This is a genomic window from Nitrosopumilus sp. (assembly GCF_025699125.1).
Taxonomy (GTDB): Archaea; Thermoproteota; Nitrososphaeria; order Nitrososphaerales; family Nitrosopumilaceae; genus Nitrosopumilus.
The window spans coordinates 169,984-285,326 of sequence record NZ_JAILWC010000003.1; the positions used below are offsets into that span (position 1 = coordinate 169,984).

Sequence of the window (115,343 nt, forward strand, 5' to 3'; positions counted from 1 at the left end):
ATATTCATGAAAAGATTGGAACGGAAGAGAAAATGTACATTCAAGCAGAAGTTGAAATGATTCCGGAAATTGATGAAAACATTTCATTAGAAAAATGGGAGAGGTTAGTTGAATTATGGAAAAAGAAAATTGTTAAACAGGCATTACCTCAAGTTGTAGAACCACACGCTTTGGATCATGTTTTAGAGCAATACTATCTAACTACTGATACTCCGACAATTGATTACATCTACTCATTATCTGCACTTGGTGCAAAAGATCCAAATGAGCTTCAACCAATTTTAGAAGCAACAACCATGAGTGACTTGATTCAAAAAGTTGAAGAATTACTTACAGTGAAATAACCCCTTATGAATTAAAATAATAATGTCTATTAGAAAATACGGCATCTTAGTCTTTTTAGCATATTTAGTATTTCCAGCAAGTAATGTCTATGGACATGGGTTCGGGATTGATACAATTTCATCCATAGATATTCAGGGAAAAGAATTATCGATTTCTGTAGAAATGCCAATGTATTTTGAAAATACACAGGAACAAATTACAATCACTGCAACTGAAAAAGAAACAAAAGAAAATGCAAAAAATGTAACATTTCTAATTGGGTTGTTTCATGAGAATGAAATGATTTTTAGAAATTATTTTTTTGCTGATAATGGAATTTTACAAATTAAGGTAACGCCAACACAAGAAGAAAAAATTACAATTCATGGAGAACAAGACTCTTTACTTGGAGCTTGGCATGGAACTGAATCTAATCCTATAGAAATCACTGGTCCATTATTTGATTCAGGAGGTCTATACAATTTTGAAATTGAGGTTAGAACTATTGATGAACCCACAAACATCATAGAGAATTCTGGTATCTATAATGCTGATTTGAGTTTAATTGAGATTATCTCTTTTATTCAAAAGGATTCTGAAAACAATGATGTAGAATTTCGTTCAAAGTCATATTTTGATACAGTTTCTAATTTCAAGTATGATTTTGTGGCTAAAGAGGTTACATTTGAAATGCCATTTGATTGGAGTGAAAAACAAATATCTCACATACCTGTAGTTCATGTAGAAACTCATCTACCAAAAGATTTTGTAGAATTTCTTTCTCCCAGCTATTCTGCATATGTAAATGGTGTCGAACTATTCAAGTCCTCAATATCTGTTGATGATTATACAGAGGATGATGAAAGAATAATTCATCTTGTTTTATTACAAGATCATTTAAGATATTTGAAAAATGAAATGAAAAAATTAGATGAACCAATAACAGAAAATATGGCATTTAGAATATCTGCTAGTGAGAATACTGCATTTCCGTTAGAAGCGTATACAAAAAGTGAGGACTTTAAGGTAAATCTTTCGTGGGATCCGTTAAAAGTAGAACCTGGAATTGACACAAATTTTATTTTCACTATTAGGGACGGTAGAACAAATGATCCTTTACGAAGTTCTGATTATACATTTGTCCTAATTCAAAATGGTAAAGAGATTCATCGTGTATCTGGAACTGCTCAAATAGGTGGAGAATTTGAAAAATTTATGTTTGCTGAAGATCAAACAGGTCCTACAATAATTAAATTTGAAAACATTAGAAATACGGGACAAGAAACTGAATTTGCACTAGTTGTCGTACCAGAATTTGGAACTATTACATTATTGATATTAGTAATTTCAATAATGAGTATTGTTTTTGTTAGTAGAAGAAATCCATTAACAATCTAAAGTGCTACTAGTTTTACAGTATCCATGTTTTTGTTAGTCTGAAAATCTTTTGTAATTGTAGAGACCTTTTCTGCATCACCATTGATCAAAAAGAGTTCCATACATTTTTCTTTCTCAATTTTACTATGAAGATGTGTTGTGATTAAATCTTCAAAATTATGTGTTATTCCTGAAACCACATGATCAAATTCATCATTATGTACAACCAAAAGAATTGCGTGAATGTTTCCAGATAAATCGGCTTTTTGTTTTTCTTCAGAAACAAATGATCTGATTCCAGCTCTGATTGCCTCTGATCTTCCGGAAAACCCCATAGTTGTTTGTAGCTTGTCTAGTTCTGAGAGAATTTCATCGTTTAGGGAGATTGAAACTATTGGCATATGTATAATGTTATTAATTATCTTATAAGTTTAGCAATTAATCTTATTAATATTTTATAGATTTATTAATAATCCATAAAGAATTACTGCGTGAATATTCAGATAAAAATGGCAATAATTGCAATTGCAATAATAATTCCATTAAGCTCACTTGTAGTGTATGGAACTGATTCAAAACTGCAATTATCAAATACCAATAATTCAAAACTGCAAGTAATTTCATCATTTAACCCACTTTACGAATTTTCACAAAATGTAGGGCAAGAAAAAGTTGATGTTACATTACTCATTCCAGTAGGAGTTGAGCCACATGATTGGGAACCAACCGTTAAAGATGTTCAAAGAATGCAAAATGCAGATCTAATCATTATCAATGGAATTGGATTTGAAAACTGGGTTGATAATTTGGAAGAGGCAGGTTACTCTGGTGAGATCATTGATACAAGTAATGGGATTTTAATCAAAACTAATGAAATTTCTTCAGTCTCTGGAGACCCACATATTTGGTTAAATCCTGTTTATGCAAAAATTCAAGTACAGAATATTGCAAATGCGTTTTCTAGTTCTGATCCTACCAATGAACAATATTATCAATCAAATGCTGCAAAATACATCGAAGAATTAGATCTACTTGACTCAAAAATTCGAAATGAATTATCTGATTGTAATAATAACTTTATAGCTTTTCATGATGCATTTTCATATTTTGCAGATGAATACAATCTAAATCAACACACAATAATTTCATCCAATGATTCACATGGAGAAGCTACTGCAAAAACATTAGAAAATATTATTTCCACCGCTAAAAACCTTAACATTAACGTAATTTTTGCAGAAGAACGTGTAGACACTAGAACATCCACAATAATTGCAAATGAGATAGGTGGCAAAGTTTTAGTTCTGTCTCCCCTTGAAGTTGTAACTGATGGGACTTACATTTCTCGTATGACTGAAAATCTTGAAAATCTAAAGGAGGCATTATGTTGAAAATAGTTGAGATTGAAAATCTAACTGTTCAATATCCCGATGTTAAAGCATTAGATGATGTTAGCTTTGAGGTAAATCAGGGAGATTTTCTAGGCATAATTGGTCCTAACGGGGCAGGAAAATCCACGCTTTTTGATGCTATGCTAGGATTAAATACAAAATACAAAGGAACCATCAAATTTTTTGGTGAAGATATTAGAAAATCAAAAGAATATCTTAAAGAAATTGGATATGTTCCACAAAAACCAATTTTTGAAAAAAATTTTCCAGTTACAGTAACTGATGTTGTAAGAATGGGACTAAGAAATGAAACAGATGAAAATAAGATTGATGAAGTTTTACAGCAATTATGGATTCATGAATTAAGAAATAGAAGAATTGGTGAGCTATCTGAAGGTCAACAACAACGAGTTTTCATTGCAAAAGCTTTGATTACAAATCCAAAAATTCTGATATTAGATGAACCTGTTACAGGAATTGATCAACAAAACATTGATTTGTTTTACAGTATTCTTCGAGAATTAAACTCTAAACAGAAAATTACTATAATTTGGTCATCACATGATTTGGATGCAGTAAATCAACTAGCAAATCATGTAGCATGCCTAAACAGAACTCTATTTTACCATGGAGAATCAGAGAAATTCTTTTCAAATGATGAACTAATCAAACAATATTCTGAAGCATCGATGCAGGAACACATGCATCACCATTAATCATGTCTTTAGAAATCCTAACCTTTAGTTTTATGCACAGAGCACTAATTTCTGGGATTGCAATAGCAATTCTTTGCTCAGTTGTTGGATTGTTCCTAGTTTTGAGACGTTATTCATTATTTGGGGATGCCATAGCTCATTCGTCATTTGGTGGAATTGCACTAGGATTGCTAGCTGGCATTTATCCATTATGGACAGCATATGGAGTTTCAATTGCGAGCGCATTAGTTATTACAAAAATTAAAAATCGATACAATATTTCGGGTGATGCATCAATTGCAGTTCTTTTATCATCAGGCATTGCAGTTGGTCTTGTAATTATTGGATTGTCAGGTGGTTTTACAATTGATATCTTTAGTTTCCTGTTTGGAAGCATTTTGCTAGTTAGTGTAGATGATACTGTTCTAATTCTGGCATTAACTGGAGGAATTTTAATTGTAATTTTATTACTTTATCGTCAAATTCTTTATTCAACATTTGATGAAGAACAGGCCAAAGTAAGCGGAATTCCAGTTGAGAAAATAAACTATCTCATTGTCTTTATGGCAGGAATTACTGTAGTTACATCAATACAACTTGTAGGTGTACTGCTAATTTCAGCTCTATTTGTAATTCCAAATGTTACTGCAATTATGTATGGCAAAGGATTCAAACAGACTGCAATAATTTCTATGAGTTTTTCTATATTTTCTGTAGTTGTAGGAATTTTATTGTCTTACATATTTGATATAACTCCTGCAGGAACTATTGTTTTATTGGCAATTAGTTTACTTGCAGGAACTATGGGAATAAAATCTTCTGGATTGTTATCTAAGAATTGATCAAAGAATTTAATCTTCTTTTATCTTGTATGCTTTTTACATAAAATAATGACGTTGCGATAATTCCTAATGCAATAAGCGGTGATGCAATTTCTGTGTATTTTAATTCTAATCCACCTGTTGTTTGTATTTGTGATGCAATAATAGGAATTTCTGTAGTTTTCACTGTCCCTATTTTGTTTGCTTGTTGTTCAACAAACCACACATTATCATCTCCATCTGATGTCATGAATTGAACAAATGTTGTTTCAGTTGGTATTGGAACTTCAATCAAATTATTGTTGTCTGGATCATATACTCCAATCTTGTCTACTGTATGCTGTGCAAACCAAATATTTCCATATTTATCCAATGTCATTCCAAATGGTAATGCTTCTTCATCAGGAACTGAAATTCTATCAAATGTTTCCAAAACTGGATTAAATCTGGCAATGCCTAATCCTGTATGCTCTGCTATCCAGAGATTTCCATCATCATCAAAGAGCAAAGCCTCAGGACCCTGTAATGGGGGTTCAGCTGAGAATTCTGTTATTTTATTAGTTTTAGGCTCAATATATCCAATTTTTCCTGCACCTGTTGTTGAATACCATATTTTCCCATCATTATCAATTGTCAATGCAAACGGCAATGATTCTCTTTGAGATAAGACAATTTCTTCAAACTCATCAGTTTCTGGGGAATATTTTACAATTCTGTCTTTGTTAATTATAGTAATCCAGATGTTTCCGTCAAAATCTCCCTTGATAAATAGTGGTGTATTATCTGAAATTACAGGATCAAGTTTTGGAATTGTTTTTGTTGTGATTTGTTTGGTTTGAGGATCTATGAATCCAATTTGATTTCTAGGCGGATCTACAAACCAAATTCTTCCTTTATTATCTTGTGTGAGGAATGTTGTAACAAGTCCATCAAATGAATATGATGAAAATTCATTAGTTTCAAGTGAAAACTCCCATAAACGGGGGGCAGAAGCATCACTAACCCAAATTGAATTATGACCATCATAGATTGGGAATAATGGCTTTGCATTTTCTGGTAGCGGATATTCAATAATTTGTGTTTGAATGTCTCCAAGTCTTGGTTTTACAAGTAAATTCAAAAGCTTTGATTCACTTGCATTCTCTGTTCTTTGAGCTTCAATCTCTACTAGCCATTCTCCTGAAAATCCAAATGTTAATTCTCCCTGGAATTCTAATGATTTACCTTCATTTTGTTTTATTAATTCCATAGGAACTTCAATTGGGGAAATAGCCTTAGACGGATTTGAAACCTTTACTTTGAGTTGATTTGAGTCATATAGTTGGTTTCCTTCAAAGTCACTAACTTTAACTAGAATTGTGTTTACTCCACTTGAAAATGGAGAAATATCAATATCAAATTTTGCATTTTCAGTAAATTCGATTGTCTTAAATCCATATACTGCCTCTTGAGCGTCAACTTTTTGAATTTCACCAGCAGGTAATGTTCCATTAGCTAAAAGTGCAACTACTCCAAGAAGAACAATTCCCAAGGTCATATCAACCTTAAGTGATCTTTTTAGTTTTCTGTGAACTGAAATCTTTCCTGACTGAAAATTCTTTTCCGCATTTTTTTGAACTTTAAACTGGAAAAACCCTCCCAATCCAATCATCATTGCAGCAATTGTAATTTTAAGAATGATCAATTGACCATATACTGATTCTGTGATTAATCCTACATCACTTTCTAAGAACCACATCAAAGTTGGTCCTGTTATTATGACAATTCCTACTGAAATTATGAATGCTATTGAAAATCTAGGAATTAACAAAAGACTCATCTTCTCTCGATTTTTTTCTTGTAACTGAGAAAATGTTGGAAGCAGCGCAAATACAAAATAGAAAATTCCTCCTATCCACACTGCTGCAACCAGATTGTGAATGTAATCTAATACCAGCGGTGCCATTTGGCCAGTTGCTGCACCATGACCAATCAAACTTGTCGTTGAAATTAATCCCAAAGAAACTATTAGCATTGGAATTTGATTTTTCTTTGATAGAGTTTTTCTTTTATCCATTCCAAACCAAATACCAAGTAAAATTATTGTAATGATCATTCTAGCTAGCCATGTTGTTCCAAAATCCGTTTCTATCACAACTATTGGTGATATCTCTAGTCTGATAGTTTGAATTGCTAACATGAGAATATCTGAAATGAAAACAAGCATTAATCCAATTCCGGTAATAAACATGAATTTTCCATGATGAAAGTTTTCTATTTTTTCTAATTCTTCTTTGATTAGTTGTTTGTTTTGTGTTCCCCAAATCATTAGTGATGCAATAACTGCACCTAAAACAATAGTTTGACCTAGAATTCCTGGAAATCTTGCACCTGCTTCTGGTAAAAATATAAGCTCTGATGGTCTTTCTTGATCAAACAAAGAAGGATCAATTTCAACATCTCCTACTGCAAACAAAAATGCATTCGGAACAAGATGTCCGTCAACTTTGGATAGAACTTTGGTAGATGCAGTGTAAATCCCATCTTCCAGAGGTGGAGTTGTAACAATTAAAGACAATTCTCCTTCATGGTAACTGGTATCCTTATTGTCAATTTGATTCCCTTCGCTATCAAATACTTTGATTTCACTAAAATCAATATCAACTGGTTCTGAAAAATATACAATTACTTTTGTAGTTCCTGCAGGCGAACTTGATACTAAACTAGGAATTGTTTCTTCTGTGAATGGGTGTGCATACACAAATGGAATAGATGCTGATGATAAAATTAGTAAAATAATTGCAATTTTTTTCATTTACTCTTAAGATCATTATTCATAATTTAAACAGTTTTCATGTGTTCGTCATTTGTACCAATTCACGTAAAGATAATAACTTGTAAATGTCCTATGATATCTGTGAAGCTAGTAATCTTTGGATTTATTGGATTGTTGTTTAGCATTGGAATGATTAGTGCTTCATTTGCACATACCTCTGTAGAAGTAGAACAATACCATATCGAAGTAGGATGGGGAATTGAACCACCAGTTGTAGGAATTAGAAACGACATTGTCTTTAAAATCACTGAACCTGGAGAAACTGAGGGTTCCTACAAGGGAGTCACCAATGTATTCAAAAATGTAGTGGCTACAGTAATGTATGGCGGAGCCGCCAAAAAAATCGATATTAATTCTGATCCAAGACCTGGATATTATTTCTCACCCATAATTCCAACTAAAACTGGAAGTTACATTATGAATCTGCAAGGAGATATTCGTGGTACTATTATTGATATCAAAATTCCAATTGAGGATGTAGAATCTACTGCAATCTTGGATTTTCCTCCTACAAGTAGTGAAGGCACTGCAGACATTACTGCACTAAAAAATGCATTATCCTCACTTCAGCAAGATGTTTCTAAACTAAAGTCTGGCGAGACTTCTGTATCTTCTGATGGTGGAGCAGCTTATGACTTTGCAATATTTGGATTATCAATTGCAGCAGCAGCTATTGTCTTGGCAATTATTGCTTTAGTAAAAAGAAAATAGAAAAGAGGATTCCTAAAATCTTGGAATGACTCTAGATTTTGCAGTTACTGCAACAATGCTTATGATTGCAACAGCTAGTACCATCATTGCAATTGTACCAAATTCTGGTACAACATTTGAGAATACTACTTCTTCACCAATTGGTCCTGTTTTAGGATCTTCAACACCATAACCTTGGAAGGTAATAGTGATGTCTACTGGATCAGAAGAACTTAATGGTGCTGTTGTATGCATACCTGTACCTTCATGATGATGTGCGCCTTCATCCATCAAAACTTCTACACCGTTTTGTGTTACCATCATATCGTGATTAACATGTTCTGCATCTTCAAATTCAATGGAAATCTCCATTGCTTCGCCTGCAGTTGGTGTTGAAGTCCAAATAGAAACCATTGTGCCGTCAGATAACATTCCAGTTGCAGTTGCTGCACCTTCCATGTCCATCATTTCGTCATCATGTTCGTCAGTATGTTCATCCATAGCTTCTTCTGCTTCGACTTCTTGTACTACAATCAATCCTTGCATCCAAGGATGAACCATACAGAAGTAAGGAACTTCACCAATTGTGTCAGGAGACCATTCAAATGAATTTCCTGCCATTAACAATCCGGTATCAAATTCGCCACTTGGACCATCTTCAGGAGTTCCTGCTGTGAATGTATGTGCTGCTGTATCAGTATTTGACATGATTACTTTTCCACCTACATCAACGGTTGCAGTACTTGGAATGTAACATCCCTCTGCAGTGTCTTCACATCCTGGAGCTCCAGAACCTAGTGCTGTCTCAATTGTGACTTCTGAGTGATCTGCAAAAGCAGCTGGTGTTGTTGCAACTATGCCAGCTACAATAGCAAATAGTACGAAGAAAGAGCAAATTGCTTTAGTCTTCATTAGATTGAATACTAGTCCGGATACATAAAAACCTCACTGGAATTTCCAGAACTAGAACTAGTCTTTTCTAAGCTGGTACAACTTTAGAATTCCAAATACTGGAATTCCTGCATACATTACAATGTTTAGTAGAACTATAGAGATCCCATATCCTAACATCTCTTCTTCTGAATTAATGCTTGCGTGATTCAATAAAGATAATGATGTCAACATTGGAGTAAGTGATATCTTCATAATTTCTTTAAAAATTGGTTGTTCTCTCTCAAAGTCTGCAACTGCTGGTGAAAATGAGTAATAGAATTGATTGAAACCTGTCATAAATGCAGTTCCAGATTTAGTTGCTAAAATAGTATTATCTCTGAGTTCTCTTAATTGTTGGACTTGTAATGAAAGCTCAGAGCCATATGTTGCAGTAGCAATTAGACAACCACCATTTTCTCCATTAACTGTGTTTTCAGGAGGAGTTGTAGGTTGAGCTTGAGCTTCACCTACTACAATATCAAAAGAGACAGCTTCTGCTGGAATTGGTTGGAATAAAATTCCTTCAATATTAAAATTCATAGTGTATACTCCTTCACCAAGATTGAATTCAATTGGAATCTTTACAGAACCTAATGACGTATGTGTTAATGGAATTGGACCAAATACAGTCTCACCATCTTTTGAAACTGATACTGTATAATCAATATGCTCTTGGATTTTTTGTGTTTGAGGATTGATAAAATCAATATTTATTTTTGTTTGAATATTTGGAACTATCTCATCATATGTTAATTTAACATCTAGTGTTCCTTTCTCAGTTGGGAGTATTTGTGATTCTGCAAATGCTGGAATTATTAATAATGGAATTAGTAATACAAATAGAATTTTCATACCTATTTTCTAATAATCATAAATAAAAGTTGTACTCTATTTTTTACAAAAAAATTCTCATAGGTAACAATCCTATACCATCTTTAAATATGGATTTAATTGAATTCTAATGTTGTACCATAAACTTGCGTTATCGATGATAATTATTGGTGTTTTCGCAATTCCTGCTATTCTTCCTAATGTCTTTGCACATGGACTTGGAGGAGATCAAGCTCCACCAATTAGCTTTGGTGGTATGGAGGTCACTGTACGTACACAACTAAGTCCATCAGACATTACTGTTGGTGACATTGATTCAGCTAACATGCAAGTACGCTTTTTTGATACGCTAACTGATAAGAATCTTGACAAAGTTACTTACAGAGTTGAGATTTGGCAAAGTGGAGAACTTTTAGCTAGAAATCTATTTTATGACTTGGATGGTCGACTAGATGTTAAAATCAAACCACAACCTAATTGCAATGAAGAACATCTTGAAGAATGCTCCATTTACGGTGGTTCAGAACATGTCAGCGCACCAGGTGCACTGTTTGTTCAGGGAGCTGAATGTACTGATGATAATTTAGATATTTGTGCAAGACCCTCAATTACAGGCCCAATTTTTGTAAAGGGCGGATTATACAAGATTAGAGTTGACATTGAAGCAGCTACCAGTCCAAAAACTGTATTGGCTAATTTGCTGAGTTATGAAACTTTTGTCAGTGTTGCACAAGAACAAGACTTTTTTATCAAAACTGCTAATGCTGAAGAAGTTCCAGTTGTTGTAAAAACATACTATGATGATGTTGATAATTTTAAATTTGATACATCTGATAATTCAATTTCTTTTGATATGCCCTTTGATTGGAGTCCATCTTATGTTGATTTAGTGCAGGTTGTACATGAAGAAGTTAGAGTTCCAAAAACATTTACTCCTTATGCAGAGGGAAAACAATTCAAAGGATATGTTAATGGTGTAGAAATTGATCAGAGAGCATTACTAAATGATCCCTATTCATATGAAGATACCAACATTATACATTTTCTAATTACAAAAAATGAATTGCAAAAAATCAATGAAAAATTAGGCGCCGACAATTACAATAATCCAAAAATGGATTTAAAACTAGTTCCATTATCTGAAGCTTCAAAAAGCTCTACAGAATTTTATCTAGTTGATACTACAAACTATGAGCAAGTTCCAACCACTGTGAAAATTTCATGGGATGGGAAATATGGTGCAAATCAAGAAATTCCATTCGAGTTTACATTCTTCAATGAAAATAGGGAACTCATAAAAGATATCAAATATGCATACTTTGTTTTTGATGAATTTGATCAAGAAATAGCTAGTAATGTTGGTGATGACACATCAAGTCTTGGAATTTCTTCTACTGAAGGAATTGACGTTCAAAGAATTTTTGTGCCATCTCAAGGTCAAATTAGAGTTGACGTTAAAGTTTTAGGAACAGGATTGGATTACAATCCAAAGTATGCCGGAATTGGTTCGGCAATTATTGAAATAGGTCCAGGTGCTCCTGTTTCTACATCTGTACCTGAGAAAGCAGTAATTCCAGCATGGATTAAAAACAATGCTGAGTGGTGGGCAGCAGGACAAATAGATGATGATTCATTCATTCAAGGAATTCAATTTTTGATTAAAGAAAATATCCTGAAAATTCCTCCAACTACACAAGGCTCCAGTTCAGTCTCAAATGAAATTCCTAGTTGGATCAAAAACAATGCTGAGTGGTGGGCAGCAGGACAAATAGATGATGATTCATTCATTCAAGGAATTCAATTTTTGATTAAAGAAGGAATTATGAGGATTCAATCATAGGTTTTTAAATAAATTCTACCAAGTGATAGTATTATGAAAGACATCAATGACATTATGCCTAAAATTCCAAACATGAAATGGGGCGCCTTGATGAATACCCCACCAACTAATGACAAGGTTGACGAGATGAACAAAATTTTTCCAAGTAACGGTAAATGGCATACCGTCTTTGAAGAAAAAGATCTTATTACAATTGACGGAAAAGAGATTCGTAAAAAAGATCCCGAAAAGTGGACCTAGATTGAGAAACTCTTTACTGATTTTAACTCTAATACTATCAGTTGTTCTTGTATTGGCATTTGATAATGTGTATGGTCATGGAGTTGGAAGTGAAACTTTTCCTCCTGTAGAATTAGATGGAAGATTAGTTACATTGGAAGTTTCATCTTCAACAAGTGATCCTGGCACTACTGATGACCAACAAATATCAATTTCATTAATTGATTTTGATTCAAAAGTTACTCTACGAGATGTTACTTTTCTGATTAAATCACAACGTGGTGAACAATTTCTATTTGAACAAGAATTCAAAGCTGATAATGGATTCATAGTTTTTAATTTTGTATCTGAACAAACTAATTCTATAATTATTGAAGAAGATCATGGAGGTAATCTATTTGGTTCATTACTTGGACTTGATAGCAGAATGGTTCATGTAAAAGGACCAAAACTTAGTGAAGGCGGACTATACAAATTTGATGTTACTATACTTACCGCAGATGGGTATTCTAAAAAACTAGTAACCCCTCTAGTTTTTAATGCCGGAATCTCTATTGCACAAACTACACAATTTGATTTTATTGATCCAAACTTTGGGGATCAATATATACAAGTAATATCATATTATGATAAAATTTCGAATTTCAAATATCAACCTGATTTAAGAGAAATTAGTTATTCGATGCCTTTTGAATGGAGCCAATCCAACATTAATCAAACATCTGTTGTTCATCAGGAACTTGTAATTCCAAAAAATTTTGGTGATTTGTTAGTGTCGGGATTTTCAATGTATATTAATTTTGTAAAGATCTCAGATGATGTTGTAAACATTGATGATTTTTTTTCAGATCAACGTGTAGTTCATTTTATAATATATCAAAAGGAACTACAAAATGTATTTCATTTTAATCCCAATCAAAACGGAATGGATTTCATAATAAAACCGGACCGTGACTATTCTCATTTAAGCTCAGTCACTGAAAATGGACAATTTAGAATTCTAGTATCTTGGGAACCTGAGAATCTAAAATCTAATTCTAATGCAAAAATAATTTTTGATATTACAGATATTTTCTTAAAGAATAGACCTGTTGCTACAAGTTATGAATTTTCAGTTACACAAAATGACAAAATAATTTTTGAACAAAGTGGAATTAGTAGTGATTCAAAAGAACAACGCAATGTTGCAGAATTTCTGATTCCTCAGGATATAACAGGCGTTGTAAATCTAAATTTTAAAAATTTAGACAATAACAATCTTGCAAAAACAACAATTCCAATTGTTATTGATAGAATTTCAGATCAAAAAGATGAATTCATTCCTGATTGGATTCGAAATAATGCATTATGGTGGTCTGAAGAACAGATTGATGATAATACATTCATTCAAGGAATTGAATATCTAATTAAAAACAAAATCATAATTATTCCAGAAACTCAAAAAGAATCCTCAGATTCCCACGAAATTCCATCATGGATTCGAAATAATGCATCTTGGTGGGCAGCAGGACAAATTGATGATAAAACATTTGTTCAGGGATTGGAATTTTTAATTCAAAGAGGAATTATTCATGTTTGATCGATTCTTGTTCGAAAAATGAACCAGTCGCTTTAAATCTTAAAAATTTTAATTTTGATCACTTTGTTTAGGCCTGAAAGAATAGTTGAGAGAAAATCAACTCTATTTTCAATTGTAGTTACTGGTGTTATTGCAATTCTTGCTTTGCCAATAATTATTCCACATCTTTTACATGGATATCATCTTGTACACATTTTCCTGCATATTGGAGGAATTACACTTGCAGTCTTCATTTCAACACTTGCAGGAGCTGCATACTACAGATTAAGAACAAAAAGACTTTTGCTAAGTGCTGCAGCATTTACTAATTTTATTGCAGCTGAAGTTGTTTTGCTATTTGATGCCACATGGCCAAATATCTATAATCTAGGCGGAATGTCATTTCCCGAAGTTGGGCATTTGTTGACTTTTATTACATTGGGACTATTAGCTTTAGGAGTGTTTAGAAATGACTGATAGAGACTCACAATTACAGCAAATCATTGAAGAAAATCCTGGAATTCAATTCCGTGAAATAATGCGTTCATCTGGATTAAAAAATGGTGTACTCAGTCATTATCTAGGAAAATTAGAAAAAAGTGGAATAATCAAAGTTATTCGTGGTCCACGGCAAGCCAGATTCTATCCACCTAGAATAACCGAAAACGAATCTATTGTTATCAAAGCTCTAAGAAAAGAAACTCCACGTGATTTGTTACTTGCACTAATCAAAGAAGATGGATTAGAATTTAGTCACCTAGTAAAAGAAGTTGGGAAATCACCATCAACTGTTTCGCTTTATCTTTCCCAGATAGTTGATGATGGACTAGTTGAAATAAAACTAGTTCAACTCAAAAAGAGATATTATATTAAAGCAAGAGATCTCATAGATAAATTAGTTGAAGAATATAGACCAGGCTTACTTGAAAAACCAACATCCGGATTTGAAGATATCATTAACTCTTTCTAATTCAACTCTTTATATTTCTGCAATTGTATATTTTTGTCTTGTTTTATTTTCTCCAGTTGCTCATGCTGATGTTTTCATCCCTGATAATGAATATCATGGTTATTACGATTTTGAAGGAATTTACACTGTTGTTGGTAATGTTAAAAATCAAAATGATTTTGCATTAATTCCAACAATCACAATATCTGTAATTGACGATGAAACAAAAATTACCAAGACACTTAACCATGTTCCAATTCCTCCAATGGTTGACATTCCATTCAAACTAAAATTCCCAGAAATTCATGGTCAAAATCCTGTTGTACTAAAAGCAGAACTAAAATATGTAAAGACCGAAAAACCCCCCATTCCCATCCAGATTATCTATGATAAAACTTTGATAACTTATGATGATGGTCATGTTACCGGCAGAATCAAAAACATTGGAAATCAAACTGTATACAATCCCAAAATCTTTGCAATTGTGCATGGTTATGAAAAATACATCTTAGATGTGGCTCAAAACATTGATCGTATTGAAAAAATTGAACCAGGAGAAATTCTAAACTTTACGATATATCCTGATCCATCTGTTTCTGAACCTGTTCGCTTTTATTCTTGTTTTGCACCTGTGGATACTACAGTAATTCCTCTTACTACAAAAAAGAATAATGGCGATTTTGATTTCAGATATGATTCCGGAGCGTGGTATTATGCTGCAAAATTTGACGAAAAGGGAACTACATTAAGCATTAAAGGATACAACAGCTACCCATTAGAGACTTATGCAAACTTTGAGTTTCCTCCAATTTCAGGAAATGAAAAATTTACAGTTACGCTAAATGATGAGCCTATAGAATTTATTCAAAGTGTAGATGAGATGGGCTTTTGGCATGTGGCTTTCAAAGTAGAGCCTAGATCACAGGGAGTCTTGAAAATTTCTGGTTTTGAGAAAGGATTGCCTCCTGAACTACCAAAAATCCCACAATGGATTAAGGTTAATGCAGAATGGTGGATAACAGACCAAATATCTGATTTAGAATTTCTTGAAGGAATAGATTATTTGTTTGAAAAACAAATAATCTCTGTTCCTGAACGAGAGGTAATTGCTGAATCTCAATGGAAGATTCCTGAATGGGTAAAAATTTCTGCTGAATGGTGGTATGAAGAAAAAATCTCTGATGATGACTTTCTAAATACAATTGAAAATCTTGTTAAGCGAAAAATAATCATAGTTTAAGAAAATTAGATAATCATTTTATATCTACCATAAATTATGTAAGCATATATTAATCATAAAATAATTTTTTGGTTTTCACCAATACAACTAATGACTCCTCCATTTCTCACCTAACCATGACCATATAGTGTTGATAATGAAGAATCGATAAAACAGATTGTATATTAGTTTCTTACCTTTTTTATTTCATGAAATTTTAATAGCAGAAATTCCAAGCAATAAAATCTTGAAAATTTTAGCCTCAATAATTGTAATTTGCATTATATTTTCATTTGCAATAATTCCAAATGTGTTTGGACATGGATTAGGTGGAGAAGTTTTACCACCCATAATCATTGACAATAAACAAGCTTCACTTTCAATTAGTATAACGCCATCAGTTTTTGATGAAAATCCTGAAAAGTACATCTCACTTAGACTCTTTGATTCAAACACTGATGCAATAATTGAACATGTTACATTTGAATTTGAATTAAAAAAAGACGGGAAACAAATTTTCAAAGATATTTTTCATGATGAACTAGGAAATCTCAACATCAAAGTATTAACAGATAATTCAAACGATATTACAATAGAGGGAATCAAAGAACCAGTTTTGGGAGGTTGGATGAAAAGTGATTCTAATCCATTAACTCTTAGAGGTCCAGCTTTTACTTCTGGTGGATTGTATGAATATACTGTAAAAATTCTATCAATTAATTCTGATTCTAATATAATTAATGAAGAAATAATATTAGATGGTGGAATTAGCATTGCTCAAACAAATTATTTCAATGTAAATGATTACCTAAATGAAGAAAAAACACTCCAAGTAATATCTTATTTTGATACTATAAACAACTTTAATTTTGAATCAAATACAATAGAATTTTCAATGCCATTTGATTGGAATCAAGATCTTGAACAACTAAGTGTGGTTCATCAAGAAATTAGGGTGCCAAATACTTTTGGAGATTTTCTTTCAACAAGATATGATTCAACAGTCAATGGAATTCTACTACCAGATGAATCTGTAACAATTGATGATTATTCTTTTGAAGACAGGACAATCCACATAGTTGTAAATCAGGAATTAATCAAACAAATCCAAAATGAGGCAATACAGATATCTGACACAATAATGAATTTTCACCTACGACCAAGTGAAATTGTCAAATTTCCCCTAGAATTTGTAACTCCTGATTTAAGATACAAAGTATTTTTGTCATGGGAGCCTGAAATTATCCACACAGAAGACGAAATTACGTTTTTTGTTGCTTTTGAGGAGATTTTTTCAGATAAATCAAAAAAACTCGTAGAATATGATCTATCGATAATACAAAAAAATAACGAAATATTTTCAAAACATCTAGCAGGAAATGTAAATTCTGAAAAACCAAATTCACACAAAATCACATTTAGTGATGAACAATCTGGCACTGCAAATTTTGTTTTATCTAACATAGGCGGAAATTCATTATCTAAAGGAAATTTTATTCTAGTTATTCAACCACCTAGTGATATTCAAAATGATTCATCAACAATTCCAGAATGGATTAAAAATAACGCAGCATGGTGGTCTGAAGGTACAATTGATGACGACTCATTTATTCAAGGAATTCAGTTTCTCATAAAAGAAGGCATTTTGCAAATACCTTATACTACACAAGGTAGCAGTTCGACCTCAAATCAAATTCCAGAATGGATTAAAAATAACGCAGCATGGTGGTCTGAAGGTACAATTGATGACGACTCATTTATTCAAGGAATTCAGTTTCTCATAAAAGAAGGAATTTTACAAATAACAAGCTGAATAATGTTATTATACAAATTTTAATCAAATAAAATCACAAATGCTTCCATTAAGAGATGAAAATCCACATCCACCAGGATTCAAACCAACTGTAACTTATGCATTAATCATAATCAATGTAATTGTATTTTTTATTGAAGTTACATTTACCGGTCAATTCTTTGACTTTACAAATCAGAATGCATTTAATTTATTCTACAACTGGGGTGCTGTTCCAAGTTGCGTTACTGGTGGAACTGTTGTAAACGTTGATTTTGGTGCAGGTCCACTACGTGTGTCTTGTCCTGACGCACCATATTTCTCGTTACTAAGTTCAATCTTTTTGCATGGAGGTTTGATGCATCTTGGAGGAAACATGTTGTTTTTGTGGATCTTCGGCGATAACATTGAACACAAATTTGGAAAAATAAAATATCTTGGAATTTATTTGCTGTGGGGAATTCTTGCAGGACTAATTCATATTTACGGTGATGCTAGCAGTCCAATTCCTGCAGTTGGCGCATCAGGTGCAATCTCTGGCGTACTAGGAGCTTATCTTGTGATTTTCCCAAAAGCTAGAATCCAGACATTTCTGATGATGGGGTTCTTTTGGAGAATGATGCATATCCAAGCAAGATGGTTCTTGCCATTTTGGTTAGTTTTCCAAAATCTGCTACCTTTTTTTATTGGCGGATTCGGCGTGGCTGGGGGAGGCGTAGCATATCTTGCTCACATTGGCGGATTTGTTGTAGGTCTGGCAACAGGATATCTCTACAAAAAGACTCACAGTTCAGAGTTTACTTATGGAACAAGATATGGTTACAGACCAGATTATTGAACGCATAAATCTCCGAATCTATCTGAAATTTTTATGCCGTTGATTACAGTTTCAATGTATCCTGGTAGAACGCAGGAACAAAAAGACGAGTATGCAAAAGCAATAACAAAGTCTGCAGTAGAGATTCTAAAAACAAAAGAGAATCATGTTATTGTTGTTTTTGAAGACAATCCTAAAGAAAATTGGTTTCTAGCGGGAAACCAACTTTAATTATTTTTAAAATAGATAGCCTCCACATCTGACACTTGTGGGCCATATCGTCAAATCACACATTTGATTTCAGAATTATGTCAGTACATTCGTAGAATGTACCAATTTTCTTTTTATGATAAATGTGATGCCATACTTGATGACGACAAAAACTATCTTGATGATATTGCCAATTCTATGTGCGATTACTCTATTGTTTACTCCATCAGCAGCATATGCTCATGCAGGGCATAATCATGGTGGTGGTGGATGTTCAGACTGTAATCCACCTACATTGGGTGTTGATGCAAGTGGGAAAAGACAAGTTTTTGGAGGATTAACCATCAACGGTCAGACGTTTGATGTAGAAGCGTTCAAACAAGATCTTAATTCTCAAATTCTCCAAATTGGGGAACCTGTGGAGATCACACTAAAAATATATGATAATAGAGGATATGCGGAACTAAAACATGTCGAGCTGAATCTGGGTCACGAGGAAAAATTCTTGTCTGGAGTAATGGTTCCACATAGCCCAGTTACCATAGAATGGAGTAAGACATTTGATGGAAAAACTACCACAACTGTTTTTGACAAACAAAAACTAGTCAAAGATGTCAGCGTTCAAGTCCTTGACAACAGTCCAATTATTGGTGTAAAGTTTAATTTTACGCCTGTACAAAAGTTTGACGCAAATACAATTGTCACAAAGATCTGGGATCAAAAAAGAAATGCAAATACGAACTATTTCCATAACGTGTTAGACATAATCTCAAATGAACCTGCACCAGTTTTGGTAAATACTCTGAACTCTGTGCAAGCAAAAATATCTGAGGAAACCACCAATGAACTCACAATATCCGATTCTCCAATTGACAAAGTAAATCAGGACATCAAATGCAGTACAAAACATGTACAATTATTACGTGTGTCAGATAACAGTCCAGTTTGTGTTGATGAATATCAAGCTTCAGTACTGATTCAAAATAATTGGGCAATTCCAGCTCAATAATTTTTTTTAACATGACTTCTAAATTACTTCTTATTTTTACCATAACGCTTTTCATATTTGGAATGACCTCTACAGCATTTGCACATTCTGCAAAAGTTGTTGGGGATTTTAAAATTGAAACAGGTTGGAAGAATGAACCGCCCTTGGTGGGAATGGATAATGCAATAGAGATTACAGTGTCACTTGCAGAAGAATCTGATAAGCTGATCTATGATATGATTTTTTTTAATAAGATGGATGATTCTACAGACAAAGCAACTGAGAAGCATCTTTCAGGACTTGCAGATGAAATTGAAGTAAGTGTATCTGCGGGTGGATCAAAAACCTTTCTTTTACTAGAAGAGAATAAAGAAAATTTGGGCGTGTATCATGCCAAATTCATCCCTACCAATACAGGGATACACACAATTCATTTGTATGGGATTATAAAGAATCTAGAGTTTGAGATGACGTCCCAAATTGAGACAGTAGAAAGTTCTGACAGCACACAAATTCCTGACTGGATTCGAAACAACGCAAAGTGGTGGTCAGATGGATCAATAACTGATGCTGATTTTGTTAAAGGAATACAATTTTTAGCACAACAAGGAATTATTCAAATAGAACAAACAACAGAATCATCTGTCATGTCTCAAGAGATACCTCAATGGATTCGAAACAACGCAGCATGGTGGTCAGATGGATCAATAACTGATGCTGATTTTGTTAAAGGAATACAATTTTTAGCACAACAAGGTATAATCAAAGTCTCTTAAGTTAATTTTCTACTTGTTGCGATTTTACTTGATAAACTTTTGCAGTTCGTTTTTATCATAAATGAATCCATATATGCTGATTATTTTTATCTGATAACAAATAATTTATTTATATTTTTAAAAATGATGGACTGGAAAAATTCCCCCAGTCAGGGATTGACATACACACTATGGTCGGTTTGACTTCTATTAATCAAATTTGCATAATAAGAAAATGGTACATTTTATGTTTGTACCAAGAGTTTATCCTTTTATTGCGATTCAATTAATCAATTTTATGAAAGCAGCAGTCATTCAATTCAAAGCATCAACAAAAAAAGAAGATAATTTAAAAAAAATTGTTTCGTACATTTCAAAGGCAGCTGCAAAAAATGCAACACTATGCGCATTTCCAGAATTCATGATGTTTTACACAAACTCTTCTCAGACTTCAAAACAATTAGCTAGTTTAGCTGAAACAATTAATGGTACTTTTGTCACAACAATTGCAAAAGCTGCAAAAGAGAATCAAATCCAAGTTGTAGGCTCATTTTATGAAAAGAGTAAAAAGAAAGATCGTGTATATGACACTTCTTTTGTAATTGATAAATCAGGCAAGATAATCTCTACATATCGTAAAATTCACCTCTATGATGCATTAGGATTTAAAGAATCAGATAAAATGGTCTCAGGCTCTAAAATTGCAAAGCCTGTAAAGACATCTATTGGAAAAATTGGCATGATGATCTGTTATGATTTAAGATTTCCAGAGATGTCAAGATCTTTAGCTGTTGCAGGTTCTGAAGTACTAATTATACCATCAGCTTGGGTTAAAGGAAATATGAAGGAGGAACACTGGATCACAATTAACAAAACACGTGCAATTGAAAATGGATGTTACATCATTGCACCCGATCAAGTTGGAAATATTTACTGCGGACGAAGCTTAGTAGTTGATCCTTATGGAAAAATTTTACTTGATATGAAAAAGAAACAAGGCATAGGTTTTGTAAATATTGATTTGGATATGGTAAAACAAACACGAAAAGTTTTGCCATTACTTAAAAACAGAAGAACAGATGTTTATCCTACTTTGAAGGCTTGATTATTCTGCTTTCACAATTAAAGTTTGAACATTGTTTGGTCCACTTTTGTTTTCTTGAATAACGAAAAATTATCATTGGCCATTTGCAAACATCACACGGATTTTTTGTTGCCCTCAGTCTTGCTTTTTGTAGTAATGGAGATGATGCTTTACATCCCCCGTAAAAGTTTGAACAGCCCATGAAACGCTTTCTTGTAGTTTTAGATCTAATTACCATTAGTTCACCCAGCTTACATTGAGGACACTCTACAAGTCCATTTTTTGGAGAATTTGTTCCAAGAATTATGTATTTCTTCTCTTTTGATGACCATGAAAGATATCCATTTACATCCAAATACTGAATAATTTCTTTTTTGAATATACTGGTCTTTGACTTTGTAGTTTTTGCTGTATGTCTTACTATTGTCTTTTTGACCTGAACAGTTTTGAGTGAACTCTTTGGCTTCTTCAATGTTGGATTTACTAAAACAATTTTTATAGGGACTTGGGTCAGTGACATTTGTGGAAAAGGTTTGTGTTCTTGGCGCTGGTAGCACCAAATATGGAAAGTTATCTGAAAGCATAGCCGATATTACTACTCAGGCGTCAGTTGCAGCCATAGAAAGCGCAGGAATTTCTCCAAAAGACATCAAAGCATCATACATTTCAAACGTCTTTGGTGTTGCTGATAAACAGGTCCATATTGGTCCTGTCTTGATGAGCAGATTAGGAATTCCAGATAAACCATCATTAACAATAGAGTCTGCATGTGGAAGTGGCTCTGTATCTTTTAGAGAAGCATACGCCAATGTTGCGGCAGGATTTTATGATTGTCTGGTTGTAACTGGTGTTGAAAAAGTAACTCACACAGGAACTGAATGGACAACAACTTACTTTGCATATTGTTCTGACTTTTTTTATGAAGGTCAAGCTGGTGCATCATTTCCTGGATTGTTTGCGTCTATGGCAAGAGCTTACTTGACAGAGTTTAATGCAACTGAAGAAGACTTTGCAGCAGTTGCAGTAAAGAATCACGACAATGGTTTCCTTAATCCTAAAGCTCACATGCAAAAAAAGATTACAATTGATGATGTAATGAACTCTGCCGTAGTTGCAAGTCCTCTAAAACTTTATGATTGCTGTCCATTTTCTGATGGTGCAAGTTCTGTTATTCTTTGTTCTGAAAAGTTTGCAAAAGAGCACGGTGGTGATTACATTGAAGTAATTGGTTCTGGTAGGGGAGGTTCTCCTGCTGCATTGCAAGGACGTGAACATATGACAACAATTCCTAGTACAAAAATTGCAGCAGCAGATGCATACAAAATGGCAGGAATTACTACAAAAGATATTGACTTTGCAGAAGTACATGACTGCTTTACAATTGCAGAAGTAGTCGACACTGAAGACTTGGGATTCTTTGAAAAAGGACAAGGCATTCAAGCTGTTCGTGAAGGTAGAACAAAATTAAATTCTGACATTTCAATTAATCCATCAGGCGGTCTTAAATCAAAAGGACATCCAATCGGAGCAACAGGTGTTGGACAAGTAGTAGAAGTATTTGATCAACTAACTGGAAAAGCTGGTGAAAGAACTGTTAAAGATGCAAAAATTGGTTTAACTCATAACTTTGGCGCAACTGGAGCAAGTTGTGCAGTTCACATATTCCAAAGTGTGTAAAATGACTATTGAAGAACAACTAATTGAATATGCAAAACAGGGTAAACTCTTAACTCATAAATGCACTAAATGCGGATATCTTCATTTATCTACTGCCTATTACTGTCTCAAATGCGGCAGTCAAGGGTTTGAAGATGTTATTTTAGATGGTGTGGGCTCAATTGCAACTTATACCATCATTACTGTTGCCCCTGCGGGCTTTGAAAAATATACACCGTATGCCTTTGTTGTACTTCAACTAGATAATACTGATCTGAGAATTTCTGGATTTATGGCAGGAATTGCCACTCCTGAGGATCTTCCGATTGGAACTAGAGCACATATAACTGGTTTTGAAGATGGCTGTGGAATCATCATTAAAAAGCAGTAAAATAATTTGTTTGAATTATTAAAAAAAATCAAAATCGATTCTTAATAATTTTGCTAGGTGATAATCTCTATGTCTGTAGAAATAACTTGTGGTAAATGTGGAGAAAAGATCACAAATATGAAAATGCTAAAATCTCTAAAAGATGTTTTGAATCCAACAAATGGAAAATGCCCATCCTGTGGACAGAAACTTTCCACTTCAGAATTTTCACTTGATGTTCAAGAAAACTGATCACCAAAAGGATCATTTTTTAGATTTTTTTAAAAAAACAGTTAGTGATTATTAAAAAATTTCCTCTGCAAATTGGAAAACTGATCCAAGTTGATCCCAAACTGATCAAAAATGTTCAAAAATGATCTAGTCACAAGTCTTATTTACTCCTTAGTCAAGAAAAAAAACATGAAAATGAGTGATGAGGATCTAGAATTAGATTTGGATGCTGATCTAGATGACGATGACGATTTAGAGTTAGACTCTGATTCATCACCCAAGAGAAGTGGCATTTTACAATCTACATCAAAACGTGTAAGAATGATTTTCTCTGTTATGGCAAGTCCAAACAGAATCGATATCCTTAGAATCTTAAATTCTAAAGGTCCTTTAACTTATTCTGAATTAAAATCCCTTGCAGGATTCAAGTCAAAAAAAGAAAGTGGAAAATTTGCATACCACTTGAGAAAATTACTTAGACAATCTCTTGTTGCACTTAACAAATCTGAAAGACGATACACTATTACAAATCTTGGAAAGCTAGTTTTGAGTTTGGCAAGACAAATTGAAGAAAGATCAATTATTGAAAGTGGAAAAATGTACGTTAGAACATCTCACCAATCAATTGAGGAATTCAATTCACATAAAATTATTCAATCTCTGGTTCGTGAAGGAAGTCTTCCATTGGAACTTGCACAAAAAATTACTGAAGAAGTTGAAAATAGAATTTACAAATACCAGACCACCTATCTGACTGGCTCACTAATCAGAGAAATGGTAAACTCTGTCCTTCTAGAGCATGGTCATGAGGAATATAGGAATAAACTTGCACGCCTAGGCCTTCCTGTTTATGACGTTCAGGAGATGATCTCCAATCTAGACAATGTAGATAATGGCGCTGAAGGTCTTCTTTTTAACACAGGACAGAGGGTATTTGCTGAACATCTATTAACTAACATCTTACCAAAAGATGTGGCAGATTCACATCTTTCTGGAGACTTGCATATTACTAATCCTGGAATTTGGTCTATGATTCCTGATACCATATTTGTTAATATCAAGGAATTAATCGAAGATGGAATTAATCTTGGTGGAAAATATCTTGATGTATCTAGAATTCCTGCATCAAAACAACTTGATGACATTACAAGTTCACTATCAATTGTAATTGCACTCTTGTCAAAGGAGGCTTCACAAGAAGTTGTAATTGATGGATTAGTGCAATTATTTACAAAACATTCAAAGTCCATTCCAGAACTTGAACAAAAACTCACTGATGCATTTGCAACTGCATCTACAACTGCAAAATATAACAAAACAAGTACAAAGGTATCAATTAGATTACAATTAGGAACTGATACAAAGATAATTAATTCAATTATTAATGCATACAAGAATTACACAAAGATTACTCCAATTCCAAAAATTGGTTTGATAATAGATGTTGACAAAGGAAAAATTACTGATGTTTCAGAATCAATAGCTGAAATAATTTCTATTGGCGGACACGTAATGTTTGCTAAAGGTCAAACTTCTAGTTCTGGTGTTACAAATGGATCTACAAAAACCACAGCTCCCCTTTCAATAAATTTGGAATCTGTTTCAATTAATCTTCCAAGACTTGCATTTGAATCAAACAAAGATGAAACTTACTTTAGAGCAAGACTTGCATTACTAATGAAACCAGCATTGTCATCTATGGCATTAAGAAAGAAAGAGATCTCAGATCTTACTAGACGAGGACTAAACCCAATTCTTGCCAAGAACACACAATACATGCAACGTAGTTCTGTTTCACTTGTTGTAAACTTGGTAGGACTCAAAGAATCTGTCTTTAACATACTTGGATTCCAAGACAATAAAGAAGGACGCGATATTCTTCATAAGGTAATTCAAACAGCAGTTGATGTTGGAGCCAAAAAAGGTAAAGAATTAGGTGATACGGTTGCAATATGTATGACTGAAACTGAGGCATCTGCTCGTTTTGCTACTCTGGATGGCGAAAAATATGGCAAAAACTCTGCCTTAAATTCAATGGAGGGTGACTCTTATTCACAGGGAATAGTAATTAACGCCTCTGAAATTGCCAGTTTTACTAACAAAAGTGACCCTATAGTAGAATCAAACAAGCTCTCAAAAATCCTCACTGGAGGATTACTAGTCACATTACAAATTGACAAGAATGCAAAGGTAAATGAAATCAAAAAATCACTTGAAAAAGCATCGGAACTTACGACTTCTTTCAAGCCTGTGAGAAAAATTGCAATTTGTGGTGAGTGTGGATTTAAGGATGAACCCTTTGAGGACAAATGTCCAAAGTGTAAATCCCCATACGTTGTCTGATATTCGTATGTGAAAAACTAGTTACGATCATTTTTTAAAATTTTTTGATCAGAATCAGATGAGCGATCTTCATCATTACTATCAAAGTTATGCCAGTATGAAATTCATAGTAGCGGTGTTAAAAAAATTGACTCATTAACGGGACAAGATCAAAACTTTTCGAGCACATAAGTTATATCCACATTGGTTCTAACTCTTGCAGGAAGAAAAATAAGTAGTTACGTGTTTAAATGATTGATAATTAAAATCGCTAGCAAGTAAGAGTCGATCCATACAGACGAACTGCTTACTTCCTATTGTTATCTAAAATAAGCTTGCTTTAACCTTATCTGCGTGATTAAAATTCACAAATTATGTTTTTCTTGTTTAGCATGATCATTTTTCTCAATAATTAAAGCATAATAATAAATACTCTGTACGATCATCGCATGAATTTATGAATGTCTTTCTTTTGACCCCACTCCAATGGGCATTGTACCGTTGTCAATTTTATTAAATCAAAATTTTGAGAAAACCGGACAAATAGTTTATACCATCTACCATTCTAACCACGGAGGGGAGATTATAATGGACAATTCACAAATTGAAAATACGATCAATGAGATCCGTAAGCGCAGTGGCGCAGTCACGGCTTTCAATCAAAATAAAATTTCAAATGCCATATTTCGGGCATTGGCCGCCACCTCTAAAGCCGATCGTGGTCTGGCCGATCAACTAGCAGAGAATGTAGTTAACAAACTAGTTGAACAAGGATTTACAAGTACTAGAACACCGACTGTTGAGGATATTCAAGATATTGTAGAATCAACTCTAATTGATAGCGGAAATAGCGATATTGCCAAAGCATACATCGTTTACAGACATGAGAGAAGAAAACTAAGAGAAGAGAAAATGAAGGTCTTGAATCTAAAGGCTCTTGATCCAGTTTCCAAAAAGTTTGATCTGAATTGTCTTAGAGTCTTGGCATCAAGATATCTTTTCCGAAATTCTAAAAACGAGATCATTGAATCTCCAACTCAAATGTTTGAGCGTGTAGCAATTCTGGTAGGAATTGGAGATATTCTATATGATTCACAAATCTTTGACAAATCAGGAAATATCAAACAAGATGTAGAAGAAGCAAAATCATATCTTGAAAAACTAGATGCCTTTGATTATAAATTCAAAGTAGGAGATTATTTCTTCAACAAATGGCATTTCAGATCCTTAATCAATCACTACGTGAGTCTTGCAAACAAAGGTCAAATGAAGATAAGCTTCAAAGATCTTTTAACATTACTTGCAGCAAAGAAACTAGATAATTATGCAGACAAAATCACAGAATACTTTGAACTAATGACTGCACAAGACTTTCTACCAAATTCACCAACCATGATGAATGCAGGTGGAAGATTGGGACAACTATCTGCATGCTTTGTACTTGGAATGGAAGATGGAATGGAACAAATCATGAAATCTACCTCTGATGCAGCATTAATCTTCAAGTCTGGTGGTGGTGTTGGAATCAACTATTCTGATCTTCGTGAAGAAGGTGATATTGTAGCATCCACTTCAGGCGTTGCATCTGGACCTGTATCTTTCATGAATATTATCAATACCGTCACTGAAGTAGTCAAACAAGGAGGAAAAAGGCGTGGTGCAAACATGGGTATTATTGAAGCATGGCATCCTGATGTTGAAAAATTCATCACAAACAAAACAGAACCAGGAGTTTTAGAAAACTTTAACGTAAGCGTTGGTATCTGGGAGGACTTTTGGCATGCCTTGGTAAATACTTCTGATGGTAACTATATCTTACGTAGTCCACGTGATAAAAAACCAGTTAAAGAAATCAATGCGCATCAACTAATTGATCTGATTGCACTTTCTGCATGGAAGAGCGCAGAACCTGGATTGATCTTCTTTGATCAAATTAACAAATACAATGTATTTGCAAAAGCAAGAAAAGCACCACTTAGAGCAACAAATCCGTGTGGTGAACAAAGTCTTTATCCATACGAATCATGTAATCTAGGTTCTATCAATTTAGTAAATCTTGTAAAGAGACAAGCAGATGGAACTTATGAATTTGATTGGCAAAGATATGAGGAAACAATCAGAAAGACAACAAGATTCTTGGATAACATCATTGATGTCAATACATATCCGGTACCGGAAATTAGTGTAGCATCAAAAGAGTCTAGACGTATTGGACTTGGAGTGATGGGCGTAGCTGATCTGTTGTACAAACTAAAAATCCCATACAATTCTCGAGAAGGATATGAACTACAATCAAAACTATCTGAAGCCCTGTCATACTATTCAATGGAAGAAAGTGTTGCACTTGCTAAATCTCGTGGTGAGTTCCCACTCTGTTCTAAAACAGAATATCCAGAAGGAAAGATTCCTATTTCAGGATATTATGAGAGACCAAAAGAATCTCACTCTTGTGATTGGGATCCACTAATTGATAAAATCAAAAAACATGGTATCAGAAATGTCTTGACTACTACAGTAGCTCCAACTGGCACACTCTCCATGATTGCAGACTGTTCTAATGGAATGGAACCTGCATTTGCTCTTGTATTTGAGAAAAGAGTAACTGTTGGAAGATTCTTCTATACCAATAAGATAGTTGAAGAAGCACTCAAAGAACATGGCCTTTACAATGATGAAATCCTTGAAAAGATTGCAGACAATTACGGTTCATTGAAAGGAATTCCTGAAATTCCACAATGGATGCAGGATGTCTATGTTACAGCAATGGATATTCATTGGGCTGATCATCTTATGGCTCAAGGTGTATGGCAAGACTGGATTGGAAATGCAATTGCAAAAACAATCAACATGCCATATGACGTGACTGCAGAAGACGTAAAGTGTGCATATCTTCTAGCACATGAACTTGGACTAAAAGGAATGACAGTTTATCGTGATGGCTCTAGACACAAACAAGTTCTTCATATGACTAGTGAAAATGCTCAGAAGATATTTGATGTACCACCAAGTGATTACATGACTGCTTTTGTGAAAGAAAACATCACAAATCCATACATCAAGTCTCAAGTAAATGCCGCACTTGCATTAAAGATTCATGACGAAGAAATCAAGATTGAACCTCAAAAACAAGAAGAGGTTTCAGAAGATCGTCTATGCCCAACATGCAAAAACAATCTTGTATTCGTAGAGGGTTGTAGTATTTGCATTGAGTGCGGATACAGTGGTTGTACTTCTGGATAAATCACAGAATCACAACTTTTTTACTTCCTTTTCATTTTGAATCAATGTGGACAAGAAGATCCTAGGAATAATTGTAGGTATAGTAATTATTGCGATAGTGTCCACAGTTTTAGCCATACCCAATTCAGAAATTATTACTCAAACTAATGAAAAAATTGGTCTAGTGATTAATTCTCCTAGTCAATCTGTTACTTTACAAAACTTGGATGAAATTTATTCCGAAGCCGCCAGCTCTGGTATTGGAAGAAGTAATGTCTATCTCTTTTGGAATTTAGTTGAACCTGTTCGTGGTGAATTTGATTGGCAACAATCAGACGTATTGATGAGTTTTAATAAAAAAAATAATCTCAAAGTTACACTTTACTTTTCTATAATAAATGGCGAAACACTTGGACCTTTCCCAAGTTGGATTGGTAAACCTCCAATAATCTCCATTGGAGAAGATAGAATGGTTAGCGTCCTTGATGCAATATTATCAAGATATGACATCATAGACACAGTTATTCTTGCAGGAGAAACAGAATCTCAATTCAGATTCAATGAGCAAAATATTCCCGTATACAAGGATCTATTCAATGGAGTTTATGAAAAAACCAAAGAAAAACATCCTGATGTAAAAATAGGAAATGCATTTGCATTACACCACGTAATTAACAAAAATCTACGATATATTGTGACTGATTTAGCCGTTGGTGATTTCATTGCTTTTTCTTATTCACCAGTTGACACACTAAATGATATTGTCAAAACACCAGAACAGGCAATTGAAGATTTAGAGCAAGTGTTTGATTTAGCTGGAGATAAGAAAGTAGGAATTTTTGAACTTAGCTGGAGTACTTCTGATTTTGTTGGAGGCAGTGATTCTTCACAAACAGAATTTATGCAAAAATCCTTTGATTTTTACACTGCAAATGAATCTGAATTAGAATTTTTTACTTGGTACAGACAATATGACAAACCTGAAGGAACATGCGCATTTGAAGAACAGGAAGTTGGTGAGGATACACTTACTGTTGGAGGTTCTGGTTTTGGAAGTAGTGAGCATGTAATTGAGAGACTAAATCAGTATGTATGTAGTGCAGGATTGATCAACAGTGATGGTACTCCAAAATCTAGTTGGATTGAATTTAAAAAACAAGTTAAAATGACTAACTAAAATGATCTCTTTAATTTTATCTGAATCATCATTAGAAATTGTTCCATTTGAGCTACAAGATCATCCATCCATAATTTTTCATGCAAGAAAACTTGGAAAACATTCCTCTGAAATCTTACTTGATAATTCTTGGCATTTTGCAGCTATGAAAGGAATTAAAAATGAATTGAAAAGAGGAAGACCGGATTTAGTACATTTTTCAATACTTGAAGCTACCACAATTCCATTATATCTTAAAAATAAAATAAAAATTTACATACACACACTTGATGATAAAGTAATTTACTTTGGTCAAAATGTCCGTGTGCCAAAGTCATATCATAGATTTGAGGGAGTGATTGAAAAACTGTACAAAGAAAAAAAAATTATAGCAAATAATGAAACATTACTGGAAATCAAAGAAAAAACATTTTCAGAACTACTTGATGAAATAAATCCATCAAAAGTAATTGGTTTTTCAACAAAAGGTAAACCAAGCTCATATGAAAAAATTGCTGCAGAAATTTCAAATAATGACTGTATTGTAATTGGTGGATTTCAAAAAGGACATTTTTCAGATTCTGTTGAAAACAAAATAACTGATCTATATTCTATTGGTGATGAATCATTTGAAGGTCATGTTGTAGTTGCTAGACTACTCTATGAGTGTGAAAAAACCATTTTTATGTAGGAACTGAAATTTGCATTCTGTTGCAGTCATAGTATAGCCTGGTTAGTATTCGGGGTTTCCAACCCTGTGACGCGGGTTCGAATCCCGCTGACTGCATCTCATTCATTATAATAATAACTAATTTTTAGGTCCAGTTTTAGAAATTATTGTGAAGTCTGCAGTAAGAAAAATTGCAATAGAGCGAATGCAAATTTTAATTGAAAAAGCAATACTTAATGCAAAAATTAACCCTGAACTTTCTCAGCGTCAGGCTTTTCTTGCTAGAAGAATTAGTACAAGACACAAAATTAGGATGCCTTATGATCTTAGGATGGTTTTCTGTAAAAAATGCAAGTCATTTATTGCGCCTGGATTAAATTCTAGAATTCGTATAGGCAGAACATCTGTCAAATCAATCAGAATTTCTTGTAACTTGTGTGGACATACTTATCGTAAAATTATACCCCCATCCACTACAATTAAAAAAAATAGTACTTGATACAAAAATTGAACTATAGGAAAAGTTGAGTATTGATCTATGTATTTTAGGCTATATTATATTTGATAATCTAGTGACAATACCTCAATGATTTATAAGACGATTATCGATTTTTTCACTTTATGGCAAAGGTATACGATGTCCCAGCAGATGTTTTGATAAAAAGACTAGCAGATATTCTAAAGAATGAAGATATTCCTGCACCTTCTTGGATTCCCTTTGTCAAAACTGGAGCTCATGCAGATAAACCTCCACAAGAACGAGACTGGTGGTATACTAGATGCGCATCAATTATGAGAAAAATATACTTTCATGGTCCAATTGGAATTAACGAATTAAGAAAAGATTATGGTGGAGGTAAACCCTCTGGATATGGAGCTGCTCATCACAAAGATGCTGGTGGCGCAATAATTCGCAATGCAATTCAAGGATTAGAAAAACTTGGTTATTTGGAAAAAGTTGAGAAGAAAGGTAGAATTATTTCTAAAAATGGAATGCAAAAACTAGATAGGTTATCCACAGAAATTCTAAAAGAACTAATCGTTGAAAATCCTCAATTGAAAGTTTACACATAGATTCAAAATGAGTTTTCCAGAATCTAACGAATCTCCTTATGAAAATACCAACAATGAGTTATCCGCACAAAAAGAACAGATTCTAAAACAGATTCTTTCACCAGAAGCTAGATTGAGACTAAATAATATCAAGATGGTAAAATCAGAACTATCTGATCTTGTTGAACAATATTTGATCGGTATGGCAACTCAAGGCAAATTACCTGGTCAAATATCAGATGATCAACTCAAGCAAATTCTGCTTTCTATTCAACAACCAAAACGTGATTTTAAGATAAATCGAGTATGATCCAGAAAAAATATAATTATGGGTAGCCCATCGTTTAATTCATGAAAGCAGTAGTATACAATGAATATGCACCAGATGATAATTTTTCTAAAATCCTCAAAGTCCAGGATATAGATGATCCAAAACCAAAAGCAGATGAAGTTGTCTTTAAAGTAAAAGCAGCTGCTCTGAATTATAACGATATTTGGGGAATGAGAGGAGTACCTGTTGCTGTTCCATTACCACATGTTTCAGGTTCAGATGCTGCTGGAGATGTTATAGCAGTTGGTGAAGATGTTAAAAATATCAAAGTTGGAGATAGAGTTGTCTCTCACTCAAATATGTCTTGCAGAGTTTGTAAAGCATGTACTGATGGAAGAGAATTTGATTGTATTAATAGGACCATTTGGGGATTTCAAACTGGTCCAACTTGGGGCGCTTTTCAAGAAGTAACTCATCTTCCCGAAGTAAATATTTCAGTTATTCCAGAAGGAGTATCATATGATGAAGCAGCAGCTGCATCCATGACATTACTTACGTCATGGCATATGCTGGTTGGAAGAGCCAAAATTGTTCCAGGACAAACTGTCTTAATCATGGGTGGTGGTTCTGGAGTAGGAAGCTTTGGAATTCAGATTGCAAAATTATACAATTGTGATGTAATTGCAACAGCAAGTCCTGACAAACTAGACAAATGTCTAGAACTTGGAGCAGATTTTGCAGTTGATCATAGAAAAGAAGACTGGCATAAAGAAGTCAGAGCAATTTCAAAAGAACTTGCAAAGAAAAAAGGTGAAGCACCAGGAATTGATGTTTCCTTTGATCATATTGGTGAAACACACTGGAACAAACAACTGACCTTACTAAAATATGGAGCAACTCTAGTTTCATGTGGTGCAACAACAGGATACGATGCACAAACTGATCTTAGACATATTTTCTTTAAAGGAACAAACATCCTAGGTTCTACACAAGGAACCAAAGCTGAATTAGATCAAGGTCTTTATTGGATGGGTCAAGGCAAAATTAAAGCAGCAATTGATTCAACATATTCCTTTGAGCAAGCAGCAGAGGCTCATACAAAGATGTTAACTGGAAAAGGTCTCTTTGGCAAAATCTTAATGAAGCCAGAGGGCACTTAATCATTTAATGACACAGCTTTTCAGAAGTCTTATTTTTGTTCCGGGAAATAATCCTAGATTTCTTGAAAAAGCAAAAAAATTACATGCTGATATTGTCTGCTTTGATCTTGAAGATTCAGTACCAGACAATGAAAAAGTTAACGCAAGAAATCTTATCAAATCTGCATTAAAATCTAGACAATCTTATGCATCTTCAATTTTTGTTCGAACAAATTCTCCAACTTCAGGGAAAATCCCTTCTGATCTTAAAGAAGTGGTTCAAAAAGGAATTGATGGTATTGTTATCCCAAAGGTAAATAATGTAAAAGAGATGGAAAAAATTGAGAAAATACTATCAAAATTAGAAAAAACACGAAAACTAAAACCAATTCAAATAATTCCGTCAATTGAATCTGCAGAAGGTGTAGTTAACACGTATAACATTGCATCTTTTGGAAAAAGAGTTTCTGCAGTAGTTTTTGGTGTTTTTGATCTTCTAAATGATCTAGGAGTTGAATATACAAAAGAATCAGAAGGTGCCAGATATTCTAGAACAAAAATTCCTGTAGATGCACATGCTTCAGGAATTGTGGCCATTGATGCCATCTGGCAGGATCTAAAAGATTCTAAAGGTTTTGTAAAAGATTGCAAACTGGGTAAAAGTTTAGGTTATTCAGGAAAAAGTATCATCCATCCAGATCAAATCGCTGTGGTGCACAAATTATTCCATCCTAATAAAAGTGAAATTTTCTGGGCTGAAAAAGTCTGTAAGGCATATCTTGAATCAACACAAAAAGGTAAAGGTGCCACTATTGTTGATGGAAAAATGATAGATGAAGTACATTTCAAACAAGCAAAATCCCTTCTTGAATTAGTAAAGTGATATTTTCCTTCTTATTCTAATGTTCGAAGTATTGATTTTACACTAGAACTTTCTTCCATAATTTTCTTTGGTATTATTCCATTTACAACAGTTTTTCCCTTTTTAATATCTAAATTAATTTCTTGAAAAACACATTGAAGCTTAGATATTTTTTTACTTTCACTTAGAACTTTTCCAGTTTCAACAATCAATCCGTTGATCATCATATTTTCAATCTTTCTATATCCTGAAGTTTTTGGTGCTTTAGATTCTTTAAGGATTTGTGGAATTGTATATTCTTTATCTAAAAGGGTTGTAATAATACATCTTGAGTCATACTCTCCGAACAATTCTAATATTGAATCTGATAAAATTGGGTTGATTATAGTTACAAAATATTTTTCATTTGATTCTTTTATTCTGATGATTTTATCTAGACAATCTCTTTCAAATTTAGAAACATCTAGACTTGAATTTTTTTTGAGAACACTTGTAAATTTTTGAAAATGTTCAATTGAAAGCTTTATGGACATTCCATGTTCTAAAAATAATTCACGTTCAACTTTATGGAGCAGTTCCAAATCCATTTTTTTCTTAATTTCAAATAGTAAAGCATTTGAAATTAATCTGTCAATTCCTCCCATTTATCAATTCTAGATCATGGAAAATATTAAAGCACTGTTTTTTTACTATCATCTATGTCCAAATCAGTAATTGTGATTGATGATGATGAAGATACTGTTAGACTATTTACTGAATTTCTTGAAGAGAGGGGAGTAAATGTTGTCGGAAATGGGTTTAATGGAACTGCTGCTGTTAAACTATTCAAGGAAACCAATCCTGATGTAGTTCTAATAGATCTAAACATGCCTAACGGAAGTGGTTATTACGCAATTAAAAAAATTCAAGAAGTTAATCCCAAGGCACGGATTGTTGCTGTTTCTGCAGACAGTAATTATACTACGGAGGAAAAATTGGAAAAACTCAACATACCTCTTATTCAGAAACCATTCAAAATGGATCAAGTAATTTCAATCATAAATGATTGATCCCATTTTTGGAACATTTCATATAGTGTTATATTGTAAAATTCATAAAATTTCTATGATTAAAATGAGTAAGCGAGTCACAATCATGATTGATGAAGACCTTGATAAAAAACTCCGACTTCGTCAAGCAAAATTAATTCAACAGGAACAGACTTCATACAGTTATTCTAAAGTATTGAATGAATCACTGCGTAAAGTTCTAAAATAACTAGAGTAGAATCTAGCAAGATTTTATTTCATTTATTAGAATAGGTTAAAGATAATGAATTATCATTATATTTTAGAAAAATGATTGATCTTTTAGATCCTACAAATGTGATAACTAGGATGTTTAGTGCTGGAAAATATGAAGAAATGTACAATTATTGTAAAAATCTATTGGAAAAAATTCCTAATGATATGGTTGCACTTCAAAATATTGCATTATCGCTAATTCATTTAAAAAAGTATGATGAGGCAATTGTGTATTGTGATAAAGTCCTAGAAATAAAAAATTCAGATACATATGCACTAAAAAATAAAATTTATGCCCTTGAAAATCTAAAAGAATATGAGCAAGTTTTAGAATTATGTAAACTAATTCTTTCTACAAATCCTAATGATATTTGGGCCCTTAACAGTATGGGATTATCGTTAAACGAACTAAATCGCCATCAAAATGCTCTAGAATGTTATGATGCCTCTCTTAGAATAGACCCTAATGATGTTACAGCCTTGATGAATAAAGCCATTTCTCTTAGTCATCTCCAAAATTACAAAGATGCCATTGAATTTTATGACAAAGCTCAAAGTATTGATTCAACCTTAAAAGAAATTCCTCTTGCAAAATCGAGATTATTTGAAAAATTAGGAATGGATGATGATGCATTTTTAGCTGCACAAGGAGTTTTAAACAAAGATATGCAAAAAATCAAAAATGACGCTAAGGAAAACAGGTTTTCTGTATTTCATCAATTCTGCGAGAATGAATTTCAAGATTATAATTCCAAATAATTACTATCGTTATTGAGTTTCAATATCAAAATCTAGTTCTGATAGCATCCCTTCCCACCATTTTGGAATAAATTCTGACATAAAGCAAACGATTCAACCTTTCCTTATAGATCTTACGTATAGAAATGAATGATATTGGAACTTAAGACCAGTAACGATTTGTTTACTGGTGACAATTCCAACCATAACATATTGTCTAAAATAGTATTTAGGGACTACTGATGATTTGTATGAATGATTTGTTCATTAGTGTTTTAAGCAAATCTTGTAAATACATAACATGTCAACATTAATTCAGTACAAATATGACAAAAACGCTGATCAGTCATTATCTCTGGAAGAACATGAAATTAAAAATCCAGTTTCATCCAACATTACAGCAATGGATATGATTGGATTAACTTGGATTCTTCAAGATGATGAATGGTGATGTGTTTTACAACTCAATACCTCTTAATTCTGGAATCTGTCTCTAAGTCTGAATTCGAAAAGCTATTTTATACGCATAATTCATAACTATTTTTGATGTTTACTGGAATTGTTGAAGGCGTTGGCACAGTGGAAAAAATTTCAAAAAATACAAAAAATCGCAGTGCAATTGAAATGACTGTAAATCTTGGAAAGCATTCTAAGGGATTAAAAATTGGGCAAAGTGTTGCTCTTAATGGTGTATGCCTTACTGCAACAAAATTGTCAAAATCCAGTTGTATTTTTGAAATGATTGAGGAAACTACCAAAAAAACAGATCTTGGTAATCTAAAGGTAGGTGGAATTGTAAATATTGAAAGAAGTTTAAAAGCTGGTGAGAGACTTGAAGGACATTTTGTTTTGGGTCATGTAGATGGTGTTGGAATAATTAAAAAAATTCTAAAAAAACCAAAAGAAGTACAAGTTTGGTTTGAGGTTCCAAAGAAATTATCAAAATATGTTGTGAAAAAAGGCTCTATTGCTATAGATGGAATTAGTTTAACTGTAGTTGATATCAAAAATTCGCTTGCATCTGTTTCATTAATCCCTCATACCATTGATATAACAAATTTTCATACAAAAAAAATAGGCGATAAAGTTAATATTGAAACTGACATTCTGGGAAAATACATTCTAAAATAAAGTCAATAATCTACAAATTTAGTGGTAATTACCAATTTTTTAGTAAACTTTATAATTAGATTAGAAAGATTTTTTATTATGTCTCTTGAATCTGCACTACAATCTCTAAAGCGAGGAGAATTTGTGTTGTTATTTGATTCAGCTGGAAGAGAAAATGAGATTGACATGGTAGTTGCAGCCGAATTTGTTACTCCTGAACATGTAGCAAGAATGCGACAATATGCTGGTGGATTACTGTGTATTGCAATTGATAATAATTTTGCAAAATCTCTTGAACTAAAGTACATGCATGAAATTCTTGCTGATTCTTCAATTTCAAATAAAGAAATGATTATGGGTTTGGCACCATATGGAGATCATCCAACATTTTCTTTATCTGTAAATCACTATCAAACTTATACTGGAATTACTGATAAAGACAGATCATTAACAATTAGAGAAATGGCAAATATTTTTAATGTTGAAAATAAACAGAAAAAATTTGCATCATCATTTAAAACTCCTGGACATGTTCCATTATTGATTGCATCTAAAGGATTATTAGCTGCACGACAAGGACATACCGAAATGTCTGTTTATTTAGCTCAGGTTGCAGGTTTGACACCTGTTACCGCGATTTGTGAAATGATGGATGCTGAAACATATTCTGCATTATCTGTAGATAAAGCAGAAAAATTTGCAAAACAAAATGGGATTCCATTAATTGATGGAAAAGAACTTTTAGAATACGCCAAGGTGCATTAGTATTGAATATTGCAGTAGTGGTTTCGGAATTTAATGAGAAAGTGACATCTAGGATGCTTGCAGTAGCTCAAGAGAAGGCAATTACTTTGAAATTAAAAATTTTGTATACGTGTAAAGTTCCTGGTGCTTATGATATGCCTATAATAGTAGATTCTTTATTGCAAAAAAATGATATTGATGCTGTAGTTACTTTAGGTGCTATTATTAAAGGACAAACCAAACATGATGAAGTAATTTCCCATTCTACGGCCCAAGCCCTGACTGCTTTATCTATAAAATATCAAAAACCTGTTTCTTTAGGAATATCTGGCCCTGGAATGCAAGAAAGACATGCCTATGCCAGAATTAGGCCTGTTGCAGAACGCGCAGTAGAAGCTGTTGTAAAAATTTCTTATGAATTAAAGAGAATTCAAAAATGATTCAACTTAGTATATTAAAAATTACTGGTTATGGTCCTTGGACATTGACATTGGGTAGCGATAGAGAACATGAACTACAAATGCTACAGGCATCACTATACAAAGAAGTTCAAAAACTATTTTCTGAAAAGAACTGTCTCGTTTTTCTCAATAGAGCCGACGAATTTTTTGTAATTACTAATGGTCTTAAATTAGAAGATCACATCGAAATCCAAAAAAAACTTGAAAACTTATTTGATATTCGTTTGGCAATATCCATTGGTTATGGCGAATCTCCTTTTGATGCAAATCTGAAGGCATACGATGGAAAGAAAAATAACATTGTTTTAAATCAAGAACATAATATTTTCGGATTCGTTAAAAATGCATCTGATTCAAAAGTTTCAATCATGCATTTAGATGTAGATGATCTTACGTCACGAAGAAAAAATAATTCTCCTTATGAAATCACATCAATAATTTTTGAATTATATTCGAAAATGTCAAAATATTTTCTTGCAAAAAATTCTCTTACATTTTTTATGGGCGGTGATAATTTCATGATAATTGCAAGTGAAGATGGTAAAAATTCTGTTCAGAATTTCATTAACATGATTAAAGACAATGACGACATATCTTTGAATTGTGGAATAGGAAATGCACATACTAGTAGAGAAGCTGCAAAATTAGCCACAAAATCTCTTGACACAATACGAGAAATTCGAGATTCAGGAAAAGAAAAACCTGAAGTTTATGAATTATCATGTTAATTAGAAATATTAGTGTATTACAAGGTTCAGAATTAGATTTTGTCTTAAGAACTAATGTAAAAATTCAGAATAATATATTTCAAAAAATTCAATCAAAAATACAAACTAACTCAAATGAAGAATCAATAGACTGTGAAGGTCTTCTTTTAATCCCTGGTTTTATTAATGCACATACTCACATAGGAGATTCGATTGGAAAAGATGTTACGCTCAATAGTAGCGTAGATGAAAAAATCCATCCTGTATTTGGAGCTAAATCAAAAATTCTAAAAAATACATCCCAAGAAAATCTATCAAATTTTATGAAAAATACATGTCACTCAATGCTTCGAAAAGGAATTACGACATTTGTAGATTTTAGAGAAGGGGGATTAGATGGAGTAATCTTACTAAAAAAAGTACTATCTAACATCCCCATTCGTTCCATAATTTTAGGCAGACTTGAATTCTATCAAAAATCTACGGAAATTAAAAAAAATCTGCCATTTCCTAAAGAAAAAACTGAAGATCTTAATCAACTTCTTAAAGAATGTGATGGAATTGGTGTCAGTGGCGCAAATGAAAATAGTACTTCTATTTTAGAATATTATTCAAAAACAACAAAACTTAGGGCAATTCATTCTTCTGAAACTATACAAAGTATTTCAACATCAAAGAAAGTCACAGGAAAATCTGAAACAATTAGAGCCTTGTCACTAAAACCTCATTTTCTGGTTCACATGACTTTTGCTTCAAAAAGCGATCTTGCTATTTCAGCAAAAAAAACCCAAGGAATTGTCATTTGCCCAAGAGCCAATTCCTCTCTTGCTGAGGGCATTCCAGACATAGAATTGATGCAAAAGGCAGGATGTACACTGGCATTAGGAACAGATAATGTAATGATTAATTCTCCTGATATGTTCAGAGAAATGGATTTTCTTTGGAAAGCAACAATGGGAATTCACAAAAAAAGAATTGATCCGAAAGAAATTCTTAAAATGTCTACAGTAAATGGAGGAAAAGTTTTGAACAAAGATATTGGGGTAATTGAAAATGGAAAAATTGCTGATTGTATTTTTCTTGATAAACATGCTTTAGATTTAGAACCAATGCATAATCCATATGCATCAATTGTTCATAGAGCATCTGAATCTGCAATTAAAGCAGTAATGATTGGAGGGAAAATAGTATATGGAAAAATCTAAACCGTATGTAATTCTCAGTGCTGCAACATCTATTGATGGAAAAATTGCGACTGTAACTGGTGATTCAAAACTATCATCAAAACTAGATGGTATTAGACTACATAAACTAAGATCTAAAGTTGATGCAATACTTGTAGGAAAAAATACTGTCTTACTTGATGATCCTATGTTAACTGTACGACATACTAAAGGTAAAAATCCAATTAGAATAGTTTTAGATTCTAAAGGTAGTATATCAAAAAATTCAAAAATAATTCAAACAAGCAAAAAAATCCCAACTATAGTGGTTGTTTCAAATAAAATCACTAAATCAAATCTTGAGAGGCTCAAGAAATTTCCTATAGAGATAATTATCGCAGGAAAAAATTCCATTGATATCAAATTATTATTGAAAAAACTTTCATATAAAAAAATAAAATCAGTTCTGGTAGAGGGTGGCGGAACTACTAATTGGGAATTTATTAAAAATGGACTTTTTGATGAATTAATTATTACCTTGTCTCCCTTTCTAATTGGTGGAAAAGATGCTGTATCGTTGGTTGAAGGAGACGGATTTAGAAAAATCACAAATTCTCCTATTCTGCGACTCAAATCTACTATGAGGCTCAAAAATCACCTTGTTTTGAATTACGTAAAAGTGTAAGTTATTATACTTTCTTTGAAATAAAATTACAAGAAATTGGCAGTAAAAAAGAAAGCTACAACAAAAAGAAAAACTACAACAAAAAAGAAGGCTGCACCAAAAAAGAAGGCTGCACCAAAAAAGAAGGCTACTAAATCAAACACAAAAAAACCAGCATTTGGTGGATATGCAATTAGTTTTGCAGGTCGTAAAGAAACTGTAGAACAAGTATTTGGAAATAAACCAATTGCTCCAAGTGAAATGACCAAAAAGATTTGGGCATTTGTAAAATCAAAGAGCCTCTCTAATCGTTAAACTGATTTGTTAACGATTTATCGTTAACTAATTTCTATCTTTTAATTATTTTTTTAAAATAAATAAGATATAGATATTGGATTTTATTCAAAATTATTATGTCTACAGCATCATTAAGACGCGATCATGACTTGATAGAAAAAGTCATCAAAGCAATGGAATCTACAATTCAATTACTAAATGACAATAAACAAATTCCTGAATCAATTTTATTTCCTGTAATTGATTTTTCAAAAAATTTTACTGATGTTTGTCATCATACTAAAGAAGAAAAATCTCTATTTCCTGCATTAGAACAAGCTGGAATGCCTAGTAATATGGGTCCTATAGCAATGATGTTAATTGATCATCAACGTTCCAGAGAAATTGGATCTCAAATGGAAGAATCAGCTAAAGAATATCTTTCATCAGGAGATTCTACAAAATTGATTAGCGATATGCAACAATATGTTGAACATATAACAGAACATCTATGGAAAGAGAATAATAGATTATTCATGATGGCTGAAGCACGATTACAATATGTTTCAAAAAAAGTAGATGATGAGCTAAATGAAATAGAAAAAACTCAACTTAATGATTTAGGAAAATCTAGAGAACATTATGAGAAATTAGCTGAAAATCTTTCAAAAGATATATCTGAACAGGGTAATTAGATTTGTCTTCTAGCATATTTGGTCAAGTGATAGGAGTTAGAAAATTTGCTAATGGTGACATTGAATTAGATTTCTACCATGAAGATGAAATAACAGAATATCGATATTCTTCGGATCCTAGTAGATTGGGAAATTTTCCAAAGGAATTAGCTGAAACTTTAGCCAATACTTTGGCTTTGGATATTTGTGTTGAGATTTACTTTGGTGAAGATGGCAGTCCTACACATATTGAGCTTGAAGAATGTGATGAAGAAGATGATGAAGAAGATGATGAAGAAGATGATGAAGATTTTGATGAATCTACTGAGACTTAAATGAATTAATGAGTAATTTACTCTACATAATGATGATGTGTAAGATTGTCATAAAATCTGACTGATTTTAGATTCACAAATTCAAGCATTCCGTACCTTGATAACTCCCTTCCAAATCCACTATGTTTTATTCCTCCAAATGGAATTCTAGGATCAGAAATTACAACATTATTTACACTGACAATTCCTGAATCTATTCTTCTTGACATTTTATCTGCTTTAGCAAGATCTTTTGTCCAGATACTTGCACCTAAACCAAATTCACTCTCATTAGCTAATTTAATTGCCTCACTTTCATTTTCAACTACTGTAATTGGAGCAACTGGTCCAAATGTTTCTTCAGTTGCAATTCTCATATCTGATGTTATGTTTTTAAGAATTGTTGGTTTGTAAAAGAATCCTTTTCCGTCAATTTCTGAACCTCCTAGAAGAATTTCTGCACCTTTTGCTTTTGCATCTTCCACAATTCCAGAAATTGTTTCTAAACCTTCTTTATTTGAAATAGGCCCAATATCTGTTTCAATTGACATAGGATCTCCTACTTTGAGTTGTGATGCATTTTTTATAAATAATTCAGTAAATTCTTCTGCAATATTTTTTCCAACAAAAAATCTCTTTGATGCTACACAACTTTGACCGCAATTGATGAATCTACCTTTAACTGCGCCTTCAGCAGCTTTTTCAATTATTGCATCATCTAATACAATAAATGGATCACTCCCTCCTAATTCTAATACGCATTTTTTTAAATTTTTTGCAGCCCTTTCACCAACTTTTGCACCAGCATTTGTACTTCCTGTAAAAGTTACTGCATTAACATCTGAATCAATAAGGTGATTTGCAGAATCAACACTACCTACTATTGTTTGATAAATTCCATCTGGCATTCCTGATTCAGTAAATGCTTTCTCAATTTCAATTCCTGATTGCATAGTTACTCTAGATGGTTTCATTACAATCACATTTCCAGCCATTAAACATGGAGCTGCAAATCTTAATGCTTGCCAATAAGGAAAATTCCAGGGCATAATGGAACCAATTACTCCTAATGGTTCAAAAGTTAGAAAACTTTTCCTTGCATCTGTGTTTAATACTTCATCAGAAAGAAAACTATCTCCATGATCTGCATAAAACTCTAATGCCCAAGCACATTTTTCAACTTCTCCAATTGATTCTTTGAGAGCTTTTCCCATTTCAGTTGTTGCAACTTTTGCAAGTTCCGTTTTGTGTTTCTTAAGATATTCTACTAAATTGTAAACATAACTTCTACGTTTTTCATAATCTTTTTTCCATTCTGGAAAAGCTCTTTTTGCTTTTCCCACTAATGCAAATACCTGATTTTTATCCATTGTATCATATGTTTTAATTTCTTCACTTGTTGCTGGATTTATTGTAGTTATTTGACCCAAGGATTTTTTCAAGAATTTCTCCTATTTAATCTGTAACTCGTTTTTCAATATTTTTTGTAAATTCAGTGTATTTGAGTTAAAATCAGAATGTTTGCTGCATATCTTTCTTGATTTCATCGATCTTCTTTGAATATGCTTTTTTAGATTTATCATTCTTTTTTAGGTTTAGAACACTTCCACATGATGGGCATTTGAACATTCCATCAAGTGCACTCTCAAATGTCACTCTGGGGCAATCTTCATTACCACAATGATAAAAGTCTGAAGCATTTTCATAATCTAATCTTTGTTGTAATCTTTCTTCGATTTTCTTTTTCTGGCTTTCAATAAAATGCTCTACTTCTTCCCTTCTGGTTCTCCATCTGTAGACAAACCACCCCTTTCTTTCATCTTTTACCCTGATCCCAGTGATTAAGGATTTTCCAAACAAATCATACAATACTTTTCTTACCATGTTGATCCTAAGACCAGTAGAGCTTGCAATTTCTTCATCAGTTGCATCTTCTGCTTTGAGTAATGATCTTGCTACTTTGAGGTATTCATCTCCTCCTATCATGGAGGCTATTCTAACAAAAGGATCTTCGTATTTGTCTACCAACTCTAATGACTCTTGATTTTCTATTATTAATCCCTTGTTTCTTCTACTTGTACATTTTTGCCATTTTTAGTGGGTATGATCTTTCTTTTTGCATTTGCAAAGTATTTCTCAAACTGACTGCCTTTTTGAATCCGATCTAAGAGAATTGCCAGGGCACTGATCTCTGAATGCGGTTGACTACCAATTCCTACATTATAATCTGCTAATTCATAAATCTCTCTAGGTACTTTTTCGGCTCCTACAACAATTAACAAATTTTTTTCCTTTTGAATCTCCTCTTGTACATTATTGATATTTTGACCATACATTGAAAGATGAATAATTTTGAAATCTTCTTCCTTTTTCTTTTTTACAATATTTTTCCATTTATCAATAAATTCTACTTCAAATTTCCCGCCCCATGTTTTATTGATTTTTTCTACAGTGTCTTTGATTTCTGGATTAACTTCATTCATGAAAATTCTTTCTGCGCCAAATGCTCGTGAAACAAGTGCAACATGTGTAGTGACTCTATCGTCTCTTACAAGACGTTGTCCAATTCTTAAAACTTCAATTACCAAATGTTTCTTTTGCTCCTTCAAATGAATTTTTATTGAAATTGTATGAATTTTGACTCATAGTGATATTCTTGATTAATTTTTTCAATTCATTAACATTTTTGCCTGTTTTTGCAGAAACTGAAATCACTTTTTTATTTTCAGCTAAATTTAGAATATTGATTTTTCGGTCTATCTCATCCTGTTTTAATAAATCATCTTTATTTAACACATAAATTATTTTATCTTGTTCAACCCCTAACTCACTTAAAGTTCTCATGCAACTGGAAAATTTCTTTTTCAATTCAAATACAGAATCACTAATATCAATTACTAATAGAATGATGTCTGTGTATGTTAGTTCTTCTAAAGTTGATTTGAATGCATCAATCATATATGCAGGCAATTTACTGATAAATCCAACTGTATCTGCAATTAAGAATGGTTCTTGATTGATAGTTAATCTTCGTGTAGTTGTTGTAAGTGTTGTAAACAGTTCTTTGCTTTGTGCTCTTGATTCACCTGTTACTTTGTTAAACAAGGTTGTTTTTCCTGCAGATGTATATCCTGCAAGTGAAATAGTCTTGAATCCAAGTCTTTTTCGTCCTTGTCTATGAAGTTCTCTTTGTTTTCCTGCTTTTTCAAGTTTAGATCTTAATGTTTGCATTCTGTGTTTAATATCGTTATAATAGACATCCACCTCAAATTTTCCAATGCCCATAAACCCTGGTTGCTCACCCATATTTGCAAGACGAACTTTTTCTTTTGCTCTGGCCATCTCATATCTCAACTGAGCTAATTTGACTTGCAACTTTGATTCTGCACTTGATGCCCTGCTTTCAAAGATTTCAAGAATTAATCCTTCTCTATCTAAAATTTCACGATGTAAGGCTGAAGCTAAATTATAATTTTGACTTGGTTTCAAAATTTCATCAAATATTATTACCTCTGGCCTAAGCTTATCTGCTATCTCTTCTAATCTTTCTAAAACTCCTCCACTAATTCCGTATTTTGGTTTTTGAAGATAATCTTGCTGGATAATGTGAACTACTTCATACCCTGCTGCATCACAGAGTCCTTTGGCCTCGTTAATCGAATCTTCCTGGTCATATGTGATTAAAATTGCAGATTTCATTATATTTCATTCTTAGTCAATTTTTAATTATTATTCCGTTTTTTTCAGTACTTTTTCAATATTCATATTCAAAACAATTTCTGCTATGTCGCTAGCATACTCTGAAACTCTTCTAATATTTTCAGACATTCTTCTTACTCTATAAAACTCCTCATCATCTTTTAATGATTTTGATGCATCTCTGACTTTTTTCTCATATTTGCTAATTTCATTTGTTTTCTCAATGGTTTTTTCTGCTTGAACATAATCTTCTTTGAATAAAGCCAAACATGCATCATCTAACACTGATAAACAAAATTCATTCATATCTTGAAGCTTATCTAAAATCTCTTTCTTAACTGGTTTTTTAAATTCTAAAAGATCAGATGCAATAAATGATGCATGATCTCCTGCTCTTTCAATATTTTTTACAACCAACCTGTACCCAAGGCAATTTCTGGCATTTCTAAAACCCATCTCTTTTAGCATGTGTTCATTTTGGATTGCTATTTTTAATTGTCTAATAATATAAAATCCAAATCTATCTACTTCGTCATCTGTATTGATTACTTCTTGTGCTAATTCTAGATTGTTTTCTTTTACTGCTAAAATAGCATCACTAGACATTGATTTTGCCAAATGTATCATCCGCTTGAATGCTCCATCCACTGACAATTCCAATAAATTCACAAGAACCTGAACTGTAATTCCTCCACTAGAATCAGAAATTATTTCTGAACCCATAAGCATTCTCTTCACTGCTTCTTTCACTGTATTCCTTTGATTGGGACTCAATCTACCGTTTTTTGGTTTAACATTAATTGTCCTGAACCCTAGAAAATACAATGAAATTAATTTTCTAATTATGGAAGATGCATTTTCTTCAATATCTATCTCTATTACAGCATCCTCTTTTTTTTGGATACGTGATTCGAATTTTGGGGGATAAAGCTCTAATGTTGAGGAACCTTTTCTAACCATCCTAATTTGATCTCCTTGTTTAAGACCTAATTCCATTATCCACTGTTTTGGAAGTGAAACTATGTATGATGATTTTCCTGTAAATTGAATTTTCCTTGTCTCTTCTCTCTCTTCCATAATCTAAAGAGATTAATCCTATCTATATAGTTTAGTAGTTATAATATGGTCTTGCATTGAACTAATATTTAGAAAAGATCTTTTATGCATGTGGATCAAATTCTCAAACTCCGATATTCACTTGATGCATTATTTGGAAATGGAGTATCAAAATATTTACCAAAAAATATTGAAATGATATTTTCTAGAAAGACCGGAAGAATCCGAACTGTTTTGCATGAGGGAAAATTATTGTGTACTTTGAGAATTGATGGTGGCTTAGCAATTAGTCCTTATTTTGCTCAAATTTTATTGAAAAGTAAAACATTCAAAGAAAATTGTGTGGAAATAAACAAGGATGCTGCTCCTTTTGTAATGGATGGAAAATCAGTATTTTGTAAACATGTAGTATGGTGTGGAAATAAAGTTAGAATTTCTGCTGATACCCCTGTATTGTTCAAGGGTAGAGTAATTGCAGTGGGTAAGGCTGTTTTGTCCCATGAGATGATTTCTGATTTTAATAGAGGTGTGGCAATAAAGGTCAGAGATAGTTTAAAAAGTCCAAAGGAGGCAATAGAATCATGATGCGAGGAGGTAATCGTGAAATGCGAAGAATGATGGATAAGATGGGTCTAGACATGAATGAACTATCAAATGTTCAAGAGGTAATAATCAAAACTGACAAGAAAGAGATCATTATCACAAAACCCTCCGTTACTGAAATGAAAGCAAAAGATAATTCGATTTTTACAGTAACTGCAGATAGCTATGAAGAAAGAGAATTGGAAGTTCCAATTTTCTCAGAAGAGGACATTCAACTTGTGAGTCAACAGGCTGGAGTTGATGAAGAAAAGGCCAAAAATGCTTTAGAGGAGGCCAAAGGCGATCTTGCTAGAGCAATCTTGCTTTTGACAAGTGGATAATTTTTATTTGTTTTTTGTGCCTAAAAACTAACCAAAAATGAATGATTTAAGTAATGGATTCATTAAATTTTGAGTATAATGAGTAGTATGGCCGAATCCAAAGTTACGGGAATTATCAAATCTCTGAATGCTTTAGAAGATGACCTGGATTCTTTGAACAGTAAAGTAGGTGATATGAAAAAACAACTGAATCTAAAAGCTCAGTCTAAAATTGATTCATTATTAGAAAAAACTCGAGAAATGGCCACAAAAGAGGCTGAAGTAATTATTAATGCATCTAAAGAAAAGGCAACTTCTGAATCTCAAAGAATTGCCCAAGAAGGTGATGCTAAATTATCTGAAATACAATCCACAATTGATGCCAATTTTGATGAAGCAGTGAAACATGTGGTGTCAACTGTTTTGAAGGCATAAACCTAAATTTCATATTTTATTCAAAAAAATATCGATCCCTTACTTAATACTCGTATTGGAATTGCTACTACGTATGGTAAACATTACTATAGATTTTCAACCTATCTTAAAACACTTCAATTATCTTTTGATTCTATTCTCCCAGAAGAAATTTTAGATTATTCAGGGCATCTAATATTTACAACTAGGAAAGAATCTCCCAAAAAATGTAAAAAACTATTATTTCATGAAGATATATTTGAACAGCCTTCAACTGTGATTAGAGGAATAATAATGCAAAAACTCAATCTAGATTTTGAGGAAGAAATTTTAATTTTAGGTGTTGATCCTGGACAACGAATAGGCTTATCTGTATTTTATTATGGGCAAGAAATTGAGAGATCATTTCATTTATCGATTGAAGACTTTGTTTTTCACATTATTCAAATTTTAGGAGGCCTTAGAGCAAAACAAAAAATAATAAAAATTGGAAATGGAAATATGGTCATTGCCAAAAAAATTGTTTCTATGTTGAATCTAACATTTTGTTCATCTTTTGAATTGGAATTTGTTGATGAACGGAAAACTAGTTTAAAAATTAAAAATTTCAATCAACGAGGAAAACGAGATATGCTTTCAGCAAAATATATCTCTCAACGTGATGGTTTTAGACATTCCATTTTACCATTGTCTTTGACAGGTTGAACGTTCAAGAATTCTATTTTTCTAAAAATTATCTGTTTTTATCTTTCATTAATACTTCATTAACACAATTATGAAAGTATGATGATTTCTTGAATTTTTTATATTTTTTTGAAAAAAGAATGAAATTTTTTGTTAAACAACTATATTGATAGTTATTATTTTTTCAAAAAATATCGAAATAAAATAAGCTATACATATTTATTGGAGATTTCAAGTTTTTTTTTGAAACAAATACTGATGATCGCATTATAATTGAAAATATTTGCAACTTTTTTAATTTTTTTTATAGATTTTATCGATCCATCCTTATATAGTTATGAATTCTATAAGATACTACCAAGATGACTTGTAAAGGAATTTGTGTTAGATATAAGGCTCAAAAGCCAGTTGGAACCGGAAGATATGCTTCAGGACAACGTCGATGCCAAATTTGTGAAATATTCATCAAATGGGAAGGACTTTGGTGTCCATGTTGTGGATATAGATTAAGAACAAAACCACGTAATCTTAAGTACAAAGCAAAATTACGAGCTAGAGTTGAGGCTGATTCTATTGAAGCTAAAGCAGTTGCTGACACTCAACCAGAAGAAATTGAAGTTGAAGTAAATCCAAAAACAAAATCCAAATCAAAAACTGTAAAAGCTAAAGCAGCAAAATCCAAAGTAGCAACAAAAACTAAAGAAAAAACTCCATGCAAATACTGTGAAAAATTATTTGTTTATGCAGATAAACACGAAAAGAATTGCAAGAAGAATCCTGATGTTGAAGTTGTATCTGCTCACGAGAATGAATCAATAGCAATAAAAGCATAAGATTTGTTCATAGCTTATTGAACTCTCCAAATGGATTTTTCCAGAAAGCGGTAAATTTGGAGAGCCGTAACTTCTTTTTACAAATTCAAAAATTTGAAAATGGCTATTTTATTTCAATAACTGAAGGTGCTAAAAAAATAGGTTCGATTATTGCCTCTTTAGCTACGGGGCCTAGTCCTATCACCACTACTGTAATTCCCGCAAGAACAGATTCTCTTTTTTTAAAACTCGTTGCTGAACGAATTAGTACTAGGATGAGAGGAATTGCTCTAGTTTCAGTATTTGTTCAAAAAGAATTAGAAACTGATACTGCAAAAGCCTTAATGTCTGAAATTATGGACATGATTGAGAATGAGTGATTTAAGAAATTATATTTCTCAAATTAAAAAGATCAACGATCTTAAAATAATAAAAAGAAAAGTTTCGACAAAATTCGAAATAGCCGGCATTACTGCAAAAGTTGATGGTTCACATGCTGTATTGTTTGAAAATATTAAAGAAAGCAATTTTCATTTAGTTGCAAATTTAGTGGGAACCAGGAAACGATTTGCTTTAGCAATGGGCGGGACTGAAAATAATATACACGCAAAAATTATTTCGGCAATTAAAAAAGCCAAACATCCAAGAATTATCCCTTCAGGAAAATTCTTGGAAAACAAGTCAAAAAATCTCTTTTCTATGCCTATTGTGACTCATTTTGAAAAAGAATCTGGCCCTTTTATCACATCTTCTGTGGCTTATGCCAAAAACCCTGAAACTGGAAAACAAAATTCTTCATTTCATAGAATGATGCCAATTGATAAAACTCATTTTACAATTAGAATGGTGGAAGGACGTCATCTTCACAGATGTTTCGTTGACGCAAAAGAACATGGAGAAGATCTCAAAATTGCAATCACAGTAGGTGTTCATCCAGCAATTTTGATTGCAGGCGCATATCAAGCAGAATGGGGAAAAGATGAAATTGATATTGCAAATTCGCTTTTAGGCGGAAAACTTACTTTGACGAAACTTCCTTTTTCAGGGTTGAATGTGCCATCAGGTTCCGAAATTGTAATGGAAGGAAAAATTCTGCGCGACAAAACTCATCCTGAATGGATGGTTGAAATGCTTCAAACATATGATCATAAAAGATCTCAGCCTGTTTTTGAACTTGAAAATTTATTCTTTAGAACCAACCCTATTTTCCATGATGTCCTATCTGGATATTCTGAACATAGGTTACTGATGGGAATGCCAATTGAATCTAAGCTAAATGGTGAATTAAAAAAAGCATTTCCTCAAACACTCAAGGTTTCTATGACTAATGGTGGATGTAATTGGCTACATGCAGTTGTGCAAATTAAAAAGAAAAGCGATTCCGATCCTAAGAAAATAATTAAAAAGACATTTGATTCACATCGTTCATTAAAGCAAGTAACTGTAGTTGATGAAGACATTGATCCTACTAGTGCAGAATCAGTAGAGTATGCTATGGCTACAAGATTTCAAGCTGATAAAGATTTAATGATTCTTAAGAAAGTTCGTGGCTCAAGCCTTGATCCTTCAAGTAATCAAAAGAAATTACAAACTGCTAAAATGGGAATTGATGCAACACGCTCTCTTTCTAAACGTCCAGAGGGCTTTGAATTAGCTAAAATCCCAAAAATCAATAAAATCAATCTAGAAAAATATATCCAATAATCATTAAACTGATTAAATTAAATTGGATGAGTAAAAGATCATATTAAATCAAAGATATGTCTTCTAAAAATTCCCAAATACGTGAAAAAAGTCCCTCAGAATCACATGCAGAAGTAATAGTTAGGATGTTTCCTTCTGATGCAAACCCTGCAGGAAATGTGTTTGGTGGTGAAATTCTAAAACATATTGACATGGTTGCAGGAATTGTGGCTCAGCGACATTCTCAATCAAATGCTGTTACTGTGTCTATGGACAGTGTCAATTTTCTAAAGCCTGTGTTTGTAGGAAATGTTCTCAAATTAAATGCAAGAATTAACTATGTACATAACTCCTCAATGGAAATTGAAGTAAAAGCCGAAGCTGAGGATATTGTAACAGGAATAAGGACTCTAACTGGAACTGCTTTTGTTACATTTGTAGCTCTAGATAAAAATGGAAAACCAACACATGTTCCAAAATTAGCTCTTAAAACAGATGAGGATAGAGCCAAATTTGAGGAAGGTAAACTCAGAATGGAAAAACGTCTAAGAAAGCGTCAAAAATAAACTTCTCTTAATTTCTATAGATCCATTTAAGAATAACAAAAATTATCTTTAGTTATTGTCTGAACAAGAAAAAAACAATGAATGGGATTCCTTATGGCAAGAATACACAAAAGCACTTGACAACTGGAAAACTGTTTATGAACAAATTCAAAAAGCTAGTAGTGACATGCAAGAAAAATTCAATCAAGTATGGGACAAAGCAACTGTTGAATCTAGTACTGAAACCATGAAACTGTTTACTGAAAACTGGCAAAAATCAATGGCTGATGCTGGAATGAATTCTTTCAAAGAATTTACTGAAAACTGGCAAAAAGTACTAAATGATTCAAATACTTCCACTTTCAAACAATTTACTGAAAACTGGCAAAAGGCTTTCAGTTCATCTGGACTAGAACAAATGAATGCCTATGGTGAAATGATGAAGAAATTCGCTGAAACCTGGAGTTCAATGTGGCCAAAATCTTAATTCCTTGAATTGAGAAAAAAATTATTCTTTTTTTGTAGTTGTATTGCTATAGAGATAATGACTGCTTTTGAAGTAACAGATAATCTGTCTTCTCTTGGTGAATTCATTTAGCATTAGTCTAAATGATAGTTTTTGGTAAACTGATTGTTTTTCATTTTATAATAGGATACTGGTGAACAAAATCTAAAAAAATTCATCATATTTTAAAACTTTGAAAAATATACTGTCGATTTCTAAAAACCATGAATATTATTTCTAGGTCATGCATACTGTAAATTTCTAAATTAAAGTGAAATATAAAAAAAGAAAAATCAATCACACACTAGTTTTTTTGTGTGATAGGATTAATCCAAGATTGGATTGTGTTTTTATTCAATTCAGCAAATGCGTTTATGTTATCATTGAATGTTTTGATGTTTTGAACAGTTGCATCAATTGTTGTTTTAACTAATTGATTGTTTACTGTACTTGCTTGAACAATTTGCTTGTTTGTATCAATAATTGCAGTTTTTGCAGCATCAGGAATATCTGAAATAATTCCAGTCTTTTTTGCAAATTCTTGTTGTACCGATACAGATGCATTAATTGTTTTCTCACAAGTTTTCATACATTCTTCTTGCAATTGTGTCATAGCTTGAAAATACTGTGGGGTGATTTTTGAAATATTTTCAAAGTATTTTTGGACATTTTGCTTGTACATTGAATATACATTGTTTGATTGAGTTTGTGTGCTCATACGATAACATTTTGACACTGATATATATACTATTGGTAACTATTGGTAACTATTGGTAACTATTGGCTACCAAAACATATGTAATAAAACTCGGTTATGATTTCAAAAGAATAAAACTGATCTAATCCAAATTTTGTTGATGGAGATTACTCAGAATGAATGCTTTGTTGAATTATCTAGTTTTGATGATTTAGCAAGATACGTTTGTGCCTTTCAAGAATATCCTAGAAGAGTATATTCTCAAGAATTCAAAGGTTCTAGAATTATTTCAAGTAGTTTGACTCTTGCAAATACTTTGTTGATTTTTTATGCCCCTTTACCCAAATTTGGAAGATATGTTTCATATCGAGTTAACGGAGATAAGGAAATTTGTGATGTTGTTGAATCTACAAAAAATATCTCAAATTATGCACCAATTGTTCATATGGAATCAGAAATTTCTCCTTTACCAGCAGAATCAAAAAAAATATCTGATATATTCTATCCAATTCAAGTACGAGATTTAGGAAGTTTAGCTAGATTAACATATAATCCTGAATTTCCAGACGAATCTAATCTTACTCTATATGCACTTCAACACAAAGAATTTTGGGTAATAGGATATATCACTTCATTAGAAATGGATGAAGTCTATTATAATTTCAATTATGTTAAATTAGATTCTGAACCTTCAAAACATTTTATAAAATATCAGGGAAATCTAGGAAAAGAACCAGAATTTTCTAATAGTATAGAGCATGGATTTTCATATTTGCCTATTATTAAAATCAAGAAAAATCCACATATTTTTGGATTTTCAACTTAACTATTTCCATATTGTTAATTCTTTAATTTTTCTCCTTGATTCTTCAACTAATCGTTTCATTACAGGAATGTATATTTCAGCAGCATATGCAATTTCAATATCTTTATGATTTTCAATATCTAAAAATGTTGAGACATTAATTTGATTTTTACCTACTTTAGGTTCATTCTTTTCATTTCTTTTATGATTAATAATTTCTAAAAATACTGGTAATTGCCTTTTTACTTCGATATCTAATTCTTCTTTAGAACGTAGTTTTTCATTACTTAAACTAACTTTGATTTGTTGATTAATATCATCTTCGTAGCGGTCAGATGCTCTAATCATTATCTTGATCTCAGGAATTCTTTCTGATTTAATCTTACATTGACATATTTTTTTTATAAAATTTGGATATGGGTTTCCATGTTCATATTCATATTTCTGTAAAAACCACTGGAAAAATTTGATTGCATTTTGGTCGTTTTTCTTTATTGCTTTTTCATGAAATTTCTCTAGGGAAATTTTTTCTGAAATGAATAATCCAAAATCTCTATTTGCTTCTTCAAAAATACCATCATAAGTATTACTTACCGAATTAATGAATTCCTTAAAAAAATGATTTACATAAAATGGATCTGGGTCATATTGTTTAATCTGTTTAACACAAATTTCACAATCTCTTATCTGTTCTTCAATATTCATTGATCTTTGCCAGATTCTAGGTTTACATATTTTGATTGCTTCTTCAAACTTGCTGCTAATTCTTTAAAAATTTCATTAACACTTACATCTACTAGATTTATGGTTGCATTTTCTTTTACAATTTGTTTTTCAAATTTTTCTTTAATTGCAAAAGATACTGATGACCAATGAAGAATTCCCTTCAATTGTTCTTCAGCAGTGACATTTGTTGTAGGGAAATTCGCTGGAGAAAAAACAATTCCATTTGTCCATTGCATTGTAGGAATTCCTCCACCAGATGATCTTGTACTAAACGCTATTTGCTTTACCCAATCATCAAATTTATATTCAATCACCTCGTGAATTATCAATTTTTTCCATGGTTCTATTGATATTTCCATCTAATAATGAGGAATCTTAAACCAATTATAATCTTATTTTTTCATGTTTTTCATTTTTTCTTGTTTTTATCATACATCTAGTTCCTCCAAATTTTATTGATTAAAATTGCTTATTTACTAGAAATCAATCAGTATTTTTTATAATGGATAAATGGGCTGACTATTTAATTTCTAAAGTCAGTTATGACTCAGATCATTTGATCTCTGTTGCAATCCGTCATCAAGATACTGAGCAAGGAATTACAGAAGGCAAGCCCATAGATCGTTTGACCATTGCCTCTGATATTAAGAACGGTTTACTCTACATTACAATTTACAATGGGAAAAATTCCTGGAAAAAAGGACACAAAATTAAAACATTCTCAATTAGCGGTACTCCATATCTACGAATTGATGGAAATAAAGTAAAATTAGATTATCTTGGAGATATACAAGAATTATTGATTCCTGAATATGATTTTTCCGAACAATTAGAATCACATCAAGAACCAATCACAGAGCCAGAAGAGGAAGCAACACCGGAGCAATTAGCTAGATTAGAACAATTAGAAAAACAAATTGAACAATTAGAATCACATCAAGAACCAATCACAGAGCCAGAAACTCTTCCCAGTCCTAGAGGTTCATTACCGAAAGATTCCACAGAAGAGCTCCCTCAAGAACTAGATCTTGCACCAGAACCAATCACAGAGCCAGAAACTCTTCCCAGTCCTAGAGGTTCATTACCGAAAGATTCCACAGAAGAGCTCCCTCAAGAACTAGATCTTGCACCAGAACCAATCACAGAGCCAGAAACTCTTCCCAGTCCTAGAGGTTCATTACCGAAAGATTCCACAGAAGAGCTCCCTCAAGAACTAGATCTTGCACCAGAACCAATCACAGAGCCAGAAGAGGAGGAAGCAACACCGGAGCAATTAGCTAGATTAGAACAATTAGAAAAACAAATTGAACAATTAGAATCACATCAAGAACCAATCACAGAGCCAGAAGAGGAGGAAGCAACACAGGAACAATTAACCCAATTAAATGATTTACAACAACAAATTGATGAATTAGAAAATATATTGTCATCTAATCTAAATTTATCTTCAGGTAAATCATCTAAACAAATTCCTAAAATTAAGAAATCAAAAAAACCTGAAGACACAAATATTGAACAAAAAATAATTCGTACTTTACAAAAACAAAATCAAAAACTTGATAATATTGAGAAAAAACTTCATAACTCAACAATTGAAAAAACTCTTGAATCTAATTCACTTGATGCTTATTGTGTAAAATGTAAAACAAAAAGAAATATTGAAAATCCTGAAGAGACTGTAATGAAAAATGGTAGACCAGCAATACGTGGAATATGTGCTGTTTGTAAATGTAAAGTTTTCAGAATCATAAAAACTAAAAAAAATTAAATTATTTCTAAATTCTAAACTTGTTTAAATTATACTTGACCTGATTGCCATGCCTGATTGAATTTTTTAATGGCTTCCTGATATGCTGCAATTGAATCATCTCCCGATGTTGAAAGAAATTTCTCCCACTGTTCATTAAATTTCTTTATTGATTCAATATTTGTCTCCTTGAAAATGCTTTCAATCATCTTTGTTTGTTGTTTGATGTATTGTGGTCCAATTTCTTCCCAAGTATTTTCCCAACTTGAACTCACTTTTTTTAATAATTCTGCATCGGATTCTAATGCTTTTTGACATGCATCATGATAAGTCATTAGAGTTTCATTGGTGGCTTTTTGCCATTGAGCAAGAGATTCTTTCCATCCATTTAATGCAGCATTGTATTCTTTCCATGCTTTTTCAAATTCTGGTTTTTTTGATGATGCTGATTTTACTTGTTTTTTTGGCTTGGAATCTACCTTTTTTACTGGCTTTTTTTTAGCAGTTGCTTTTTTCTTTACAGCCATATCCTGTTTAAAAAATAGTAGATGTTAAATCTTTCAATAATTTTAGGATTAGAAAAAAAATCATTCAATCTTCGTTAAAATTTTGATGCTTTGGTAAATTTTGGAGCATGTTTTTTATCTTTATTTTTAAATAATTCATAGTGCTCTCTACAAAGATTTCTAGTTTCTCGAAAACTTATACTGATTGTCTCTAATGCTTTTTGTTTGCACTCTGAGATACTACATTTCAATACGAAAAATATCTCCTGATCAGTAATAAAACTTTGAAATTATGTCATTACCACTGCTAACTTTTTATCATTGCGTAATATCGAAAAAATATGAACGACGATGAGAAAGGAAAGCGATTTTTAGAATTAATTGATGAGCAAAATAATCTTCAATGGAGTGCCATTGCAAAACTGACTTCTTTAATTAGTTCAAAATGGAATTCCAGAGAGCTTCAAAATGAACTGGAATCAATAGTGGAAAAGCATTCAACGATAACAAAAGAGCTTAACAGTCTAGATGAGAATAGTAGTATTTTATAGAGCAGAATCTACCATTAGTGCAATAAACAATACTGCCAAATATGGACTAGAAAATTTGAACAAAGTCCATGAAGCTTTCTCCATAGGCTTTACAATTACCCATATTGACAAAGCAATCATTAATGCGCCTGATACAATCGCAGTCCATAGATATACACTACCTACCATTGAATCTCCATTTTCGGTAGTAATGAAAAATGGCGCAATTGAAAATAATACCATGACCACAGTTGATCCTGCAATTGCTCTTGCAGATGTTTTTTCTGATTGAACTGCAGTTAGCATCGGGACATTTACTTTGTTATAATCATCCTTGAAATGTAATGTCAAAGCCCATATGTGCATTGGAATCCAAATAAACACTAATCCTGCCATTGCTAAACCCATCGTCCATAAATCTGACATACTTACAGCTACCCAACCAATCATTGGAGGTGAACCTCCACACAAACCTCCTAAAATTATATTGGTTCTTGAATTTCGTTTTAGTACATAAGAGTAAACTAGAATATTATTTACTAATCCAAACGCAATGAATGCAGTTGCCCATGCACCTTGTTCTAAAGTAGTAGTAAAAGAAATTCCGAATGCTAAAACTAATGATATGCCTGCTAATACTAATCCAAAATTTCTTGCTTTTTCAGCAGGATAGATCCTTTTTGATGGAAGTGGCCTACCCTTTGTTCTTTCCATAATAGCATCAATATCCCTATCATGATAATTTGTTAAAGTATTAGCAGCGGCCGAGCCTGCTGCAACTGAAAACAACATTAGTAACCAAGTTGCAGGAGAAATTTCAATATCATAAATATTAGATGCTGTTAATGCTGCACCAAATGCAGTAAAGACAAGTAAATACCAGATCTTTGGCTTTGTTAATTCATAATATACTGCAACTCTTGATTCAGATTTTTGCTTTTGCAATACTAGTCACTACCCTTTGATGGCATATATGGCATTGCTTTCATTCGTGATTTCATCTCAATAAATGATTCTGAAGACTGTATTCCTTCAATTCTACCAATTCGCTCTGAGATCATTTTATGCATCTGATCTAATGATTTTGAATACATAGTTACTAAAATGTCAAATCTTCCTGTAACTTCAGCTACTTCTCTTACTCCATCTATTTTGAATAATTCTTCTATAATGTGATCGCGATTTTTTGTATCCATATTAATCCCAGTTAATGCTTTTACATTATATCCAAGTTCAGCATCATTTACATCAATAGTAAAACGTTCAATCAATTTTCTTTTAACTAATCTTTTGATTCGTGAATATACAACTGATGAATTTACATTGATTTTCTTTGATAATCTCGGAACTGAAATCGATGCATCATTAGATAATTCTGATAAAATTTGTAAATCTAAATCATCTACTTTTGCCGTTTAAAACACCTGAGTCGATCTAGATTTCTGGTTCTTATAAAGTTATTATTGAAAAAATTACAAAAAATTATCTAAATCTTGCCTTTTTTGTATAACATTTCTGCAAGTAACACTGCACCTTTTGCTGAACCCATTTTTTTATTATGTGAGAAGAGCATGTATTTGAGACCGTTATCAAATAACTCTTCTTTCTCAACTCTTCCTATTGTGGTTGTCATTCCATCACCAACAGTTCTCTCCATTCTAGGTTGAGGTCTTGTAGGATCTTCATGAAATGCATAGTAATCTTTTGGAGCAGAAGGCAATCCTATAACTGAAATATCTTTGTTGCATTGATTGTAAGTCTCTTTTGCTCTTGCAGGATCAATCTCCTTTGTCGTTTCAACAAACACAGATTCTGTGTGTCCATCTATTACAGGAACCCTAGTACAAGTACAGCTAATTCTAATGTCTGCTTCTTCAATTTTTCCGTCTTTTAGTTTACCTAAAATTTTTCTGGTTTCTTGTCTTACCTTTCCTTCTTCTTTCGGAATGTATGGAATTATGTTATCTGTTATTCCCATAGCCGACACACCTGATTTTCCACCACCTGAAATGGCCTGCATTGAAGTCATCATGACTTTTTTTGCACCATATTTTTCAAGTAATGGTTTTAATGTAATTGCTAAACCTGTGGTTGTACAGTTTGGAAGAGGTGCTACCCAACCTTTCCAATTTCTATTCTTTTTTTGAATATCAAGTAATTCTGTCTGCTCATCATTAATTCCTGGAATTAGAATAGGTACATCGTTTTCGTATCTATAAGCTGAACTAGTTGAGATAACAGGTAAATCAACTGCCATTTTAGTCTCAATGTCTCTTGCAGCTTCAGATTCAACAGCAGAAAATACCAAATCTAATTGTGATACATCTAATTCATCAATTGATTTTACTGTCATTTCTTTGATGTATTCTGGGATTTCTCCACCTACATCCCATGCAACAATTCCACTTGAATCCTTTATTGCATCTAGGTATTTCTTGCCTGCAGAACGTTCAGACGCTGCAATTTGAGTTACTTCAAACCATGGATGATTATTTAATGACTGAACAAATTCCTGACCAACAGAACCTGTAACTCCAATAATTGCAACCCTTTTTTTAGCCATAATTTACTAATTGATGTCTTTCAATTAATAATCGTTTTCTGAATCACCAAAACATACTAAATCAGCAACTATTATTTGGAACTGTGAAAATAAGAACAAAATCTTCCATAATTAGACATATTCCAGTAATTCATGGAGGAAGGGACCCTTTGAAAAATTCCAATCCTCAAATATTGGATTTTAGTTCCAACATTAATCCACTTGGAATCCCTCCATCCGTAAAAAAATTCCTTAAAAAAAATCTTGACACTATTCAAAATTATCCTGATTTAGGCTCATCTGAACTAATTTTAAGTATAAAAAAATACACGCAATTAGATAAATCAAATATTCTTGTTGGAAATGGTGCAATTGAACTAATCTATAATTTCTGTTTTGCCTTTCTGTCTGGAAAAAAAGTATTGATTCCTATTCCTACTTTTCAAGAATATGAAACTGCAGCAAAACTCAACAACAGTAAAATTTCATTTTTTAAAACATTAGATTTGTCTGAAAATATTAATTCATTTATTTCAAAAATTCCAAGAAATGGTTGCATCTTTATTTGTAATCCTAATAATCCTACAGGAAAACTTTTGCCAAAAAAACAAATGCTAAAAATAATTCAAAAAGCACAAAAATATTCTTCTTTAGTATTTGTTGATGAATGCTTTATTGAACTAGTTCCTGAATCCAACGAATCAGTAATATCATATATAAAAAAATACGATAATCTATTTGTTTTACGTTCTTTGACTAAATCTTTTGGATTTCCTGGATTGAGAATAGGTTATGCAGCAGCATCAAAGCAAATGGTTGAAATTTTGCAGAAAATAAAAATCCCGTGGAGTGTAAATTCCCTAGCACAACATGCAGCAAAAATTTCTCTTAAAAACAAATCCCATCTCACAAAATCAAAATTAGTTATTAAAAAGGAATCAAACTATCTAAAAAATAAAATCAATAAATTTTATGGATTTGAATGTTGTGATTCTTCAACAAATTTTATTTTGATAAAAACAATTCATGATTCAACAGAATTACAAAAAAAATTACTCAAACATAAAATCCTTATTCGAGACTGTAAAAATTTTCGAGGATTAAACAATCATTATTTTCGTATTGCTGTGAAATCTCATAAGGATAACATAAAACTAGTAAAAGCATTGGAGAATTTCACATGAAATCATTAATGATTCAGGGAACATCTTCTGGTGCTGGAAAAACAACTCTGGTTGCAGCTCTTTGCAGAATTTTTTCAGATAAAGGATACAGTGTTGCTCCATTCAAATCCCAAAATATGTCAAATTTTGGATATATTACGCCTACATTTGAGATTTCCAGAGCACAAGCTATTCAAGCAATTGGTGCTCGTTGTAAAATCACTCCTGACTTAAATCCTATATTACTCAAGCCAATAGGAAATTACAATAGCATTGTATATCTAAATGGAAAGCGCTACAAAAAAATGCATGCAAAAGATTACTATGAAAAATTTGTAAACACCAAAGGATTCAACATTGCATCTAGATCTTTAAAAATATTGCAAAAAAATTTTGATTTAGTAATTTTAGAAGGTGCAGGATCGCCTGCTGAAATCAATTTACAAAAATTTGATATTGCAAACATGAGAATTGCGGAAAAAGCAAAAGCTTCAGTATTACTTGTTTCTGATATTGACAAGGGCGGTTCCTTTGCAAGTATTGTAGGAACTATGGCTCTAATTGAAAAAAAATATCAACAACTTGTCAAAGGTTTCATATTTAACAAATTTCGAGGGGATATTGATGTGTTAAAACCAGGATTTCAAAAACTCAGAAAATTTACAACTGTTCCCGTTGTTGGTACTGTCCCACTAATATCGATAGATTTACCTGAAGAGGATTCTCTTCATGTAAAACCTAAAGATATCACATGGAATAAGAAAAATCTTTTAAAAATTGATAATGAACTAAATCGATTAGCAAAAACTGTAAAATCAAATATTGATATCAAATCAATTGAGAGAATGCTAAAATGATTCTTGAATCTATTTTTATTGTTGGTATTGCAATTTTTATTGATTTAACATTAGGGGATCCAAAAAATAAATATCATCCTACTGTTTGGATGGGCCAATTAATTGCTACACTAACACCTATCGCAAAAAATAAAAATCCCACAATTGAAAAAACTGGAGGAATTTTAATCATAATTATTACTAGTCTGATTGTTATTTCATTACTTTTAATTTTAAATGTTGGAATATCTCTAATCTCTTTTGATTACATTTCAATTATAGTATCTGTAATTATTGGTGGATTATTACTAAAAACTACAATTGCTATTAGAGGAATGGAAAAGCATACCCATAAAGTTCTAGAATCCCTTGATAATGATCTAGATAAGGCTAGAGCAAGTCTGTCTATGATAGTTAAGAGAAATACTAAGAATCTGGATAAAAATCACATAATTTCAGGCATGTTGGAGAGTATTAGTGAAAATACTGTTGATGGAATAACCGGCCCTCTTTTCTATTTTTCAATTTTCGGTCTGCCTGGAGCATTTGTGTATAGAGTAATTAACACTGCAGATTCAATGATTGGATACAAAACAGATCTATTCAAAAATGTAGGGTGGTTTGCTGCAACTTGTGACACCCTTTTGAACTATGTTCCATCTAGACTTACAGGCTTGACTATGATTATTTCAGCTGCTATCTTAAAAAATAATTGGAAGGAATCGTACAAAATCATGATTCGTGATGGTAAAAAAACTGAAAGTCCAAATGCTGGATATCCTATGGCTGCATTGGCAGGAGCACTTGAAACAAAATTTGAAAAGATAAATCACTACAAGTTAGGTGATGGTGAAATTACATTAACAAAAGAACACGTGTACTCTGCAATAACAATGATGAAACTTACGTCAATTCTTTTCTTTGGAATAGTTACAATTCCAATAATTTCTGTTTTATCTCTAATCGGATGGTGGATTAATGCTTAAAGAAATCGGTTCTGTTTTTTCATTTCTTACAATATTTCCATCTTCCAATACAACTCTAGAAAATATTGCAAAATACATGTATCTTTTTCCTATAGTTGGAGTTGCGATTGGATTTTTAGTTGGTTCTTTTGGATTTGGGTTATCTTTATTTTTAGATCCATTATTAGTTAGTTTGTTAGTTGTAGCTTTTATTGCAATCGTAACTGGAATTCATCATGCAGATGGTTTGGCTGATTTTGCTGATGGATTAATGGTCAAAGGTAGTAAAGATAAAAAGCTAAAAGCGATGAAAGATCTTTCAACTGGTTCTGCAGGAATTGTTGGAATAGTGTTATATCTAATTGGATTGGTGATTACAGTTTCACTTACAAGTGGATTTGATTTGTTTAAAGCAATTTTGATTAGTGAAATTCTAGCAAAATTCTCAATGGTATTGTTGGCCAGTCTTGGAAATTCAGCCTCCTTAGGCTCAAATTCGCCTTTTGTAGACGTGATGAAAGATAAGAAAAAACTCACTGCCGCATTCATAATCATGCTAATTCCTGTCATCGCTATTGGTGAAACAACTGGATTAGTAATGCTCGGCGTAACTGTAACTCTTACTATTTTTCTTTTAGCGCTATCCACTCGTAGTTTTGGTGGAATTACTGGTGACGTGCTTGGCGCTACAAATGAACTTACAAGATTAGCTTCATTGATGGTGTTTGTATCAATATGATTGGAATTGTGATGGCTGGTGGTAAAGGTACTCGTATGAATTTAGATGACGAAAAATTATTGCTCAAATACAAAAAACCAATCATACTTCACGTAATTGATTCGTTAAACAATTCCAATATTTTTTCAAAAATTCTAGCAATTACAAGTTCTAATTCTCCTAAAACAAAAAAACTACTTCAAAAAAATAATATTGAAATCTTTGACACTCCTGGAATTGGTTATGTTGAAGATCTAAATTTAGTACTAAAGGCCATAGATGATCAAGTTTTAGTTACTTCTGGTGATTTACCTTTATTGGATGAAGAAATAATCAAAAAAATTGTAAACCAATATGATTCTCAAAAAACATGGACTAGCATCCTTGTAACTAAAAAATTCCTTTCTTCACTTGGACTTGAATCTGATTGTCCAGTAAATTTTTCTGATCAAGTATGCCATTATACTGGGATTTCATTAGTAAATTCAAAAAGAATTACATCGCTTGAAACTATAGATGAAAATTATATCATATTTGATGATAAGAGACTTGCATTTAATCTAAATTCTAAACAGGATTATGATTTACTCAGCACTACCTGAGACTTTGCCATTAATTTTGGCTTTAGAACCTGTTGCTTCTGCAATTGCATTTCCACAGGAATTGCATGCAACTTGTGTTGATGCATGAGAATAAACTACTTGTAATTCTCCACATTCATTACAGTTGACTTTTTGAAACTTACTTGCTGGTTTTGGAATCTCAATGTGATCTTTTTTCATGCTGCCACCAACTCAAATTTCTTAATTCTAACTCCTACTTTATTGTATTTCTTTTTACAAACAGTACATGTCATAATAGGAGTAACTTTCTTTGTAACTTTGGCTGGTTTTGCTAATTTTGGGAATTTCTGTCCACCATATCCCTTTTTACGTTCTGCGTGTCGACGCTCACCTCTAGCTGAACCACGTCTTTTTCCAGCCTTGTAAATGGAGACCTTTTGTTCAGTATGTGTTTTACACTTTGCACAATACTTTCTGATCACCTTAGGAATGTTCATATCAAAAAAACCTCTTCAACCGTAATTTAAGCATTGAATCTATAATAGGCGCAAAATCCAATTATTATCTGTGACTTCGAGCCTGGCAACTTCGATCTCTTCATTGAATTCCGTAGCTATGGGTGACAAAAAAGCCGATCTTATTTTAAAAAATTGTAATTTACTATCAGTTTACACACGAGAAATTCTCCCAAAAATTCAGATTGCAATAATGCGTGATAGAATTGCATATGTTGGTCCTGATGCTTCACATACTTTAGGTCCAAAAACAACTGTAATTGATGTAAAAGAAAAATATGTTTCTCCTGGTTTTGCAGATCCTCACTTGCATATTGATCAATTTGTGTTGCCTTCTGAATTTGTACAGAAGGCTCTTCTTTGCGGTGTTACTTCTTTATTTTCAGATCCAATCGATATTGTAAGCGTTGCAGGTTACAAAGGTTTTCAAGAATTTCTTAAACTTGGGGAAGATTTACCGATAAGAATTTTCCAAGTTGTACCTGGAGGTCTTCCTGTGGATGGAAAATTTAGTAACAGTGACTCTCTCACATTATCGCAAGAAAAATCTGCAATAAAACATCCACATGTTCTTGGTTTGGGAGAAGTTTTTTCTTGGACCAAAGTAACTCTTCGTGAACCAAAAACAATGAAATCTATTTCATCTATGTTGGAGCATGATTGTATAATTAATGGCCATACAGCTGGTGCAAGTGAAAAGAAACTTAATGCATATGTTTCCTCTGGTATTTTATCATGTCATGAACCAATCAATTTTGATCAAGTGTTAGAACGATTACGTCTTGGAATGTGGATAATGATTAGAGAAGGCTCGATAAGACGAGATTTGAAAGAAATTATTCCAAGCGTTTTATCTCATGGGACGTATCTTAATCGTTTGATGTTTTGCTCAGATGGTCTTGATCCTCTTGATATTATGAATTTCGGTCACATAGATCATTGTGTAAGAGAATCAATCAAACTTGGCCTCAAACCAATAGATGCAATCACTATGGCTTCAAAAAACAATTTTGATTATTATAACATGGGAAAAGATCTTGGTGGAATAGCGCCTGGAAAATTAGCAGATATTCTAATCTTTGATGATCTAAAATCAATTAAACCGACCAAAGTCTTTGTAGGTGGAAAACTAGTTGTATCTAATGGAAAAATTGTCACATCTATTAAGAAAAAATCAATATCTCCATGGTTCAAAAAAACTGTAAAATTAAAAAAATTCTCAAAAAATGACTTTCTTATAAAATCAAAAAAGAAAGATGTACTTGCAAATACTATATTCATGCAAACTGAAATCATTACTAAAATCGGTTCAGCTAATCTTCATTCAAAGGATAATCAAATTTCTGCTTCTTTAGATTCTGATATATGGAAAGTTGCAGCATTTGATAGAATTCATGGTACAAATCAACATTCTATTGGATTTCTTGAAAATTTTGGAGCTGATATTGGTGCATTTGCATCTACGTGGAGTTTTCATGAAAATGATCTGATAGTAATTGGATCTGATGATTCTGATATGGCAATAGCTTCCAACCACCTTATACAGAATCAAGGTGGACTTGTTGTAGTAAAATCTGGTAAAATTCTTGCATCTTTGCCCTTACAATTTGCAGGAATTATTTCTACAGATTCTTTTGACAAAGTATCCAAAAATTTTGAAAATATCAATAATGTCATTGTTGATTCTGGATGTAAATTTTCCAGACCTCATCTGATTCCATTGTTTTTGCCTTTCTTGGCATTACCTTCTGTTAGAATTCTTTCAGGTGGAATTGTAGATGTGAAAAAACGGTGTTACATACAACCGATCAACTAAGTAATGTTAAAAAGGGGGATTCGGGGACTGAAGCTGAAACTAAATGGCATCGATTCAACAAGGACCAAATGGACCTGTTCTAGTTCTAAAAGAAAGTGCACTACAACAGAAAGGTAAAGATGCACAACAAAACAATATTTCTGCAGCAAAATTAGTTGCAGAATTAGTAAAAAGTAGTCTTGGACCTCGTGGTCTAGATAAAATGTTAGTTGATTCCTTAGGTGATGTTACTATTACAAATGATGGTGCTACCATCCTCAAAGAGATTGATGTTCAACATCCAGCAGCAAAAATGATAGTTGAAATTTCTAAAACAGTAGATAATGAAGTAGGTGATGGTACAACTTCTTCAGTTGTATTTGCAGGTGCTTTATTGGCAAGAGCAGAGGATCTTCTCAAAAAAGATGTTCATTCATCAACTATTGTTGATGGTTTTCAGGCAGCTGCAGACAAAACTCTTGAAATTTATTCTGCACTGGCAAAAAAAGTACTACCTGATGATAAAGACTCTCTTAGAAAAATCGCTACAACCAGCATGCAATCAAAATTAATCTCTGAAGACAGTGGAATATTATCAAAAATTGTAGTTGACGCAATTCTCAGCATCGCTACAAAGAAAGGCGATGAATACTCAGTTGATCTTGAAAACATTAAAGTTGAAAAGAAGTCTGGTGGTTCAATTCAGGATACACAAGTTATACAAGGAATTGTTTTGGATAAAGAAATTGTTCATAGCGGAATGCCAACAAAAATCGAGAATGCCCATATTGCATTAATTAATTCTGCATTAGAAATTGAAAAAACTGAAATGAGTTCTGAGATTAGAATTACAGACCCCACTCAAATGCAGATGTTCTTAGAAGAAGAAAATAGAATGATAAAATCCATGGTAGATAAATTACATGATATTGGAGCAAATGTTTTGATTTGTCAAAAAGGCATTGATGATATTGCTCAACACTATCTTGCAAAATATGGAATCATGGCAGTTCGTCGCGTAAAAGAAAGTGATATGATTAAACTTTCAAAAGCTACAGGTGGAAGAGTAATTAGTAATCTTGATGATCTTTCAGAAAGTGATTTAGGTTCCGCAAAATTGGCACATCAAAAAAAGGTGGAATCTGATAAATGGGTTTTCATTGAGGGTTGTAAACACCCACAATCTGTTACAATGTTAATTCGTGGAGGTTCTCAAAGAGTAATTGATGAAGTTGATCGTTCTATTCATGATGCGTTAATGGTAGTAAAAGATGTAATTCAAAAGCCTGAAATTGTTGCAGGTGGTGGTGCACCTGAAGCATACGCAGCATCATTGCTCAAAGATTGGGCTGATAATTTTGATGGCAAAGAACAACTAGCTATCAAGAAATATGCAGAGGCTCTAGAAGTAATACCATTGACAATTGCTGAAAATGCAGGAATGGATCCAATTGATACTATGGCAAATCTACGAGCCAAACAAAATCAAGGTCGTAAATGGACTGGAATCGATGCTAGAAATACTCAGATTGCTGATATGATGGCAATTAATGTTATAGAACCCATTGCAGTCAAAGAGCAAATAATCAAATCTGCTACAGAAGCTGCTTGCATGATTCTTAGGATTGATGATGTTATTGCTACATCTGGTGCCCCCGGTGGCGGAATGCATTAAATCTGTAATTTAGTTAAAACTAAAAACTTCAAATTTTCTAAAGTTACTATTGTATAAAATTGGCATAGATTTAGGCGGTACCAAAACCGAAGTAATTTTACTTGATGAAAATCTTCGTGCTTTAGAAAGAAAAAGAATCCCAACACCACAAAATGATTATGAAGAAATAATCAATAACATCTCATCTTTGGTTTTGGAAGTATCAGAAAATATTTCTGATTTTTCTATTGGTATTTGTACGCCTGGCGCCATTTCTAAACAAACTGGGTTGATAAAAAACAGCAATACTCAATGCTTGATTGGGAACTCTCTAAAACAAGACCTAGAAAAAAAACTTGGGAAAAAAATTTCTATTGAAAACGATGCTAATTGTTTCACTATGGCAGAAGCTAAAATGGGTGCTGCTATGGATTATGGTTTAGTTTTTGGAGTAATCATGGGTACTGGTGTTGGAGGCGGTATTGTGATTAATGGAAATCTTCATTCTGGTAGAACTAACATCGCTGGAGAGTGGGGACATCATATTTTACATCGTAATGGAAATTCCTGTTATTGCGGAAAAGCTGGGTGTGTTGAAACTTACATCAGCGGCCCATCATTAGAAAAACAATGGAAAAAACAAACTGGTAAATCTATGTCTCTTCCTGAAATTCTTTCTAATATTGACAATAAGATTGGTCAGAAATGGAAAGATGAATTTCTTGAAAATTTTGGTTACGGCCTTGCTAATGTAATTGACATTTTAGATCCTGATGCAATTGTTTTAGGTGGTGGTTTGTCAAATATTGATTTTCTATACACTGAAGGAAAAAAATCGGTTTATGATAAAGTATTTTCAGATCTAGTTGATACTCCAATTTTGAAAAACAAATTAGGTGATTCTGCTGGCGTATATGGCGCAGCACTATTAACTTAGTTTTCAGGACACCCGTCTATTCTTTGAATAAAATAACCATTTGTCATTATCTCAATTTCCATATCTTCTGGAACTGACTGTGTATGACAAAATCTACATTCCTCTGTGCTTACTTTTGCTGTTTCTTCCCCAATTCCTTTTAGCCATTCTTTTGCAAAAGAAATCGCTTTTTCTATATCGCTTTCATCAGTAACGACATCAAAATGCATTGTATGACCATCTTTTGCCTTAACATATGTGTCAAAAACATGAAAATCCATGTTTATCCCAAATTTTGGGAATATTTATTTTTAATTTCTAAAATTTTATCTACAATTTTATTTACATCTGCATCTAATTCTGTACTGATCAAAATTAATCCTGCTCCACCAACAGGAATTGTAATACGATAAATTTTTTCATACTTTGCTAATGCAAAAATTGGCTTGCCAATTTTATCTGATGTTTTTTTACGTGTAGACCAGCGATAAACTGCCTGAGATAAAGACATCTCAGTTTCTTCTCTTGTTAAATGACTTTTTAATCCCTGTCTCATTTTATCATAAAGTTCACCATAATCGTAAATCCCAACATATCTGATTTTTTTATCGCATTCTAAAACTTCATCACAAATTTTTTCATATTCCAAAATTATCCCTACTGAGGCTCAATTGTTGCAGGCGGTTTACTTGAAATTGTGTATGTTACCCATGTAACATCTTCAATCTCATTTGTTATTCTATTACTCATCTTCTCTAAAAGTCCATGTGGGAGTCGAGTCCAATCTGCCGTCATTGCATCTATTGAATCTACAACTCTAATCATTACAATATTTCCATATCTTCGTTCATCGCCAACTACACCAACTGCTCTATCATCGCCTACAGCTGCATAAGCTTGCCATACTTTATCATACAAATTAGCTTCTAGTAATTCGTCTTCAACAATTCTACTAGCTATTTTTGCAATCATTAGTTTGGTTGGGGTTACCTCTCCGATTATTCTGACAGCTAGTCCTGGACCGGGAAATGGATGTCTCATGAAAAGCTTTTCTGGAACTTCAAGAATTTTTGCTATTTTTCTTACCTCATCTTTATACAGTTCCCTTAATGGTTCTAAAATTTCTAAATTAAGCCAATCTGGTAGTCCTCCTACATTGTGGTGAGATTTTATCACAGCTGCAGGACCTTTGGAGACTCCGCTCTCAATTACATCTGGATATAGTGTTCCTTGAGCCAGCCATTTGAAGGGACCATTTTTTTCTGCAAACTCTGTAAAAACATGAATGAATTCCTCACCCACAATCATTCTTTTCTTTTCAGGATCTTCTACACCTTTGAGTTTCCCAAGAAATTGATCAGCAGCATCAATTGAAGTAAAATTCACTTTGAAATTATCTTTAAACATCGCCTCAATTTCTTTTTCCTCATTTAATCGTAAGAGGCCATTATTTACAAAAACACACTTTAGTCTATCTCCGATTGCTTTATGAATTAGTAGTGCCACTACTGTGGAATCTATCCCCCCACTAACTCCACAAAGTACATTTCCTTCAATTTTAGAAATTTTCTCTACTGCAGAATCAATAAAACCCTCCATAGTCCAATCTTGATTTGCACCACAAACTTTCAAAACAAAATTCTTGAGAATTTCCGTACCTTGTTCTGTGTGTACTACTTCTGGATGAAATTGAATTCCATAAATTGATTTGTCTTCTGATGCAATTGCCGCAGCTTTTGCACCTTCTGTATGTCCAATAACTTGAAATCCAGGTGGAATTTGCTCAGCTTCATCCCCGTGACTCATCCATGCTCTAACTGATTCTCCAATCCCATTTAGAAGATCTTTGTCATTATCAATTGTAAGCAAAGATGAACCATATTCTTTGTTTGCTCTTTTTACTTTGCCGCCATACTTGTTAACAATCAATTGATGTCCATAACAAATTCCGAGTAACGGTAAATCCATTTCAAATATTTTATTTTCAGGAACTGGGGCATCTGAATTATAAACGCTTGATGGTCCTCCAGAAAAAATTATTCCTTTTGGATTAAGTTTCTGTAATTCTTCAAAACTAATATCATAAGGTACAAGTTCTGCATAAACTGAAAATTCTCTTATTCTTCTGCAAATCAAATGGCTATACTGTGACCCGAAATCTAAAACTACTATTTTGTCCATATTATCACTTTTTGATATTTTCAAGCATTCTAGTTAATGACCATCCTGCTGTGTTAATTAATTCGTTGACTCTTTCTTTTTGTCTGTAGTTTTTAATTATGATTTCTCTAATGTCTGATCCGTTTTTGTTAATTATGTAATCAATAATTGATTCCTTTTGGATTTTTCCGTTCTCTGCTTCTTGGAAATCTTTCTTTTTCATTTCACCAATAATTCTGTCTAAAAAGAATGATTTGAAGGGTGGTGTGTCTGCATTTATCATAATTTCATTGTCTAAAACTATGGATAATTGCTCTGGTGTTACATATGCATTAGCAATTATCTTGCCATCATTGACTCTTTTAATTGGAATTGAATTTTTCACTGGTTTTTCAATAATTTCTGGTTTGGTATGGATCTCTGGCTCTTTTTTCATTTCTAATTGAGAGGCTTTTGTAAAACTAGAATCTTTTAAGAATAAATCTAAAACAGTGATGTTTTTTTCTAACATTTCAATGGATTCTTGATGTTTGTCTATTTGTTCTACCAAACTTTCTTTCAAAGCAACAATTTCCTTTACCTGCTCTTCAGAAAATTTCATAATTTGGTTAATGTGGGATGGGTATTAAATGCATTCTAGGTAATTATAATATCCAGTTCTTTGTATGATATTTTTTGAAATCCCTTAATTGATTTTGACGTGGTAAATAATTCTGACTTTGTAATAGTTGATAACCATTCTAAAAGATTTTCCCCTTTTTTTAATTTCATTAATTTTGTTTCTCTATCTATTTTTTTTGTATTTGAAAATTTACCGATTTTTTTTCCAAAATCCATTCCAAACAAAATTATTTTTTTTGCCCCATAGTGATTTGCAAGAAATACTCCTCTATCCCCATCAGTAAATCCACCAAAATTTTGTATTTTACTAATGGGTTTTGATTGTGTTGTTCCAATACAATTTTTAAATTTTTTTGCTAATGCTAACTTTTCAATATTATCACCATGCGCATGAACAACAAAAATGGCTTGTGTTTTTGCAATTTTTTTTAACGTGTCTTCATCGCCATCCAAATCTGTAACTATGATGTTTGGCATGATCCCATTTTTTACAAGTGGTTCAAGTGAACTATCTGCAGCAATTTTAATTGATTTTTTGTATCTTTTTAATACTGGAATGGCCGTTAATAACGAAGGGCCTGAACCAATAACAAAAACTGTTTTTCCTTCAATTAGGCGGATAATTTTCTGATTTACGTTTGATTCTTTTAAAATTGAGTTTAACAGAATAGCTGATTCTTTATCCTTTTTTTCACTATAATTGAATTCTTTTAAAATATCTGCATATCTCTTTTTCCAACCTAATTCCATCATATGACTCAAATTGCATTAGATTTGATAAACCATGTGGCAAAACTTGCAAATGTAGGCGTAGGTGGAAAAAACCCTGTTCGAATAATGGGAATTCTAAATACAAGTCATGAATCATTCTACAAAAAATCCATCCATACAAGTACGATTAAAATAAAAAATTACATAAAAGAGATGGAAAATACAGGCGCTGATTTTATCGATGTTGGCGGAATGTCTACTGCGCCATATCTACCTACTATGATTTCTGAGAAAACAGAATCAAAAAGAGTTCTTTCTGCAATTAAAATTATTCAAAATGCATCCAATCTGCCAATCTCAGTTGATACATGTAGGGCCAAAGTTGCAAAAGATGCTTTGGAAAATGGTGTTGAAATAATCAATGACATTTCAGGATTAAAATATGATGATGAAATGAAAAAAGTAGTATCAAAGTTTTCACCATCTCTAATTTTATGTGCATATGACTCTAAAACTGTTTTAGGAAATCCCATCACTTCAACTAAAAAACTTCTTAGAGAAAGTTTGAAAATAGCCAAAAGTTCTCATATTTCATCTGAAAAAATTGTATTGGATCCTGCTATTGGATTTTTTAGAAAAACAGGGCAAGGTCAATTTTTTACCAAAATTAAGTCAGATTGGGTAGAGCGAGATCTATCAATAATTCAAAACTTGAATTTGATAAAACAAAGTTTTCCAATTTTGATCTCAGTTTCAAACAAATCTTTTCTGGGGAGAATTTTGGGAAAAGAAAATCCTGCTGATCGGTTATTTGGATCCATTGCAGCAGAGACAATCTCTGTTGTTAATGGAGCCGATGTTATCCGTACGCACAATGTGCAGGCAACTAAAGATGCAATAACTATTGCATCTAAACTGTCAAAACAACACAAAGGCTTATAATCAATATTTAACTTTCTTAACAAGGTTTCATTGGAATTTAAAGAAGGATTAACTTTTGACGATGTTCTTCTTGTACCCAAATATTCAGATATTACAAGCAGAAGTCAGACCGATCTAACAACAAAATTATCTCGAAATATATCAATTAACATTCCTTTTGTAAGTGCAAATATGGATACTGTTACAGAATCTTCCATGGCTGTAACCATGGCTCGTGCTGGCGGTATTGGAATAATTCACAGATTTTTGACCATCAAAGAGCAAGCACATGAGGTTCTCAAAGTAAAACGTTCAGGAAGCATAATGATAGAAAATCCATATTCTATCACTTTAAACAAGTCTGTTCAAGATGCTATAGATTACGCACATGATATGGAAATATCTGGTCTTTTAGTAGTTGATTCAAATTCTAAATTAATAGGAATAATAACAGAGAGAGATTTACTTTTTGCTGATCCAAAACTTCGCATTGAAGATGTTATGACAAAAGATGTCATTACTGCAAAATTTGGGGTTTCTCTTGATGAATCTAAAGAAATTTTGCATAAACACAGAATTGAAAAATTACCAATAGTTGATGACTCTGGAATGATAAAGGGATTGATTACAAGTAAAGATATTACAAACAATGCTGATTTTCCAAATGCATCAAAAGATAAGAAAGGGCGTCCACTAGTTGGTGCCGCAGTTGGCGTAAAAGGTGACTTTTTAGAAAGAAGTGAATCTCTTTTAGAGGCAGGTGCAGATGTACTTGTTGTTGATATTGCACATGGTCATAGCGAAAACGCCTTGAGTACAATTCGTAATATCAAAAAAGCATTTCCTGACTGTGAACTGATTGCAGGAAACATTGCAACTGCTCAAGGTGCTGAAGATTTGATTAAAGCAGGTGTTGACGCAGTTAAAGTTGGTGTTGGCTCTGGATCAATTTGTATTACTAGAGTGATTACTGGTTCTGGCGTTCCGCAATTAACAGCAGTGATGGATTGTGCAAAAATTGGCAAGGATTATGGCATTCCTATAATTTCTGATGGTGGTACTAGAACTTCTGGTGATGCGACAAAAGCATTAGCTTCTGGAGCTTCGTCTGTAATGGTAGGCAGTATGCTTGGAGGAACTGATGAATCTCCTGGTACAGTTTTGACTAAAAATGGAAAACGCTTCAAGGTTTATCGTGGAATGGCTTCTTTAGCTGCTTCAATTGGTAGAAAATCCAAAGAAACAGGCTCAATTTCCCTTGATGATGATCTTAATGATTATGTTGCAGAAGGGGTTGAAGCAATGGTTCCTTACAAGGGAACTGTTACTGATATTCTCAAGCAACTAACTGGTGGGGTACGCTCTGGATTGAGTTATTGTGGTGCTCATACAATCACACAAATGCAAGAAAATGCAGAATTTATCAAAATGTCAAGAGCCGGATTTGCAGAAAGTCAGCCTCATGATGTTTCTTTGATGTAAAAAACATCTAAAAATCCTTAAGTTCATAATTGTTACACAAAATTCATGAAACTAGAATTACATCAAAGAGAAATTGATTCACTTGGAGATGAAAATATCGAATTAAAACTAAAAGTAAAAACAGAAGAATTAGAGAGAAAAGAATGAAACCTGTTGCTATTTTTCCATCAATTCTAGTAATGATAATTGTATGTTCAACGCTAACACCCATTTCTGCTTTATCTGGAAGCTCAACTGAATATGGTTCACTAAACATAGATCAAGATTCAGTTTCTATTTCTGAAATCACTCCTACAATAATTCAAATTTCGGGAACTGTACTTGATTATAGTTCAGGCCAGATGATATTAATTGAAATTATGAAACCTGATAATACTTTAGTTGTCCTGAAAACTCAAGCAGACAACAAAGGAATTTTTTCTACTCCTATAATTTTGGATTCTAATTGGATTGTAGGAAATTATCAACTCTTAGCAACTCATCTTAATAACGACATTGGCTCTGCATCATTTTCTATTACTTCTGTTTCTACTCAGAACATTCCAGTATTTTCAAACATAGGAAGTTTAGAGATTGATACTGAAGAAATCACCATCACCGGTAATGAGAAATCTACCGTTGAGGTAAACGGTAATATCGAGAATTATCAAAGAGGAGAACCAATAACCTTAAAGATTATTCATCCAGACGGATTAATTTCTGATGTAATAATTACTGGAAAATCTAATGGTGATTTTACAGCTCATATCACCGTTGAAGAGAATTGGAAATCTGGAAGTTTCAGTATTCTTGCATCTTATAATGAAAAGGATTTTGGCAAAGTAGATTTTCAATTAAATAAAATTCAAATTCCAACATATTTCAAGAATGTTGCTGCCTGGTGGTCTGATGGTTTAATTGAAGACTTTGAATTTGTAGATGGAATAGAATATTTGATTGCTGAGGGAATTATTGAGATTCCAAATCTATCTCAAAATTCTAGTTCTAAAAATATAATTCCAGATTGGGTTCGTCAAAATATTGGATGGTGGTCAAATGGTCTTACATCTGATACTGAACTAGTTAATTCAATACAATATATGGTAGAAAAAGGAATAATCCAAGTAAATTAGATTTAGTCTCAAATTTTTGATGTAGATAATTTTTTAAGCAGTATCCTAAACAATTCAAACATGTTGTCCAAAAGAACTATCATTGGTTTGGTAATTGGAAGTGTAATTATCGCTATTGGTGGATACTCTTTGATTTTACATATTGGAACAATCACAATCAATGAAAATTATGTTGTAGAAGTTGGCGATTCTACATTTTATACCATACCTGCACCTGCGCATACACAACAAACTATGACCATTACTGGTGATTCTTTTGATATGAAACTTGAAAGTCCTGGAGATGGATTGCAAATTCCTAACACTTCATACAAAAAGGAAGTGAGTTTGAATTGGACTCATCTGATAGACGGTGAAACAAAAATCCACATTCAAAATACTGGTAATACTGAATTGACAATTACTGGAGTTTTAGTTAGAACTTCTGATCCAATATGGTTCACTTTTGATCTTATGGTTATTACTTCTGGTATGGTGATCATTGGATTTAGTATGGGTTTTACTCTAAGAAAACCTAAGGGATTTTAGCCAAGTTTTGCAGAAGGATACGAACCTAAAACTTTCATAAACAGTGTATCGTGTTTTATTTTTTCCAACATTTCTGAAATCTTTGAATCCTCTTTATGCCCTTCAAAATCCACATAGAAATTATATTCCCATGTGTTTGTTTTTGTTGGCCTTGATTCGATCTTTGTCAGGTTGACATTGTTTTTGTGAAAATTTTCTATAATCCGAAACAATGAGCCTGGCTCATGCTTTATTGAGAAAATTATTGATGTCTTGTCATTGCCAGTAATGGGGCTGTTTGTTTTTGACAAGATTAAAAATCTGGTATAATTATTTAGGTTATTTGTAATGTTACTGGAAATTATTGGCATTTCATAAATTTCTGCTGCATTCTTACTTGCAATGCTTGCACAATTTCTTTTGTTTAGTTCTTTAACGATTTTTACACTTCCTGCAGTATCATATGATGGAATTGTCTTCATACCGTGTTCTTCGATAAATTTTCTGCACTGCCCCAAAGCTTGCGGATGTGAATAAACAGTATCTACCTCACCTAATCTGCCAATTCCAATTAAACAGTGTTCAATTCTATGATAAATCTCTCCTATTGCATTTAGATCTGTAGAATACAATAAATCATAGCTTTCACCAACGCTTCCTTCCAATGAATTCTCTACAGGTAAAATTGCGCATTCTGTTTTATCTGATGATGTATTTTCTAATACTTCGGCAAATGTGGCAAACGGAACAGTATCTATTTCATTATTAAAAAATATTCGTGCTGCTGCTTCACTGTATGCACCTCGTTCGCCTTGGAACGAAACATTTGTCATTTCTTACTCTCTCAATTTTATAAAATCGCTATTGCCGAAATTGGAAGAAAGTTTTCTTTCATCAATCCATGCACATTCTGTACATTTGATGGCGTCACGCATTGGAACAACTTTTCCACCACATTTTCTACACTTTGTAAATAAAACACCTAAATTCGGTTCGCTAATTGTTGCATGAATTGTACCATTAAGATGATTTAGAATTTTTAATGCTACTATGTCATTTACCAATGCAACATTTCTTATTCTTAGATTTCGTGTGGAGCAAACACATTCTACTTTTGATGTAGTTGGTCTTCCATTAATGTAATCAATAGAGACTGCAATCATTGATGACATTACTGCTGCGACTGTTCCAATAATTATGTCACCTACTTGAGGAATTGATAGAAGTTTTGGATGTTTAATGCTGGCAATTCGTGTTGTCTTGTCAATATCTTTTTCACCTATGGTTGCTGCTCTTACCATATCGCCATCATCAAAGGTGTTATTTCCAGCCTCATATTCTTCAATAGATGCTATTTTATCTCCTGGAAATGTTGCATTTTCAGACATGCAGAGATTTTTGTTTTTATGATTATAATTGTTTGTGGTTTGAGCCTCTTTCAGTATTTTTCACAAGTTCTGCTGATTAGGAAAAAGGAGTAATCAAAACTAATCCAGGTTCATCTGGGACAAATTTAATCATGGCAATGTCTTTATCTAATACATTATTTTGAGACTCTAATTGATCAGGAATCTGACCATTTACTGTGACTAACATTTTTGATGCAACAAATTCTTTTGGAATGTATAATATTACATATTGTGGTTTATCAATAGAAAATGAGATCATTCCAATTTCAGGAATAAATTCAAAATTCGATACAACAGCAGGGCTTCGAATGTCAATCGTTTTAGTACCTTTGATGAACTGTGGTTGGAATTTCTCTCTGTTCTCTTTTGTTAGAGGATCATCTTCATATTTCTCTGAATCTTGAATCTCTAATCGCAATCCTTCAATGCAATAATTTCTTGTGTCTGGTTCTTCAATCAGGTTGCATAGTTCTTTTCCCTTTTCAAAATCATGGCTTGTGAAAAACGCAAGTGTTGTTCCAGTAGACATGCTGCATTCTACGTAATCATTTTTTTCAAGTTGCTTTGCATTACAAAGATTAGAAATCACATCCTTAGATATTCCGTCTCTTGTAAAGACATTATCCGTATATTGCATCATAACACCTTTCACACATAAGATATCTTGATAAAACGACAAATCGTCACATGATTCTAATGAAGAGTTTAGATCATCTCCAAAATAATGAACAAACCCGTGTCCCAAACCATGAATGCAGTCCTGGTAGTTTGAAGAACCTATCAAATCATCACATATTGTTTGATATGAATTTGGAAAAGATGCTTCAGATTCGCCAATATTGTGGAAATAAGATGCTAATACTCCATGAAAGTAGCCTCCTCTACACATAGTACCATCCATTCCTTGCAGGCTTTTTGTTACATCTCTAGTCTCATCGTATGCAACATGACCTATCTCATGAGATATAAAATGACAGTCATCTACCGTACCAATTTTCGATAGTGCTATTGACAATTCTAGTGCATCCAAGTTATTTTTCTCACTCTTTACAAGTTTACCAAAAAACTGTGAATAGCAAACAAGACGTGATGTACTATCATCCATATATGCACATGTGTCTATGTCTTGAAGATATTTTGTAGCCAATATTTCTGAAGATAGTAAGGGGTTAGAATCATCAACATCCAAAATTCCATCATTGTCGTCATCCGTGTCTTTGTTTGAACCCACTCCATCAAAATCAAAATCAGCCCAATCTAGGTGATCTGTGTCAAATTGATCAAGATAATCTGATGCCATGTCATTGTCATCATTAGTATCACACTCATCACCCACTCCATCAAAATCAAAATCAGATTGATCCGAATTTACGTTTAAAGGACAATTATCAATAGAATCCATTACTCTGTCTTTATCAGTATCCGCAAATGTTGCAAATTCTGATAACAAAAAAGATACGCCAAGGGTAATTCCTACCAAAACAAGCAGGAATTTAATTTTCTTATCAACCGCAAAAGCTACCATTGGAGATGATTCGGTATGGCATTCCCTATATTTTAAATCATATGATAAAACTACTTTCTAGATATCATCTATAAACAAGAAATCATGTATCTCCTATGATAGTTGAAGTACACGATACAAGTCATTTTCTTTATGATAATCTGACAGAACTTTGGCAAATCATATATCCAGAAAAAGTTTGAAATAATCATGAAAGCTCTAGTATATGACGAGTATACCGCAGATGACGACTTTTCCAAAATCTTAAAAATTAAAGATCTCCCCTTACCTAAACCAAAATCTAATGAAGTAATTTTCAAAGTAAACGCAGCAGCATTAAACTATGATGATATTTGGGGAATGAGGGGAAAACCATTAGCTATCCCATTACCTCACATTTCTGGAACAGATGCTGCAGGTGAAGTAATTGAAGTAGGTAAGGATGTAAAAAACATCAAAGTCGGTGATAGAGTAGTCTCTCATGGAAATATGTCATGCAGAGTTTGCAAAGCATGTACTGATGGGCGAGAATATGATTGCAGAAAGCGAGCAATATGGGGTTTTGAAACAGGTCCACTTTGGGGTGGCTACTGTGAATATACTCATCTTCCAGAAGTAAATGTTGTAAAAATCCCTGACGGTGTTTCATATGATGAGGCAGCAGCTGCTTCAATGACTTTGTTAACATCATGGCATATGTTGGTGGGAAGGGCAAAAATTCAACCAGGACAGATTGTTTTGATTATGGGTGGAAGTTCAGGTGTTGGAAACTATGGAATCCAAATTGCAAAACTTTTTGGATGTACTGTAATTGCTACTGCCAGTCCTGACAAATTGGATAAACTATTGGAACTAGGAGCCGATTTTGCAGTAGATCATAGAAAAGAAGACTGGCATAAAGAAGTTAGATCAATTGCAAAAAAAATTCCAAAACAATATGGGGATGTTTCTGGAGTTGATGTGATTTTTGAGCATATTGGCGGTACTCATTGGAACAAAGAACTCACCCTGTTAAATTATGGTGGAACCATTGTCACCACTGGCGCAACCACAGGCTATGATGCAAAAACTGATCTTCGTCATATTTTCTTTAAGGGAATTAACATTTTAGGCTCTACTCAAGGAACTAGATCTGAATTAGAACAAGGTCTCTACTGGATGTCACAAGGAAAAATAAAATCTGTAATTGATTCGGTATTTCCATTGGAAGAAGCCGCAGAAGCTCACAGAAAGATGCTTACAGGTAAAGGACTATTTGGAAAAATCATTATGAGACCAAATTCTGATTAATAATGACTGATCCTAAAATAGATTCAATCTTAGATGAAGGTAATAGATTATTTTTACAAGGAAAACTAAAAGAAGCAATTATCTACTATGATGAAATTTTAAATGAAAATCCTTTGCATCTTAGCTCTCTTAACAATAAGGGATATGCTCTGAGCAAACTCAAGGATTATGAAAATGCTATGAAGTGTTATGATGCTGCATTACAAATATTCCCTGATGATCTTTCAGTCTTGATTAACAAAGTTTCATCATTTCGTAAACTGGGAAATTTTTCCAAAGCTCTATCACTTTGTGATGAAATTCTAAAAAATAATCCAAATTATAACATTGCATTATACCATAAAGAACGAATTTTATTCTCTATGGGAAAATTTGATGAGTCTATTTTATGTTGCAATAGTATATTGAATGATTATCCTAATAATGGTGATGTCTTGTTTGATAAATCCTGTAATCTTGCAATGCTTTCCAAAATAGATGAAGCACTTGATATGCTTGAGTATGCAATATCTCAAGGATTGCAATACAAAATCAAGGCTAAAAAATCCAAATCCTTTGAAAAATTATTTGATAATTCTAGATTCAACAGTATGGTAATGTGATTACAACCAATGTGGGATCTCTAGATATTCTTCAATGCTTTCGTTTCGTAAAATTTTAAGAAGCGCATTTGCTTGTGGTGAAGATAAAACTGGTTTGTCAAACTGATTATCCGTAGAGATTCTCGGGCATGCCACTTGAACAAAAGCATCTATTCCTTTAAGATTTTGTAATCTATCATTAGTAATATCTGTCAAACCAAATAACTGAACTTTCTTGCCTTCTTTCTCTAGCTCTTTTTTGATCTTTAAAGCAAACACTTTGGATAACTGTCCTTCTTTGAGTCCCACAATTACCCCAAATGTCTTTGCTTCAGCTGCTTTGTATATTGCAAGAGTTGCTTTCTTTTTTAATTTTTGAGCAAATTCGGTAATTTCTCTTACTTCATTAAAGTAAGGATCTAAAATGTATGTTGGTAAATTAGTTGATAGTGCAATTCCTGCTGCATGAAAATTACTTTGTCCTAAAAACACATAGGCATCAACTTCTTTTTTTAGTTCTGATGCAGGGTAAAACTCACAACCAAACACTTGACCGTCATTTAGTTGCCCCTTGCCTTTTCCGATTTTTACTTTGATTCCATTTTCTGTTAAAATTTTTTCAACTTTGTCTACTTGATGTAAGTGTTGGCTGTCTGTGACCAATGAAATAGTTTTTCCTTTTAATATTTCTGGGCATTTTTTTGCAACGCTGTCAAACTCTACATCATCATACGCGTCAATTAAAACAAGATTTTTTTCTAATGATTCAGTGTTAATTGTGTGTCCTATGTTGAATTGGATTTCTGCTCCAAGCACTTTGGAACCATTTGTATTGAGATCACATGTCCCCCATGTGGTATCTGCTAAAACATAAGCTGGAATTCCAAATTTCTCTGATATTTTCATGGCAGTTTCTTGAACCTGAGGCAAAATTCCATCCGGACCATTTAATGAAACTGAAGATGGATTTTTCTTCTCAATTTCTTTGAAAATTCTTTCTTCATCTATTATGATCAATTCAGCTTGGAATCTGACTTTATTAATTTAAATCAACTGAACCATCCAACAACTAAAAATGCCTTAATTATCAAAGTGAAATGTGGAAAAAGAAACCATTCTAAATATTGGGTTTGATGACACTGATTCACCCCAAGGAATGTGTACTACGTTTCTAGCCTACAAAATTGTTGATTTACTCAAAAAACAAAAAACTGAATTTCTTGATTTTCCAAGATTAATACGATTTAATCCTAACATTCCTTGGAAAACTAGAGGCAATGGAGCAGTTTCTATGAAAATTAAGACAAAAAACCCATCCAATGTTAAAAGCCAAGTCAAAAATCTTGTTTCAAAATATTCTGATGTTAAAAATGGTGCCAATCCTGGCTTGGTATTTTTTGAAAGTGAAACAATTCCATCTGATTTTATTGATTTCAGCAACTTGGCTTTGTGGAGATTAATTAATAGAAACAATGCAAAAAAATTTGCTAAAAAAAATCATCTTGAATTTTTTTACAAAGGAAACGGTCAAGGATTGGTTGGTGCAATTGGTGCAATCGGATATGATTTTCATGATCATACATTAGAGCTTTTGAGCTATCGCAAAAGATCCAAATTTGGAAAAGAAAGAAAAATTTCTCCAGACAGTGTAAAGATTATGCAGGAAAAAACTTTGCCAAATACATTTAACAGTTTTGATACGAAGAAAGGACGAGTTTTGATTACGCCACATGGACCCGATCCTGTTTTTTATGGTGTTAGAGGAGAAAATGTTGATTCACTTCTTTATGCCACTAAGATTCTAAAAAGTGAGGAAAAATTAGACGGGTACATGATATTCAAATCTAATCAAGGAACTGGAGATCATCTAAAAAATGAATTGACTTTTGAGAACATGTCACCTTATGCTTCAGGAAAAATTACTGGAATGGTGTCAAATACCCCTAAAACTGTTAAAGGAGGACATGTATTTTTTAAAATTAATTCAAATGATCATGAACTTTGGTGTGCAGTTTACAAACCAACTGGAATTACTACTATTGCTTCAAACTTGATTAAAGGAGACAAAGTCTGTGTAGGTGGCGGAGTAAGAAAAGCCTCTAAAAACTTTCCACGCATAATTAATCTTGAATTTATTGATGTCATCCACCTTGAAAAAAAACTTGTAACATCAAACCCTCTTTGCAAAAAATGTAATAAAAAGATGAAATCTAAAGGAAAGAATCAAGGATTTCAGTGTATCCGATGCGGGAAAAAAGCTTTGAGTAAGACTAGCAATGAAGTTTCAAGAAAAATCCAAAAAAAATTGTATATTCCAAAAATGTCTGCCCATAGGCATCTTACAAGACCATCACAACGAGTGGGATTAATCAACAAATCCACAAAATTTGACGAATCTCAATTATGGTTTTGTGTTTATAGAAACTATAGCGGGGAGTAGATTTGAACTACTGAACTGCGGGTTATGAGCCCGCCGGGATGACCTAGCCCTAATTAGTCTGGCTTCCCCACCCCGCTGAACATAAAAGAAGTCCAGCCGTATATACGCTTTATTAAAATCTTGAAAGTAATTAATAGGATTTGAAAAGGTAATCTTTTTGTGGATAAAAAAATCCAAATCATTGCAATAGTTGGAGCTATAATATTTTCAGTATTGGTTTTAACGTCACCATCTGATCCTATACCTTTACCAAAACCAATTTCTAATTCTCAAAATGATTTTGTTGTTATTTTAGCTGAAAAACTTGACAAACCTCGTGCAATTGCAGTTTATGAAAATAGAATTTTTGTTACAGAAAAAGATGGATTAATTAGAGTAGTTCAAGATGGAAATCTGTTAGAATCACCACTGGCTGCATTTCGTCCAGCTAATGTGTTTGATGGAGGATTACTAGGAATTGCACTTCATCCAAATTTTCCAAATAATCATTTCCTCTATGTATTTTTAACATATGAAGAGGACGGAGAATTGTGGAATAAAATTATTCGAATAACTGAATCAGAAAACAAACTACAAGATGCTGAAACCATACTTGATAAAATCCCTGGCTCTTCATTTACAAATGGCGGTTTTATAAAATTTGGACCCGATGAAAAATTATACGTTGGCACTGGCACGATTTCTGATGCATCTCATCTTCCCCAGGATCTTAATTCTTTGTCTGGAAAAATATTAAGACTAAATGATGATGGAACAATTCCTGATGATAATCCGTTTTCAGATTCGCCAGTTTATTCCTTGGGACACAGAAATCCTCAAGGGATGACTTGGGATGATAAAGGAAATCTGTATGTATCTGAATTCGGACCTGAAAAAAATGATGAGATCAATATGATCAAAGCCGGAAAAAACTATGGATGGCCTGAGCAAGAATGCTCAGGTGATGTAAATTTTGAAGATGCCGTTCTTTGTTATGATCCAAGCATAGAGCCTGGTGGAATCCTGTTTTACACTGGAGATAAACTTGATTTTGAGTTTCCATTTATTATGGCATCTATGAGATCTGCCAATCTTTATCAGGTTGATTTTGAGGAAGGGTTGAGCTCACAAAAATCTATTCTTAGCGGAATTGGAAGAGTTCGCGATGTTGTAGAGGGCGATGATGGGAGTCTTTATGTAATTACTTCAAATACTGATGGAAAAGGTTTTCCAGATAGAACGGATGATAAATTGTTAAGGATACTAAAATAAAATGGCAGACTCGTCAATCTCAAAATTATTTGAAAAGTCAAGAAAAGAAAGACTGGACATCGTTGCAAATTTTGCAAATCTTTCTAATGATGAAATTAAAATTTTAGAAAATGAAAACGGTGGGATTTCATTTGATAAAGCAGATAAAATGGTTGAAAATGCTATTGGAACATTTTCATTGCCATTAGGTATTGCAACAAATTTCAAGATTAATGGCAAAGATTACATTATTCCAATGGTAATAGAAGAACCATCTGTAATTGCAGCAGCTTCCAAGGGAGCAAAAGTTGCACGAATTAAAGGTGGATTTGAAGTTTCAGCAATTGAATCATACAGTATTGGTCAAATACAAGTTTTAGATGTTGATATTCCAACAGCAATCAAGCAAATTGAAAATTCATCAGATGAAATTTTAAAATTAGCAAATTCCAAAAGTAACACGTTGTCTAAAATGGGAAAGGGCGCAAAAGAGATTTCATGTAAAGAAATTGATACACCATCTGGAAAAATGCTCATTGTTGAACTCTTAATTGATGTTGGAGATGCAATGGGTGCAAACGTTACAAATACGATGTGCGAAGCTGTTTCACCATTAATTGAAAATATTTCGGGAGGAAGAACATTGCTTCGTATTCTATCAAACTATTCTACTAGAAGAATTGCAAAAGCCCGAGCAATATTTGAAAAGGATGCAGTTGGAGGAGAAGAAGTAGTTGACAATATTATTTTGGCATATGAATTTGCTGACAATGATGTGTATAGAGCAGTTACTCATAACAAAGGAATCATGAATGGAATTGTTGCAGTTGCAAATGCAGTTGGTCAAGACAGCAGAGCCATTGAGGCTGCCGCAAATGCGTATGCTGCTGAATCTGGAAGATATCGTTCCCTTAGTAAGTGGAGTAAAGATGATGAGGGAAATTTAATTGGAACTTTGGAGATTCCACTATCTGTTGGAATAGTTGGTGGAATAGCAAATGTCCATCCTGTGGCAAAGGTTTGCACCAAAATTCTAGGTGTTTCATCAGCACAAGAACTTGCATGTATAATTACTGCTACAGGATTGGCTCAAAATTATAGTGCCATCCGTGCTCTTTCAACTGAAGGAATTCAGAAAGGTCACATGCGTCTTCATGCTAGGAATCTTGCAGCTGCTGTGGGAGCTACTACTGAACAAATTGATGATATTGTTCAAAAAATGATTCAAGAAAAGAAAATTTCACTTGATAGGGCTAAAGAGTTACTTGAGCAAATTTAAACATGAGATTATATAGATAAAAAATGAAAAAATTGAAAATGTCTGAAGTAAAATTTGCAATTCCTAAAGGAAGTTTGGAAGAGGCCACTTTCAAATTATTAGAAAGATCTTGGACTAAAGTTAATCGAAAGAGTAGAACTTATCGAGTATATCTGGATGATCCAAGTATAATTGTCAAGATGCTTCGTCCACAAGAGATCCCAACTATGGTGGCAGAAGGACTGTATGATGTAGGCATTACTGGTAAGGATTGGGTTGGAGAGACAAATTCTGATGTTGAAGCTATTTTGGATTTAGAATATGGAAAAATCAGACTGGTGATAGCTTTTCCAGACAAATATAATTACAAAAATCTTGATGAGATGATTGCAGATTACGGAAAAAAGAAAAAGACACTTCGTATATCTTCAGAATATCTTACTACAGCTTCAAAATTTCTAAAACAATCAAAATCATATAAAAAATATCATGGCTCCAAAGATCCACTTATCGTAACACCCTGGGTCAGATTGGGAACAAACAAAAGCGTCCAAATTCATTTGTCCTTTGGTGCAACTGAGGCAAAGCCTCCTGAAGACGTAGATGCTATAATGGATGTAACTGAAACCGGAACAACATTAAAACAAAATAAATTGAAAATTGTAGATGAAGTTCTTACATCTACTGCACACTTGATTGTAAACAAAAACTCGCTAAAGGATCCCAAAAAACGTGAAAAAATATTTGATATCGTCACTCTTATGAGAGGTGCTGTTCATGGCAGAAAGTATTTGCACATTTACCTGAATGTCGAGGAAAAAAATCTAAAGAAACTTTTAGCTGAAATGCCATCTCTAAAGAGACCTACTGTTAGTCCACTAAGCGAAGAGGGATGGTTTGGAATAAACACTGTAATTAAAAAAGAGGAATTCCACAAACTCATTCCTAAACTCAGAAAGATTGCTCAAGGTCTTGTGGTTCATGAACCACGACAAATTCTTGAGCTCGAGGAGATCAAGCGTGATGAAGAAAATTGATGAGAATAATCAAAGTATCTAATGTTGAAAAATTTGCATCTAAAATTATTCCAAAACATCCTCAAAAAAATAAATCCATAATTGAATCCATTTTAAAAGATGTGAAAAAAAATGGCGATAAAGCAATAAGAAAATATGAAAAAAAATTCAGCAAGGCAAAAATCACTTCTTTACGTTTGTCTCATGTTGAAATAAAAAATGCATATTCTAAAGTGTCAAAATCTGAACTTGATGCAATTCGTTTAGCAAAAACTAGACTTGAAAAAACAGAAAAATCAATTAAATCACTATTAAAAAATAAAACAATCAATAATGATGGAATAAAAATAACCAAAAAATTCATTCCAATACAGAGTGCTGGATGTTATGTTCCTGGAGGTTTGGCACGATATCCAAGTTCTGCTATAATGTCTATAGTTCCAGCTAAAGTTGCCGGAGTGCCAAGAATTGCAGTGGTATCACCACCAAACTCTGATGGTACAATTGATCCACTGACAATTGTTGCAGCAGACATTTGTGGTGCAAATGAGATATACAAAACAGGCGGTGTACAAGCAATTGCTGCACTATCGTTTGGAACAAAAACAATACCCAAAGTTGATAAGATAGTTGGTCCAGGAGGTGCATTTGTAACTGGTGCAAAATTTCTTGCAAGTGATCAAACTGGAATTGACATGCTTGCAGGTCCTACTGAATTAGGAATTATTGCAGATAATTCAGCAAATCCAAAATTTGTTGCATTGGATTTAATCTCACAAGCAGAGCACAGTAGTGATACTTTTTGCTATCTTATTACTACTTCAGAAAAACTTGCAAAATCAGTAAATAATATGATTTCTGAATTGCTCTCAAAAATTCAAAGAACAAATCTTGTAAAATCAAGTCTGAAAAATAACGGCTTTATTGCAATTTGTAAGACTACATCTGAAATGATAAAACTTGCAAATATACTTGCACCTGAACATCTACAAATAATGGCAAAAAACCCATCATCAATTTCCTCCCAAATTACCTCTTCTGGCCTGGTTTTACTTGGGAATAATTCTCCATCTTCTGCAAGTGACTATATTTTAGGCTCAAATCACATTCTTCCTACCAATGGATTTGGAAAAATCCGCGGTTCCCTTTCAGTTTTGGATTTTATTAAAACCAACACTGAGGTTAACTGCTCAAAGTCCTCATTGCCAAAACTTTCAAAACATTTAGAGATATTAACTAAAGCTGAAGGACTTTTCAATCACTATGAATCAGTTAGAGGTAGGTTAGAATGAAAAAAAACTGGTTTGATGAAAAAATAAAAAAATTCTCTTTGATTGGTGGTTACAAAAAACCTGAACTTCTTAAAGATGCTGTAAAGCTTGATTCAAATGAAAATTATGTAATTCCAAAACAATTTCAAAATGACATTCTTTTGTCTGCAAAAAAAAGCTCTGATATAAGAGAATATCCACTTGGTGGGGTAGAACGATTAATTGATATGATATCCAAATTCATCAAAGTACCTTCTTCGATGATTGGAGTAGGAAATGGCTCTGATCAAATTTTGGATTTGATACTTTCTAATTTTGCATCAAAAGAAACCAAAGTTCTTACATCAAATCCTACATTTGGATTTTTTGAAGAACGCTGTAAATTATATTCAATTCCATTAATTGCAATTCCATTTTCAAACTCAATGAAATTAGACATTAAAGATTTCATGAAACAATCTAAAGATGCAGATATACTTTACCTAGACTCTCCAAATAACCCGACTGGATTTCAATTCTCAAAAAATGACTTGACTAAACTCGTTAAATCTTTTGAGGGTCTTGTGATAATTGATGAGGCATATGGGGAATTTGGTGATTATTCTCTTGCAAACATGGTAAAAACTCAGGAAAACTTGATTGTAGTGCAAACTCTTTCAAAATCATTTGGTTTAGCTGGACTACGATTGGGATATTTTATTGCAAATAAGAAATTCACTGATACTTTTATGACTGTACTACAATATCCTTATCCTCTAAGTACAATTACAATTGAATCCGGAATTTCTGCTTTAGAAAAATCTGATCTCATGAAAGATGCAGCGGACAATATCAAAACCGAAAGGAAAAGAATTATTGAAACTTTACAAAAATATGATTCCTTTGAAGTCTTTGATTCCAAGGCTAATTTTGTGCTTTTTGATGCTCATGGTTCCTACAAGCGTGTATTTGCAGCACTTGCAGAACAGGGAATCTCAATTCGTAAACTGGGAAAAATTGGAAGTCATGAAGGGTGTCTTCGAGTTACAATAGGTACCAAAGAGATGAACTCAAAATTCTTGCTGGCAATTCGTGATTTATTGGGATGACTCTGATAAAAAAATTTGATGGAATTTATTTTGATGATTCAAGCATTGACTTACTTGATGGAATAGATGCTGTGATCTTTGATTGTGATGGTGTTTTAATTGATATTACAAAATCATACGATTTGGCAATAATTAAAACCACTAAATACATTTTAGAGACTTTTGCAAAAATTAATGACTCTGTAGATGTGGATTTTAAAATAATTGACGGGTTCAAATCCACTGGTGGATTCAATGATGAGGTTGATCTCACATATGCTGCAATAATTTCCCTAATTGCAGCAAAAAAATTACAAAAAGATCCATATGATTTTATTTTTGATGTGATAAAAAATGCTGATTCTACAGGTATTGAATCAGTAGAAAAATATTTGGATGCTCTAACTGATATCTCTGAGATTAAAAAACAATTATCTTATCCCGGCTCACATCATGAAAATATTTTGTATCAAAACTTTGATCAAATTTTTTACGGGCCAGAATTATATGAAAAATTATTTGCCAAGTCTTCAAAATTTAGTTCTCCGGGTCTAATTGAACAGGATGATGTTATTTTAAATGATGAATTGCTTGAAAAACTACAAAATAAATTCAATTCAAAAATTGCAATGGTTACTGGAAGAGGAAAAGAATCTGTAAGTTATTCATTAAAAGAATTAATAAATAAATTTGATTTGAAAAATTCAGCATTTTTGGAGGATGAACCAAGAGAACTTGCAAAACCAAATCCTAAATCTCTTTTAGATTCAATTAGTGGCATGAATAGCATTTCTACATTATATGTTGGGGATTCAATGGAAGATTTCATCATGGCAAAAAAGGCCACTGACTTGGGACACAAAACTATTTTTTGTGGAATTATAGGGACTAGCAAAACTCCTAAAGAAAAACTTGAATTATTTGAGAGAAATGGCGCCATCTTGGTATTGGACTCGATTAATTTCCTTCCAAAGGTATTAAATTTAGAATAAAGCAAAATCTATAGTCTGAGAAAATATGGTTATTAGAAAAGCAACAATCAAACGAAATACCAAAGAAACCAGCGTACAAGTATCTGTAAATGTTGATGGAACCGGTAAAACAAACATCAAAACTGGCATTAATTTTCTTGATCATCTGATTGTATCTTTTGGAAAGCATGGAATGATGGATTTGAAAATCAATGCAAAATCTAATGATGGAATTGAACACCATCTAATTGAAGATACTGCAATTACTCTGGGACAAGCAATAGACAAAGCACTAGGATCCAGAAAAGGAATTACAAGATTTAGCTATGCATCAGTTCCAATGGATGAATCGCTGGCTGAAGCTTCAATTGATTTGATAAAGCGACCATTTTGGAAATTAACTCTATTAATTAAGCGAAATAAAATTGAAGATGTTTCAAAAGAAGATCTTGAACATTTTTTCCAATCATTACTTCAAAATCTGAATAGCTGTATTCACCTTACTGTAAAGTATGGGGATAATGATCACCACAAAGTTGAAGCTGCCATAAAGTCACTTGCAGTTGCTTTTAGATATGCATCTTTAATGGATAAAAAACAAAAAGGAATTCCAAGTACAAAAGGTTCAATGTAATGGTCAGTGTGGCAATCTTTGATTATGGTGCTGGAAATATTTTCAGCTTAAAAAACTCGTTAGAAAAAGCAGGAGCTACTGTTGATGTAATTGCAAACTTTGATGAGTCTAACAAATATTCTGGCCTCTTACTTCCTGGTGTTGGAAACTTTGATCCTGCAATTAACAGCATCAGAAATTACTCTAAAACTGAATTTCAAGACTATGTGGGAGAGATGCCAGTACTGGGAATCTGTCTTGGTATGGAGATGTTTTTTGAAAAAAGCGAAGAAGGAAAAGAGAAGGGACTCAATGTAATTGACGGTGAAGTGATTGTACTTCCCCCAACTCTTAAAGTCCCTCATATGGGATGGAATGATCTTGAAATCAAAAAACCGGGAAAACTTCTTGAAGGTATTGATGATGGCTCATGGGTTTATTTTGTTCACTCTTACAGAGTAAAACCAATCTCTGATAATGTAATTACAGCAGTGTCTGATTATGGAATAAAGGTTCCAGCAGTAGTTGAGAAAGATAATTTCATTGGTACCCAATTTCATCCAGAAAAATCAAGTGCTGTTGGAAAGATAATGATTAAGAATTTTCTTGATGTGTGCAAAAAATGAAAATTATTCCTGCAATTGACTTGATGGATGGGCAAGTAGTTCGGCTATACAAGGGTGATCCAAATCAAAAAACTGTGTATAGTGACGATCCTGTAGAAATTGCAAAAAAATGGGAATCAAATGGAGCTGATATGCTGCATATAGTGGATTTGGATGCAACTTTGGGATTGGGTTCCAACATTTCTATCATTAAGAAAATTTTAGAGCAAGTTACAATTCCAGTTGAAGTAGCTGGTGGTCTGAGAGATGAATCACTAATTTTAGATGTTATCAAAATATGTGATAGAGTAGTAATTGGAACTTTGGCCTTTAAAGACAAGGCATTGTTAAAAAAATTACTCTTATCTTTGGGTCCTGAAAAAATTGTAATATCAGTTGATCACAAAGATGGTGAAATTGTTATTCATGGATGGCAGGATAGAATTGGAATCAAACTAATTGATTCAATCAAAGAATTTCTTGAAATAGGATTTACTGAATTTTTACTAACAAATGTAAGTCGTGATGGAACTCTGGAAGGCCCTGACTTGGAATTTTTAGAGCAAGCATGCAATCTTGAGAATACCAATGTAATTGCCAGCGGTGGAATCTCAAATGTCAATGATGTTAAAGATGTTAAAGGAAAAAATCCATATGGAGTAATATTGGGAAAGGCTCTTTATGAAAATAAAATTTCAATAGAGGAGGCAAAGAGAATAGCATGACTTTAACAAAAAGAATAATCCCGTGTCTTGATGTAAAAAATGGCAGAGTGGTAAAGGGCCTTCATTTTGAATCGATAAAGGATGCAGGAGATCCTGTGGAATTAGCTAAAAAATACAGTGATGAGGGTGCTGATGAATTGGTATTTTTAGACATTACTGCATCTGATGAACAAAGAGAGACAATCAAAGATTTAGTTAGAAAAGTTGCATCCGTAATTGATATCCCCTTTACTGTTGGTGGCGGTGTCAAATCATTAGATGATGCAAGAAACATTTTACTTAATGGTGCTGACAAAGTCGGTATCAATACTGGCGCAATAAAAAATCCGCAAATAATTACTGAATTAATGGAATTGTTTGGCAGGCAATGTGTTGTAGTTGCAATTGATGCCAAAAGAAATTATGAACTAAAAGATGGTACAACTGTTTTTTCTGAAAACGGGAAATCTTTTTGGTATGAGGTTTTCATTTATGGCGGAAAAAAAGAAACTGGAATTGATGTAATCCAATGGGCAAAAAAAGTAGATAAACTAGGTGCTGGAGAGATTCTACTTACCAGCATTGATAGAGATGGAACAAAAGATGGCTATGATATTTTATTGACAAAATCAATTGTTGATTCTGTATCTATTCCCGTGATTGCATCAGGTGGTTGCGGAAAACCATCTGATATGGTTGATGTGTTTGAAAAATCAAATGTTGATGCCACATTGGCTGCGTCCATTTTTCACTATGAAACTCATGGAGTAAAAGGTGTCAAAACATACCTAAAAGAAAAAGAAATTCCTGTAAGGTTATAAAACCTGTTATTAATTTTGAAACATGCAAAAATCTATCGATGATATCGATTTTGAAAAAAGCGGAGGTCTAGTTCCAGTAATTGTTCAGGATATAATTACAAAAGATGTTTTGACTCTGGCATATGCAAACAAAGAATCACTTGAACTTGCAAAAAAAACAGGAAACTCTTGGTTTTGGAGCCGCTCAAGAAACAAACTCTGGATGAAAGGAGAGGAATCAGGTAATACTCAAAAAATTAAAGAAATTCTAGTTGATTGCGATTCTGATGCAATTATTTATCTTGTAGAGCCGTCAGGTCCAGCTTGTCATTTGGGTGAAAAAGTATGCTTTCATAATACTTTAGAAAAATAAACTAGCATACTGATTCATAACTATCTTCCTCACCTGGAAGAACATCTTCGGTAATTTTAAATTCTAAATTTGGATATTCTGTACCTCTGAACACCACTCTCCAATCGCCAACGAAATCATCTACAGAACAATATCCTTTACTTTTTGATAGCTGAGGTTCAAGATAATAATTGAATGCTGGTCTTTCAGCACCGTCAAATGGAATAGTCCAATAAACAGAGTAATGACTGCTGTTTAATGGTCTGAGAAAAACTATCTGCCCTTTTTCATCATAACTAATTCCGTTAATCCTTAGAAAAATTTTCTCACCTAAAACATATTCACTACGATCAATTTGAAATGGTCCTGATGTAAGCCATTCTCTCTCTTTTGGCGAATATTCGTTTTCTAAATTGATTTTTTCTATCTCATCTAATTTCTCTTGGACTTCGGCATTCTCTTCAATTGGAACTAGTTCCTTATCCATTACATCCTCAACTTCCATTGGTATTGATTCTTCATTCTGATTCATAATTACCATCATTGCAACTATCATTGTAACTATTAGTAATCCCGATCCAACCAAAATTCCGATCTTTGCAATATTTTTCAATGATAGGAATTTTGTGAAAATATCTAAAAACCTTCCTCATAATTGAGAAATTTCAATAATCTCTTCTTTTAAGAGGTTTTTTCATGTTTTGGCACTTTTTATCAATTTTTTTATATTTGAATAAAAAATTTTTCATTATATTTTTATTGAATAGAATTAAGTATTACTTAACTTGATATTAGGATTTTTTATCTATGTTCTGCGAGGAAAAACTGATCTTGACTAAAACATCATTGCAATGCAGAGAATGCAAAAAAGACTATGAAAACGCTTTCAAGTATATCTGTGATGAGTGTTTTGGACCCCTTGATGTAAAATACGACTTTCCTGCACTCACTAGAAATACATTTTCAAATCGTGAACATACCTATTGGCGATATTTTGAATTACTGCCTGTAGAGAATAAATCAAATATTGTCAGCATTGGCGCTGGCATGACTCCTCTAATTAAGGCTGACAATCTTGGAAAAAAATTAGGTCTAAACAATCTTTACATCAAGAACGATTCTGTAAATCCTACATTTTCATTCAAAGACAGACCTGCAGGAGTTGCAGTGTCAAAAGCAAAAGAATTTGGATTGTCTGCTGTTGGTTGCGCGTCTACTGGTAATCTGGCGTCAGCTACTGCAGCACATGCAGCAAAAGCTAGAATGCCTTGCCATGTATTTGCTCCAAGTAACATTGAGATGGCAAAAATTACACAGGCGTTATCTTATGGTGCTAACTATATCGCGGTTGATGGAACATACGATGATGCAAACAGAATTGCTGCACAAATTGGTGACAGCAAAGGAATTGGAATAGTAAATATTAACATGCGTTCTCATTATGTGGAAGGGTCTAAAACATTTGCATTTGAAGTTGCAGAACAACTTGATTGGCAAGTACCGGATCAAGTTATAATTCCAGTAGGAAGTGGTGCAATGCTTAATGCTATTTGTAAAGGATTTGAGGAACTACAAACTGTTTCATTAATTAATGATGTATCTAACATGCACATGATTGCAGCACAACCACATGGATGCGCACCTATAGTTGATGCATTTAAGAAAAATTCCAAAGAAGTAATTCCAGTTGAGAATCCTGACACCATTGCAAAAAGTCTAGCTATTGGTGATCCTGGTGACGGCAGATATGTTCTAAAACGTCTTTCACAGTACAATGGATTTGCAGAAGAATGTAACAACAAGGAAATACTTGATGCGATTTTATTGCTTGCACAGACTGAAGGAATATTCACAGAGCCTGCAGGCGGTGTCTCAATCTCGGTTCTCCAAAAAATGGTAGAACAAGGAAAGATTGATGCAAATGACAAAGTAGTATGTTACGTAACTGGCAATGGTCTCAAGGCAACAGAATCAATCATGGAAGTTTTGAAAAAGCCTGACGTAATGAAAGCAGACATATCAGAAATTTCGGCGGTAGTAAACTAGTGGCAAACATCACATTTACAATACCTTCAGTTTTGAACCAAAGCGGAGGGGAGAAAAAGACTGAGATTTCAGCTGATTCCCTTACTGATGCCTTTGCCAAAATTTCAGAATTAATGGGTGATGACTTTAAGAGAAGAGTTTTGGAGGGTGATGGCACCCCACGCTCATTGATTAATATCTACATCAATGGAAAGAATGCAAAATTCTCTAGCGGCATGGACACTTTACTAAAAGACGGTGATGAAGTTTACATTTTGCCTGCAGTAGCTGGTGGTTCAGAAGAACTATCTGCAAAAGAGCTTGATAGATTTTCACGACAAGTAATGCTTGAAGAGATTGGCTACAATGGACAACTAAAACTAAAAAATTCCAAAGTCTGTGTTGTTGGGGTTGGCGGTTTGGGAAATCCAATTACGTCAAGGTTGGCTGCAATGGGGGTTGGAACTCTGAGAATTGTTGACAGAGATGTAATTGAATTATCAAATTTGCACAGACAAACAATGTTTGATGAGGATGATGTTGGCCAAATCAAAGTTGAAGTAGCTGCAAAAAAATTACAGAAACTAAATCCTGATTGTAACATAGAGGCATTAGCAGTATCTGTTAATGATTACACTGCACTTGAAGTAGTTGAAGGGTGTGATGTTGTAATTGATGCACTTGATAGTGTCAATGCAAGATATGCGTTAAACAAAGCATGTGTGAAATTTGGAATTCCGTTTGTAACAGGAGCTGCAGTTGGGGTTTCAGGACAAGCATTTACTATTCTACCAAAAGAATCCGCATGTTATTTCTGTATGTTCCCTGATCTAAATGAGGATACAATGCCGACATGTAGTATTGAGGGTGTTCATCCATCAATACTGTCTATAGTTGGTGGAATAGAAGTTGCAGAAGCTGTAAAAATTATTATTGGGAAAAAACCAAGTCTGTCTGAAAAAATACTTCACATTGATTTGGAAAACCTTGACTTTAACAGTGTCAGAACATTTCGAGCTGAGGAATGTCCAATTTGCGGAACAGGAAAACTTGAAGTCATTCCTAAAGAAGAATTAATCTTGGAAGAACTGTGTGGCAGAAACAGGGGAAAGCGAACATACTCTATTACTCCAACTGAAACATTTGATCTTGATGTAAATAATGTAACTGGCATTGCAAAAGAGAAAGGATTCCTTGTAGAAAATCAGGGAAACTTGGGATTGTCAATGAGAACTAATGAATTGTCTGTAAGTTTTATGAAGAAGGGATCGGCAGTTATTGTTGGTCCAAAAGATGAGGCAGAAGCTATTGCATTATACAAAAGCCTCTTAGGAAGAGAGATCAAGGCATAATCTAGGCTGTAAAATTTACATAAATAATTAGAAATAAATGAAATATCTAAAGATCATTTTATTAATTTAAGAATAAATATCATGTATGTATTCAAATGTTATAGAAAATTCATAAAATTTTAAAATATTGTAAAATAATCCCAAGATCTGTTCATATTGTGGACAAATTGTCCATTAGGCTTAAATACAAACTTTAAAGAAAAATGCTAATAACATGAATAACGAAATAGGACGTAAAATAACTAGTCTTACATTAATGACAATTATGTTAGCCGGTGGTTTGACATTTGCTGCTCCATCTATGATGCCAGTAGCATTTGCAGCCAACGCTAACCTATTTGTTTCCGCAGAAAACTCACAGTTTGATAACTACATGTCAGGACCTCAAGTAATTGAGGTCGTCGTAATTGATTCAGACATTAATGATACAGATGAGGCAAAAGGTGAACCAGACGTTACAGTTAACGGCAAGGATCTTAGAATGGTTCAAGCAGTTGATGGTAACTGGTATGGTTACTTTGCAGACAGAGATATGGCCCAAATCGCAGACTCTACTGCTACCATCACAGGTGGTGCAGCAGGAAATGGTCTTGACTTTGGTACATTATGTACTGCTGCATCCGGAGAAACAGTTCTTGGATTCTCAGTTGCACAAACAGTAGGAGTTGCTGTACCACACACAGGTAATGGAGGGCAGAATGGTACCTCTACAGGTGGTGATATTACAGGAATATGTACAGCAGCAACAACTGGTGTTGCTAATGGCACAATTAATGTTGTCAGAGAAGCAAAAGATCCAAATACCAACAGCAATGTTGACATAGGCCAAATTGGTCTAACAGGTTCTGTTAACTGGCCTTTCATCCAACTCTATCAATTCAACCCAACTGGTAATATTGTCGTACAGTACAACAAAGGTGGTGGTGCTCAATCAACAACACTCACATTTGATTCTGTTGATCAATTTGCCGGTGTAAGTTTAGATAGAGCAGTGTATCCTCGACTATCTCAGGTGCATGCCACAATCACTGATTTGTGGTTAAACATTGACCCAACCGATGAAGATTCATGGACATTCGGAACAAACTCCGCCAACAGTACATCTGTTGGATCATACTACCAAGTTTTCAATGAAAACGGTGGTGATGGTGGTGATGCAATCAACATCGGTGGCACTTTAGATAGTTTGATGTGTGAAGACAACTGTAGATTGTTAGTAAATGTCAATGTACAAGGTGCAGCCAACAAAGTTCTGACAATTCAGGACAATGGTGACTCACAAATTACTGTTTTAACTACTAACGATGCTTCAACAGCAAGCGTAGATGGTGAAACAGATGTACTAGGACGTACTTCAGTCCCAGTTACAATTGTCGAACAGGGCCCAAACAGCGGTGTATTTGGTACATATGATGAATCAGATACATCCGTATTGAAAATTACTAGCAATGCAGCAAGGGGAACCTCTGCATCTATTGATTACAATGAAAGCCCAGTGACAGTTCTTGTGGGATTCAGCTTTGCAACAGTCGATATACAGCCAACAGATGACGAATGGACCTCTGGTGAAGAGATCCCAGTAATCATCGTAGATGGTGATGCTAACAAAAACAGTAGAGCAGATGAAGACTTGGACTTGTTTAATCCAGACGTTGTAGTGATTCCAGCCTTAACAACTGGTGATCCATTTACAATTGGTGAAGCAGGTCTAACCGCTGCACAAGCACTCTTCATTAACTACTCTGCTGCAACTGTAAATCCTGATAGTACTCTGCAATTATCTGGTGGTGTTACAAACTTAACATCCTCAGTAACTGTAGACAAGTTCAGTGAGAGAGCAATCTTGACTCAAACTGCACAAACAGGAGGTTCTACAGGTGTTAACGCAACTGTTATCGACTTTAATACGACATTTGATGAGTTAAAGAATACAATCCGCGACACAACAAGCTCAACTTTCCATGGATTCAACTTCCTTAACATTGATGTTAGAAGTTTGCAATCATCTGGTGTGGTAGATGTTTACTTGCTAAACAGTACTGACCAGATCATCAACTCTACAGGTAGACTTGATGATGCAACCCTCAAAGCATTCAAAATCGGGGAGGATGTTAGTGTACAAAGCATTAACAGATTATCCGATACTGTTAACAATGAACTCTTTGATACATGGACAGGCACAAGTCAAATTGGTATGTTGATCACTTTGAATAATTCAAATTCAGGTCAAACACCAAACATTGACACAACTGATGCTATTGTTGCAGACTTCTTCTCATTTGGTTTCATCGATGATGGTTATCAGGCAGACGAAAGAATTGCTAACCAACTCATCAGAATTGAAGCTGAAGAAACAGGTGATAATACAAGTACCTTTGAAGGTAGCTTGGAATATATCATGATCAACCAACTTAACATATTAGACGTATCCACATATACAGGCCTATCTACAATTGCCAATGACCCAAGTTTCATTGTAATTGAAGATTTGACTGATGAGGATTCACCAAGAGTCAACTATAACGACAGAGGTGCAGACGGCGTTGTTACTCAAGTTGCAGATCAAGAAGAAGCTCCATCTCATTCAGGTGTAGTATCATTTGACCAAAGCTCATACAAGAACGCTGACACAGTTACAATTACATTAGAAGACTTAGATCTTAACGTAGATTCTGACCTTATTGATATCTTTACAGTAGTCACCAATGTTGGTGATCCAGTTAGAGACCAAGTTGGTTCTGGTACATTCAGTACCACATCAGCATTAAACAATGGTACATCCATTGAACTCTCAAATGGTGACCAATTAGGAAGATTACTTGATGTCACATTTGATGATGAATTATGGACAGCAGCCAACAGTTGTGGATTAGATTCCTCAATTGATGCTGGTTTAGCGGCAACTGGTTTCACACTAATTGAAACTGGTGTCGAAACCGGTGTCTTTGTTGGTAACTTCCAAATCCCAGGAGCATGGTGTAGATCAGGTGCAACAACATCTGAATCTGTCACCGGTCTTGACATTGAAGTCAACTATGTTGACTTTAGAGACGCATCTGGTGAAATCATCGAAGTTGGCGACTCCGCAGGAGTTCGTGCAAATACAGGTTCAGTTAGTCTAGACAGAACAGTCTATCCAGTACCATTTGGTACCCCGGCTAGATATGACACCAATACATCCAATTCCCCAAGTAGTAGATCATTGTTCCCAATCCACCAAACTGGAATGGATTCAACAACTGGTCTAGGAACAGGTGAATTCCTTGAAAAGGGTGGTCTGACTATCCACGTTAGAGTTAACGATCCAGACTTTGATACTTCCGCAAGTGGTGAGGATATCATTGCATCAAACTCCACAGCAGGCGTAGGACCTGTCAAGCTCTCTATTATTAGAGGTGCTAGCACAGTAATCTTGGGTCACGCAGGTGGACCTGCCGCATTAGCCGGTACAATTGACACTGATAATTCAGACGTCAAGAAGACCAGACAATTCGGTCCAATGGTTGAAATCGCACCAGATGCAGGAATATTCGAGTCTGATATCTTAATTAGATACACTGATGGTCCAGCAAGTACCACATGTCCAGTTACTAATAACTTTATACCAATTAACGGCGCAGTCGATAATGGTGATAATTCAGTAACTGACAGATTTGACAAAGCCGCAAGCACCGGTAATTATTGTATCCTACAAGGAGATATTCTCCAAGTAGAATACACTGATCCAGCTGATGCTTCCGGTGATGAAAATACTGTAACGGACTCTGCTACTTTTGACCTAAGAAACGGTGTATTGCAATCTGACAAATCTGTGTATATTATCGGCTCTGACATGATCTTGACCCTCATTGAGCCAGACCTTGATCTGGACAATGACCAGGCTGAGACATATGACTTGGACTTAATCGAATGGGACTCTGATGCAGCCACAATTACCATGGGTAATAAAGGTGGTTCAGCATCTAATAACGGAGCCGCATTTGACCCAGAACCACTTAACTTTAGAGAAACAGGTGACTCTACTGGTATCTTCCAGATAGTCGTCGAGATTCCTAACGCCTTAGGTGGTGACAACTTAGAAAGAGGAGAAGAAATTGTCCTCGAGTATACTGACTGGGGTCCATCAGGAGCTGATTATGTTGGTAACGAAGATGAAGATGTCAACTTGACAATATTCACTTCAAACTTTGGCGCAACCATAGAACTTGACCAAAAAGTTTACACATGGACTGATAAAGTATACATCACTGTTGTCGCACCAGATCACAACTTTGATAGTAACTTAGTTGACGAAATCGGTGATACCGATTCTGACCCAATTAAAATTGCTACCAGAGGACATGATATTGACAATTACAAACTTGTCGAAACTGGTACTGACACTGGCATCTTCACTGGTGAAGTAATCCTTACAGGATTCTTACACGATGCAGATGGCATTACAGGCGATGATACTAATCCAACAACCTCCGCTGATGGCTCAGGGCCAACAGACGGATTCCTAGAAACTGATGATGATGACGGACTTACAGTCTCCTTTGAATTCTCAGAGGATGAAACCGTAGTCGGTTCAGCACTTATCAGATGGAATATTGGTGAAGTTCAGTGGCTTGAAGCAAGTTATCCAGCAAGCGGAACAGGTGTTGTAAGAGTTATTGACCCAGACATGAACTTAGATCCAGAAGCAGTCGACAACTTCGATGTCGATGTGTGGTCTGACTCCGATGCCGGAGGTATTGACCTTACTGTAACTGAGACTAATGAGGCAACTGGAATCTTCGAAGGTACTGTGTTCTTCACAACTACTGACGAATCTTCTGGTCACAGACTCAGAGTCGCAGAAGGTGACACTGTCACCGCAGAATATGAGGACAATACACTACCTGATCCATACACAACTGCAGATGAACTTGATATTACTGCCACTTCACTAATCGGTACTGTTGTACCACCTCTCGAGAGAGCACCAGCTGCTAACTTGAGAACAGTTGACGCATTCGGTAACAGTTTAGATACTGTTGCAGTTGATCAACAGGTGCAAATCAGTGCTGACTTAGCAAATGGTCAGGATAGAGAGCAAGCATTTGCATACTTGGTACAGATTCAGGATGGTAACGGTGTTACAGTCTCACTAGCATGGATTACAGGTTCACTATCTGCTGGTCAATCATTCAGCCCAGCATTATCATGGATTCCAACCGAAAGTGGTAGCTACACAGCAACCGCATTTGTCTGGGAATCAGTTGATAATCCTACGGCATTATCACCACCAGTTAGCACAACAATAACTGTACAGTAAGAAACTAGTTCACATTATCCTTTTTTTCTTTTTTTTGAATCCTCTTTAACGTAAGTTGTAGACAATTTTTCCAGAAGCAATATCTAGGAGATAATTAACAATTAATTAAAATGAAATTTCAAATTCTATTTTCTGTTTTGATTGTTTTACTAATTGTAAACACTCCAAATTCATTTTCAGAACTGGAATTATTTACAAACAGCAAAGTGTACTCTCCTGCACATACCCTACAAGTTTATGGAAAAGGGTTGCCTGAAGAAAATTTGATTATACGAATTTTTGCCCCTGATGAATCCATTGCAAAATTTGATCAGATAACTACTAAACCAGACGGCTCTTTCAATTACGGTTTGATGACTTGGCCTCAACCATCCACAAATCTTCCCTTTGGGACATATGCTGTGGAAGTGATTAGTACTCAGCAAAACGGCATCTCGCAAAAGATTGATGTAAAATTTTCAGCTACAACAGACCTGGTTGACGTACCTGTCGAAAGAATTGTAAATACACTGGTCTTTGCTCCTGAAACTGCGGCAATAAACAATCCAATTCGAGTATTTGTGCAAACTACCAGTGATGGTTTGTTAATTGGAAATGAACCTGCAGAATTATTGGGAACCACCCATGTTCATCTGCCTTCTGGAATTTCCATCCCTCTATCAAATTCATTTAAGACTCTTCATCAGGGATTGTACTATGTTGATTATATTCCCAGAGAAGAAGGAACACATGTGTTTCACGTGGTTGCTTTTACTCAAGGAACCACATCTCATGGCTCTGCTGCAACTAATGTCCTAAGTCAAGATCTTGGTGGAATTTCAGAGCAAATAATTAAACTAAATTCAATTTTGGATGAGACATCAGAAGAACTTGATGTTCTCAAATCTGAAATAGCAGGATTTGATACAACATTAAAACGCGCAAGTGTTCAAATTGATGAAAACATTGGAACAATTACAGAATCCGTGAAATCTATCACTGAGGCTTCCTCCCAACTCAATGCACTAATGTTGCCAATTATTGCATCAATTGGATTAATTGTTGCACTGCAAGTAGCAATTCTTACCAGACGAAGATAGTTATAATAATGCAAGAAAACCAATTTAACTGGATGCCCAAAGCGGCCATTTTCTTTTCAATAATTCTGCTTTCATCTGTATTGGCAAACTCGTATGCGACAACTGGTGATTTAATTTTAGATGATCATTCAGTTACACCCGTTTTTGATTCTGAAATATTTGATATGGATTACACTTTTTTTAAAGAAAATGATTTTAAGAGATATCTGATTTTTGGAACAGACACACAAGATCTTGATTTTTTAAAAAACAATTCATTGTATGGAATACGATCTGATGCTGGTTTTTTTTACGTCTCTGTTCTTTCTGAAAAATCTGTCTCTAATCTTGTAGCACAAGGTTACCATGTCATTGAGGATTCCAAATTGGATTTTCATTCAACTGATGATGTAATTTCCGATTCTTCAAGAATTGGTAAGATAACAGGATCAAGTGATGCTAAAAAAAAATATGATGCCTCAGGTAATGGAACAATAATAGCCATTGTAGATACTGGGGTTGATTTTTCAAATCCTGACATTCAGCATTCACTTGCACGAGATAAAATCAATCATCCAATAATGCTTGATCCTGATGGACAAGGAATTGTTCTGACAAATGCTACTTTCTTTGCCTATATTGATGAGAATGAAATTATCAGAAATTACAGCAAACCCCTTCCGCCAGACATGACTTCATCTGTATACGTCAATAAAGATGGAGTTTTCCTTGACGTGTCTCAGGGAGGTAAGGGAAGTAAGATTCCAATTTACAATTCATTTTTTCCACAACTTGGTACCTCGCCAATTTTTGATGGAATACTTGACAAAGACATGAAGATTGGAGAAAATAATAGAAACTACATAAAATCAAAAAGTGGAATCTATCATCTTGGTGTAATCTATCAGGGAGCAACACAAGGACCACTAGCCAGAATACAAGTTGTGCCGGTTCTTGTAGTTGATTCGTTTATTCCTGGAGTTTATGATACTATAATTCCAGATATGAGTACCTCTTGGAAAGACTACACTAGATTTGATCTAAAGCAAGGCCAAACACCAAAATATGATTTTGATTTCACTGATGAAAAACCAATTGTATTGGGCAGTGGTAAAGAGTTTCTAGTATTTGATTCAAACAATGATGGAAAAAATGATTACAGTGCAGGAACATTTGGTGCACAAGTTCTTGATGTTTATGGTGTGATTAGAAATAATGTGACTGACATTGATGATTCATTACAAGCAATAAATGGAACATTACTTCCAGCATTGGATTCAGATGGAAACTTTTTTGGTATAATGAGTGATTTTATGGGTCATGGAACATCAAGTGCAGCTTCCATCACATCACGAGGTCAGGAAATTTATGACATTTACAACAATACAGAAAAACATTCCATTATTGGCGTTGCACCTGATGCAAAGATTGTACCGGTAAAGGCACTCTGGTTTGGTGATACAGTTTATGGTTGGTTGTGGTCTGCAGGGTTTGAAAACAAAGATCACAATTGGAAATTCTCAGGTGAGCCCAAAGTTGATATCATTTCTAATAGCTGGGGCGTTTCAACTTTCCCTTCTTTTAACGCATCTCCGGGAATGGATGTGCTGTCATTGATTCTAAGTGTACTTGTGACTCCACACTCTTTAGATGATGATTATCCCGGAATAACAATAGTTTCAAGCGCAGGAAATTCCGGACATGGATACGGGACAATTGGATTGCCAAATGCATCGCCTTTTGGAATTTCAGTAGGTGCTACAACTAACAATGTCTTTGTAGGGTATGGTCCGTTCAAAGACCAGCCCAGATTTGGAAACTCTACTATTTATCATGATGATGTTGTAGATTTTTCAAGCAGAGGCCCGGGCTCCATTGGTGATCCAAAACCTGACATCATGAGCATTGGTGCGCACGGTTTTACACCATCAAATGTTTTGAAAATTAAAAAAGACTCCAAGGAAGAATCTTTCTCATTATTTGGAGGTACCAGCATGGCAGCTCCCCTAGTTTCTGGAAGCGCTGCGATATTGATGGAGGAAATGAGAAAACAATCTCAAGACTATGATCCATTTCTGATTAAAAACATCCTAATGTCTACTGCAACAGATCTTCAAAACGATCCATTCACTCAAGGTTCAGGCCTGGTAAATGTTGAAGCTGCATTGAATTATGTTCATGGTGATGACGGAGTATTCATCGTGTATAATGATAAATCATATGATAATATCAAAAAAATTCTTGAACCTGCAATTGGAAATATCAATTCAACTAAGATAGGATTTGATCAGTTTCAACTTTCTTCGTCATCTCTTCCTATGACTAGCTGGTTTGGAGGTCAATTAAATCCCGGAGATAGAAGTACTGCCACTTTTACAATTAATAATCCAACTGATGAAGAACTCTCAATTAATGTAAAATCTCAAACACTATCTCTTATTACAAAAAATCAATATGATGGAAAGACTGTTGTACGACAACAAGATTCCATCTTAAATAAAACTGATGCATTCATTCCAAACTATGTCAAACTGTCTGATGTTACTAATCATGAAAAGATTGGAGATTTCTTTGATGATCAAAATCCAATTCCAGACGAATCTACATTAATGATAGTCAATGTGAATTTTCCATTTGCAGACTTTATGAATAACACATCTGATGTATACGCTGATGATCTCAAAATCTCTTCATTATACCTTTATGATTGGCTTGATAACAATAACGACACAAAAATTACAAGCAATGAATTATCCATGGTAAATAGAGCTGGTTCATGGGGAACAGTTCAAGAGTTAAGAGTTTCAGAACCTAATGAAAAGTTTGAAGGAATACCACTAGTAGGAGTTTATCCAGTTCCAACAAAATATTCTTACTGGCTAGGTGATACAAAACAAAATTCGACTTCTATGGATTATACCATCTCTGCAAGTTATTATCAAAAAGAAAAATGGTCCATGCTCTGGCCTGAATCTGAAACAATTACTGTTCCTGCCAAAGACACTGGTACAATTAATGTTACATTAGTTACTCCAAATGATTTGCAGACAGGAGCCTATCAAGGATTCTTAACTTTTGAAAGTGACAAACACACAGTTAATGCTCCCGTGTCTTTTGTAATTAAACAGCCAGTAACTGAAAATGATACAACAATACTGATTCAAGGAAAACAAAGTGACGATGTTATTTATGGAAACGGATACACAAAGGGTGCATTTGACATGGTTAATCGATACATGGCAGGAGACTGGAGACAATATTATTTTGATATTCAAAATGAATCAATTAATTCTGGAGCAATTGAACTTTCGTGGACTAGTGATGACACAAATCTTGCAGTATTTGTGATGGATCCGCAAGGAAAAATAATTCAAACCAATGTTCCTTCTGGTGTGTTTGGTCATTTTCTTAAATGGCCTTCACTTGATTGGCTGGGCAATTCTCTATTCAGTCAAGGCGGTGGTTTTTTTCCAGTAAAAAACAAAGATGAGACTTCAACTGTTCTTTTCATCCCAATTAATCAAACAGGTACCTACACACTTTTGACACATTCGACCTTGTTTGGTGGAAATTCTACAACTGAACCAATTACACTTGCAGCTAAATTTACAAACATTTCTTCTGAGATGTTACCACTAAATCCGCAAATTGATATTGAATCTGAATTAGTTTCTGAAAAAGAGGATATTTCTATGCCCTCTCAAAACATTTCCAAAAGTACAATTGATGATAAACCAAACATACAGCCAGAATCTGATTCATCTTTTAGTACAGGAATTGCAATTGGTGTTGGCATTGGTGTTGCGATCGGAATACTGTTTATTTTTATCATTAGACAAAAACCTCCCAAATAATTGAACAAGGTTTATAAGCAATTTGGCGAGTACGTCAGCTTGAATGTCAGAACTGGGGACAAAAAAGTCTGACGGATTATCCCGAAGAGACTTTCTAAAGTTGATGGGTGCCGCAGGAACTGGACTAGCATTTGCTCCATTTGTCCCATTTGGCAATTTCATGCCAAATCCAAATCAGGCATCCCTTGAAAAAGTACCCGTAATTTTACCTGATGGCACTCAGGCAAATATCAATTCATATCCAATTAATCACGCAGAAGTAATCACATATCCATCAACTGGTGATGCAGCACTTGATGCTGAAGCATTTCGTAAATGGCAATTCATCAGACTTCCTGAAGAGTTAGGTGGAGGAAAAAAAGATCCGTCATCTCTTCGAGCATATAGTATGATATGTCTGCATCTTTGGTGCTTGTGGAAATATTGGCCAGATGACGGCAGAAAGAGAGGTGAATGTCCCTGCCATGGAAGTATGTATGATCCAGTAACTGGAACAGCTTTTGTTGGTCCGGCATCAGTGCAAGCTGCACCATCAAACACATTGCCTCAATTGACTCTTGAGATAGATTCTGATGGATTTGTATTTATTTTACCACCAAAGTTTAATGCAAATGATAATGGAGTAATTGGATATGGCCGCTTCGCTTGAAAGAAGAACCGGAGCTGTTGGCTTCTTTTACTGGCTTTGGGATGGCGTAGACAGAACCATCTTTACTGCAATCAAGTTTTCATTTCCTGCAAGATTTGTAAGTCCTTTTGGATTTTTGGGAATGCTAACGTTTACTGTGTTTATCATACTTGGAGTTTCAGGAGCTCTTCTCATGTTTTACTATCAACCGATATTGGATAGGGCGTGGGATAGTGTCCAATTCATTAATGACGAAGTTCCGTTTGGTTTTCACATAAGAAATATTCACTATCATGGTTCCAATGCAATGGTTCTCTTGGCTGTACTTCACATGTATTACCAATACTTTAGTGGAAGATACAAAATCAGAAATGAAGTTCTGTGGATGACAGGAGTCATTCTTGGAGTTGTGACAATTCTTGAAGCATTTACTGGGTATGATGTTATTTTCAGTGAAAGAGCAGAACTTGCAATTAGTATTGCAGCGTCTCTGACAACTTCTATTCCTATTGCAGGGCCGACGATTCGTGATGCTGCGTTAGGCAGTGGCTTCTCAGACTTTGTATTGAGATTCTATGCTCAACATGTGTTCTTGTTGCCAATTGTAATGCTTGGACTGATGGCAGTCCACTTTCCAAGATTTTTGGTCTTTGATGTACCAATGGTAATGGCAATAGGTGGCGCAATTCTCATCACCGGAGGTGTCTTCCCAATTGATATGGGATTCAAGTTTGAACCAACTGTACCGCCAGGTGTAACTGTACCTGAATGGTATCTGACGGGAATTTACGCATTCATGAGAACACAGTATGACAAATTTGTTACGGGATTGCTGTGGCCTTTACTATTCATCATATCGCTGGTATTGATACCATTCATCGATAGATACAAGAAATTCTCATGGAGAGACAGACCACTCATCACTGCATTTGGCATTACCAGCCTTGCCCAAATTATGGTTACAACGTATTGGGGATTCTACATTTCTCCTGACATATCAATTCCGCTAGTAGAACGATTGGTAATTGATCCAATATTCTTCTATTCTACAATGATCTTGATGGTGCCACTAAGCTTTGGATTCACGTACATGATGATAAAACTTGCAAATGAAGCTGAGAGAAAATCAAAACTTGCAAAAAGTACAGGACCCAAGAAAGTGGCAACAATCAATCTTTCTGAAAAATGGATTAACTGGTTACTTGTTGCACTATTGGCATTCCAAGTATTCCTAAACATTGCAGCATACAATGCTGCATTAATTGGAATGAAGAACATTTCATTATTCTTTGTTGGAATTATTCTGTTGGTGTTTGCAGCATTCTTCCATATCTACAGATATGCACTAAGTCAAGAAAAGAGTGCACCTCCACCCCCACCTACTCCAGTACAGGATGAAAAACCAAAACTAGCAGAACCAGTATCTGTAGAGCAAAGTAAACTACCAAAAGGTGATTCTTTACCTGAAGGAAAACCCGAACCAAAAGAGTTAGCACCTGAGGTTCCAACACCCAAAACTCAGGCAGATTTAGGAGTTGGCGCAGATAACAATCTAAATGTTGGTTCTGGAGATCTTAACAAACCATGATCTCGAAAATTCTAAAGAAACTTTATAAGAACTTTGGAGACGTAAAAAAATTATGAGTGCTACATCAAGTCATGCGTATGGAATTGGATTAATTGCATTAATTATTGGCATGTCTGCAACTGTAGTCTTTTACACTTCATTTTATCTTCCAGAATCATTGGCAAAACCATCAGTTGATGAACACATCTTACATCCTGAAAAAGTATTGTTGATTGAAATAGTTCCAGGTGCAGTAATTGAGGGCAATGAAAACTATGTTCCAAACAAGGCCGAAGTATTATTGACAATCAATAATCATGTGACTTGGCAAAACAATGATGATACTGCACATACAGTTACTCCTGATCACAGACATTCAGATGGTTACAGCGGAGACTTTGGCTCCACAGGTGTTCTCAAACCAGGTGACACATATGAATTCCTATTCACTGAGCCTCAAGAGGTTCATTATCACTGTCAACCACATCCATGGATGACTGGTTCCATTACTGTAGAAGTAAGTAGATTCTAGATAGAATATTTCGCAAAAATTATCTGGCTCTCAATTTCTTTGTGCTGCTCAATAATTGACGCTCTGAATTTTACTTCATGCTCTTGTTTTGGCTCGAATTTAATCAATGCAGTAAACTCTGCTTTGTTTTCAGGCATCACGTCTTTGTTGATAAATAACCTTGAAACGTTTTGTGAAATATTTTTTCCATTGTATGATTTGTAAACAATGTGTTCATTTGAATCCAAAATCTGCGTATTGATTACAACTCCGTCATATCTTCCAGGATATGAAACTAAAACTGTCCCTTTGATTTCTGAATCTGGATGAATCTTAGTTGAATTAATCTTGAATTCTATGTCTTTCACAAATCATCACACGTGAATAATAATAAATAATTTTGTAAGCGGGCCCAAAGGGCTTCGATCCCTTGGCGTCTGGATTAGAAGTCCAGCACTCTATCCATGCTGAGTTATGAGCCCAAAAACCTGACAATTAATACCATTTTAAGGGTTTATCCAAACAGACTGATTGGTTGAATTCTAGTGGATTGCTCCCAATCAGTTGATGGTAAAACAATACTATAACATAATTGAGAACTTTGATGCGAAAAAAAGATTATCTCTGGCCACATGAGTTTGCAAATTATCAAGCAGCAGAGATGCTCTTGTAGATGCATTTACAAATTACAATTATTTCCAGGATTCATTCATCTTTGGGATATGATACACCAGATGAGTTTACAAAGTCATGGGAGATGAAACATAAATGAAAGTAATTTTATGTAAAAATATACAAAAAGTGGTACTGAAAACAGCGGTCCACTCCAATGAACAAATTATATCATAATAACCAGATGTTGTATAGTATATACAAAAACAAAAGACAGAATGATGAGCTACAAATTTCGTCTGTATCCTACAAAGACACAAGAATTAAGACTGACTAATGCAATAGATTCATGTAGAATACTATACAATGATTTTATTTTTGAATCTCATCTTGCATACAAGGAAGGTTATAAGATAAACTTTGATGAACTGCAAAGGATGATTCCATATATGATTCCAAAAGACAAAGTGTACAGCAAAGTAGCTCAGATGGTTTTATGGCAGTTTTACAATAATCTTAAAATATTATCTTCTTTATCCAAGAAAGGTAAGCGAATAGGAAAGTTAAGATTCAAGCCAAAATCAAGATACAATAGTATCAACTACAATCAATCTGGATTCAAACTTTTACAGGATACTATCAAATTCTCCAAGATTGGAAAAATTAAATGTGTTTTTCATAGAAAGATAGAAGGTAAGATAAAAGAGATTCATGTGAAAAAGGAGATCGCAGGAGCATGGCACGCAATAGTTGTTTGTGAGAATGAATACAAAAAATCATGTTCTTTACTGAGAAAGAAAATAATAGGACTAGATGTTGGCATAAACAACTATTGCTATGATTCTGATGGTCATGTGATAGCACATCCACAAATTCTGAGAAAATCTGAAGAAAAACTAAAACGATCTCAAAGAAAAATGTCTAAAAAAGTAAAAGGATCTTCTAACACATGGAAAGAAAAACTAAGACTATCTAAAATACATCAAAAAATAAAATTTCAACGAAATGATTTTCTACACAAAGTATCAAGATATTATGTTGATAACTATGATACAATATTTGTAGAAGAACTAAAAATACAAAACATGATGAAAAATCATCATATATCTAAATCTATATCTGATTCTTCTTGGAATTCATTTTTCCAAAAACTAGAATACAAAGCTGCAAAAGCTGGTATTTTATTTGCAAAAGTAAAACCACATGGAACCAGCCAAAGTTGTTCTAACTGTGGTATAATTGTGAAAAAGACTTTGGCAATCAGAACACATCACTGTCAATGCTGTGGTCTTTTACTTGATAGAGACTATAATGCATCTCTGAATATAAAACAAAGAGGAATAGACAGTCTACCTATGGGATGTAGGGAAGTTACGCCTTTGGAGAGCTCACCTCTAACTGTAAGCATGTATGCTCATAGTCATGCGAACTCAATGAACAAGGAATCTTGTGACTATAGTCATAAGTAATTCACGGGTTTACAGCCACTTCTTTTGGTAATTTTCTCTTTCCATCTTAAAGAGAAATTGCTGTGAATAACCTGCGAAAGGTCCAAAGTGATTAACAATCTTTTCATGTAAAGTATCATATTGTTTTTCAGTTACAGTTTTTGTGTCTAGCTGAAATTTATCAAAATAGTATTTTTCTAAAATTCGAATCATCCACCTGTCTAATGGAAACGCTTCTAATTTTTCTAATGAAAACAGCATTACACAATCTGCAACTTTGTTTCCAACTCCAGGAATTGTACAAATGCTTTGTTTGCATTCTTCATATTTGCATTTTTTCAATAATTCCAAATCAATTTTTTCTAAAAGTACCATCCTTGCTGCTTCTTTGATGAATTTGTCTCTATACCCAACACCGCAACTTTTAATTTCATTTATTGGTGCTTTGGCAAGCTTCTCCGGTTTGGGAAATAAAAAAAACTCTTGATCTTCATATTCTACTTTTGTTCCAAATTTTTTTGATAAATTTTCTAAACTAGTTTTGATTTTTTGTATGTTGGAGTTTGATGATACAATAAATGATATTAAACATTGAAATGGATCTTGTCTGAGGATTCTTAAACCCTGGTATTTTTTTACAGCATTTTTGACCGTCTTGTCTTTTGAAATTGATCTTATGATGCTCTCTGAATCGTCTTTTTCTCTAAAGAAATCTGTTCCTGAATTCTGAAAGGAATCAATTATTCCTTTTTCATCCACACGAAGAACATCTTGGCCGTTTACTCCGTACCAATAATTTTCATTTTTTTTCCAAAGAAACACTTGACCGCTATTAATTGAATTTTCTACATTTATTGTGCTGTATTTTTGCATCTTAGACGGTAATTTCTTCATTAACTGCAGGTGAAAATGCCTCTAATCCAAATTTCTCATGGATCTCCTGTGCGAAAATATCACATGATTCAGAATCTCCATGAACGGTCAACACTTTGGGATTGCCCTTTATTTTTTTGATCATGTCAAACAGTTCTTTTCTATCTGCATGTCCTGAAAATTCAAACTGCTTTACTTCTGCCTCGACGTTTAGATCTTTTCCTCTGGTTGAAACCTTTCCTGTTTCTAGTAATTTTCTTCCTGGTGTGCCCTCTCCCTGGTATGACACAAGAGCTATTCCATTTTTGCTATCAAAAGAAAGTTGTTGCAAATAGTATACTGCATTTCCGCCAACTAACATCCCTGCTGGTGATATTACAACACATGGTTCTTCCATTGCACGTTTTCTATCTGCATGTTCGGTAATTGCAGTTGCACTCTTTATTGCATCAGAAAATATTTTTGGATCTCTGAGATATTCTGGATATCTAAACATTATTTCATTTACCTTCAATGCCATTCCATCCATTATGATTTTGTGTTTAAAATTCGAACTTCGTAAAACACATGCAATCTCTTGTGAACGCTCAACTGAGAATGATGGGATGAATAATATTCCTTTTCTATCCATTACCTCATTTGCAAATTCTATTAGTTCGGATTCTGATTCTTTTCTTGGCTTTTGTTCTGTTTTTGCATACGTACTCTCAGTAATCAACATGTCAATTTCCCCAATGTCTAAATCCATCTCTCGAAGCATTCTTGAACCATGAGTCTTGATATCTCCCGTGTAGAAGAGTCGTTTTTTCTCTGATTCTACTAAAACTGTACTTCCACCAATCACATGACCTGATTCTCTTAACTCAAAAGTTGCATTACCTTTGGTAATTTTTTGCTTAAATCCAATCTCTTTTGCATTTTTCATCATGTTGTTTACTTCGGGCAGGTCAAACGGATGTGAATTTTTTTCAATTTTTAGCATATCTTCAATTAATAATTTTGATAAATCAAATGTTGGGGGTGTGGCATAGACATCTGTATTCCCACTCACAAACAGTGATGGGACATTTCCTGAATGATCTAAATGAGCATGAGAGATAATTATTGCATCCAAATCTTTTGGTTTGACATGAAGCGGATATTGTGGAGGCGTCCCCCTTCTGCCAAACAATACCCCATAATCCAGCAATAGATTTGTTCCATTACAATTTACTAAAAATCCCGATCTGCCAACTTCGTTTGCGGCTCCTAAAACTTTAACATTCAAGAATTATGATGATTTTTTATCGACGTTAAAACCTTCTTAGAGTGCATCCGATCATTATGCTTGTAATGGAATCTACACAAGCTTTAATTAGTGTAAGCTAAGATCCGATCCTCATGGGAAGAAGCTTCCAAGAATGGTTAGGACAACAAGATCAAGCCGTCGTCGCTAAAACACGTGCTGGTGACGAAGCAAACAAACCACTCCTAAACCAAATTAACTGGATTTGGGTAAACAATCTGATGAATCAGAAAGCAGACCTTAATCCTTCTTCAGCTGAACTACTTGACTGGGTTACTTCTGGTCAAATAGATGCAATGAGAAAATAAACGTGCAAAACACGTTATCTTTTTGTTTTTTAAATTTTTCAATCTAAATTCTACGCACATGTTTTGATTCGATCTTTTTCATAACAGAGTTATGATTTTCGATCATGGTTTAAATAGTGACCAAGCGGTATTAATTTTGTAATGCCAATAGCAATACTTCCAGACATTGATGAACAAAGATGTATCGGATGTGCACTATGTGTAGAAATCTGTACAACTCTTGGTCCTGATGTCCTTAGAGTAAAACCTGTTGAAGGCTGGAAGAGAGGTAAAGCATTTGTATTTTATCCAGAAAGATGTATTTCTGATGGTGCATGCATCGGTGTATGCCCAACAAAATCAATCTTTTGGATGAGACCAATGAATTACACTGCTGGACAACCAGTACCTCTTCACAAAAACGGTATCTTCATCAAAGGTTGGGCAGAAGACGCAGCACTATAAGCTGAATCTTTTAGCACATTCTTTTTTCTTATTTTTAATCAAACAATTGATTTTCTTTTGATCTCTTTTGGAAGAATTTTTACAA

The 115,343-nt window shown here is 33.7% G+C and carries 127 protein-coding genes, 3 tRNA genes and 1 pseudogene (2 of these 131 only partly in view); 93 read left to right on the top strand and 38 right to left on the bottom strand.

The window, feature by feature from the left end; all coding sequences use genetic code 11:
* Nucleotides 1-344 carry the final stretch of an LON peptidase substrate-binding domain-containing protein gene (locus tag K5783_RS08480; RefSeq protein WP_297473704.1) on the top strand. 367 nt of this gene lie to the left of the window's left edge, so the window shows 344 of its 711 coding nt (coding positions 368-711); the start codon falls outside the window, past its left edge; the stop codon is at nt 342-344.
* 22 nt (nt 345-366) lie between these two features.
* On the top strand, nt 367-1,722 hold the full coding sequence (locus tag K5783_RS08485) for a PEFG-CTERM sorting domain-containing protein (RefSeq protein WP_297473707.1): 1,356 nt from the start codon (nt 367-369) through the stop codon (nt 1,720-1,722).
* Here the strand turns inward: K5783_RS08485 and K5783_RS08490 are convergent.
* Complete coding sequence (locus K5783_RS08490) at nt 1,719-2,102, bottom strand: CopG family ribbon-helix-helix protein (RefSeq protein WP_109877476.1); 384 nt, start codon at nt 2,100-2,102, stop codon at nt 1,719-1,721. The genes K5783_RS08485 and K5783_RS08490 overlap by 4 nt on opposite strands.
* Nucleotides 2,103-2,192: 90 nt before the next feature.
* On the opposite strand from K5783_RS08490, the gene K5783_RS08495 reads away from it, so the two are divergent.
* Genes K5783_RS08495 through K5783_RS08505 form a run of 3 tightly spaced genes read left to right on the top strand, consistent with a single transcriptional unit; the run spans nt 2,193 to nt 4,629 of the window.
* The gene (locus K5783_RS08495; RefSeq protein WP_297473708.1) at nt 2,193-3,092 is read left to right on the top strand and encodes a metal ABC transporter substrate-binding protein; all 900 of its coding nucleotides are present in this window, start codon (nt 2,193-2,195) and stop codon (nt 3,090-3,092) included.
* Nucleotides 3,086-3,808, top strand: coding sequence for a metal ABC transporter ATP-binding protein (locus K5783_RS08500; protein ID WP_297473709.1), 723 nt, complete (start codon nt 3,086-3,088; stop codon nt 3,806-3,808). Before K5783_RS08495 ends, K5783_RS08500 begins: the two co-directional genes overlap by 7 nt.
* A gap of 32 nt (nt 3,809-3,840) precedes the next feature.
* Nucleotides 3,841-4,629 (top strand): metal ABC transporter permease, encoded by a 789-nt coding sequence (locus tag K5783_RS08505; protein WP_297473953.1) that lies wholly within the window; start codon nt 3,841-3,843, stop codon nt 4,627-4,629.
* Here K5783_RS08505 and K5783_RS08510 read toward each other — a convergent pair.
* The gene (locus K5783_RS08510) at nt 4,619-7,402 is read right to left on the bottom strand and encodes a CopD family protein (protein WP_297473710.1); all 2,784 of its coding nucleotides are present in this window, start codon (nt 7,400-7,402) and stop codon (nt 4,619-4,621) included. The two genes, K5783_RS08505 and K5783_RS08510, sit on opposite strands and share 11 nt — an antisense overlap.
* A gap of 93 nt (nt 7,403-7,495) precedes the next feature.
* Here K5783_RS08510 and K5783_RS08515 point away from each other — a divergent pair, with 93 nt between their 5' ends.
* Nucleotides 7,496-8,134 carry a hypothetical protein gene (locus K5783_RS08515; RefSeq protein WP_297473712.1) on the top strand — a complete coding sequence of 213 codons (639 nt, stop codon included), beginning with the start codon at nt 7,496-7,498 and terminating at the stop codon, nt 8,132-8,134.
* Nucleotides 8,135-8,146: 12 nt separating this feature from the next.
* Here K5783_RS08515 and K5783_RS08520 read toward each other — a convergent pair whose 3' ends face one another.
* Both K5783_RS08520 and K5783_RS08525 read right to left on the bottom strand, forming a co-directional pair.
* Nucleotides 8,147-9,025, bottom strand: a complete 879-nt coding sequence (locus K5783_RS08520; RefSeq protein ID WP_297473713.1) for a PEFG-CTERM sorting domain-containing protein — start codon at nt 9,023-9,025, stop codon at nt 8,147-8,149.
* 57 nt (nt 9,026-9,082) lie between these two features.
* Nucleotides 9,083-9,898 carry a CFI-box-CTERM domain-containing protein gene (locus tag K5783_RS08525; RefSeq protein ID WP_297473715.1) on the bottom strand — a complete coding sequence of 272 codons (816 nt, stop codon included), beginning with the start codon at nt 9,896-9,898 and terminating at the stop codon, nt 9,083-9,085.
* Between the two features lie 112 nt (nt 9,899-10,010).
* Between K5783_RS08525 and K5783_RS08530 the strand changes: the two genes are divergently transcribed.
* The 12 genes from K5783_RS08530 (at nt 10,011) to K5783_RS08585 (ending at nt 21,329) form a co-directional block, all read left to right on the top strand.
* Complete coding sequence (locus tag K5783_RS08530; RefSeq protein ID WP_366939183.1) at nt 10,011-11,717, top strand: peptidase; 1,707 nt, start codon at nt 10,011-10,013, stop codon at nt 11,715-11,717.
* 33 nt (nt 11,718-11,750) lie between these two features.
* Entirely contained in the window at nt 11,751-11,957 is a 207-nt protein-coding gene (locus K5783_RS08535; protein WP_109877469.1) for a hypothetical protein, read from the top strand.
* Nucleotide 11,958: 1 nt separating this feature from the next.
* Nucleotides 11,959-13,515, top strand: coding sequence for a peptidase (locus K5783_RS08540; protein WP_297473717.1), 1,557 nt, complete (start codon nt 11,959-11,961; stop codon nt 13,513-13,515).
* Nucleotides 13,516-13,578: 63 nt separating this feature from the next.
* Nucleotides 13,579-13,971, top strand: a complete 393-nt coding sequence (locus K5783_RS08545; protein WP_297473719.1) for a hypothetical protein — start codon at nt 13,579-13,581, stop codon at nt 13,969-13,971.
* Nucleotides 13,964-14,464 carry a winged helix-turn-helix transcriptional regulator gene (locus K5783_RS08550; protein WP_297473721.1) on the top strand — a complete coding sequence of 167 codons (501 nt, stop codon included), beginning with the start codon at nt 13,964-13,966 and terminating at the stop codon, nt 14,462-14,464. Before K5783_RS08545 ends, K5783_RS08550 begins: the two co-directional genes overlap by 8 nt.
* 13 nt (nt 14,465-14,477) lie before the next feature.
* A complete protein-coding gene (locus K5783_RS08555; protein WP_297473955.1) occupies nt 14,478-15,683 on the top strand; it encodes a peptidase in 1,206 nt (401 codons plus the stop codon).
* A gap of 226 nt (nt 15,684-15,909) precedes the next feature.
* Entirely contained in the window at nt 15,910-17,475 is a 1,566-nt protein-coding gene (locus tag K5783_RS08560) for a peptidase (RefSeq protein ID WP_297473723.1), read from the top strand.
* A gap of 40 nt (nt 17,476-17,515) precedes the next feature.
* Entirely contained in the window at nt 17,516-18,292 is a 777-nt protein-coding gene (locus K5783_RS08565; protein WP_297473724.1) for a rhomboid family intramembrane serine protease, read from the top strand.
* A gap of 33 nt (nt 18,293-18,325) precedes the next feature.
* Nucleotides 18,326-18,502, top strand: coding sequence for a tautomerase family protein (locus tag K5783_RS08570; protein WP_008300807.1), 177 nt, complete (start codon nt 18,326-18,328; stop codon nt 18,500-18,502).
* Between the two features lie 139 nt (nt 18,503-18,641).
* On the top strand, nt 18,642-19,490 hold the full coding sequence (locus tag K5783_RS08575; RefSeq protein ID WP_297473728.1) for a hypothetical protein: 849 nt from the start codon (nt 18,642-18,644) through the stop codon (nt 19,488-19,490).
* A gap of 11 nt (nt 19,491-19,501) precedes the next feature.
* Nucleotides 19,502-20,245, top strand: coding sequence for a peptidase (locus K5783_RS08580; protein ID WP_297473729.1), 744 nt, complete (start codon nt 19,502-19,504; stop codon nt 20,243-20,245).
* Between the two features lie 277 nt (nt 20,246-20,522).
* Nucleotides 20,523-21,329 carry a carbon-nitrogen hydrolase family protein gene (locus K5783_RS08585; protein ID WP_297473730.1) on the top strand — a complete coding sequence of 269 codons (807 nt, stop codon included), beginning with the start codon at nt 20,523-20,525 and terminating at the stop codon, nt 21,327-21,329.
* Here K5783_RS08585 and K5783_RS08590 read toward each other — a convergent pair.
* Nucleotides 21,313-21,828, bottom strand: a complete 516-nt coding sequence (locus tag K5783_RS08590) for a DNA topoisomerase (protein WP_366939179.1) — start codon at nt 21,826-21,828, stop codon at nt 21,313-21,315. The two genes, K5783_RS08585 and K5783_RS08590, sit on opposite strands and share 17 nt — an antisense overlap.
* Between K5783_RS08590 and K5783_RS08595 the strand changes: the two genes are divergently transcribed.
* From K5783_RS08595 to K5783_RS08655, 13 genes are all read left to right on the top strand, one after another.
* Nucleotides 21,822-22,985 carry a thiolase domain-containing protein gene (locus K5783_RS08595; RefSeq protein ID WP_366939180.1) on the top strand — a complete coding sequence of 388 codons (1,164 nt, stop codon included), beginning with the start codon at nt 21,822-21,824 and terminating at the stop codon, nt 22,983-22,985. The two genes, K5783_RS08590 and K5783_RS08595, sit on opposite strands and share 7 nt — an antisense overlap.
* A 1-nt stretch (nt 22,986) precedes the next feature.
* Nucleotides 22,987-23,355, top strand: a complete 369-nt coding sequence (locus K5783_RS08600) for an OB-fold domain-containing protein (RefSeq protein ID WP_297473736.1) — start codon at nt 22,987-22,989, stop codon at nt 23,353-23,355.
* Between the two features lie 69 nt (nt 23,356-23,424).
* Nucleotides 23,425-23,586 carry a hypothetical protein gene (locus K5783_RS08605; protein ID WP_200829102.1) on the top strand — a complete coding sequence of 54 codons (162 nt, stop codon included), beginning with the start codon at nt 23,425-23,427 and terminating at the stop codon, nt 23,584-23,586.
* A gap of 168 nt (nt 23,587-23,754) precedes the next feature.
* Nucleotides 23,755-25,908 carry an anaerobic ribonucleoside-triphosphate reductase gene (gene nrdD / locus K5783_RS08610; protein ID WP_297473739.1) on the top strand — a complete coding sequence of 718 codons (2,154 nt, stop codon included), beginning with the start codon at nt 23,755-23,757 and terminating at the stop codon, nt 25,906-25,908.
* A 567-nt stretch (nt 25,909-26,475) separates the two neighbouring features.
* Entirely contained in the window at nt 26,476-29,127 is a 2,652-nt protein-coding gene (locus K5783_RS08615; protein ID WP_297473741.1) for an adenosylcobalamin-dependent ribonucleoside-diphosphate reductase, read from the top strand.
* 46 nt (nt 29,128-29,173) lie between these two features.
* Nucleotides 29,174-30,283 (top strand): hypothetical protein, encoded by a 1,110-nt coding sequence (locus tag K5783_RS08620; RefSeq protein ID WP_297473742.1) that lies wholly within the window; start codon nt 29,174-29,176, stop codon nt 30,281-30,283.
* A 1-nt stretch (nt 30,284) separates the two neighbouring features.
* Nucleotides 30,285-30,953, top strand: a complete 669-nt coding sequence (locus K5783_RS08625) for a ribosome biogenesis protein (RefSeq protein WP_297473743.1) — start codon at nt 30,285-30,287, stop codon at nt 30,951-30,953.
* Nucleotides 30,954-30,975: 22 nt separating this feature from the next.
* Nucleotides 30,976-31,049 (top strand) — tRNA-Gly (locus tag K5783_RS08630).
* Between the two features lie 52 nt (nt 31,050-31,101).
* Entirely contained in the window at nt 31,102-31,431 is a 330-nt protein-coding gene (locus tag K5783_RS08635; RefSeq protein ID WP_297473746.1) for an RNase P subunit, read from the top strand.
* 122 nt (nt 31,432-31,553) lie between these two features.
* The gene (locus K5783_RS08640) at nt 31,554-32,006 is read left to right on the top strand and encodes a 30S ribosomal protein S19e (protein ID WP_297473747.1); all 453 of its coding nucleotides are present in this window, start codon (nt 31,554-31,556) and stop codon (nt 32,004-32,006) included.
* A gap of 7 nt (nt 32,007-32,013) precedes the next feature.
* Nucleotides 32,014-32,295 (top strand): DNA-binding protein, encoded by a 282-nt coding sequence (locus tag K5783_RS08645; RefSeq protein ID WP_109877456.1) that lies wholly within the window; start codon nt 32,014-32,016, stop codon nt 32,293-32,295.
* A gap of 41 nt (nt 32,296-32,336) precedes the next feature.
* Complete coding sequence (locus K5783_RS08650) at nt 32,337-33,416, top strand: zinc-binding dehydrogenase (protein WP_297473749.1); 1,080 nt, start codon at nt 32,337-32,339, stop codon at nt 33,414-33,416.
* A gap of 7 nt (nt 33,417-33,423) precedes the next feature.
* Nucleotides 33,424-34,278 carry a CoA ester lyase gene (locus K5783_RS08655; RefSeq protein WP_297473750.1) on the top strand — a complete coding sequence of 285 codons (855 nt, stop codon included), beginning with the start codon at nt 33,424-33,426 and terminating at the stop codon, nt 34,276-34,278.
* Between the two features lie 11 nt (nt 34,279-34,289).
* Here K5783_RS08655 and K5783_RS08660 read toward each other — a convergent pair whose 3' ends face one another.
* The gene (locus tag K5783_RS08660) at nt 34,290-34,901 is read right to left on the bottom strand and encodes a transcriptional regulator (RefSeq protein ID WP_297473753.1); all 612 of its coding nucleotides are present in this window, start codon (nt 34,899-34,901) and stop codon (nt 34,290-34,292) included.
* A gap of 54 nt (nt 34,902-34,955) precedes the next feature.
* Here K5783_RS08660 and K5783_RS08665 point away from each other — a divergent pair, with 54 nt between their 5' ends.
* The 13 genes from K5783_RS08665 to K5783_RS08725 all read left to right on the top strand — a co-directional run bounded on the left by K5783_RS08665 (nt 34,956) and on the right by K5783_RS08725 (nt 42,412).
* Nucleotides 34,956-35,306, top strand: a complete 351-nt coding sequence (locus K5783_RS08665; protein WP_297473754.1) for a response regulator — start codon at nt 34,956-34,958, stop codon at nt 35,304-35,306.
* A gap of 64 nt (nt 35,307-35,370) precedes the next feature.
* Nucleotides 35,371-35,514: a hypothetical protein gene (locus K5783_RS08670; protein ID WP_200829101.1), complete on the top strand. Its 144-nt coding sequence runs from the start codon at nt 35,371-35,373 to the stop codon at nt 35,512-35,514.
* An 80-nt stretch (nt 35,515-35,594) separates the two neighbouring features.
* Nucleotides 35,595-36,299, top strand: coding sequence for a tetratricopeptide repeat protein (locus K5783_RS08675; RefSeq protein ID WP_297473755.1), 705 nt, complete (start codon nt 35,595-35,597; stop codon nt 36,297-36,299).
* 280 nt (nt 36,300-36,579) lie between these two features.
* On the top strand, nt 36,580-36,729 hold the full coding sequence (locus K5783_RS08680; protein ID WP_297473756.1) for a hypothetical protein: 150 nt from the start codon (nt 36,580-36,582) through the stop codon (nt 36,727-36,729).
* A gap of 95 nt (nt 36,730-36,824) precedes the next feature.
* Entirely contained in the window at nt 36,825-37,409 is a 585-nt protein-coding gene (locus K5783_RS08685) for a riboflavin synthase (RefSeq protein WP_278973894.1), read from the top strand.
* A gap of 78 nt (nt 37,410-37,487) precedes the next feature.
* The gene (gene ribB, locus K5783_RS08690) at nt 37,488-38,153 is read left to right on the top strand and encodes a 3,4-dihydroxy-2-butanone-4-phosphate synthase (RefSeq protein WP_109877448.1); all 666 of its coding nucleotides are present in this window, start codon (nt 37,488-37,490) and stop codon (nt 38,151-38,153) included.
* A 2-nt stretch (nt 38,154-38,155) separates the two neighbouring features.
* A complete protein-coding gene (gene ribH, locus K5783_RS08695; protein WP_297473758.1) occupies nt 38,156-38,572 on the top strand; it encodes a 6,7-dimethyl-8-ribityllumazine synthase in 417 nt (138 codons plus the stop codon).
* The gene (locus tag K5783_RS08700) at nt 38,569-39,321 is read left to right on the top strand and encodes a GTP cyclohydrolase IIa (protein ID WP_297473760.1); all 753 of its coding nucleotides are present in this window, start codon (nt 38,569-38,571) and stop codon (nt 39,319-39,321) included. Before ribH ends, K5783_RS08700 begins: the two co-directional genes overlap by 4 nt.
* Nucleotides 39,315-40,505: an amidohydrolase family protein gene (locus K5783_RS08705; RefSeq protein ID WP_297473761.1), complete on the top strand. Its 1,191-nt coding sequence runs from the start codon at nt 39,315-39,317 to the stop codon at nt 40,503-40,505. Before K5783_RS08700 ends, K5783_RS08705 begins: the two co-directional genes overlap by 7 nt.
* Nucleotides 40,492-41,148 (top strand): 2,5-diamino-6-(ribosylamino)-4(3H)-pyrimidinone 5'-phosphate reductase, encoded by a 657-nt coding sequence (locus K5783_RS08710; protein WP_297473762.1) that lies wholly within the window; start codon nt 40,492-40,494, stop codon nt 41,146-41,148. Before K5783_RS08705 ends, K5783_RS08710 begins: the two co-directional genes overlap by 14 nt.
* 36 nt (nt 41,149-41,184) lie before the next feature.
* Nucleotides 41,185-41,442 (top strand): hypothetical protein, encoded by a 258-nt coding sequence (locus K5783_RS08715; protein ID WP_109877443.1) that lies wholly within the window; start codon nt 41,185-41,187, stop codon nt 41,440-41,442.
* Between the two features lie 98 nt (nt 41,443-41,540).
* Nucleotides 41,541-42,098: a hemerythrin domain-containing protein gene (locus K5783_RS08720; protein WP_297473764.1), complete on the top strand. Its 558-nt coding sequence runs from the start codon at nt 41,541-41,543 to the stop codon at nt 42,096-42,098.
* Between the two features lie 2 nt (nt 42,099-42,100).
* The gene (locus K5783_RS08725; RefSeq protein WP_297473765.1) at nt 42,101-42,412 is read left to right on the top strand and encodes a hypothetical protein; all 312 of its coding nucleotides are present in this window, start codon (nt 42,101-42,103) and stop codon (nt 42,410-42,412) included.
* A gap of 17 nt (nt 42,413-42,429) precedes the next feature.
* Here the strand turns inward: K5783_RS08725 and K5783_RS08730 are convergent, their stop codons facing one another.
* The 5 genes from K5783_RS08730 to K5783_RS08750 form a co-directional block, all read right to left on the bottom strand.
* Nucleotides 42,430-43,821: an NAD-dependent succinate-semialdehyde dehydrogenase gene (locus K5783_RS08730; RefSeq protein WP_366939184.1), complete on the bottom strand. Its 1,392-nt coding sequence runs from the start codon at nt 43,819-43,821 to the stop codon at nt 42,430-42,432.
* 82 nt (nt 43,822-43,903) lie between these two features.
* Nucleotides 43,904-44,419: a transcription factor gene (locus K5783_RS08735; protein WP_109877440.1), complete on the bottom strand. Its 516-nt coding sequence runs from the start codon at nt 44,417-44,419 to the stop codon at nt 43,904-43,906.
* A 26-nt stretch (nt 44,420-44,445) separates the two neighbouring features.
* The gene (locus tag K5783_RS08740) at nt 44,446-44,979 is read right to left on the bottom strand and encodes a tRNA (cytidine(56)-2'-O)-methyltransferase (RefSeq protein ID WP_297473769.1); all 534 of its coding nucleotides are present in this window, start codon (nt 44,977-44,979) and stop codon (nt 44,446-44,448) included.
* A complete protein-coding gene (hflX, locus tag K5783_RS08745) occupies nt 44,969-46,090 on the bottom strand; it encodes a GTPase HflX (RefSeq protein ID WP_297473770.1) in 1,122 nt (373 codons plus the stop codon). The genes K5783_RS08740 and hflX overlap by 11 nt, the downstream gene beginning before the upstream one ends.
* A gap of 30 nt (nt 46,091-46,120) precedes the next feature.
* Nucleotides 46,121-47,167 carry a phosphate uptake regulator PhoU gene (locus K5783_RS08750; protein ID WP_297473771.1) on the bottom strand — a complete coding sequence of 349 codons (1,047 nt, stop codon included), beginning with the start codon at nt 47,165-47,167 and terminating at the stop codon, nt 46,121-46,123.
* Between the two features lie 90 nt (nt 47,168-47,257).
* Between K5783_RS08750 and K5783_RS08755 the strand changes: the two genes are divergently transcribed.
* The 9 genes from K5783_RS08755 to K5783_RS08795 all read left to right on the top strand — a co-directional run bounded on the left by K5783_RS08755 (nt 47,258) and on the right by K5783_RS08795 (nt 52,673).
* Entirely contained in the window at nt 47,258-47,731 is a 474-nt protein-coding gene (locus K5783_RS08755) for a PUA domain-containing protein (RefSeq protein ID WP_297473772.1), read from the top strand.
* Complete coding sequence (locus tag K5783_RS08760; RefSeq protein WP_278973905.1) at nt 47,728-48,069, top strand: nascent polypeptide-associated complex protein; 342 nt, start codon at nt 47,728-47,730, stop codon at nt 48,067-48,069. Before K5783_RS08755 ends, K5783_RS08760 begins: the two co-directional genes overlap by 4 nt.
* Before the next feature lie 87 nt (nt 48,070-48,156).
* On the top strand, nt 48,157-48,483 hold the full coding sequence (locus tag K5783_RS08765) for a hypothetical protein (protein WP_297473774.1): 327 nt from the start codon (nt 48,157-48,159) through the stop codon (nt 48,481-48,483).
* Between the two features lie 273 nt (nt 48,484-48,756).
* Nucleotides 48,757-49,167, top strand: coding sequence for a hypothetical protein (locus K5783_RS08770; protein WP_297473776.1), 411 nt, complete (start codon nt 48,757-48,759; stop codon nt 49,165-49,167).
* A gap of 341 nt (nt 49,168-49,508) precedes the next feature.
* Entirely contained in the window at nt 49,509-49,979 is a 471-nt protein-coding gene (locus tag K5783_RS08775; protein WP_297473778.1) for a hypothetical protein, read from the top strand.
* 17 nt (nt 49,980-49,996) lie between these two features.
* Nucleotides 49,997-50,338: a hypothetical protein gene (locus K5783_RS08780; RefSeq protein ID WP_297473780.1), complete on the top strand. Its 342-nt coding sequence runs from the start codon at nt 49,997-49,999 to the stop codon at nt 50,336-50,338.
* A complete protein-coding gene (locus K5783_RS08785; RefSeq protein WP_297473781.1) occupies nt 50,331-51,662 on the top strand; it encodes a UbiD family decarboxylase in 1,332 nt (443 codons plus the stop codon). The genes K5783_RS08780 and K5783_RS08785 overlap by 8 nt, the downstream gene beginning before the upstream one ends.
* Before the next feature lie 56 nt (nt 51,663-51,718).
* Nucleotides 51,719-52,207, top strand: coding sequence for an acyl-CoA thioesterase (locus tag K5783_RS08790; protein ID WP_297473782.1), 489 nt, complete (start codon nt 51,719-51,721; stop codon nt 52,205-52,207).
* Between the two features lie 55 nt (nt 52,208-52,262).
* Nucleotides 52,263-52,673: a hypothetical protein gene (locus K5783_RS08795; protein WP_297473783.1), complete on the top strand. Its 411-nt coding sequence runs from the start codon at nt 52,263-52,265 to the stop codon at nt 52,671-52,673.
* 322 nt (nt 52,674-52,995) lie between these two features.
* Here K5783_RS08795 and K5783_RS08800 read toward each other — a convergent pair whose 3' ends face one another.
* Complete coding sequence (locus K5783_RS08800) at nt 52,996-53,409, bottom strand: hypothetical protein (RefSeq protein ID WP_297473786.1); 414 nt, start codon at nt 53,407-53,409, stop codon at nt 52,996-52,998.
* A gap of 139 nt (nt 53,410-53,548) precedes the next feature.
* Here K5783_RS08800 and K5783_RS08805 point away from each other — a divergent pair, with 139 nt between their 5' ends.
* On the top strand, nt 53,549-54,214 hold the full coding sequence (locus K5783_RS08805) for a hypothetical protein (protein ID WP_297473788.1): 666 nt from the start codon (nt 53,549-53,551) through the stop codon (nt 54,212-54,214).
* On the opposite strand, the gene K5783_RS08810 is transcribed toward K5783_RS08805, so the two are convergent.
* Together K5783_RS08810 and K5783_RS08815 are read right to left on the bottom strand one after the other, a co-directional pair.
* Complete coding sequence (locus tag K5783_RS08810) at nt 54,215-54,898, bottom strand: hypothetical protein (RefSeq protein WP_297473789.1); 684 nt, start codon at nt 54,896-54,898, stop codon at nt 54,215-54,217.
* Nucleotides 54,895-55,278, bottom strand: a complete 384-nt coding sequence (locus K5783_RS08815; protein ID WP_297473790.1) for a hypothetical protein — start codon at nt 55,276-55,278, stop codon at nt 54,895-54,897. The genes K5783_RS08810 and K5783_RS08815 overlap by 4 nt, the downstream gene beginning before the upstream one ends.
* Before the next feature lie 143 nt (nt 55,279-55,421).
* On the opposite strand from K5783_RS08815, the gene K5783_RS08820 reads away from it, so the two are divergent.
* Nucleotides 55,422-56,687, top strand: coding sequence for a DUF5679 domain-containing protein (locus tag K5783_RS08820; protein WP_297473791.1), 1,266 nt, complete (start codon nt 55,422-55,424; stop codon nt 56,685-56,687).
* A 29-nt stretch (nt 56,688-56,716) separates the two neighbouring features.
* Here K5783_RS08820 and K5783_RS08825 read toward each other — a convergent pair whose 3' ends face one another.
* Both K5783_RS08825 and K5783_RS08830 read right to left on the bottom strand, forming a co-directional pair.
* Complete coding sequence (locus tag K5783_RS08825; RefSeq protein ID WP_297473792.1) at nt 56,717-57,193, bottom strand: hypothetical protein; 477 nt, start codon at nt 57,191-57,193, stop codon at nt 56,717-56,719.
* A 74-nt stretch (nt 57,194-57,267) separates the two neighbouring features.
* The gene (locus K5783_RS08830; RefSeq protein WP_297473795.1) at nt 57,268-57,423 is read right to left on the bottom strand and encodes a hypothetical protein; all 156 of its coding nucleotides are present in this window, start codon (nt 57,421-57,423) and stop codon (nt 57,268-57,270) included.
* A 90-nt stretch (nt 57,424-57,513) separates the two neighbouring features.
* Between K5783_RS08830 and K5783_RS08835 the strand changes: the two genes are divergently transcribed.
* The gene (locus K5783_RS08835; RefSeq protein WP_109877412.1) at nt 57,514-57,723 is read left to right on the top strand and encodes a hypothetical protein; all 210 of its coding nucleotides are present in this window, start codon (nt 57,514-57,516) and stop codon (nt 57,721-57,723) included.
* Here the strand turns inward: K5783_RS08835 and cyoE are convergent.
* The 4 genes and pseudogenes from cyoE to asd all read right to left on the bottom strand — a co-directional run bounded on the left by cyoE (nt 57,718) and on the right by asd (nt 60,265).
* Nucleotides 57,718-58,647, bottom strand: coding sequence for a heme o synthase (gene cyoE, locus K5783_RS08840; protein ID WP_297473796.1), 930 nt, complete (start codon nt 58,645-58,647; stop codon nt 57,718-57,720). The genes K5783_RS08835 and cyoE overlap by 6 nt on opposite strands.
* Before the next feature lie 2 nt (nt 58,648-58,649).
* On the bottom strand, nt 58,650-58,973 hold the full coding sequence (locus K5783_RS08845; protein ID WP_263970084.1) for an Lrp/AsnC family transcriptional regulator: 324 nt from the start codon (nt 58,971-58,973) through the stop codon (nt 58,650-58,652).
* Nucleotides 58,974-59,024: 51 nt separating this feature from the next.
* Nucleotides 59,025-59,087: pseudogene (locus K5783_RS11260) on the bottom strand (Lrp/AsnC family transcriptional regulator); the annotation flags it as partial.
* A 101-nt stretch (nt 59,088-59,188) separates the two neighbouring features.
* On the bottom strand, nt 59,189-60,265 hold the full coding sequence (asd, locus tag K5783_RS08850) for an aspartate-semialdehyde dehydrogenase (RefSeq protein WP_297473798.1): 1,077 nt from the start codon (nt 60,263-60,265) through the stop codon (nt 59,189-59,191).
* Nucleotides 60,266-60,348: 83 nt separating this feature from the next.
* On the opposite strand from asd, the gene cobD reads away from it, so the two are divergent.
* Genes cobD through K5783_RS08875 form a run of 5 tightly spaced genes read left to right on the top strand, consistent with a single transcriptional unit; the run spans nt 60,349 to nt 64,528 of the window.
* Nucleotides 60,349-61,428 (top strand): threonine-phosphate decarboxylase CobD, encoded by a 1,080-nt coding sequence (gene cobD / locus K5783_RS08855; protein ID WP_297473800.1) that lies wholly within the window; start codon nt 60,349-60,351, stop codon nt 61,426-61,428.
* The gene (locus K5783_RS08860) at nt 61,425-62,264 is read left to right on the top strand and encodes a cobyric acid synthase (protein WP_297473801.1); all 840 of its coding nucleotides are present in this window, start codon (nt 61,425-61,427) and stop codon (nt 62,262-62,264) included. The genes cobD and K5783_RS08860 overlap by 4 nt, the downstream gene beginning before the upstream one ends.
* Complete coding sequence (locus K5783_RS08865) at nt 62,261-63,229, top strand: cobalamin biosynthesis protein (protein ID WP_297473804.1); 969 nt, start codon at nt 62,261-62,263, stop codon at nt 63,227-63,229. The genes K5783_RS08860 and K5783_RS08865 overlap by 4 nt, the downstream gene beginning before the upstream one ends.
* The gene (gene cobS / locus K5783_RS08870; RefSeq protein ID WP_297473806.1) at nt 63,222-63,947 is read left to right on the top strand and encodes an adenosylcobinamide-GDP ribazoletransferase; all 726 of its coding nucleotides are present in this window, start codon (nt 63,222-63,224) and stop codon (nt 63,945-63,947) included. The genes K5783_RS08865 and cobS overlap by 8 nt, the downstream gene beginning before the upstream one ends.
* Nucleotides 63,944-64,528, top strand: a complete 585-nt coding sequence (locus K5783_RS08875) for an NTP transferase domain-containing protein (protein WP_297473808.1) — start codon at nt 63,944-63,946, stop codon at nt 64,526-64,528. Before cobS ends, K5783_RS08875 begins: the two co-directional genes overlap by 4 nt.
* Here the strand turns inward: K5783_RS08875 and K5783_RS08880 are convergent.
* The gene (locus tag K5783_RS08880) at nt 64,511-64,708 is read right to left on the bottom strand and encodes a 30S ribosomal protein S27e (protein WP_179371506.1); all 198 of its coding nucleotides are present in this window, start codon (nt 64,706-64,708) and stop codon (nt 64,511-64,513) included. The genes K5783_RS08875 and K5783_RS08880 overlap by 18 nt on opposite strands.
* The gene (locus K5783_RS08885) at nt 64,705-64,986 is read right to left on the bottom strand and encodes a 50S ribosomal protein L44e (protein ID WP_109877403.1); all 282 of its coding nucleotides are present in this window, start codon (nt 64,984-64,986) and stop codon (nt 64,705-64,707) included. Before K5783_RS08885 ends, K5783_RS08880 begins: the two co-directional genes overlap by 4 nt.
* A gap of 118 nt (nt 64,987-65,104) precedes the next feature.
* Here K5783_RS08885 and K5783_RS08890 point away from each other — a divergent pair, with 118 nt between their 5' ends.
* The 3 genes from K5783_RS08890 to K5783_RS08900 are packed head-to-tail and all read left to right on the top strand — an operon-like array spanning nt 65,105 to nt 69,390.
* The gene (locus K5783_RS08890; protein ID WP_297473957.1) at nt 65,105-66,820 is read left to right on the top strand and encodes an adenine deaminase; all 1,716 of its coding nucleotides are present in this window, start codon (nt 65,105-65,107) and stop codon (nt 66,818-66,820) included.
* Between the two features lie 43 nt (nt 66,821-66,863).
* Nucleotides 66,864-68,474, top strand: coding sequence for a thermosome subunit beta (gene thsB, locus K5783_RS08895; protein ID WP_297473811.1), 1,611 nt, complete (start codon nt 66,864-66,866; stop codon nt 68,472-68,474).
* Between the two features lie 49 nt (nt 68,475-68,523).
* The gene (locus K5783_RS08900; protein ID WP_297473813.1) at nt 68,524-69,390 is read left to right on the top strand and encodes an ROK family protein; all 867 of its coding nucleotides are present in this window, start codon (nt 68,524-68,526) and stop codon (nt 69,388-69,390) included.
* Here the strand turns inward: K5783_RS08900 and K5783_RS08905 are convergent.
* From K5783_RS08905 to K5783_RS08925, 5 genes are read right to left on the bottom strand one after another with little or no spacing between them, the layout of a single operon-like run.
* Nucleotides 69,387-69,650, bottom strand: coding sequence for a DUF2024 family protein (locus tag K5783_RS08905; protein ID WP_297473815.1), 264 nt, complete (start codon nt 69,648-69,650; stop codon nt 69,387-69,389). The two genes, K5783_RS08900 and K5783_RS08905, sit on opposite strands and share 4 nt — an antisense overlap.
* A 2-nt stretch (nt 69,651-69,652) precedes the next feature.
* Entirely contained in the window at nt 69,653-70,018 is a 366-nt protein-coding gene (locus K5783_RS08910) for a hypothetical protein (protein ID WP_297473816.1), read from the bottom strand.
* 8 nt (nt 70,019-70,026) lie between these two features.
* Nucleotides 70,027-71,550, bottom strand: a complete 1,524-nt coding sequence (guaA, locus tag K5783_RS08915) for a glutamine-hydrolyzing GMP synthase (protein WP_297473818.1) — start codon at nt 71,548-71,550, stop codon at nt 70,027-70,029.
* A gap of 4 nt (nt 71,551-71,554) precedes the next feature.
* Nucleotides 71,555-72,130: a hypothetical protein gene (locus tag K5783_RS08920; RefSeq protein ID WP_297473819.1), complete on the bottom strand. Its 576-nt coding sequence runs from the start codon at nt 72,128-72,130 to the stop codon at nt 71,555-71,557.
* A 35-nt stretch (nt 72,131-72,165) separates the two neighbouring features.
* Nucleotides 72,166-72,903, bottom strand: coding sequence for a 6-hydroxymethylpterin diphosphokinase MptE-like protein (locus tag K5783_RS08925; RefSeq protein ID WP_297473820.1), 738 nt, complete (start codon nt 72,901-72,903; stop codon nt 72,166-72,168).
* Nucleotides 72,904-72,936: 33 nt separating this feature from the next.
* On the opposite strand from K5783_RS08925, the gene folP reads away from it, so the two are divergent.
* The 4 genes from folP to K5783_RS08945 all read left to right on the top strand — a co-directional run bounded on the left by folP (nt 72,937) and on the right by K5783_RS08945 (nt 76,904).
* Nucleotides 72,937-73,803 carry a dihydropteroate synthase gene (folP, locus tag K5783_RS08930; protein ID WP_297473958.1) on the top strand — a complete coding sequence of 289 codons (867 nt, stop codon included), beginning with the start codon at nt 72,937-72,939 and terminating at the stop codon, nt 73,801-73,803.
* Nucleotides 73,804-73,833: 30 nt separating this feature from the next.
* Nucleotides 73,834-75,264, top strand: a complete 1,431-nt coding sequence (guaB, locus tag K5783_RS08935; protein WP_297473822.1) for an IMP dehydrogenase — start codon at nt 73,834-73,836, stop codon at nt 75,262-75,264.
* A 143-nt stretch (nt 75,265-75,407) separates the two neighbouring features.
* The gene (locus K5783_RS08940; RefSeq protein WP_297473824.1) at nt 75,408-76,376 is read left to right on the top strand and encodes a hypothetical protein; all 969 of its coding nucleotides are present in this window, start codon (nt 75,408-75,410) and stop codon (nt 76,374-76,376) included.
* A gap of 60 nt (nt 76,377-76,436) precedes the next feature.
* Nucleotides 76,437-76,904: a hypothetical protein gene (locus K5783_RS08945; RefSeq protein ID WP_297473826.1), complete on the top strand. Its 468-nt coding sequence runs from the start codon at nt 76,437-76,439 to the stop codon at nt 76,902-76,904.
* Here the strand turns inward: K5783_RS08945 and pheA are convergent.
* The 3 genes from pheA to K5783_RS08960 all read right to left on the bottom strand — a co-directional run bounded on the left by pheA (nt 76,901) and on the right by K5783_RS08960 (nt 79,817).
* Nucleotides 76,901-77,716 (bottom strand): prephenate dehydratase, encoded by an 816-nt coding sequence (gene pheA, locus K5783_RS08950; RefSeq protein ID WP_297473827.1) that lies wholly within the window; start codon nt 77,714-77,716, stop codon nt 76,901-76,903. The genes K5783_RS08945 and pheA overlap by 4 nt on opposite strands.
* 3 nt (nt 77,717-77,719) lie before the next feature.
* Nucleotides 77,720-78,271 carry an exosome complex RNA-binding protein Csl4 gene (locus tag K5783_RS08955; protein ID WP_297473829.1) on the bottom strand — a complete coding sequence of 184 codons (552 nt, stop codon included), beginning with the start codon at nt 78,269-78,271 and terminating at the stop codon, nt 77,720-77,722.
* Between the two features lie 76 nt (nt 78,272-78,347).
* Nucleotides 78,348-79,817, bottom strand: coding sequence for a thrombospondin (locus K5783_RS08960; protein ID WP_297473831.1), 1,470 nt, complete (start codon nt 79,815-79,817; stop codon nt 78,348-78,350).
* Between the two features lie 189 nt (nt 79,818-80,006).
* Between K5783_RS08960 and K5783_RS08965 the strand changes: the two genes are divergently transcribed.
* The gene (locus K5783_RS08965; protein ID WP_297473832.1) at nt 80,007-81,086 is read left to right on the top strand and encodes a zinc-binding dehydrogenase; all 1,080 of its coding nucleotides are present in this window, start codon (nt 80,007-80,009) and stop codon (nt 81,084-81,086) included.
* 2 nt (nt 81,087-81,088) lie between these two features.
* Nucleotides 81,089-81,688, top strand: a complete 600-nt coding sequence (locus K5783_RS08970) for a tetratricopeptide repeat protein (protein ID WP_297473833.1) — start codon at nt 81,089-81,091, stop codon at nt 81,686-81,688.
* Here K5783_RS08970 and dph2 read toward each other — a convergent pair whose 3' ends face one another.
* Nucleotides 81,689-82,684 carry a diphthamide biosynthesis enzyme Dph2 gene (dph2, locus tag K5783_RS08975; RefSeq protein ID WP_278973977.1) on the bottom strand — a complete coding sequence of 332 codons (996 nt, stop codon included), beginning with the start codon at nt 82,682-82,684 and terminating at the stop codon, nt 81,689-81,691.
* Nucleotides 82,685-82,823: 139 nt separating this feature from the next.
* Here dph2 and K5783_RS08980 point away from each other — a divergent pair, with 139 nt between their 5' ends.
* Complete coding sequence (locus K5783_RS08980) at nt 82,824-84,107, top strand: tRNA(Ile)(2)-agmatinylcytidine synthase (protein ID WP_297473959.1); 1,284 nt, start codon at nt 82,824-82,826, stop codon at nt 84,105-84,107.
* Here K5783_RS08980 and K5783_RS08985 read toward each other — a convergent pair.
* Nucleotides 84,095-84,184 (bottom strand) — tRNA-Met (locus K5783_RS08985). The two genes, K5783_RS08980 and K5783_RS08985, sit on opposite strands and share 13 nt — an antisense overlap.
* Before the next feature lie 82 nt (nt 84,185-84,266).
* Between K5783_RS08985 and K5783_RS08990 the strand changes: the two genes are divergently transcribed.
* From K5783_RS08990 to hisI, 11 genes are read left to right on the top strand one after another with little or no spacing between them, the layout of a single operon-like run.
* On the top strand, nt 84,267-85,358 hold the full coding sequence (locus tag K5783_RS08990) for a PQQ-dependent sugar dehydrogenase (protein WP_297473834.1): 1,092 nt from the start codon (nt 84,267-84,269) through the stop codon (nt 85,356-85,358).
* A gap of 1 nt (nt 85,359) precedes the next feature.
* Nucleotides 85,360-86,616: a hydroxymethylglutaryl-CoA reductase, degradative gene (locus K5783_RS08995; RefSeq protein WP_297473835.1), complete on the top strand. Its 1,257-nt coding sequence runs from the start codon at nt 85,360-85,362 to the stop codon at nt 86,614-86,616.
* 38 nt (nt 86,617-86,654) lie between these two features.
* Entirely contained in the window at nt 86,655-87,632 is a 978-nt protein-coding gene (gene hisG / locus K5783_RS09000) for an ATP phosphoribosyltransferase (protein WP_278973981.1), read from the top strand.
* Nucleotides 87,632-88,903 (top strand): histidinol dehydrogenase, encoded by a 1,272-nt coding sequence (hisD, locus tag K5783_RS09005; protein ID WP_297473837.1) that lies wholly within the window; start codon nt 87,632-87,634, stop codon nt 88,901-88,903. Before hisG ends, hisD begins: the two co-directional genes overlap by 1 nt.
* Nucleotides 88,900-89,970, top strand: coding sequence for a histidinol-phosphate transaminase (gene hisC, locus K5783_RS09010; protein ID WP_297473838.1), 1,071 nt, complete (start codon nt 88,900-88,902; stop codon nt 89,968-89,970). Before hisD ends, hisC begins: the two co-directional genes overlap by 4 nt.
* Nucleotides 89,967-90,941: an HAD hydrolase-like protein gene (locus K5783_RS09015; RefSeq protein ID WP_297473839.1), complete on the top strand. Its 975-nt coding sequence runs from the start codon at nt 89,967-89,969 to the stop codon at nt 90,939-90,941. The genes hisC and K5783_RS09015 overlap by 4 nt, the downstream gene beginning before the upstream one ends.
* 25 nt (nt 90,942-90,966) lie before the next feature.
* The gene (gene hisB, locus K5783_RS09020) at nt 90,967-91,554 is read left to right on the top strand and encodes an imidazoleglycerol-phosphate dehydratase HisB (protein WP_297473840.1); all 588 of its coding nucleotides are present in this window, start codon (nt 90,967-90,969) and stop codon (nt 91,552-91,554) included.
* Nucleotides 91,554-92,159: an imidazole glycerol phosphate synthase subunit HisH gene (gene hisH / locus K5783_RS09025; RefSeq protein WP_297473841.1), complete on the top strand. Its 606-nt coding sequence runs from the start codon at nt 91,554-91,556 to the stop codon at nt 92,157-92,159. The genes hisB and hisH overlap by 1 nt, the downstream gene beginning before the upstream one ends.
* Nucleotides 92,156-92,863 carry a 1-(5-phosphoribosyl)-5-[(5-phosphoribosylamino)methylideneamino]imidazole-4-carboxamide isomerase gene (gene hisA / locus K5783_RS09030; RefSeq protein ID WP_297473842.1) on the top strand — a complete coding sequence of 236 codons (708 nt, stop codon included), beginning with the start codon at nt 92,156-92,158 and terminating at the stop codon, nt 92,861-92,863. Before hisH ends, hisA begins: the two co-directional genes overlap by 4 nt.
* Nucleotides 92,860-93,663: an imidazole glycerol phosphate synthase subunit HisF gene (gene hisF / locus K5783_RS09035; protein ID WP_297473843.1), complete on the top strand. Its 804-nt coding sequence runs from the start codon at nt 92,860-92,862 to the stop codon at nt 93,661-93,663. The genes hisA and hisF overlap by 4 nt, the downstream gene beginning before the upstream one ends.
* Before the next feature lie 22 nt (nt 93,664-93,685).
* Nucleotides 93,686-94,015, top strand: a complete 330-nt coding sequence (gene hisI, locus K5783_RS09040; RefSeq protein ID WP_297473845.1) for a phosphoribosyl-AMP cyclohydrolase — start codon at nt 93,686-93,688, stop codon at nt 94,013-94,015.
* A 1-nt stretch (nt 94,016) separates the two neighbouring features.
* Here hisI and K5783_RS09045 read toward each other — a convergent pair whose 3' ends face one another.
* Nucleotides 94,017-94,550 (bottom strand): hypothetical protein, encoded by a 534-nt coding sequence (locus K5783_RS09045; RefSeq protein ID WP_297473961.1) that lies wholly within the window; start codon nt 94,548-94,550, stop codon nt 94,017-94,019.
* Nucleotides 94,551-94,825: 275 nt separating this feature from the next.
* Here K5783_RS09045 and K5783_RS09050 point away from each other — a divergent pair, with 275 nt between their 5' ends.
* The 8 genes from K5783_RS09050 (at nt 94,826) to K5783_RS09085 (ending at nt 110,309) form a co-directional block, all read left to right on the top strand.
* Complete coding sequence (locus K5783_RS09050; RefSeq protein WP_297473846.1) at nt 94,826-96,040, top strand: threonine synthase; 1,215 nt, start codon at nt 94,826-94,828, stop codon at nt 96,038-96,040.
* Complete coding sequence (locus K5783_RS09055) at nt 96,040-97,371, top strand: ThiF family adenylyltransferase (RefSeq protein WP_297473847.1); 1,332 nt, start codon at nt 96,040-96,042, stop codon at nt 97,369-97,371. Before K5783_RS09050 ends, K5783_RS09055 begins: the two co-directional genes overlap by 1 nt.
* 214 nt (nt 97,372-97,585) lie before the next feature.
* Nucleotides 97,586-102,670, top strand: coding sequence for a hypothetical protein (locus tag K5783_RS09060; RefSeq protein ID WP_297473849.1), 5,085 nt, complete (start codon nt 97,586-97,588; stop codon nt 102,668-102,670).
* Nucleotides 102,671-102,780: 110 nt separating this feature from the next.
* The gene (locus K5783_RS09065; protein WP_297473851.1) at nt 102,781-103,749 is read left to right on the top strand and encodes a methyl-accepting chemotaxis protein; all 969 of its coding nucleotides are present in this window, start codon (nt 102,781-102,783) and stop codon (nt 103,747-103,749) included.
* A gap of 32 nt (nt 103,750-103,781) precedes the next feature.
* A complete protein-coding gene (locus K5783_RS09070) occupies nt 103,782-107,582 on the top strand; it encodes a S8 family serine peptidase (protein WP_297473963.1) in 3,801 nt (1,266 codons plus the stop codon).
* A 43-nt stretch (nt 107,583-107,625) separates the two neighbouring features.
* The gene (locus K5783_RS09075) at nt 107,626-108,231 is read left to right on the top strand and encodes a twin-arginine translocation signal domain-containing protein (RefSeq protein ID WP_297473852.1); all 606 of its coding nucleotides are present in this window, start codon (nt 107,626-107,628) and stop codon (nt 108,229-108,231) included.
* Nucleotides 108,215-109,798 carry a cytochrome b N-terminal domain-containing protein gene (locus tag K5783_RS09080; RefSeq protein WP_297473854.1) on the top strand — a complete coding sequence of 528 codons (1,584 nt, stop codon included), beginning with the start codon at nt 108,215-108,217 and terminating at the stop codon, nt 109,796-109,798. The genes K5783_RS09075 and K5783_RS09080 overlap by 17 nt, the downstream gene beginning before the upstream one ends.
* A 52-nt stretch (nt 109,799-109,850) precedes the next feature.
* Nucleotides 109,851-110,309 carry a plastocyanin/azurin family copper-binding protein gene (locus K5783_RS09085; protein WP_297473857.1) on the top strand — a complete coding sequence of 153 codons (459 nt, stop codon included), beginning with the start codon at nt 109,851-109,853 and terminating at the stop codon, nt 110,307-110,309.
* Here the strand turns inward: K5783_RS09085 and K5783_RS09090 are convergent.
* Nucleotides 110,306-110,656 (bottom strand): hypothetical protein, encoded by a 351-nt coding sequence (locus tag K5783_RS09090; RefSeq protein WP_297473858.1) that lies wholly within the window; start codon nt 110,654-110,656, stop codon nt 110,306-110,308. The two genes, K5783_RS09085 and K5783_RS09090, sit on opposite strands and share 4 nt — an antisense overlap.
* A 39-nt stretch (nt 110,657-110,695) precedes the next feature.
* Nucleotides 110,696-110,770: transfer RNA gene (locus tag K5783_RS09095), tRNA-Arg, on the bottom strand.
* Nucleotides 110,771-111,178: 408 nt separating this feature from the next.
* On the opposite strand from K5783_RS09095, the gene K5783_RS09100 reads away from it, so the two are divergent.
* On the top strand, nt 111,179-112,369 hold the full coding sequence (locus tag K5783_RS09100) for an RNA-guided endonuclease TnpB family protein (protein ID WP_297473859.1): 1,191 nt from the start codon (nt 111,179-111,181) through the stop codon (nt 112,367-112,369).
* 9 nt (nt 112,370-112,378) lie between these two features.
* Here K5783_RS09100 and K5783_RS09105 read toward each other — a convergent pair whose 3' ends face one another.
* Together K5783_RS09105 and K5783_RS09110 are read right to left on the bottom strand one after the other, a co-directional pair.
* A complete protein-coding gene (locus K5783_RS09105; RefSeq protein WP_297473860.1) occupies nt 112,379-113,242 on the bottom strand; it encodes a DNA glycosylase in 864 nt (287 codons plus the stop codon).
* Nucleotides 113,223-114,488, bottom strand: coding sequence for an MBL fold metallo-hydrolase (locus tag K5783_RS09110; protein WP_297473861.1), 1,266 nt, complete (start codon nt 114,486-114,488; stop codon nt 113,223-113,225). The genes K5783_RS09105 and K5783_RS09110 overlap by 20 nt, the downstream gene beginning before the upstream one ends.
* 113 nt (nt 114,489-114,601) lie before the next feature.
* Between K5783_RS09110 and K5783_RS09115 the strand changes: the two genes are divergently transcribed.
* A complete protein-coding gene (locus K5783_RS09115; RefSeq protein ID WP_012215921.1) occupies nt 114,602-114,814 on the top strand; it encodes a hypothetical protein in 213 nt (70 codons plus the stop codon).
* A gap of 141 nt (nt 114,815-114,955) precedes the next feature.
* Nucleotides 114,956-115,258 (top strand): 4Fe-4S binding protein, encoded by a 303-nt coding sequence (locus K5783_RS09120; protein ID WP_007403030.1) that lies wholly within the window; start codon nt 114,956-114,958, stop codon nt 115,256-115,258.
* A gap of 38 nt (nt 115,259-115,296) precedes the next feature.
* Here K5783_RS09120 and tgtA read toward each other — a convergent pair whose 3' ends face one another.
* On the bottom strand, nt 115,297-115,343 hold the final stretch of the coding sequence (gene tgtA, locus K5783_RS09125; protein WP_297473862.1) for a tRNA guanosine(15) transglycosylase TgtA. Its footprint extends 1,465 nt past the window's final position; only the last 47 of its 1,512 coding nucleotides appear in the window; its start codon lies beyond the right edge, outside the window; the stop codon is at nt 115,297-115,299.

Bases quoted from the DNA above. Each gene is read 5' to 3' on its own strand.
- K5783_RS08995 (WP_297473835.1), top strand. From the start codon at position 85,360: ATGGCAGACTCGTCAATCTCAAAATTATTTGAAAAGTCAAGAAAAGAA.
- K5783_RS08600 (WP_297473736.1), top strand. From the start codon at position 22,987: ATGACTATTGAAGAACAACTAATTGAATATGCAAAACAGGGTAAACTC.
- cobS (WP_297473806.1), top strand. From the start codon at position 63,222: ATGCTTAAAGAAATCGGTTCTGTTTTTTCATTTCTTACAATATTTCCA.
- K5783_RS08820 (WP_297473791.1), top strand. From the start codon at position 55,422: ATGGATAAATGGGCTGACTATTTAATTTCTAAAGTCAGTTATGACTCA.
- K5783_RS08550 (WP_297473721.1), top strand. From the start codon at position 13,964: ATGACTGATAGAGACTCACAATTACAGCAAATCATTGAAGAAAATCCT.
- K5783_RS08785 (WP_297473781.1), top strand. From the start codon at position 50,331: ATGAGTGATTTAAGAAATTATATTTCTCAAATTAAAAAGATCAACGAT.
- K5783_RS08720 (WP_297473764.1), top strand. From the start codon at position 41,541: ATGTCTACAGCATCATTAAGACGCGATCATGACTTGATAGAAAAAGTC.
- K5783_RS08825 (WP_297473792.1), bottom strand. From the start codon at position 57,193: ATGGCTGTAAAGAAAAAAGCAACTGCTAAAAAAAAGCCAGTAAAAAAG.
- K5783_RS08670 (WP_200829101.1), top strand. From the start codon at position 35,371: ATGAGTAAGCGAGTCACAATCATGATTGATGAAGACCTTGATAAAAAA.
- K5783_RS08675 (WP_297473755.1), top strand. From the start codon at position 35,595: ATGATTGATCTTTTAGATCCTACAAATGTGATAACTAGGATGTTTAGT.
- K5783_RS08515 (WP_297473712.1), top strand. From the start codon at position 7,496: ATGATATCTGTGAAGCTAGTAATCTTTGGATTTATTGGATTGTTGTTT.
- K5783_RS08500 (WP_297473709.1), top strand. From the start codon at position 3,086: ATGTTGAAAATAGTTGAGATTGAAAATCTAACTGTTCAATATCCCGAT.
- K5783_RS09065 (WP_297473851.1), top strand. From the start codon at position 102,781: ATGAAATTTCAAATTCTATTTTCTGTTTTGATTGTTTTACTAATTGTA.
- K5783_RS09120 (WP_007403030.1), top strand. From the start codon at position 114,956: ATGCCAATAGCAATACTTCCAGACATTGATGAACAAAGATGTATCGGA.
- K5783_RS08885 (WP_109877403.1), bottom strand. From the start codon at position 64,986: ATGAACATTCCTAAGGTGATCAGAAAGTATTGTGCAAAGTGTAAAACA.
- K5783_RS08925 (WP_297473820.1), bottom strand. From the start codon at position 72,903: ATGATGGAATTAGGTTGGAAAAAGAGATATGCAGATATTTTAAAAGAA.
- K5783_RS09105 (WP_297473860.1), bottom strand. From the start codon at position 113,242: ATGAAGAAATTACCGTCTAAGATGCAAAAATACAGCACAATAAATGTA.
- K5783_RS08805 (WP_297473788.1), top strand. From the start codon at position 53,549: ATGGAGATTACTCAGAATGAATGCTTTGTTGAATTATCTAGTTTTGAT.
- K5783_RS08520 (WP_297473713.1), bottom strand. From the start codon at position 9,025: ATGAAGACTAAAGCAATTTGCTCTTTCTTCGTACTATTTGCTATTGTA.
- K5783_RS08580 (WP_297473729.1), top strand. From the start codon at position 19,502: ATGACTTCTAAATTACTTCTTATTTTTACCATAACGCTTTTCATATTT.
- K5783_RS08945 (WP_297473826.1), top strand. From the start codon at position 76,437: ATGTTGTCCAAAAGAACTATCATTGGTTTGGTAATTGGAAGTGTAATT.
- K5783_RS08640 (WP_297473747.1), top strand. From the start codon at position 31,554: ATGGCAAAGGTATACGATGTCCCAGCAGATGTTTTGATAAAAAGACTA.
- K5783_RS09100 (WP_297473859.1), top strand. From the start codon at position 111,179: ATGATGAGCTACAAATTTCGTCTGTATCCTACAAAGACACAAGAATTA.
- K5783_RS09080 (WP_297473854.1), top strand. From the start codon at position 108,215: ATGGCCGCTTCGCTTGAAAGAAGAACCGGAGCTGTTGGCTTCTTTTAC.
- K5783_RS08965 (WP_297473832.1), top strand. From the start codon at position 80,007: ATGAAAGCTCTAGTATATGACGAGTATACCGCAGATGACGACTTTTCC.
- K5783_RS08605 (WP_200829102.1), top strand. From the start codon at position 23,425: ATGTCTGTAGAAATAACTTGTGGTAAATGTGGAGAAAAGATCACAAAT.
- K5783_RS08750 (WP_297473771.1), bottom strand. From the start codon at position 47,167: ATGGAAGAGAGAGAAGAGACAAGGAAAATTCAATTTACAGGAAAATCA.
- K5783_RS08765 (WP_297473774.1), top strand. From the start codon at position 48,157: ATGGCCGAATCCAAAGTTACGGGAATTATCAAATCTCTGAATGCTTTA.
- K5783_RS08685 (WP_278973894.1), top strand. From the start codon at position 36,825: ATGTTTACTGGAATTGTTGAAGGCGTTGGCACAGTGGAAAAAATTTCA.
- K5783_RS08800 (WP_297473786.1), bottom strand. From the start codon at position 53,409: ATGAGCACACAAACTCAATCAAACAATGTATATTCAATGTACAAGCAA.
- hisI (WP_297473845.1), top strand. From the start codon at position 93,686: ATGCAAAAATCTATCGATGATATCGATTTTGAAAAAAGCGGAGGTCTA.
- K5783_RS08585 (WP_297473730.1), top strand. From the start codon at position 20,523: ATGAAAGCAGCAGTCATTCAATTCAAAGCATCAACAAAAAAAGAAGAT.
- K5783_RS08665 (WP_297473754.1), top strand. From the start codon at position 34,956: ATGTCCAAATCAGTAATTGTGATTGATGATGATGAAGATACTGTTAGA.
- hisD (WP_297473837.1), top strand. From the start codon at position 87,632: ATGAGAATAATCAAAGTATCTAATGTTGAAAAATTTGCATCTAAAATT.
- K5783_RS08775 (WP_297473778.1), top strand. From the start codon at position 49,509: ATGACTTGTAAAGGAATTTGTGTTAGATATAAGGCTCAAAAGCCAGTT.
- guaA (WP_297473818.1), bottom strand. From the start codon at position 71,550: ATGGACAAAATAGTAGTTTTAGATTTCGGGTCACAGTATAGCCATTTG.
- K5783_RS08955 (WP_297473829.1), bottom strand. From the start codon at position 78,271: ATGTCTGAAAATGCAACATTTCCAGGAGATAAAATAGCATCTATTGAA.
- K5783_RS08960 (WP_297473831.1), bottom strand. From the start codon at position 79,817: ATGGTAGCTTTTGCGGTTGATAAGAAAATTAAATTCCTGCTTGTTTTG.
- K5783_RS08705 (WP_297473761.1), top strand. From the start codon at position 39,315: ATGTTAATTAGAAATATTAGTGTATTACAAGGTTCAGAATTAGATTTT.
- K5783_RS08970 (WP_297473833.1), top strand. From the start codon at position 81,089: ATGACTGATCCTAAAATAGATTCAATCTTAGATGAAGGTAATAGATTA.
- K5783_RS08700 (WP_297473760.1), top strand. From the start codon at position 38,569: ATGATTCAACTTAGTATATTAAAAATTACTGGTTATGGTCCTTGGACA.
- K5783_RS08485 (WP_297473707.1), top strand. From the start codon at position 367: ATGTCTATTAGAAAATACGGCATCTTAGTCTTTTTAGCATATTTAGTA.
- K5783_RS08565 (WP_297473724.1), top strand. From the start codon at position 17,516: ATGCTTCCATTAAGAGATGAAAATCCACATCCACCAGGATTCAAACCA.
- K5783_RS08810 (WP_297473789.1), bottom strand. From the start codon at position 54,898: ATGAATATTGAAGAACAGATAAGAGATTGTGAAATTTGTGTTAAACAG.
- nrdD (WP_297473739.1), top strand. From the start codon at position 23,755: ATGAAAATGAGTGATGAGGATCTAGAATTAGATTTGGATGCTGATCTA.
- K5783_RS09075 (WP_297473852.1), top strand. From the start codon at position 107,626: ATGTCAGAACTGGGGACAAAAAAGTCTGACGGATTATCCCGAAGAGAC.
- hflX (WP_297473770.1), bottom strand. From the start codon at position 46,090: ATGAAATCTGCAATTTTAATCACATATGACCAGGAAGATTCGATTAAC.
- K5783_RS08510 (WP_297473710.1), bottom strand. From the start codon at position 7,402: ATGAAAAAAATTGCAATTATTTTACTAATTTTATCATCAGCATCTATT.
- K5783_RS09015 (WP_297473839.1), top strand. From the start codon at position 89,967: ATGACTCTGATAAAAAAATTTGATGGAATTTATTTTGATGATTCAAGC.
- hisB (WP_297473840.1), top strand. From the start codon at position 90,967: ATGGTTATTAGAAAAGCAACAATCAAACGAAATACCAAAGAAACCAGC.
- asd (WP_297473798.1), bottom strand. From the start codon at position 60,265: ATGGCTAAAAAAAGGGTTGCAATTATTGGAGTTACAGGTTCTGTTGGT.
- pheA (WP_297473827.1), bottom strand. From the start codon at position 77,716: ATGACAAATGTTTCGTTCCAAGGCGAACGAGGTGCATACAGTGAAGCA.
- K5783_RS09115 (WP_012215921.1), top strand. From the start codon at position 114,602: ATGGGAAGAAGCTTCCAAGAATGGTTAGGACAACAAGATCAAGCCGTC.
- K5783_RS08790 (WP_297473782.1), top strand. From the start codon at position 51,719: ATGTCTTCTAAAAATTCCCAAATACGTGAAAAAAGTCCCTCAGAATCA.
- K5783_RS09070 (WP_297473963.1), top strand. From the start codon at position 103,782: ATGCCCAAAGCGGCCATTTTCTTTTCAATAATTCTGCTTTCATCTGTA.
- K5783_RS08835 (WP_109877412.1), top strand. From the start codon at position 57,514: ATGAACGACGATGAGAAAGGAAAGCGATTTTTAGAATTAATTGATGAG.
- K5783_RS08980 (WP_297473959.1), top strand. From the start codon at position 82,824: ATGTGTACTACGTTTCTAGCCTACAAAATTGTTGATTTACTCAAAAAA.
- hisC (WP_297473838.1), top strand. From the start codon at position 88,900: ATGAAAAAAAACTGGTTTGATGAAAAAATAAAAAAATTCTCTTTGATT.
- K5783_RS08575 (WP_297473728.1), top strand. From the start codon at position 18,642: ATGACGACAAAAACTATCTTGATGATATTGCCAATTCTATGTGCGATT.
- K5783_RS08590 (WP_366939179.1), bottom strand. From the start codon at position 21,828: ATGTCACTGACCCAAGTCCCTATAAAAATTGTTTTAGTAAATCCAACA.
- hisH (WP_297473841.1), top strand. From the start codon at position 91,554: ATGGTCAGTGTGGCAATCTTTGATTATGGTGCTGGAAATATTTTCAGC.
- K5783_RS09060 (WP_297473849.1), top strand. From the start codon at position 97,586: ATGAATAACGAAATAGGACGTAAAATAACTAGTCTTACATTAATGACA.
- hisG (WP_278973981.1), top strand. From the start codon at position 86,655: ATGTCTGAAGTAAAATTTGCAATTCCTAAAGGAAGTTTGGAAGAGGCC.
- K5783_RS08710 (WP_297473762.1), top strand. From the start codon at position 40,492: ATGGAAAAATCTAAACCGTATGTAATTCTCAGTGCTGCAACATCTATT.
- K5783_RS08815 (WP_297473790.1), bottom strand. From the start codon at position 55,278: ATGGAAATATCAATAGAACCATGGAAAAAATTGATAATTCACGAGGTG.
- K5783_RS08570 (WP_008300807.1), top strand. From the start codon at position 18,326: ATGCCGTTGATTACAGTTTCAATGTATCCTGGTAGAACGCAGGAACAA.
- K5783_RS08880 (WP_179371506.1), bottom strand. From the start codon at position 64,708: ATGAAAAAAGATCACATTGAGATTCCAAAACCAGCAAGTAAGTTTCAA.
- ribB (WP_109877448.1), top strand. From the start codon at position 37,488: ATGTCTCTTGAATCTGCACTACAATCTCTAAAGCGAGGAGAATTTGTG.
- hisF (WP_297473843.1), top strand. From the start codon at position 92,860: ATGACTTTAACAAAAAGAATAATCCCGTGTCTTGATGTAAAAAATGGC.
- K5783_RS08860 (WP_297473801.1), top strand. From the start codon at position 61,425: ATGAAATCATTAATGATTCAGGGAACATCTTCTGGTGCTGGAAAAACA.
- K5783_RS09085 (WP_297473857.1), top strand. From the start codon at position 109,851: ATGAGTGCTACATCAAGTCATGCGTATGGAATTGGATTAATTGCATTA.
- K5783_RS08645 (WP_109877456.1), top strand. From the start codon at position 32,014: ATGAGTTTTCCAGAATCTAACGAATCTCCTTATGAAAATACCAACAAT.
- K5783_RS08890 (WP_297473957.1), top strand. From the start codon at position 65,105: ATGGGTGACAAAAAAGCCGATCTTATTTTAAAAAATTGTAATTTACTA.
- K5783_RS08625 (WP_297473743.1), top strand. From the start codon at position 30,285: ATGATCTCTTTAATTTTATCTGAATCATCATTAGAAATTGTTCCATTT.
- K5783_RS08875 (WP_297473808.1), top strand. From the start codon at position 63,944: ATGATTGGAATTGTGATGGCTGGTGGTAAAGGTACTCGTATGAATTTA.
- K5783_RS08525 (WP_297473715.1), bottom strand. From the start codon at position 9,898: ATGAAAATTCTATTTGTATTACTAATTCCATTATTAATAATTCCAGCA.
- K5783_RS08660 (WP_297473753.1), bottom strand. From the start codon at position 34,901: ATGGGAGGAATTGACAGATTAATTTCAAATGCTTTACTATTTGAAATT.
- K5783_RS09045 (WP_297473961.1), bottom strand. From the start codon at position 94,550: ATGATAGTTGCAATGATGGTAATTATGAATCAGAATGAAGAATCAATA.
- K5783_RS08940 (WP_297473824.1), top strand. From the start codon at position 75,408: ATGAAACCTGTTGCTATTTTTCCATCAATTCTAGTAATGATAATTGTA.
- K5783_RS08905 (WP_297473815.1), bottom strand. From the start codon at position 69,650: ATGGATTTTCATGTTTTTGACACATATGTTAAGGCAAAAGATGGTCAT.
- K5783_RS08650 (WP_297473749.1), top strand. From the start codon at position 32,337: ATGAAAGCAGTAGTATACAATGAATATGCACCAGATGATAATTTTTCT.
- K5783_RS08505 (WP_297473953.1), top strand. From the start codon at position 3,841: ATGCACAGAGCACTAATTTCTGGGATTGCAATAGCAATTCTTTGCTCA.
- K5783_RS08655 (WP_297473750.1), top strand. From the start codon at position 33,424: ATGACACAGCTTTTCAGAAGTCTTATTTTTGTTCCGGGAAATAATCCT.
- K5783_RS08760 (WP_278973905.1), top strand. From the start codon at position 47,728: ATGATGCGAGGAGGTAATCGTGAAATGCGAAGAATGATGGATAAGATG.
- hisA (WP_297473842.1), top strand. From the start codon at position 92,156: ATGAAAATTATTCCTGCAATTGACTTGATGGATGGGCAAGTAGTTCGG.
- K5783_RS08490 (WP_109877476.1), bottom strand. From the start codon at position 2,102: ATGCCAATAGTTTCAATCTCCCTAAACGATGAAATTCTCTCAGAACTA.
- thsB (WP_297473811.1), top strand. From the start codon at position 66,864: ATGGCATCGATTCAACAAGGACCAAATGGACCTGTTCTAGTTCTAAAA.
- K5783_RS08865 (WP_297473804.1), top strand. From the start codon at position 62,261: ATGATTCTTGAATCTATTTTTATTGTTGGTATTGCAATTTTTATTGAT.
- K5783_RS08920 (WP_297473819.1), bottom strand. From the start codon at position 72,130: ATGAAATTTTCTGAAGAGCAGGTAAAGGAAATTGTTGCTTTGAAAGAA.
- K5783_RS08615 (WP_297473741.1), top strand. From the start codon at position 26,476: ATGGACAATTCACAAATTGAAAATACGATCAATGAGATCCGTAAGCGC.
- K5783_RS08535 (WP_109877469.1), top strand. From the start codon at position 11,751: ATGAAAGACATCAATGACATTATGCCTAAAATTCCAAACATGAAATGG.
- K5783_RS08770 (WP_297473776.1), top strand. From the start codon at position 48,757: ATGCAAAAACTCAATCTAGATTTTGAGGAAGAAATTTTAATTTTAGGT.
- K5783_RS08680 (WP_297473756.1), top strand. From the start codon at position 36,580: ATGTCAACATTAATTCAGTACAAATATGACAAAAACGCTGATCAGTCA.